Source organism: Pseudomonas sp. P5_109 (genome assembly GCF_034009455.1).
GTDB lineage: Bacteria > Pseudomonadota > Gammaproteobacteria > Pseudomonadales > Pseudomonadaceae > Aquipseudomonas.
The window spans coordinates 520,093-635,435 of sequence record NZ_CP125380.1 but is presented as its reverse complement, the minus strand read 5'-3'; the positions used below and the strand labels follow the sequence as shown (position 1 = coordinate 635,435).

The following is a 115,343-nucleotide window of genomic DNA, read 5'->3' as shown; positions in this document are numbered from 1 at the left end:
TGGAGGCAATCACCACTTTCTCGGCCATGACCGAACCCTGGGCGGTCTGCACTGACCAGCGCTGGCCCTGGCGTTCGAGTCGGGTGACCGGGGAATGATCGAACAATTGACCGCCCAGGCCGATGGCCGCCTTGGCCAGCCCCGTGGTGTAGGCCATCGGGTTGAGCGTGCCGGCCCGGCGATCGAGCAGCGCGGCGGCGATCTTTTTGGTGCCGGTGGCTTGCACGCAGGCCTGACCAGTGAGCAATTCCACCGGCGCGCCGCGACGTTTCCACTGTTCTTCACGACTGCGCAAGTCGGCTTCGCCACGGGCGTTGTGCGCCATGTGCAACGTGCCTTCGCGGCGCAACTGGCAATCGATGTTGTATTTATCCACAAGGCTGAACACCAGGGATGGTGCCGCACCGAGCATGCGGTTGAGCTGGCTGCCGACTTCGCTGCCAAATCCGGCTTCGATCTCGTCCGGTGGAATCCACATCCCGGCGTTGACCAGCCCGACGTTGCGCCCCGAGCCACCGTGACCGGCGCGATGGGCCTCGAGCACACAAACACTCTTGCCTTGTTCCAGCAGATGCACCGCTGCCGACAGACCGGTAAACCCGGCGCCGATGACGCAGACATCCACCGTGACCTCCCCCTTGAGGGCCGAATTGTCCGGCCTTTGCGGCGTCAGTTTTTCCCACAGACACTCTTCACGTAACGGCATTGCCAGACTCCAGGCAGAAACCTAACAAACACACAATTCAAATGTGGGAGCGGGCTTGCTCGCGAATGCGTCGGCACATCCAGCATCAATGTGACTGATAAACCGCTTTCGCGAGCAAGCCCGCTCCCACAGGGGATCACCGCCCTATTCGAGACTCAATCGAACGTAATGCCCTGGGCCAACGGCAACTCCAGCGAATAGTTCACGGTGTTGGTCTGGCGGCGCATGTAGCCGCGCCATGCATCGGAGCCGGACTCGCGACCGCCGCCGGTTTCTTTCTCGCCACCAAACGCGCCGCCGATTTCCGCGCCGCTCGGGCCGATGTTGACGTTGGCGATGCCGCAGTCGCTGCCCACCGCCGACATGAACTGCTCGGCTTCACGCACGTCGGTGGTAAAGATGCACGAGGACAGGCCTTGTGGCACGGCGTTGTTCAGGCGCAGGGCTTCCTGAAAATCGCTGTAACCGACCACGTACAGGATCGGGGCGAAGGTTTCGTGGCACACCACGTCGCTCTGCTCCGGCATTTCGACGATCGCCGGCGATACGTAGTAGGCATTCGGGAACTTGTCTTGCAACTGACGCTCACCGCCAAACACCCGGCCGCCTTCACTCAAGGCCTGCTCCAGCGCGTCCTGCATGTTGTCGAAGCTGTGCTTGTCGATCAACGGGCCGATCAGGTTACCTTCCAGCGGATGACCGATACGCACTTTCGAGTACGCAGCTTTCAGGCGGGTGACGATTTCTTCTTTCACCGATTCATGGGCGATCAGGCGACGCAGGGTGGTGCAGCGCTGACCGGCGGTGCCGACGGCACTGAACAGGATCGCGCGAACGGCCATGTCCAGGTCGGCGCTTGGGCCGAGGATCATAGCGTTGTTGCCGCCCAGTTCGAGAATGCTGCGGGCGAAGCGCGCGGCGATTTTCGGCGCAACTTCACGGCCCATGCGGGTGCTGCCGGTGGCGCTGACCAGTGCGACACGCGGATCATCGACCAGGGCTTCGCCGGCATCGCGACCGCCGATGACCACCTGGCTCAGGTGCGGTGGCGCATCGCTGAAGTTCTTCAGCACGCGATCGAACAAGGCCTGGCAAGCCAGTGCGGTCAGTGGCGTCTTTTCCGACGGCTTCCAGATCACCGGGTTGCCGCAGACCAGCGCCAGCGTGGCGTTCCAGGCCCAGACCGCGACCGGGAAGTTGAACGCACTGATCACGCCGACAACGCCCAGTGGATGCCAGGTTTCGCGCATGTGGTGGCCAGGACGCTCGGAGGCGATGGTCAAACCGTACAACTGGCGCGACAGGCCAACGGCGAAGTCGCAGATGTCGATCATTTCCTGAACTTCACCCAGGCCTTCCTGGGTGATCTTGCCGGCCTCCCAGGACACCAACTCGCCGAGGTCGGCCTTGTATTCACGCAGGATGTCACCCAATTGCCGCACCAACTCGCCACGGCGCGGTGCCGGGACCTTGCGCCACAGTTCGAACGCATGATCTGCGCGACTGATGTGTTGCTCGACTTCAGCCGCGCCTTCCCAGTTCACGGCGGCAATCGTGCTGCCATCGATCGGCGAGTGCACCGGCACTTTGCCGTTCTGGTACAGGGCCGGGTTCACACCTAGACGATCAAGCAATGCGGCAACCATGGGTTACTCCTCAAGCAAAAGACAGAACACGTGCAGCCGGAAATTCACGGCTGATCAGACCTGTAGTTTTAGCTGCCCGGAGGTTACTCAACAAACGACCATTAAGAGAGATATCATTCCGTTTATTCATGCTGTGCATTGCTGGCAATAAGAAACAAGAACCAAGGACCGCCCATGCTGAATAAACGCTACCTGCCATCGATCGCTGCGCTGCAGTGCTTCGAGGCCGTCACCCGGCACTTGAGCTTCACTCGGGCCGCCGAAGAGCTGAACCTGACCCAGAGCGCCGTGAGCAAACAGGTCGCGCAACTCGAAGAGCTGTTGCAGCACCTGCTGTTTCGCCGGGTGCGCCGCCGCCTGCAGATGACGCCGGCCGGCGATCTTTACCTGGTTGAGGTGCGAAAAATCCTCACGCAAGTCGAGATGTCGACCCATTACCTGCGTTCCTACGGTGGTGAAACAGAAGTCCTACGCGTCTCGACACCTCCCACCTTCGGCGCACGCTGGCTAGTGCCGCGCCTCAAAGGCTGGCGCCTGCGGCACCCGTCGATCCACCTGGACCTGTGCAGCGAGCAGGAGGCCGACGATCTGCTGCAAGGGCGCAGCGACCTGGCGTTCTACTTCGGCCAGGGTTCGCGGCCCGGCACCGAGTGCCTGAAGCTGTTCGGCGAAGAGCTGGTGCCGGTGTGCGCCCCGGGCAGCCTGCCGGACACGCCGTTCACCGATCCGACGCAATTGTCCGATCTGGTACTGCTGCAAAACGCCTCCCGCCCCCAGGCCTGGCATGACTGGTTCGAGCATCAGGGCTACCACACCGAGCACAGCTACCACGGCCCGCGCTTCGAAACCTTCTATATGTGCATCCGCGCCGCCCAGGTTGGCTGTGGCGTCGCGCTGTTGCCACGCTTCCTGGTGGAAGAGGAACTGGCCGACGGCAAACTGGTCATTCCGTGGCAGCATGCAATGCCCAGCACCGACGCCTATTACCTTGCGTACCCGGAGCATTCGGCGGAAGTGCCCAAGGTGCGGGACTTTGTGAAGTGGATGCTGGAGCAGATTGATAGCCCGGATGTGGAGCAGCACTAACGTCTTGCACTTTCCCTGTGGCGAGGGGGCTTGCCCCCGTTCGGCTGCGCAGCAGTCGCAATAGCTCCAGCTACGAAGTTGCAAATTTTGGGGCTGCTGCGCAACCCGACGGGGGCAAGCCCCCTCGCCACAAAAGCTCACACCTGCTGGGATCTGCTGCGGTCTAAAAAATTGCTGGTAAACCCTGCCGCTGATATGCGCCACTAGCGCCACTGATCAATACCGCGTCAACGCTGGAGATTCCCGTTATGAGCGAGAGTGTGTTTGCCGATCGTATCGTGCAGAACCTGCTCGACACCGACTTCTACAAACTGACGATGATGCAGGCGGTGCTGCACAACTACCCAAACGTCGAAGTCGAATGGGAGTTTCGTTGCCGTAACGGCGAGGACTTGCGCCCGTACCTGGCGGAAATCCGCTTCCAGATCGAGCGCCTGGCCGAACTGAGCCTGAGCGCCGACCAGTTGAGCTTTCTCGAGCGCATCAGCTTCCTGAAGCCGGACTTCCTGCGCTTTCTCGGGCTGTTTCGCTTCAACCTGCGCTACATCCACACCGGCATCGAAAACGGTGAGCTGTTTATCCGCCTGCGGGGCCCCTGGCTGCATGTGATCCTGTTCGAAGTGCCGCTGCTGGCGCTGGTCAGCGAGGTGCGCAACCACTACCGCTATCCCGAAGTCGTGCTGGAGCAGGTCCGCGAGCAGCTCTACCGTAAATTCGACTGGCTGAGCGTCAACGCCAGCAGCGATGAATTGTCCGAATTGCAGGTGGCCGATTTCGGCACGCGTCGCCGTTTTTCCTACCGTGTGCAGGAAGAAGTGGTGAACGTGCTCAAGCACGACTTCCCCGGACGCTTCGTCGGCACCAGCAACGTGCACCTGTCCCGTGAACTGGACATGAAACCGCTGGGCACCATGGCCCACGAATGGATCATGGCGCACCAGCAACTCGGCCCACGGCTGATCGACAGCCAGATTGCCGCACTCGATTGCTGGGTTCGCGAATACCGGGGCCTGCTGGGGATTGCCCTGACGGACTGCATCACCATGGATGCCTTCCTCGGCGATTTCGACCTGTTTTTCGCCAAGCTTTTCGACGGTTTGCGCCACGACTCGGGCGATCCGGTGCTCTGGGCCGAAAAGGCCATCGCCCACTATCACAAGCTCGGCATCGATCCGACGAGCAAGACGCTGACCTTCTCCGACAGCCTGACCCTGCCCAAGGCCCTGGAGATATTCCGGGCGCTGCGCGGTCGGATCAATGTCAGCTTCGGCATCGGCACCAACCTGACCTGTGATATTCCGGGTGTCGATCCGATGAGCATCGTGCTTAAAATGACCGCCTGCAACGGCCAGCCGGTGGCGAAGATCTCCGACGAGCCAGGCAAGACGCACTGCAAAGACCCGAATTTCGTCGCTTACCTGCGACACGTTTTCCAGGTTCCTGCCGCCCTTTCAAGTACATCAAGCAAGGAGTGAATTCATGCAAGCCGTACAGCGTGAGATTGCTGAACAGCTCAAGGTCCAGCCGCCATTCGCCGACGAAGCAGCACTAGAAGTCGAAGTCGCCCGGCGGGTGACCTTCATTCAGGATTGCCTGGTCAATTCCGGCCTCAAGACCCTGGTATTGGGCATCAGTGGCGGTGTCGACTCCCTGACCGCCGGCCTGCTGGCCCAGCGCGCCGTCCGTGAACTGCGCCAGCGCAGCGGTGATGCCGCGTACAAATTCATCGCCGTGCGCCTGCCCTACGAAACCCAGTTCGATGAGCACGACGCCCAGGCATCGGTAGACTTCATCAAGCCGGACGAGCGCCACACCGTGAACATCGGCCCGGCGGTCAAGGCCCTGGCCAATGAAGTGGCGGCTTTCGAAGGCAAACATGCGGTGTCGGTGGACTTCGTGCTCGGCAACACCAAGGCGCGCATGCGCATGGTCGCCCAGTACACCATCGCCGGCGCGGCCCATGGCCTGGTGATCGGCACCGATCACGCGGCGGAAGCGGTGATGGGTTTCTTCACCAAGTTCGGTGACGGCGCCTGCGACCTGGCGCCACTGAGTGGCCTGGTGAAAAACCAGGTCCGCGCCATCGCCCGCAGCTTCGGCGCGCCGGAGTCGTTGGTGGAAAAAGTCCCGACCGCCGACCTCGAAGACCTCTCGCCCGGCAAACCGGACGAAGCGTCCCACGGCGTGACCTATGCCGAGATCGACGCCTTCCTGCACGGCAACCCGGTGCGCGAGGAAGCGTTCAAGATCATTTGCGACACGTACAACAAGACCCATCACAAGCGGGTGATGCCGTTTGCGCCTTGATTGGTGATTGAATGAAAAAGCCCGCTGAAGTGTTGAGCTTCAGCGGGCTTTTTCTTTGGCCAAGACATGCGTCGATGCATCTGGCCCCTTCGCGGGCAAGCCCGCTCCCACAGGTACGGTGGCGTCCCTGTGGGAGCGGGCTTGCCCACGAAGAACGATGACGCGGTGTGCCTGATTACTTCAGGGTAACCGTGCCTTTCATCATCGAGATGTGGCCCGGGAACGAGCAGAAGAAGCCGTATTTCTCAGCGGCATCCAGCTTGGACACATCGAAGGTCACCGAATCGGTTTCCTTGGCGCCAATGATCTTGGTGTGGGCGATCACGCGGGCGTCGCCTTCCTTCAGGTAGTTCTTGTCGATGCCGGCGCCCAGGCCGTCGGTGGCGATCGGCTGCATGTCGGCTTCTTTGCTCAGCACAAAGTTATGGCCCATGACGTTTTTCGGCAGGCTGCCGGAGTGGGTCAGCTCGACAGTGAAGGTCTTGCAGGTCTTGTCGATTTCAATGGCCTTGGTGCTGAAGGCCATTTGATCGGTGGAGTCAATGGTGGTCTTGCACTCGGCAGCCATCAGTTGGCTGCTAGCCAGTGTCAACAGGGATACCGCAGCGAGTTTGGCAAACATGGTGAATCTCCAAGGCAGGGTTAACGAAATCGCGAATGAACAGAAGACTGCCTGAAAACTTCGCAAGTTCATATGACTTGAATCAAAAATTGTATACAACTTTCGGGCTATGAGCCCGATGCAAACAATCTACCGGCCAAGTGTCTGGTCCGGCCCTATCATCAGTTTGTCCCTCCTTCAAATGGAACGCCTGTCATGTCCATCAATAGCCTGTTGTGCAGTTTGCTGGCCGCCTACGCTTGCGGCGCCAGCGGTACGTACGAAACCCGGGAACACCAAGTCTAGCCCTTGGAGTACCGTGCGCCTGCCTTTACTCTGTGGCCCTGATCGACCAAGGAGAAAGGCATGTCTTTAGCATCTGTTTGTGTATTTTGTGGCGCCAGCACCGGCACCAACCCGGCTTACCGCGAAGCCGCCGTGGCCCTTGGCCGGGCTTTGGCCGAGCGCAAGCTGACCCTGGTGTATGGCGGTGGCGCCGTGGGCCTGATGGGCATCGTTGCCGACGCAGCCTTGGCGGCCGGTGGTGAAGTGATCGGCATCATCCCGCAAAGCCTCAAGGACAAGGAAATCGGCCACAGCGGCCTGACTCGCCTGGAAGTCGTCGATGGCATGCACGCGCGCAAGGCCCGGATGGCTGAGCTCAGCGATGCCTTTATCGCGCTGCCCGGTGGCCTTGGCACCCTGGAAGAATTGTTCGAAGTCTGGACCTGGGGCCAGCTCGGCTACCACGGCAAACCGCTGGGTTTGCTGGAAGTGAACGGTTTCTACAGCAAACTCACCGGTTTTCTTGATCACATCGTCGGCGAAGGCTTCGTTCGCGCGCCGCACCGTGACATGCTGCAGGTGAGCGAATCAGCGCAAACCCTGCTCGATGCACTGGATGCCTGGCAACCGTCCATAGCGCCAAAATGGGCCGAGCAAAAACCCAGCTAACGGCTCGGCACCGATACAGGGCAGAATATGCGCCGCTCAACCTCACCTTCGACCCAAGAGGATCGCCCATGGCTAAACCTAATTATTCCTTCGCCAAACGTCAGAGAGACTTGGCCAAGGAGCAGAAGAAAGAGGAAAAGCTTCAGCGCAAGAAAGCTACAGCTGAAGAAGAAGCAGCCGCACTGAACCCGGAAGCAGAAGGTGAAGTGGCCGCAGAAAGTGATGTTGAAGCACCAAAAGATCAGGCGCCCGACGCCTGAGAACCTCCGGGCCGGTTGATCTGATCAGGCCCACCGGATCTGTGTCCAGGGTTGGCAGCTTAGCTGCCGACCCTCACAAGCCAATCACATGACTCCAACACACCGTAATTCCCTGTGGGAGCGGGCTTGCTCGCGAAAGCGGTTTCACATGCAAAAATGATGTTCCTGACACTCCGTCTTCGCGAGCAAGCCCGCTCCCACATTTGATCTTCATTATTCCAGCGGCATCACCGTTACCCGAACTTCCGGGTCATGATTCCCCCCTCCCAGAATCACCCCTCGCAACGGTGACACATCGGAAAAATCCCGGCCCCAGGCCAGGGTGATGTGCTCCAGCGCCGGTTGCACATTGTTGGTCGGATCGAAATCCACCCATCCCAGCACCGGGCAAAACACCGAAACCCAGGCGTGGGACGCATCAGCGCCGATCAATCGCGGCTGGCCCGGCGGTGGCTGGGTCAGCAAATAGCCGCTGATGTACCGCGCCGCCAACCCTCTGGAACGCACGCAGGCGAGCATCAGGTGAGCAAAGTCCTGGCAAACCCCGCGTCGGCGCTCCAGCACCTCCACCAGCGGAGTCGCCACCTGGGTCGCTTCGGCATCGAAGGTGAACTCGCTGAAGATTTTCTCCATCAGTGCCTGCACGCCGAGCAACAACGCTCGACCGGGCGGAAAACAGCTTTGCGAGAACTCGACGAAATTTTTCTTCAGATGCACATACGGCGATTCAAACCGGTATCGGCAGGCTTCGAGTAGCTCGGGCGACAGCGGTTGGCTGCTGTAGGTCAGCGCGCTACGGGTCTCTTCCCACGCCGGTGACCGATTGAAGTCCAACGCAGGCCGGGGCAGTACTTCAATGGTCAGGCTGGCGTTGACCAGCAATTCATCGTGGGGGCGCTCGAACGCCAGCCGGGTCAGCGGATTGCCGAATACATCCAGCTCATCGCGACGCGAGGTCGGCTGCGGGCTGATCAGCATTTGCCGGTCGGTGCAGCGCTGCCAGGCACAAGGCCGTGGCCACAAGTGCGCCAGTTGCTGGGCCAGGGATACCGGACTGTCGTAGTGATAATGGGTGTCGTGGAAAATCTGGTAGTGGGCGCTCATCAGACGGACACCGTGCGCTGGCTGACATCGTCGACATGGGCGAAGTGCCGCAGCGCCAGGCGATCGGACACTTGCCCGCTGGCGTCGGCGATCTCTTGCAGCAACGCGGCCAGCCCTTCGATGGCAGCGCGAACACTCGCAGCACCGAACAGCGGGTTTTCCAGGCAACCCAGATCGAATCGCGCCAGTCGCTCGACCAATTGCGGCAGCGCTGCTTCGCGCGGCACGCCAAAGTCATCGTTGAGGCGTTTGAGGGTGCGGGTCACCAGCTTCAACTGGAACAACACGGCGTGAGGGTTCTGCTCGTCGAGCAATAGCAGGTCGAGCACCGGGATCAGTTGCGCCACCGCCAGGTAGCGAGAGCGGTAAGTAATGCTGCTGTTGCCCAGTTCCAGCAGCCATTCCAGCCCGGCCTGATCGAAAGCCCCGGCGCCCCGCAGGAACGCCGCCAGGCTGCCGCTGAGAAATTGCAGACGCTCGATCCGCCGGCCAATCATCAGGAAACGCCAGCCTTCGTCCCGGGTCATGTCGTCCAGGGCAAAGCCGGACAGCGCCGCGAGGGACATCACCAGACGATTGAGGAAATCCAGCAACTCGCCCAAATCCGGCTCCTCGGTTTCCAGCTCCATGGCTTCGCGCTGCAACTCCACCAGCGCCTGCCAGTTTTCCCGCGAGAGCTTGCCGCGCACCTGCGAAGCGGCCCACTGCAAGCGTTGCAGGTTGGAGCGCAGGCTGAACGGCCAGTCATCGCCGAGCAATGCCGCCAACAGGCGTTCCGGCAACTCGCCCTCCTCGGGCAGCAGCATCAGCCGCTCGCCGAGATCGACTGCGGCCTGCAGGGCTTGCGGGTCGTCGCCGTCGACATAGCGCGCCAGCATGATGCGCAGCAAACGGGCACTGTCGTCACAACGCTCGCAGTAACGACCGAACCAGAACAGGTTTTCCACCACCCGCGACGGCAAGTACGGGTCGCGCCGCACCAGGTCATGCACGCCGATGTTGCGCTGGGCCTTCCATTGTTCGCCGCTCGGCGCACGCTCGCCCAGCACCCAGGTGTCCTTGCTGGCGCCACCGCGTTGCATCGACACCACTTCGGCATCGGCTTGCGCGGCGACCCGGGTCAGGCCACCGGGCAACACCCGATACCCTTCGCGACTGGCCACCGCATACACGCGCATGCCGATGGCACGGGGCTGCAGTTGACCGTCTTCGGCTTGCCAGATCGGCGCCTGGGACAATTGCGCGAGTTCTTGCGCCACATAGGCATATGGTCGCGCCTGCATGCGCTCAGCGAGTGCCTGGCGCTGTTTTTCACTCAAATCACGGCCAAATACCGGTGCGAAGCTTTGGGACGGAAACGCCGGTTTGATCAGCAGTTCCGGCAGTTTTTCCAGGGCCTGGGCCAAGACCGGTGCTTCACCGCACCACCAGGTGGCGATGGACGGCAGGATCAGCTCTTCGCCGAACAGGTATTGATTGATCTTCGGCAGGAAACCCAACAAGCCGGGTGATTCCAGCACGCCGCTGCCGAGGGCGTTGGCCACCAGCACCCGCCCCTGCCGCACCGCTTCCAGCAGGCCCGGCACGCCGAGGGCCGAATCGGTGCGCAACTCCAGCGGGTCGCAGAAATCATCGTCGAGCCGACGCATGATCGCATGGACCCGTCGCAGGCCACTCAGTGTCTTGAGGTAGACCGTAGCATCGCGCACCGTCAGGTCGCCGCCCTCCACCAGCGGATAACCGAGCTGGCGAGCGAGATACAGGTGTTCGAAATAGCTTTCGTTGAAACGTCCTGGCGTCAGCAGCACCACCAATGGCGCGTCCCCGTCACTCGGGGCCTGGCGGGCCAGGGTTTCCTGCAAGGTGCGAAAAAAACCGGCCAGGTGCTGCACTTTCAGATCGCGGTACAACTCGGGAAAGGCCCGGGACACGATGGTGCGGTTTTCCAGCGCATACCCGGCACCCGAAGGCGCCTGGGTACGATCCGCCGTCACCCACCAGCGGCCATCGGGTGTGCGCGCCAGATCCACGGCATACAGGTGCAGAAAGGCTCCATCAGGCGGCTTGATGCCCTGGCAGGGCCAAAGGAAGTTGTTATGCCCGAACACCAGCTCGGCGGGCAGCAAACCTTCGGCAATCAGCCGTTGTGGACCGTAAAGATCAGCCAGCACGGCATTGAGCAATCGCGCCCGCTGCGCGATGCCGGCCGACAACTGTTGCCACTCATCAGCCGCGATGACATGGGGCAGCAGGTCCAGCTCCCACGGCCGGTCCGCGCCCTTGGGATCGGCATAAACGTTGTAGGTAACGCCGTTTTCCTGAATCTGCCGGGTCAGCAGGGCTTGACGCTGCACCAACTGCGCCGGCGTGCTGCGTTGCAACTGCTCGAACAGCCGACGCCAGTGCGAGCGCACGGCGCCACTGTCGTCGAGCAGTTCGTGATAGGTGCCCGCCGTGAGCGGGTAGCGGTCTAGCAGGTCAGGCATGGAAAGCTCGGCAGACAGCAATGAACGGTCAGACTAACGCAGGCTCGTGACACCCGGATAGACGAAAAATCCGGGCGTCGCGTACGGTTTAGAAACGTCGCAAATCGAGTGTCATCGGCAGCTCGTCGCTGATTTCCACAATCGGGACAGGAAGTTTCCCCGGCGTATGTCCGATGCGGAAGAAACGCGCCATCCGCCGGCTTTCGGCCTCGTTGGCATTGACTGGCAAGCTGTCGTAGTTGCGCCCGCCCGGATGGGCGACGTGGTACTGGCAGCCGCCCAGCGAGCGCTGCATCCAGGTATCGAGCAAGTCGAACACCAGCGGCGCATGGACCGGGATGGTCGGTTGCAGACAGTTGGCCGGTTGCCAGGCGCGAAATCTCACACCCGCGACGAATTCCCCTACACGCCCGGTGGGTTGCAATGGCACCGGTACGCCGTTGCAGGTCAGCAGATAACGCTGGGGTGGCAAGCCGCTGAGCTTGACCTGCAAACGCTCCAGCGACGAATCCACGTATCGCACCGTGCCGCCCACGGCGCCCTCTTCGCCCAGCACGTGCCAGGGTTCGAGCGCCTGACGCAACTCCAGCGCAATACCACTGACGGCGTAGTCGCCAACCTTGGGGAAACGGAACTCCAGATGCGCGGCGAACCATTCGGCCCGCAGCGGATAACCGGCGGCGTTGAGGTCGACGATGACATCGGCGAAGTCTTGTTCGATGAAGTGCGGCAACAGGAAGCGATCGTGCAATTCGGTGCCCCAACGCGCCAGTTTCGGCGGTGCATAGGGCTCGCGCCAGAACCGCGCAACCAATGCCCGCAGCAACAATTGTTGGGCCAGGCTCATGCGCGCATGGGGCGGCATCTCGAACGCACGCAGCTCCAGCAACCCAAGGCGCCCGGTGGCGCCGTCCGGCGAATAGAGTTTGTCGATGCAGAACTCGGCGCGGTGGGTGTTGCCGGTGACATCGATCAGCAGGTTGCGCAGCAGACGATCCACCAACCATGGCGGGCATTCCTCACCCGGTGCCGGCATCTGCGCGAAGGCGATTTCCAATTCGTACAAGGCATCGTTGCGCGCTTCGTCGACCCGTGGCGCCTGGGACGTCGGGCCGATGAACAGTCCGGAAAACAGGTAGGACAGCGACGGATGGTTGTGCCAGTAGCTGATCAGGCTGCGCAGCAGATCCGGGCGACGCAGAAACGGCGAGTCCCCCGGTGTCGCGCCACCCAGCACGAAATGGTTGCCGCCACCCGTACCGGTATGCCGGCCGTCGATCATGAATTTTTCGGTGGTCAGCCGGGTCTGGCGCGCTTCTTCGTAGAGGAATTCGGTGCGCTCGACCAATTCATCCCAGGTCGCGGACGGTTGCACGTTGACCTCGATCACCCCGGGATCCGGGGTGATGCGGAAATTGCTCAGGCGTGGATCGCTCGGCGGTTCGTAACCCTCCAGCAACACCGGGCAGAGCAATTCTTCGGCGGTGGCTTCGATGGCAGCGACCAGTTCGAGGTAATCCTCGACCCGCTCCAGCGGCGGCATGAACAGGTACAACCGGCCTTCCCGCGCTTCGGCGCAGAAGGCGGTGCGGGTCAGCCAGTCGGCGGATTCGTCGATCTTCGGTGCGCGCTCTTGCACCTCGGCAGCCTCGCTTTGGCTTTGCAGTTGCGCGGTGTCGGGCAGCAACGGGAAGTCTTGATTCGGGTCTTGCGGATGAATGAACGGATACTCCGCCGCTTTCACCCAGGGTTGCGAGCCCAGAGGCAACCGATAGCCCAGCGGCGAATCTCCCGGCACCAGGCGGCAATGCTCATCACGCAGGTACCAGCGGCCGCTCTGCCATTGATCGCCCTTGGCGGTACGCGCCAGCGGCAGGACCTGGCCAATCACCTTGTCCAGGCCTTGGCTGAACACTTTGCGCAGACGCGCACGCTCCAGCGGTTCTTCCAGACGCGAGTCTTCGGCGCTGACGTTCTGCGGCAACATCCCTTCGCGCCAGAGGTAATAGAAATTGTCTTCGTAGGCCGCAAACACAAAGCGTGTCGGAATCTTCAGGCGTTCGGCGACACTCGCGAGAAAACGCCCGGCCAGTGCGCCATCCGCGCCATAGTCTTCCTGCTCGTCGGCGATCAGCGCGCTGTTGTGCCAGATCGGCACGCCGTCACGGCGCCAGTAGCAATTGAGCGACCAGCGTGGCAGTTGCTCGCCGGGATACCACTTGCCCTGCCCGAAATGCACCAGTCCCTGGGGTGCGTAGTGTTTACGCATGCGCTGGAACAGTTCGGCGGACAAGCGTCGTTTATCCGGCCCCAGTGCCGCGGTGTTCCACTCGGCGCCGTCCGGGTCATCGATGGACACGAAGGTCGGCTCGCCGCCCATGGTCAGGCGCACATCGCCTTCGAGCAGGTCGGCATCGATCTGCCGGCCCAGGGCCTGGATCGCCAGCCACTGGTCGTCGGTGTAGGGCTTGGTGACCCGTGGCGCCTCCCAGATCCGCTCGACGGACATTTCGTGGCTGAATTCGCACTCGCAAGGTTCCACCAAACCACTGATCGGCGCCGCAGAGGACGGATCGGGACTACAGGCCAACGGAATATGTCCTTCACCGGCAAACAGCCCGGAAGTCGCATCCAGGCCGATCCAGCCGGCGCCGGGCAGATACACCTCGCACCAGGCGTGCAGGTCGGTGAAATCCACGTCGGTGCCGGACGGACCGTCGAGACTTTTGACATCCGCGGTCAGCTGGATCAGGTAGCCCGACACGAAACGTGCCGCCAGCCCCAGGTTGCGCAGCAGTTGCACCAGCAACCAGGCGGAGTCGCGGCACGAACCGGAGGCCTGGTCGAGGGTGTGTTCAGGCGTTTGTACGCCGGGCTCCATGCGGATCAGGTAGTCGATGTCTTCGCTCAGGCGCTGGTTGAGCGCGACGAGAAAGTCCACGGCGGGCAACGGCGTGCGGTCGATGCCGTCCAGATAGGCCTTGAATTTCGGCGTCAGGGGCAGGGTTTCCAGGTAGGGCGCCAGTTCCTTGCGCTCATCGGCGGCATAGGCGAAGGGGATTTTTTCGGCATAGGGTTCGAGGAAGAAGTCGAACGGATTGAAGATCGCCATTTCTGCCAGCAGATCGACTTCGATGCGCAATTCCCCGGTTTTCTCCGGGAATACCAGCCGCGCCAGGTAATTGCCCTGAGGGTCCTGTTGCCAGTTGATGAAGTGCTGCTCAGGGGAGACTTTCAACGCATAGGACAGAATCCGCGTGCGGCTGTGGGCAGCTGGGCGCAGGCGAACGATCTGCGGGCCGAGTTCGACAGCGCGGTCATAGCGGTAATGCGTGACGTGGTGCAATGCGACATGAATCGACACGGCGTGCCTCCTGCGAGCCTTGAGCGTATGGGAAAGCGCGCAAGACTTATGCCATCCAGCGGTGCTGGCGCTTTCCCCCGTTACAGGAGGCAGTACAGCACCAAAATCGGGCGATGCAGGAAAATGGTTTGGCGTAGCTGCACGTATTTGTGGCGAAGCCCGGCTCTTGTGGCGAGGGAGCTTGCTCCCGCTGGGGCGCGAAGCGGCCCTATGTCGGTGTGCCAGATATTGCGGCTTTTGCGACGGCTTCGCCGCCGAACGGGAGCAAGCTCCCTCGCCACAGTTTTTTGTCCACCTTAAAACGCAAAACGCCAACCCGAAGGTTGGCGTTCTGTTCAGCGCAGGCGAGGCTTAGCGCGGTACGACCGGCTTACGGGCCGGCTTTGGTCCTTTGCCCTTGGCCGCGTCCTTGCGCTCCTTGGCCGCCTGCTGGTTGCGGGCGAACGCCGCAGCCTTGGCTTGCTCACGCTTGTCCCACGGGTTGCCGCCATCGCTCGCGCGTGGTGGCAGGCCGGTGTGCTGGGTCAAGATCTTGGTGGTCTTTTCCCCTGCAACCTTGTGGCTACCGGCTGGCGTCGAGTTCTTGCGACGGGCGCTCTGGTAGCTGTCGGTCGACGGCTGGTGCAGCGGGATCAGCTGGTTCTTGCCCGGCCCGATCAGATCGGCGCGGCCCATGCGGGTCAACGCTTCACGCAGCATCGGCCAGCCTTTCGGGTCGTGATAACGCAAGAATGCCTTGTGCAGACGACGCTGCTCCTCGCTCTTGACGATGGTCACCGCGTCGCTCTTGTACGTCACCTTGCGCAGCGGGTTCTTGCCCGAGTGGTACATCGCGGTGGCGGTGGCCATCGGCGACGGGTAGAACGCCTGCACCTGGTCGGCGCGGAAGCCGTTGCCCTTGAGCCACAGGGCCAGGTTCATCATGTCTTCATCGGTGGTGCCCGGGTGGGCAGCGATGAAGTACGGAATCAGGTACTGCTCCTTGCCCGCTTCCTTGGAGTACTTCTCGAACATGCGCTTGAACTTGTCATAGCTGCCGATGCCCGGTTTCATCATCTGGTTGAGCGGACCTTCCTCGGTGTGTTCCGGGGCGATCTTCAGGTAACCACCGACGTGGTGGGTCACCAGTTCCTTGACGTACTCCGGCGACTCGACCGCGAGGTCGTAGCGCAGGCCGGAAGCAATCAGGATCTTCTTCACACCCGGCAATTCACGGGCGCTGCGGTACAGCTGGATCAGCGCCGAGTGGTCGGTGTTCAGGTTCGGGCAGATGCCAGGGAACACGCACGATGGCTTGCGGCACGCGGATTCGATTTCCGGGCTCTTGCACGCGATGCGGTACATGTTCGCGGTCGGGCCGCCGAGGTCGGAGATCACGCCGGTAAAACCGGGAACCTTGTCACGGATCTCTTCGATTTCGCGAATGATCGACTCGTGGGAACGGTTCTGGATGATCCGGCCTTCGTGCTCGGTGATCGAGCAGAAGGTGCAGCCGCCGAAGCAGCCACGCATGATGTTCACCGAGAAACGGATCATGTCGTAGGCCGGGATCTTCTCCTTGCCGTACGCCGGGTGCGGAATGCGCGCATAGGGCATACCGAACACGTAGTCCATTTCTTCGGTGGTCATCGGAATCGGTGGCGGGTTGAACCAGACGTCCACTTCGCCATGCTTCTGCACCAGCGCACGGGCGTTGCCCGGGTTGGTTTCCAGGTGCAGCACGCGGTTGGCGTGGGCGTAGAGCACCGCATCGTTACGGACTTTTTCCACCGACGGCAAACGAATCACGGTCTTGTCGCGGGTCATGCGCGGGCTGGCCAGGATCTGCACGACCTTGGCTTCCTGCGGGTCTTCAACCGGCCCCTTCTCCTGCTCGATGGCGCAGGCCTGGGTGTCCTGGGTATTCACGTACGGGTTGATGATCTTGTCGATCTTGCCCGGACGGTCGATGCGCGTGGAATCGACTTCGTACCAGCCTTGCGGCGTGTCACGACGGATGAACGCGGTGCCGCGCACGTCGGTGATGTCTTCGATCTTGTGACCGTAGGACAGGCGCTGGGCGACCTCGACGATGGCCCGCTCGGCGTTGCCGTAGAGCAGGATGTCGGCGCTGGCGTCGATCAGGATCGAGTTGCGTACCCGGTCCTGCCAGTAATCGTAATGCGCGATGCGGCGCAGGGACGCCTCGATGCCGCCGAGCACGATCGGCACATGCTTGTAGGCTTCCTTGCAGCGCTGGCTGTAGACCAGGCTCGCACGGTCCGGACGCTTGCCGGCCATGCCACCTGGCGTGTAGGCGTCATCGGAACGGATTTTCTTGTCGGCGGTGTAGCGGTTGATCATCGAGTCCATGTTGCCGGCCGCGACACCGAAGAACAGGTTCGGCTCGCCGAGCTTCATGAAATCGTCTTTGGACTGCCAGTTCGGCTGGGCAATGATCCCCACGCGGAAGCCCTGGGACTCCAGCAGCCGGCCGATGATCGCCATGCCGAACGACGGGTGGTCGACGTAGGCATCACCGGTAACGATGATGATGTCGCAGGAATCCCAGCCGAGCTGATCCATCTCCTCCCTGCTCATGGGCAGGAACGGCGCTGGCCCGAAACATTCGGCCCAGTACTTGGGATAGTCAAATAACGGCTTGGCTGCTTGCATGTCGATAACCGGTGTTGGCTTTCATTGAATTTCGCGGGCGCGGAATATAGCACATTTTTTGACCAATTCCGACGGCTGTGGTCGGAAATTGGTGGGAGCTGGCAATCCCAAGGCAACACATCGCTTTTGTGGCGAGGGGGCTTGCCCCCGTTCGGCTGCGAAGCAGTCGTAAATCAGCCAACTCGTTTCATCTGGAGAATGGCGACCGCAGGCTTTGGGGTCGCTTCGCAACCCAACGGGGGCAAGCCCCCTCACCACAGAGGCCCTGCATCAACAGTTACTCGTCGTCATCGAAGTTATAGCTACCCGGCGCCAGGTTCTCGAAGCGGGTGTACTTACCGATGAACGCCAGGCGGATAAAGCCGATCGGACCGTTCCGCTGCTTGCCGATGATGATTTCGGCAATGCCCTTGTGCTCGGTTTCCGGGTGATACACCTCGTCGCGGTAAACGAACATGATCACGTCGGCATCCTGCTCGATGGCTCCGGATTCCCGGAGGTCGGAGTTGATCGGCCGTTTGTTCGGCCGCTGCTCGAGGGAGCGGTTGAGCTGGGACAGCGCCACCACCGGGCAGTTGAATTCCTTGGCCAAGGCTTTCAAGGAACGCGAGATTTCAGAAATCTCGTTGGTTCGGTTGTCGCCGCCGGAACCTGGAATCTGCATCAACTGGAGGTAGTCGATCATGATCAGGCCGATCTCACCGTGCTCACGCGCCAGACGCCGGGTGCGCGCACGCATTTCCGACGGGCTGATACCGGCGGTGTCGTCGATGAACAGCTTGCGGTCATTGAGCAGGTTCACCGCCGAAGTCAGGCGCGGCCAGTCGTCATCTTCCAGCTGACCGGAACGCACCTTGGTCTGGTCGATCCGACCGAGGGACGACAGCATACGCATGACCAGCGATTCACCTGGCATCTCGAGGGAATACACCAGAACGGCCTTGTCGCTGCGCAGTACGGCGTTTTCCACCAGGTTCATCGCGAAGGTGGTTTTACCCATCGATGGACGACCGGCGACGATGATCAAGTCAGCCGGCTGCAGGCCGCTGGTCTTCTCATCAAGATCGGTGTAGCCAGTGGACAGGCCGGTAATGGCGTTGTCCGTGTTGAACAGCGTGTCGATGCGATCGATGGCCTTGGTCAACAGGTCGTTGACGCCCACCGGGCCACCGGTTTTCGGCCGGGCCTCGGCAATCGCGAAGATCTGGCGCTCGGCTTCATCGAGGATCTCCTCGGCAGTGCGACCTTCCGGGTTGAAGGCGCTGTCAGCGATCTCGGTGCTGATGCCGATCAGTTGGCGCAACGTCGCGCGCTGACGGACGATCTGCGCATAGGCCTTGATGTTAGCGACCGACGGGGTGTTTTTCGCCAGCTCGCCGAGGTAACCGAGGCCGCCAACTTGCGACGTCTGACCTTCCTTGTCCAGTTGCTCGGACAGGGTCACGACGTCGATCGGCATGTTCTGATCGGCCAGCTTGGCGATCGCACGGAAAATCAGACGGTGGTCATGTCTATAGAAATCGCCGTCGGAGACTTGATCGAGCACGCGCTCCCAGGCGTTGTTGTCCAGCATCAGACCACCGAGTACAGCCTGTTCGGCCTCGATGGAATGCGGCGGCACTTTCAGCGCGGCGGTTTGCAGATCGTATTGCTCAGGAGCGGAGATTTCGTTCATGGCCACTTGGAATCAGATGTAAAAACGGGGATGCCAGAAAGACAAAGGGCACGACCTGTAAACAGGATCGTGCCCGATGTTACCGGCTAGCACCCGAGGGTGCCAGCCGACAAGTGCTGCTTAAGCTGCTACCACGACAACGCGTACGGTGGCTTCAACTTCGGCGTGCAGGTGCACGGCTACGTCGAATTCGCCTACGTTGCGGATGGTGCCGTTCGGCAGACGAACTTCGCTCTTCTGCACTTCAACGCCGGAGGCGGTCAGTGCGTCAGCGATGTCGTGAGTACCGATCGAACCGAACAGCTTGCCTTCGTCGCCAGCGGTGGCAGTGATGGTCACTTCCAGCTCGGCCAGTTGGGCAGCGCGGCTTTCAGCCGATGCTTTGCGATCTGCTGCAGCTTTTTCCAGCTCAGCGCGACGCTCTTCGAACGCAGCCAGGTTGGCTGGGGTCGCAGCGGTAGCTTTGCCGTAAGGCAGCAGGTAGTTACGACCGTAACCAGCCTTAACGTTCACTTTGTCACCCAGGTTGCCCAGGTTGGTGACTTTTTCCAGAAGGATCAGTTGCATGTGAAAATCCTCTTAACTTTTAACCTTCACCGTTCGCGTTATCGGCATCTTTCGGTGCCGAACGACCGCGAAAATCAATCAGGCTGTCGACGATGGCCAGGACCACCAGCAACGGATAGATCAGTTGCATGAACAGCAACAGCGTCACGTACAACCCCACCAGCCAGAACCTGGCCAGTCGCTTCTGCGCCACCAGCCCGTGAATCAGGGCCAGCCCGGCGAACACCAGCGGTACACTGCACAACGGCGTCAACATGGCCATCTGTGAACCGAGATTCGGCCCCAGAAGCATGCACGCCAGCAGCAACATCGCCGGCAACAGCGGGAAGCGGATGGCGCGAAACTCGCGACCAAAACCGCCCGGGTTATACAACAACGCCTGCCAGTAGCGCCCGACAAGCAGGCTCAGCAAGCTGACGATTTGCAACAACGCCGCAATCAGGCCGGTCAGGACCGGTGCAATCAGGGACGCGAAACGCGCTTGTTCGTCTACCGACAACTTCTGGTAGACATCGCCGAGTAGCGACGGCATGACCTTGATCAAAGCCTGCGCCAGCATCTCGATCTGGGGAGCAAAAGCTGTCCCCAACACCACTGAAAACACCACTCCCATCGCTATGCTGACCAGCAGCACGCGGTTCCAGGACTCGCTTGCGCGCAAAACCAACGCAAGGCTCGCAGACCCCAGCAGCACCAGAAGTGCCCGTGGGTCGTCGGAGTAAAGCCACCAGATCAATGCCGGCAGCAGTCCCAGAGCAAGAACGCCCAGGGCGTCCTTCAATCCGCGCCGCAGGAGCACAAGGCATCCGGCGGCAGCACCCAACCAATACAACAACGGCAATGCCGCACATCCAGCCACTACCAGAGTGGCCTGCATACGGCCCCGCATGATGAACTCAGCTAAGGCACGCATACATTCAATCCTTTGCTACGTGTCGACTGCCCGGTCTCAGCGGCCGTGGCTGTCGGTGTAGGCCAGCAGGGCCAGGAAGCGGGCGCGCTTGATAGCGGTGGCCAGCTGACGCTGATAACGAGCTTTGGTACCGGTGATGCGGCTTGGAACAATTTTGCCGGTCTCGGATACGTAGGCTTTCAGAGTGTTGAGATCTTTGTAATCGATCTCTTTCACGTCTTCAGCGGTGAAGCGGCAGAATTTACGACGACGGAAGAAACGTGCCATTTGATAGGCTCCTTAAAAGGTCCGTGGATTACTCGTCAGCGTTATCGCTGTTGTCGCTGTCATCACTATCAGCGCTTTCAGCGCCTTCGTGCTCAGGACGGTCGCGACGCTCACGGCGCTCACTGCGGTTTTCTTCAGCCTTGAGCATCTCGGACTGGCCGGTAACGGCTTCGTCGCGACGGATGACCAGGTTACGGATCACTGCATCGTTGTAGCGGAAGTTGTCTTCCAGCTCGGCCAGGGCCTTGCCAGTGCACTCAACGTTCAGCATCACGTAGTGAGCCTTGTGAACATTGTTGATTGCGTAGGCCAGTTGACGACGGCCCCAATCTTCCAGACGGTGGATTTTGCCGCCGTCTTCTTCGATCAGCTTGGTGTAACGCTCAACCATGCCGCCGACTTGCTCGCTTTGATCCGGGTGGACCAAAAAGATGATTTCGTAATGACGCATGAATGCTCCTTACGGGTTGTAGCCTGCCGCTCAAAAGCGGTCAGACAAGGAGTGAATGACACTTATGGACTTGCGGACGCTAGACACGTTGGTGCCTGCCATCACAGCAAGGGGCGCAATTGTAGAGAAGGGGCGAGGGAGGCGCAAGGTAATTGGTGATTATTTGAACAGCCACCATTTACCACACCCCGTAGGAGTCGGCTTGCTGGCGATCGATGCGATTGGGTATGTCAGACACACCGAGGTGCATGGATCGCCAGCAAGCCGGCTCCTACAGGCTGGGTCAGGGCTTCTTGGCAGCAGCCTTGGCTTTGACACTGCGCTGGCGCTGCGCTTCGAACAGGCAGACACCGGTTGCAACAGAAACGTTGAGACTGCTGACGCTACCGGCCATCGGCAGGTTCACCAGGTAGTCGCAATGCTCGCGGGTCAGGCGACGCATGCCTTTGCCTTCGGCACCCATGATCAGGATGGTCGGGCCGGTCAGATCCTGGTCATACAGGCTGACTTCAGCTTCACCGGCCGTACCGACCACCCACAAACCACGCTGCTGGAGCTTTTCCAGGGTGCGCGCCAGGTTGGTCACGGCAACCAGCGGAATCACTTCCGCCGCGCCGCAGGCGATTTTTCGTACAACCGGAGTCAGGGTCGCCGACTTGTCCTTCGGCACGATCACTGCCAGCGCACCCGCCGCATCGGCGGAACGCAGGCAGGCACCGAGGTTATGCGGATCGGTCACGCCATCGAGCACCAGCAACAACGGCGCGCCGTCGGTGCGATCGAGCAACTCGTCGAGCATCGCCTCGCCCCAGACCTGGCTCGGACTCACGTCCGCGACCACACCCTGGTGCACGCCTTCAACCCAGGCGTCCATTTCGCGGCGCTCGGCCTGGCCGACCTGGACCCGGTTTTCGTTGGCCAGCTCAATCAGCGTCTGGACCCGAGGATCATTGCGGCCTTCGGCCAGCCAGATCTGCTTCACGCGTTTCGGGTGATGACGCAACAACGCTTCTACAGCATGGACGCCGTAGATCTTTTCCAACTGACTCATGGCTTGGCCTTAGGTTTACGCGCCCCGCCACTCTTGGCTGGAGCCGAGCCCGCTTTTGGCGGGCCTTTACGATGTTTGCTCGGTTTGGCTGGCTTGCCGCCGACGGCCTTGTCAGGCGTCGACCGACTGGTCTTTCCCCCAGACGCCGCTTTACCGCCGCTTTTCGCACCGGCCAGCAACGCCTGTTTCATTTCACGACTCTTGCGCACTTCGGCGTTTTTCGCCGCCGCATCGCTCGGGCGATAGGCTTCTGCAGCCTTTTCCTTGGCAGGACGACGACCGGTTTTCGCCGGGGCCGGCTCTGCTTCCGATTTTTTGGAAGACGCCGCAGGTGCTGCGGTTTCAGTACCACGTTTCTTGCGACCGATCGGCGCGCTGATGGTTGTTTCAGCCATCTCGAAGTCGATCTTGCGTTCGTCGAGGTCGACGCGCATGACCCGCACTTCCACGGTGTCGCCCAAGCGGAAGCTACGACCGGTACGCTCACCGGCCAGGCGGTGGTGCACAGGGTCGAAGTGGTAGTAATCGCCCGGCAGCGCGGTGACGTGCACCAGGCCTTCGACGTAGATATCGGTCAGCTCGACGAACAGACCAAAACCGGTCACGGCGGTGATCACACCCGGGAACGATTCGCCCACGCGATCCTTCATGAACTCGCACTTGAGCCAGTTCACTACGTCGCGGGTTGCTTCGTCAGCACGGCGCTCGCTCATCGAGCACTGCTCGCCGAGCTGCTCCAGGGCTGCTTCGTCGTACGGATAGATGCGTGCCTTCGGAATGGTCATCGCACCGGCACGGCGAACGTGCGGGGTGTCCTGCTTCGAATGGATCACGCTGCGAATCGCCCGGTGCGTGAGCAAGTCCGGGTAGCGACGGATCGGCGAAGTGAAGTGCGTGTACGCCTCGTAATTCAGGCCGAAGTGGCCCTGGTTATCGGCGCTGTACACCGCTTGGCTCAACGAACGCAGCATGACGGTCTGGATCAGGTGGAAATCCGGGCGATCCTTGATACCGGCCAGCAGAGCCTGGTAATCCTTTGGCGACGGGCCATCCTTGCCTTTGTGCAGGGACAGGCCGAGCTCGCCGAGGAACGCGCGCAGTTTTTCCAGACGCTCCGGTGGCGGACCATCGTGGACGCGATACAGCGCCGGGATTTCGTGCTTCTTCAGGAATTCAGCGGTGGCCACGTTGGCCGCCAGCATGCATTCCTCGATCAGCTTGTGCGCGTCGTTACGAATGGTCGGACGGATTTCAGCGATCTTGCGCTCGGAACCGAAGATAATCCGGGTTTCCTGAGTTTCGAAATCGATCGCGCCACGTACGTGACGGGCCGCCAGCAATACCTTGTACAGCGAGTACAGCTGCTTGAGGTGCGGTACGACGTCGGTGTACTCACCGCGCAGTTTGCGCGCCTCAGTGGCTTTCGGCGTTTCCAGCATCGCACTGACCTTGTTGTAGGTCAGGCGGGCATGGGAGTGGATCACCGCTTCGTAGAAGCAGTAGTCGGTCATTTCGCCGGATTTGGAGATGGTCATCTCACAAACCATGGCCAGGCGATCGACTTGCGGGTTCAGCGAGCACAAACCGTTGGACAGCTGCTCGGGCAACATCGGAATCACGCGCTCGGGGAAGTACACCGAGTTGCCGCGAACCTGCGCTTCGGCATCCAGCGCCGAACCGAGTTTCACGTAGCTGGAGACGTCGGCAATCGCCACGTACAACTTCCAGCCACCGGAGAACAGGCGCAGCTTGCCCGGACGGGCTTCGCAGTAGACCGCGTCATCGAAGTCGCGGGCATCTTCGCCGTCGATGGTGACGAACGGCAGATGACGCAGGTCGATGCGCTTCTCTTTGTCCTTCTCTTCGACTTCCGGCTTGAGCTTGCCGGCTTCCTTGAGCACGGCGTCAGGCCAGACGTGAGGAATGTCGTAGGTACGCAGGGCAACATCGATTTCCATGCCCGGCGCCATGTAGTTGCCCACGACCTCGACCACGTCGCCTTGCGGCTGGAAGCGTGGCGTCGGCCAGTGAGTGATCTTCACTTCGACGAACTGACCGATCTGCGCGTTGGCGTTACGACCCGGCGTGACCAGCACTTCCTGCTGGATCTTCGGGTTGTCGGCAACGACAAAACCGATGCCACCCTCTTCGAAGTAGCGGCCAACGATGGTTTCGTGAGCGCGGGACACCACTTCGACGATCATGCCTTCGCGGCGACCACGACGATCCAGACCGGAAACACGGGCCAGGGCACGGTCACCGTCGAACACCAGGCGCATCTGCGCCGGGCTCATGAACAGGTCATCACTGCCATCGTCCGGCACCAGGAAGCCGAAGCCATCGCGGTGACCACTGATGCGGCCCAGGATCAGGTCGAGCTTGTCCACCGGCGCATAAGTGCCGCGACGGGTATAGATGAGTTGAGCATCGCGCTCCATGGCGCGCAGGCGGCGGCGCAGGGCTTCGATCTGGTCTTCTGTGGTCAGACCAAACTCTTCGACCAGTTGCTCGCGGTTAGCAGGCGAACCTCGATCAGCGAGGTGCTGAAGGATCAGTTCACGGCTAGGAATAGGGTTTTCATATTTTTCCGCTTCACGAGCGGCCTCGGGATCGAGGGACTGCCAATCGGCCATTAGAGAGTTTTCACCTTGTCTATATGCGGGTTAGTTTGGCATAGGCGTAATGAAACGGGAAATTTCAAGCTAAGACGACCCTTCTAAAGCCCTGTATCGACACTGCAAAGCTGTTTTGAAGACCACTGGCGAAATTTTCCAGGTTTTTTTGATTCCGGGGGTTTACAGTTAAAAAGACGCTCCGTATAGTGCGCGCCATCGACGACGGACAACGTTGCCGATACTGCCCAGATGGTGAAATTGGTAGACACGCCAGCTTCAGGTGCTGGTGACCGCAAGGTCGTGGAAGTTCGAGTCTTCTTCTGGGCACCAATTTCGAGCTTGAGATTAGATCAATTTCAAGGCTCACACAAAAACCCGCGAAAGCGGGTTTTTGCATTCTGGGCCACTGGTTTAATTAATTTTAAAATCAGGGGTTTACAGATCAAATTGCTCTCCGTATAGTTCGCCACATCAACAGCGGCAACGCTTGCGATGAATGCCCAGATGGTGAAATTGGTAGACACGCCAGCTTCAGGTGCTGGTGACCGCAAGGTCGTGGAAGTTCGAGTCTTCTTCTGGGCACCAATTCAAATTCAAGGTTACGACCTTGAGTTTCACAAAAACCCGCGAAAGCGGGTTTTTGCGTTTCCGGCATTCAAAAATGTTCGAACCACCACCATTCATGTGGCGAGGGGGCTTGCCCCCGTTCGGCTGCGAAGCAGTCGTAAACTCGGCAAATGCGGTGTAGTGAAGTATGCCCTGGGGCCGCTTCGCGACCCAACGGGGGCAAGCCCCCTCGCCACAAAAGCCCTTCCATTTACCGAACCTACCTAACGCCCTTCAACATCGCAGCGCGCTTTTGAGAAATAATATCGTTTATCATTGTTGCAAGTTTTTGCAATGCGACAGTGAGGAACCCTGCGAATGATGTTTCGAAATACCCTGCGCCGCGGCTTGACCATCACCCTGCTCGGCCTGGCACTTGCCTCCCCCCTCACCCAAGCCGCCGACCCGGTTTCCCTGACGCTCTACAACGGCCAACACAAAGAAGTCGGTGACGCAGTCGCCAAAGCCTTCGAAGCCAAGACCGGCATCCACGTCAATGTGCGCAAAGGCAGTAGCAATCAGCTCGCCAGCCAGGTCGTCGAAGAAGGCGATCGCTCCCCTGCCGACGTGATCTACACCGAAGAATCGCCGCCACTGAACAAACTTGGCGAACAAGGCCTGCTGGCCAAGGCGGATGACGCCACGCTGGCCGTACTGCCCAAGGAATACGTCGCCAGCAATGGCACCTGGATTGGCGTGACGGCCCGGGTGCGCGTCGTCGCCTTCAACCCCAAGCTGATCGACGAAAAAGACCTGCCGACGTCGGTGATGGATTTCTCCGATCCAAAATGGCAAGGCAAGGTCGGCTTTGTGCCCACCAGTGGCGCCTTCCAGGAACAAGCCGTCGCCATCATCAAAGTGCACGGCATGGACGCTGCCGAAGAATGGCTGACCGGGCTGCGCGCATTCGGCAAAACCTACAGCAACAACATGGTCGCGCTCAAAGCCGTGGAAAATGGCGAAGTGGCCACCGTGCTGGTCAACAACTACTACTGGTTCGCCTTGCAGCGTGAAAAAGGCCAGCTCGATTCGAAATTGCATTATTTCACCGGTGGCGACGTCGGCGGGCTGATCACCGTTTCCAGCGCAGCGGTGCTGAAATCCAGCAAACACCCAATAGAAGCCCAGCAATTGCTCGCCTACATGGCCAGCGAGGAAGGCCAGCGCGTGATCACCCAGACCACCGCCGAATACCCGCTGCACAAAGGCATGGAGTCTGATCGCGGACTCAAGCCATTCAGCGAGCTGGAAGCACCGAAAGTCACACCAGCCGACCTGGGCAATGCCGAAGAAGCCCTGGACCTGGAACGTGATGTTGGCCTGAACTGATGAGCGCATCGCTTTCCACGTATGGCGGGTACGTGCCGCGGCGCAAGCGGCCGTCGATCTGGCTGGTCCTGCCGGTATTGCTACTGGTAGTGCTCAGTTTGCTGCCGCTGGCCTATGTCGGGCTCAAGGCCTGGCAAGCAGGCTGGGCCGAGGCGCTGCATTTGCTGTGGCGCCCCTACGTGTTCGGGCTCCTGCGCAACACCCTGGCGCTGATGGTCGGCGTGACGCTGGCCTGCGGCGTGATCGGCCTGTCGCTGGCGTGGCTGCTGGAGCGCAGCAATCTGCCGGGGCGGCGCTTGTGGGGCGTGATCCTGTGCCTGCCCTTCGCCGTACCGGCGTTTGTCAGCAGTTTTACCTGGGTTTCCTTGAGTGCTCATTTCGAAGGGCTCGGCGGGGCAATTCTGGTGATGACACTCTCTAAATACCCGCTGATTTTCCTGCCCGTGGCGGCGACCCTGCGCAATCTCGACCCCTCACTGGAAGAGTCAGCGCGCACGCTGGGACAGAACCGCTGGGGCGTGTTTTTCAAGGTCACCCTGCCCCTGCTCTGGCCGTCGCTGCTCGCCGGTTCTTTGCTGATTGCCCTGCACATGCTGGTGGAGTTCGGCGCGCTGTCGATCATCGGCCTGCAAACCTTCACCACCGCGATCTATCAACAGTTCGAGCTGGAGTTCAGCAATGCCAATGCGGCGATGCTCTCCGCCGTGCTGCTGATGCTGTGTCTGGCGCTGCTGTGGCTGGAGCTGCGCGTGCGCGGCAAGGGTCGACACGTGCGCACTGGCCAGGGTGCCGCGCGACAAGCGGAGCAGGTTCGATTGGGGCCGTGGGCCGTGGCGGGACAGCTTTATTGCCTGCTGCTGGCAGTCATCGGCAGCGGGATTCCGCTGGGCATGCTGGCGTACTGGTTGGCGGTGGGATCGTCGGCGGCCTTTCCCGTGGCGGCAATCGGCGAAGCATTGCTGTCATCCCTCGCACTGTCGCTGGGTGGCGCTGCGGTTTGCCTGGTGCTGGCGGTGCCGGTCGGCCTGCTGGTCGTGCGCTACAAAGGTCAACTGGCGATCTGGGCCGAGCGCTTGCCGTACTTGCTACATGCCCTGCCGGGCCTGGTCATTGCCCTGACCCTGGTGTATTTCGCCCTGCACTATGTGCCGATGCTTTACCAGACTTCGGCACTGTTGCTGATCGCCTACGCCCTGCTGTTTCTGCCGCTGGCGCAGGCACCGATCCGCACCGCCCTGAACAAGGCGGCACCGCAACTTGAGGAGGCGGCACGCACGCTGGGAGCCTCGTCATTCAGCGCGTTCTGCCGAGTGACACTGCCGATTATTTTCCCGGCGCTGGGAGCGGCTTTTGCCCTGGTGTTCCTGGATGCGATGAAGGAACTGACGGCGACCTTGCTGCTGAGCCCGACCGGGCTGAACACCCTGGCGACGGAAGTCTGGGCGCATACCGCGAATGTGGAGTTTGCGGCGGCGGCGCCTTATGCGGCGTTGTTGATAGTGGTGTCGGGGTTGCCGGTCTATTTGCTGACGACCCGGATGTATCTGAGCCGCTGACACCGCTTTCGCGAGCAAGCCTGCTCCCACAGGGAAACGCATTCCAATGTGGGAGCAGGCGTGCTCGCGAAGGGGCCGGCACAGACAACCGATCAGGCCCTGAACTGCCCCAGGCTCGCCTTCAACTGTGCAGCCAGACCATCGAGCACCTTGCCGCTCGCCGTGGTCGCCACGACAGCTTGCGCCGCTTTCTCGGCCTGGGCGTGAATGGTCTGGACCCGCCCCCGCACTGCCTGCGCGCCCTGCGCCTGATGTGCCGCAGCCTGGGTAGCCAGACCAATTGCCGCATGAACCTGTTCGACCGATGCCTGCACCGACTGCTGCAACCGCGCACTGTCGCGCAGCACCAGCAACCCCTCATTGGCCTGGCGCCCGGCCTGGCCAATTGCCGCCACCGCCTCACGCGCGCCTTGCTGCAGCGCAACGATGTGCGCCTGAATATCGCCGGTGGAACTCTGCGTCTTGCTCGCCAGCGCCCGAACCTCGTCGGCCACCACGGCAAACCCGCGCCCGGTCTCGCCGGCACGCGCCGCTTCAATAGCGGCGTTCAGCGCCAGCAAGTTGGTCTGCTCGGCGATGCCATGAATCACCGTCAATACCACCTCGATCTGTTCACTTTGCTGCGCCAGGCGCTCGATCACTTGCGCACCGGTATTGACCTGACCCGCCAGCTCCTCGATCAGACTGCCGACTTTCGCCGAGGTCCGGGTGTTTTCATCGGTGGCCTGGCGAATGTCCACGACCTGCTTCAGCGCCGCCTGCATGGCATGGCTTTCCGACTGCGCCTCATCGGCCATTTGCGACAGCGCGCGCAAACTCTCCGCCACCTCGTCACGCTGCATGCCCGCCGCCGCATCTGCACCGGCGTTGCGCAAGGTCATGGCGCCAATCTCGACACCGGTACGCTGAGCCACATCGCCCGCCTCGCGCACGATCGGCTGCAACTTATCCACAAAGCGATTGACCGCCGAGGCCATGTCGCCGATTTCATCCTTGCTGTTGATCTGCACACGCTTGGTCAGATCGCCCTCGCCCGCCGCCAGGTCATCCATGGCAACGATCAGCATTTTCAGGCGATTGACCACTCGGCGACCGAGCACCACCGCCAACAGCAGCAGGACACCAAAACCCACCACCGCCAGGCACACACCGATGCGCCAGCGCAAAGTCGCGGCCGCTTCCTGCACGGTGCTGGTGGTGTTGGCTTTCATTTCAGCCGCCGTGGACTGCGCTGACTGCAGGCGCGCACGCATGGCCGTCGCGCTGTCGGCCGCTGCGCCCTTGAGGCTGTCGCCGACCAGTTGATCGCTGCTGGCGATCAGGGCCGAGAAGCGCTTGTCGAGGGCCGCCAAGTCAGTCTCCACCGAAGCAGTCGAGACCCCCATCAGGACCTTGCCGATTTCCACGCCATTGGGGTTGATCGAAGCCTCGATGTAGAACACCGACGGATCGTTCTTCGCCGCATCCAGCACTTTGTCGAGCGCCCGCTCGCCCTGGCCTTTTTCCAGCAGCGCCTTGTTGATCGGATTTTCCCGATTGAGGTAGCGCGTCAGGTGTTGGCCGGTGGCGTCGTCATACACCACGAACAGCACATTGGGATTGCGCTGGGCCCGACGGGCGAATTCGGACAGTGTTGGAACATCGTTGTCCCACATGGCGCGAGGCGCGACCGAAGCCAGAAGCTGTGCCATATCATTGGCGGAGTCCTTCAGGTCCTTTTCCAGGGTCGAACGCAATTGCGCCTGCTCTTCCTCAAGTCGCGAGGACAAACCGGCCGTGAGGCGCTGACGGGTACTGGTAGAGAGGCTGTCCAGACTGGACGTGACTTCGCGCCCTGCCTGCTCAAGCTCGGCAGAGAGCTTTTGGCTGTCCGCGCCCAGGCGCTTACCCAGATCGGCTTCCAGCGCGGTCACCGTGCTCCGGGTCAGAGCGACAGCTACCAGCACCTGCACCAAAAGGGCGATACCAAGGGTAACGAACACGGGCCGCAACAAACGGCTTTGTAACAGTGAGAGAACGGCCGACACTGTGAATCCCTCTGCTTGGACGCCATTAATTTGATGGCATTCTTTTGAGAAGATTTACAGCAAAGGTCATGCCGTCCTACAGACAAATACGACAAAGGCCCCGATTAAGGAGCCTTTGTGTTTTACATCAACGACTTATCAAGCAAACGGATGACGCAGAACGATGGTTTCGTTGCGGTCCGGGCCCGTCGAAATAATGTCGATCGGCGCACCGATCAGCTCTTCCACGCGCTTGATGTAAGCACGGGCGTTAGCCGGCAGCTCTTCCAGGGTTTTGGCACCCACGGTCGACTCGGTCCAGCCCGGCACTTCTTCGTACACTGGCTGCAGGCCTACGTAGCTGTCTGCATCAGTCGGGGCAACCGCATTACCTTGCGCATCCTTGTAGCCGACGCAGATGTTGATGGTTTCCAGACCGTCGAGTACGTCCAGCTTGGTCAGGCAGATGCCCGAGATGCTGTTCACATCGATAGCGCGACGCAGGATAACAGCGTCGAACCAGCCACAACGACGAGCACGGCCAGTAGTCGCGCCGAATTCGTGACCTTGTTTAGCCAGGTGCGCACCGACTTCGTCGAACAGCTCAGTCGGGAATGGACCCGAACCTACACGCGTGGTGTAAGCCTTGGTGATGCCCAGGATGTAGTCCAGGAACATCGGGCCAACACCCGAACCGGTAGCAACGCCGCCAGCGGTGGTGTTGGAGCTGGTCACGTACGGGTAGGTACCGTGGTCGATGTCCAGCAGGGAGCCTTGGGCGCCTTCGAACATGATGTCTTTGCCAGCGCGACGCAGGTCGTGCAGCTCGGCAGTCACGTCCAGCATCAGCGGCTTGAGCAGCTCAGCGTATTCCTTGCATTCGGCCAGGGTCTTGTCGAATTCGATGGCTGGCTCTTTGTAGTAACCCACCAGCATGAAGTTGTGGTAATCCACCAGTTCACGCAGTTTGTCTTCAAAGCGCGGCATGTTGAGCAGGTCGCCCACACGCAGGCCACGACGTGCGACCTTGTCTTCGTAGGCCGGGCCGATGCCGCGACCGGTGGTACCGATCTTCAGCTCGCCACGGGCCTTTTCACGGGCCTGGTCCAGCGCAACGTGGAAGGACAGGATCAGCGGGCAGGACGGGCTGATGCGCAGGCGCTCGCGCACCGGCACACCTTTTTCTTCCAACTTGGTGATCTCGCGCAGCAGGGCGTCAGGTGCAACCACCACACCGTTGCCGATCAGGCACTGCACGCCTTCGCGCAGCACGCCCGACGGGATCAGGTGCAAGACGGTTTTTTCGCCGTCGATCACCAGCGTGTGGCCAGCGTTGTGGCCACCCTGGTAGCGCACTACGGCGGCAGCATGTTCGGTCAGCAGATCAACGATCTTGCCTTTGCCCTCATCACCCCATTGGGTGCCCAGGACTACGACATTCTTACCCATAACACTTGTCCTCATTCGCGCAAACTTGGTGCCGGCGGCAGCCGGCAGGAAAACTCAAGAAGCCAGTGGCGATACTTGCCAAAGCCCGTTCTGCTGAATCAATTGCCGGTCGCAGTCCGCTTCACGGGCGGCGGCCAAAGGTTGTCCAGGCAAAGCCTGAACGACACGCTGACCCTCACTGCGCAACTGGCAAACCTGCTGCCAGAGTGCCGCATCCGTACTGTCAGGCATCCAGATACCGCCAGACGGTAGCTCGATCTCAGCACGCCCCAGGGTCACCAGGGTTTTCAAATCGGTAGAGAAGCCGGTTGCCGGACGGGCACGACCGAAGTCGGCGCCGATGTCGTCGTAACGACCGCCTTGGGCAATGGACTGGCCAACACCCGGCACGAACACGGCGAACACCACACCGGTGTGGTAGTGGTAGCCACGCAGCTCGCCCAGGTCGAAGTACAGCGGCAGCTCAGGGAAACGCACGGACAGCCGCTCGGCAATCGCCAGCAAGTCATCCAGCGCTGCCAGTACAGGGGCCGGCGCCTTGGCCAGACGCTCGCGGGCAGCGCTCAACACCTCACGACCACCACACAGGTCGACCAACGCACGCAACATGCCCGACAGATCGGCAGGCAAGCCTTCGGTCAAGGTAATGACCTCATCGATGGCCTTGCGTTGCAAGGCATCGAACAACTGCTGCTCGACTTCACCGGACAAACCGGCCGCACGGGCCAGGCCACGGTAGATGCCGACATGGCCGAGGTCCATGTGCACATCCGGCACATCGGCCAGTTGCAGCATGGCCAGCATCAGGCTGATGACTTCGACGTCGCTGCTCGGACTGCCGTCGCCGTACAACTCCGCACCCAATTGAATCGGGCTGCGCGAGGACGACAAGGCGCGAGGCTGGGCATGCAGCACGCTACCGGCATAGCACAGGCGGCTCGGACCTTCCCGGCGCAGAGTATGCGCATCGATGCGCGCCACTTGCGGCGTGATGTCGGCACGGAAACCCATCTGCCGGCCCGATTGCGGGTCGATGACCTTGAAGGTGCGCAGATCCAGATCCTGGCCTGCGCCAGTCAGCAGGGATTCCAGGTACTCGATATGGGGAGTCACGACAAACTCGTAACCCCAGCTCTGGAACAGATCCAACACCTGACGACGCGCGACTTCAATACGCGCAGCTTCCGGTGGCAGTACTTCTTCGATGCCATCTGGCAGAAGCCAGCGGTCTACCGTTGCCATTACGCCTTCCCCTATCTCCGGGCAGCCAGCCTGTCGGCGAGCCTTGAGTGAAGCAGAAAATGATCGGCTTATGCACAAACCACGCGCATGAGCGACGAAGCGAAAAGCCTTTTACCGGCTTCGCCAACCACTTTCCTCGAAAAACTGTCGAGCCAATCGGCCCGGCATCTGCTCAAAAACAGCAATCAAACGTGCAGACGCAAAAAAGCCGGGAATTTCCCGGCTGCCGCATCATACACACGTTTTCCCAAAGGATCACCCCGCCAGAGCTTTTAGCCGCCCGGCGGAGTGATTCAGGTCAACGCCGTATCAAGGCTTGGCTTTTTCCAGGTAGTGGAAGAAGTCGCTGCTTGGGTCGAGGACCAATACGTCGGATTTGTTCGCGAAGCTTTCACGGTAGGCACGCAGGCTACGGTAGAACGCGTAGAACTCCTGATCCTGACCGTAGGCCTTGGAGTAGATCGCAGCGGCCTGGGCATCGCCATCACCGCGAACCTCTTCGGATTCACGATAGGCTTCAGCCAGCAGCACGCGGCGTTGACGATCGGCGTCGGCACGGATGCCTTCGGCCAGCTCGTTACCCTTGGCGCGGTGCTCGCGAGCTTCACGCTCACGCTCGGTACTCATACGCTCGAACACACTGCGGTTGACTTCTTTCGGCAGGTCGATGGTCTTGACCCGGACATCGACAACTTCGATACCCAACTCTTTCTCGGCCATCTTGTTCAGCGAAGCCGTGATATCCGCCATCAGCGCATCGCGCTCACCGGAAACCACTTCGTGCAGGGTGCGCTTACCAAACTGGTCACGCAGGCCCGACTCCAGGCGACGGGACAAACGCTCGTCGGCAATCTGCTTGAGGCCGGAAGTCGCGGTGTAGTAACGCTCTGCGTCCTTCACGCGCCACTTGGCGTAGGCATCGACCATCACGGCTTTCTTTTCCAGCGTCAGGAAGCGTTGTGTCGGTGCATCCAGCGTCATCAGGCGTGCGTCGAATTTACGCACCTGGTTAACGTAAGGCACTTTCACATGCAGGCCTGGCTGAACATCGGTCTGGACCACGCGACCGAACTGCAGCAACACCGCACGCTCGGTCTGAGCCACGATGTAGAAGCAGTTCCAGGCAGCGATCGCCACGACGACGCCGACAATAAGGGCGATCAGCGATTTATTGCTCATCAGCGACTCTCCCTGGTACGTGCTTGCTGTTGCTGCAGATCTGCTGCCGCACGCGCATTCGCTTCATTGCTGCTGGCTGCTGCGCCGGTCACCGGAGTGCTGGTGCTGCGACCACTTTCGACCATCTTGTCCAGCGGCAGGTACAGCAGGTTGCTCTGGCCGTTCTTGTTGCCGGTCACGAGTACCTTGCTGGTATTGGTGAAGACTTCCTGCATGGTGTCCAGGTACAGACGCTGGCGGGTGACTTCAGGTGCCTTGCGGTACTCGGCAACCAGCTTGGTGAAGCGATCGGCCTCACCCTTGGCGCGCGAGACGGTTTCGTCACGGTAACCATTGGCATCCTCGAGGATGCGCTGGGCCTGACCACGGGCTTCCGGCACGACGCCGTTGGCATAGGTTTCAGCCTGGTTACGCGAACGCTGCTCGTCTTCCCGGGCACGGATCACGTCATCGAAGGCTTCCTGGACTTCACGCGGTGCCGCTGCGCTCTGTACGTTGACCTGGGTGACAGTGATGCCGGTGCGATAGGTATCCATGAAGCGTTGCAGACGCTCCTTGATCTCGCTGGCCATCAATTCACGACCTTCGGTCAGTACCTGGTCCATCGCGGTGGAACCCACCACATGGCGCAAGGCGCTGTCGGTCGCGTGCTGCAGGCTGATTTCCGGCTGATCGACGCTCAGCACGAAGTCCTGCAGGTTGCTGATCTTGTACTGCACGGTCAGCGGCACTTCGACGATGTTCTCGTCTTCAGTCAGCATCTGGCCCTGCTTGGTGTAGGCACGCTCGCGCGTGACGTTTTCCATGTACTTCTTGTCGATCGGCGGGAAGTAGATATTCAGGCCGGGACCCACAGTTTCGTAGTACTTGCCAAAGCGCAGCACCACGGCTTGCTCCTGCTCGTCGACGACATAAACCGCGCTGTACAGCCAAACGGCGGCGAGAACGACCAGGCCGATGCCGAGCAGGCCGCCAAAGCCGCCACTCTTGCCCGGACCACCGCCGTCGTCGCCACCACGCTTCTTACCACCACCGAACAAACCGTTCAGGCTTTCCTGCAGCTTTCGGAAGGCCTCGTCGAGATCCGGTGGCCCCTTGCGGTCGCCGTTGTTACGACGCTTGCCACCCCAAGGATCCTGATTATTCGAGTTGCCACCCGGCTCATTCCAAGCCATAGCGCTCTCCATCTGATAAAGCAAAGACGCACCCACGGCGCGCCGACCAATGCTACAGAATGCCTGTCACCACGGCACAACCGCTTTCCCAGGCTTTTATTGCAAAGTGTGTTGCTCGATGAATTCCATCGGCTGCAATCCCTCGCGGCTTACCAGTCGATTCAACTCGACCCGGGGCAAACGAACGGCCAGCAAACTGATGCCTTCTTCGTCGTGTTCTTCTTTCTGCACCGCACCGAGTTCGAAGAACTGCGCACGCAGTCGAGCGAATCGTTGCGGCAAGCGCAAGGTACCGACAAACAAATCACTGCCCAGCAACTCGGCAATGGCTTGTTCAAGCAATTCCAGACCACTGCCATCTCGCGCCGACAGCCAGACCCGTTGGGGCTTGCCGTTCTCGTCGCGCTGGATTTGTGGCTCAACGCCTTCAAGCAAATCGAGTTTGTTATAGACCTCGAGGATCGGCAAGTCCTGAGCACCAATCTCGCCAAGCACGACCATTACCTGCTCGATCTGCAACAGGCGATCGGGTTCGGCCGCGTCGATCACGTGCAACAACAGATCGGAGTTGCTCGACTCTTCGAGGGTAGACCGAAATGCTTCGACCAGCTTGTGCGGCAAGTGGCGAATGAAACCCACTGTGTCCGCCAGGACAATCGGCCCCAGATCGTCTATTTCCAGACGACGCAGGGTCGGGTCCAGCGTGGCAAACAATTGGTCAGCTGCGTAGACGTCGGATTTCGTCACGTTATTGAAGAGCGTGGATTTACCGGCGTTGGTGTACCCCACCAGGGACACGGTAGGAATATCCGCACGCGATCGGCCACGGCGCGACTGTTCGCGCTGGCTGCGCACCTTCTCCAGCCGCCCCTTGATCTGCCGCAGGCGAACCCGCAGCAAACGGCGGTCGGTTTCCAGCTGGGTTTCACCCGGGCCACGCATACCGATACCACCACCCTGGCGCTCAAGGTGAGTCCAGCCACGAACCAGCCGGGTGCTCATGTGGTCAAGCTGGGCCAGTTCGACCTGGAGCTTGCCTTCATGGGTACGGGCGCGCTGGGCGAAAATATCGAGAATCAGACCGGTACGGTCGATCACGCGACACTCGAAAACACGTTCGAGGTTACGTTCCTGACTGGGCGTGAGGATGTGATTGAAAATCACCAGATCGGCCTGTTCGGCCTTGACCAGGTCGCGCAGTTCCTCGACCTTGCCACTGCCAATCAGGGTCTTGGCGGTTGGCCGATGACGCGGCACGTTAAAAAACGCGACGGTCTCGGCACCCGCCGAATTAGCCAATTCCTGAAACTCCTGCGGATCTTCGCGCGCCTCAGGGTCCTGTCCATCCAAGTGAACGAGGATGACTCGCTCACCACCACCGTGGCGCTCAAAGAACAAAGGAGACTCCTATCAGGCGTTACCTGGCTCAGCGTCACCTGCTTCGGATTCGGTTGCGCTAGGCAGACGAATTGGACGAACCGGCACCACTGTAGAGATAGCGTGTTTGTAGACCATCTGGCTTACGGTGTTTTTCAGCAGGATGACGAACTGGTCGAACGACTCGATCGTGCCTTGCAGTTTGATACCGTTGACCAGGTAGATGGACACCCCAACTTTCTCTTTACGTAAAGTATTCAAGTAAGGGTCTTGTAGCGAATGCCCTTTTGACATGTGCCGCACTCCTTTAAGGATTCAATATAAAAAATAGGTAATCAGATGGCTTTAGCCGCCACACCCCCAAGGATAGACGGCAATTGCAAGGACTCAGCTCAATATGGAGATGGTCCCAAGGTATTTCAAGGCGCGCGGCAGATTGTCGCAATCCAGACTGTCCAGCCAATGCAGATCAGTCCAACTGCGCAGCCAGGTGAACTGGCGTTTCGCCAATTGGCGCGTGGCAATGATTCCACGCTCCTGCATCTCGGCTGACGTCAGCTTGCCATCCAGGTAGTCCCAGACTTGGCGGTAGCCTACTGCACGTATAGACGGCAACCCGGCATGCAGGTCACTTCTCTTACGCAGGGCTACGACCTCGTCAATGAATCCCTGTTCCAACATTAAAGTGAATCTTTGTTTAATTCGCTCGTGCAGTACCTGGCGATTTGCCGGGGCAATAGCCAAGTTTGCGACAGTATAGGGCAATTGTTGCCGTCCCGAAGCGGCTGCTTCAGTACTTTGCACAGATTGTTTCAAACGCAGGGCAGTCATGCTTTGACCGCTGACACGATAAACTTCCAGCGCTCGACTCAGACGCTGGGGATCGTTCGGATGTATTCGCGCCGCAGACTCCGGATCAATCACCGCCAATTGCTCGTGCAAGGCTTGCCAGCCAAGGCGTGCAGCCTCTTCTTCGATTTGCGCGCGGACCTCGGGGTCGGCCGCCGGCATTTCTGCCAGGCCTTCAACCAAAGCCTTGTAATAGAGCATGGTACCGCCCACCAGCAGCGGAATTTTTCCGCGCGCAGTGATATCGGCCATGGCTTCCAGGGCATCGCGGCGAAAATCCGCAGCCGAATAGCTCTCGGCCGGGTCGAGAATATCGATCAGGCGATGCGGATATTGCGCCAGCAGCTCTTTGGAAGGCTTGGCGGTACCGATGTCCATGCCACGGTAGACCAGCGCCGAATCGACGCTGATCAACTCGCACGGCAGGACTTTGCTGAGTTCGATGGCCAGGTCGGTCTTGCCGGCGGCAGTCGGACCCATCAGGAAAATCGCAGGTGGGAACTGGCTCATCAACGACCGCGCAAAAACAGTTTGTCCAGATCGTCCAGGCCCAGTTGGGTCCAGGTCGGTCGGCCATGGTTGCATTGACCGCTGCGCTCGGTGTTTTCCATGTCACGCAGCAGACCGTTCATTTCCGGCAGGGCCAAGCGCCGATTCGCACGAACCGCGCCGTGGCAGGCCATGGTCCCGAGCAATTCGTTCAGGTGCGCCTGAATGCGGTCGCTGGTGCCGAACTCCATCAGGTCGGCCAGGACATCGGCGACCAGCCGGTTGGCTTCGGCCTGCTTGAGCAGTGCCGGGATCTGCCGGATCGCCAGGGTTTCCGGGCCCAGGCGCTGCAACTCAAAGCCCAGGCGCTGGAACCAGGCGACATGTTCCTCGGCGCAATCGGCTTCGCGCTGGCTGACGGCCAGGGATTCCGGCACCAACAGCGGCTGGCCGCTCAAGCCTTCGCTGGCCATGGCGACCTTCAGGCGTTCGTACATGATCCGTTCGTGGGCGGCATGCATGTCCACCAGCACCAGGCCCTGAGCGTTTTCCGAAAGAATGTAGATGCCCTTGAGTTGTGCCAGCGCATAACCCAGCGGCGGGATGTCGTCCTGCCCGGCGGGTAGCGCGACGGCATTGGCCTCGGGTAGCGGCGCAAAAAACTCGCGATAGGCGGCCTGCGCTTCGGCGACAGGAACGCCGGACTGCGGACGCGGCGTGTATTGATACTGATAACCCGCGCCAGCACCCGAACCCGCCGGCGCATTGAACGACGGCTGGGCCTGAGGCTGTTCCAGCAGCGCATTGGCGGCCAGGCGCATTTCGCCCTGCGGCCCGAATTCACCGGCTTCGAGGCCGGTTGGCCGGACAATGGCCGTGGCAACCGGCGCCGCCAGGTGATCGTCCGGCCGCACATCGCCCAAGGCGCGGTGCAAGGTGCCGTAGAGGAAATCGTGAACCATGCGCCCTTCACGGAAGCGCACTTCGTGCTTGGTCGGGTGCACGTTGACGTCGACGCCGGTCGGATCGACTTCGAAAAACAGCACGAAGGTCGGATGCCGTCCGTTGAACAGCACGTCGCGATAAGCCTGGCGTACCGCGTGGGCTACCAGCTTGTCGCGCACCGCACGGCCATTGACGAAGAAATACTGCAAATCTGCCTGGCTGCGGTTGAAGGTCGGCAGGCCGACCCAGCCCCATAGATGCAAGCCGTTGCGCTCGATTTCGATCGGCAGTGCCTGCTCCAGGAAACCCGGCCCGCAGATCGCCGCCACGCGCCGGGCACGGGCCGCATCATCATGGGCCTCGTGCAAGCTGAGGATGGTCTTGCCGTTATGGCGCAAGTGGAACGCCACATCGAAGCGCGCCAGGGCCAGGCGCCTGATCACTTCTTGCAGGTGATCGAATTCGGTTTTTTCGGTCTTGAGAAACTTGCGTCGCGCCGGCGTGTTGAAGAACAGGTCACGCACTTCAACCGAAGTGCCTACCGGGTGGGCCGCCGGCTGCACGCGGGGCGCCATGTCACGGCCTTCGGTCTCGACCTGCCAGGCCTGATCGGCGTCGCGGGTGCGGGAAGTGAGGGTCAGGCGCGCCACGGAACTGATCGATGCCAGGGCTTCACCGCGAAAGCCCAGGCTCATGACCTGTTCGAGGTCTTCGAGGTTGCGGATCTTGCTGGTGGCGTGACGGGCCAGCGCCAGCGGCAGGTCATCGGCGGAAATGCCGCTGCCATCGTCGCGCACCCGCAGCAGCTTGACGCCGCCCTGCTCCACATCGACATCGATGCGCCTGGCGCCGGAGTCGAGGCTGTTTTCCAGCAGCTCCTTGATCACCGAAGCCGGGCGCTCGACCACCTCGCCCGCGGCAATCTGGTTCGCCAGTCGCGGGCTGAGCAGCTCGATTCGCGCGCCGTTGCTCACGACCTGATTCATTCTTTGGCCGCCAATTCAGTGCCCGGAATAGTCAGGTGCTGACCGATCTTGAGCTCATCGCTCGACAGGTTGTTGGCGCTGCGCAGGGTCGCGGGCGACACCTGATAGCGCACGGCGATCATCGCCAGGGTCTCGCCCGGGTTGACGCGGTGGTCACGTGGACCCTGCACAATCTTGCCGGAGTCGCGCAGCCAGGCAATGTAAGTGCCCGGCGGCGGGTTCTGCTGGAAGAACTGACGCACGCCGCTGCTGATCGAACGCGCCAGCGCCTGCTGGTGGCCCGACGCGGCAAGCTTCGAGGCTTCGTTGGCGTTGGAGATAAACCCGGTTTCCACCAGGATCGACGGAATATCCGGCGACTTCAGCACCATGAACCCGGCCTGTTCGACCCGCTGCTTGTGCAGAGGCGTCACCCGGCCAATGTTGCTCAGCACTTTCTGGCCAACGTTCAGGCTGGAGGTCAGGGATGCCGTCATCGACAGGTCAAGCAACACGCCGGCGAGCATGCGGTCCTTGTCATCGAGGCTGACGTTGCCGGCACCACCGATCAGGTCGGAACGGTTTTCGCTGTCGGCCAGCCAGCGGGCGGTCTCGGAAGTCGCGCCGCGATCAGACAGGGCAAATACCGAAGCACCGAAAGCGGCGGCGGAAGGCGCGGCGTCGGCGTGGATCGAGACGAACAGGTCGGCGCCTTTCTTGCGGGCGATTTCAGTACGGCCGCGCAACGGAATGAAGTAGTCGCCGGTACGGGTCAGTTCGGCGCGGAAGCCTTTCATGCCGCTGATCTGACGCTGCGTTTCGCGGGCGATCTGCAACACCACGTCTTTCTCACGCTGACCGCGAGAACCCGATGCTCCCGGGTCTTCGCCACCGTGGCCGGCATCGATCACCACCACGATATCGCGCTTGCCGGCCGGTGCTGGGGGCAACTTGATCGCAGGCTCTGTCGGTGTGACCGGCACAGCGGGCACCGTGGCGACTGACGGTGTCGGCGCTGGCGGAGGCGCGGCATCCGCGGCGTTATCGAACAGATCGACCACCAGGCGGTTGCCGTACTGGGCGTTCGGCGCCAGGGAGAAGCTTTTCGGCGTCACGGCCTTTTTCAGGTCGATGACCACCCGCAGGTCGGTCGGCGTGCGTTGAGCCGAGCGCATGGCGGTAATCGGGGTGTTCGAGGTGTTGACGTTGAGCGGCGCACCGAGGGTCGCGCCATTGATATCGATGACCAGGCGATCCGGCGCCGTCAGGGTAAAGACGCTGTGCTGCACCGGGCCGGTCAGGTCAAACACCAGTCGTGTGTTGTCCGGTGCCCGCCACAGACGAACACTGTTGACCTTCGAGTCGGCCACAGCGTCGACGGTCACCGCCAAAAACAACACCCCTACGGCAGCCACCAACGCGCGAAAGCGCATACCTAACCCCATCATTTATTTGGATTCCAATGCCAAAGCGGCACACCAGGCCTCGCCACGCGAGCCCTGGGACAAAATTTTCAGCGAACGCCCGCTGTCTTGCGGGCTAATGGTAATGGTCAGGTCCGGCTTTGGCAAAAAGCCTGCACCTTTATCGGGCCATTCGATCAGACACAGGGCATCGTCTTCGAAGTAGTCGCGGATACCGAGGAACTCCAGTTCTTCAGGATCGACCAGACGGTACAAATCGAAATGGAAGGCCCGAACGTCGCCAATCTCGTAGGGTTCAACCAGGGTGAAAGTCGGGCTTTTTACGGCCCCGACATGCCCCAGGCCGCGGATGATGCCTCGGGACAACGTGGTTTTGCCCATCCCCAGGTTGCCCTCGAGGAAGATCAGGCCATGGCCCTGGGTGACTCCGGCAATGCGTGCGCCAAAGTCGCTCATGGCCTGCTCATTGGCCAGGTACAGGGTTACTTCAGACACGGTGCTTGCTCCTCCAACAACTGACGAATGGCTGGTATCAGATCACTGGCCGCCAGCCCACGGCCCGATTTTCCTTGTTGCTCACCGGCATTGGCATGCAACCAGACCGCCAGGCAGGCCGCATCGAATGCCTCCATGCCCTGGGCCAGCAATGCGCCGATCAAACCGGCCAGTACATCGCCCAGACCGGCAGTGGCCATGGCCGGATGCCCCTGATGACACAGCGCCAGACGCCCATCGGGATGGGCGACCAGACTCCCGGCGCCCTTGAGCACCACGACCGCTGTATATTTTTTGCTCAATGCGTGGGCCGCAGCGGGTCGATCAGCCTGAACCTGGGCCGGACTCATTCCGAGCAAACGCGCGGCCTCCCCCGGATGCGGCGTGATCACGCAATCCTTGGGCAAACTCACACGCTCCCCGGCCAACATATTCAGTGCATCGGCATCCCAGACTTGCGGTAGCGGTGCGTTGGCGGCAGCCGACAACAGGCTAGCCCCCCAGCCAGCCTGCCCCAGCCCCGGACCGACAACCAGCACAGAAACTTTTTGAAGCAAACCCATCAACTGATTGGCTGACGACGTGCCCAGCACCATCGCCTCGGGAATCCGCGCCAGCGCGGCGGGGACATGCTCGCTACGGGTCGCCACCGAGACCATGCCCGCGCCACTGCGCAGGGCGCTTTGCGCACTGAGCAGGATTGCACCCCCGAACCCGCGATCACCGCCGATCAGCAGCACGTGGCCGAATCGGCCTTTATGGGAAGCCGGGGCCCGGGCGGCCAGGCGCGGCAGATTGCCAGTTGTGAGACGACGGGCACTGCTCGGCGCCCCCTCAAGCAACTGCGGATCGGCGTGCAGGTCATTGAAAACCAGCTCACCCACGACATCCGCCGCATCACCGGTGAACAAGCCCAGTTTCAAGCCAATGAAGGTGACCGTCAGATCCGCTCGCACCGCGCAGCCGAAGAGGCGACCGGTATCGGCGCATAGCCCGGAGGGGATATCCACCGCCGCAACCGGCAGCCCGCTGGCATTGATCGCGGCGATTACACTGGCGTACGGCTCGCGCACATCACCGGTCAGGCCGGTACCCAGCAAGGCGTCCAACACAACCCCGCGCAATTCGGACTGGGCACCCCAAGACTCGATGGTGACGTTTTCGGACATCGCCTCGGCATGGGCCAATGCCGCATCCCCTTGCAGGCGCTGCCGATCCCCCACCGCCAGCACCCGCACCGACCAACCGGCGCGCCGGGCCAACACGGCCACCAGGTATCCGTCTCCGGCATTGTTGCCATGACCGGCGAGTACACTCAGTTCGTTCGCTGTCGGCCATTGCCGCACCAGCGCCCGCCACGTCGCTCGCGCCGCGCGCTGCATCAATTCGAAGCCCGGTGTGCCGGCCGCGATCAGGCTCGCGTCGAGTGCTCGCACCTGCGCGGCGCTGTACAGCGCGTCGGGTAATTCATCTTTAGTGTGCGGCATGCGTCTTCGGGCTCCGATGTCTGGCAGAATTATACGCACCTCAGCTCCGGTTTCTCTCGCCTCATGCCCGCTATTACCACAGACCTGCCTGCCCTCGCCCAATCCATCAAGGATTGGGGCCGCGAGCTGGGCTTTCAGCAAGTCGGCATCAGCGGCCTCGACCTGGGCGAGCACGAGCAGCACCTGGAGCGCTGGCTCGCCGCCGGCTACCACGGCGAAATGGACTACATGGGCGCCCATGGCAGCAAACGCTCGCACCCGGACGAACTGGTGCCCGGCACTTTACGCGTGGTTTCGTTGCGCATGGACTACCTGGCGGGCGACACGCAAATGGCAAAAATGCTCGCCCAACCGGAAAAAGCCTACGTCTCGCGTTATGCCCTCGGTCGCGATTACCACAAGCTGATCCGCAAGCGCGTGCAACAACTGGCGGACAAGATTCAGGCACAAATCGGCCCGTTCGGCTTCCGTGCCTTTGTCGACAGTGCTCCGGTGCTGGAAAAAGCCATCGCCGAACAGGCCGGCCTGGGCTGGATCGGCAAAAACACTCTGGTTTTGAATCGCAAGGCAGGCAGCTATTTCTTCCTCGCCGAACTATTCGTTGATTTGCCACTGCCGGTGGACCCGCCCCACGCCACCGAACATTGCGGTCGTTGCAGTGCGTGCCTCGACATCTGCCCGACCAATGCCTTCGTCGGCCCCTATGTGCTGGATGCCCGACGCTGCATCTCCTACCTGACCATCGAGCTCAAGGGCGCGATCCCTGAAGACCTGCGGCCGCTGATCGGCAATCGGGTGTTCGGTTGCGATGACTGCCAGATCGTCTGCCCCTGGAACCGCTTCGCCCGGCCATCCGGAGAAGGCGACTTCAAGCCGCGGCACAATCTGGACAATGCCGGGCTGGCGGAACTGTTCATGTGGGATGAGGAGAAGTTCTTGAGCAGCACCGAAGGCTCGCCATTGCGCCGGACCGGTTACGAAAACTGGTTGCGCAACCTGGCGGTAGGGTTGGGGAACGCGCCTTCAACGATCCCGGTGCTGGAGGCGCTGAAGGCGCGACGGGAGCACCCTTCGGAACTGGTACGTGAACATGTCGAGTGGGCATTGCGGCAGCATGCCGAACGTCAGGCTTCGTCGTTGTAGACGAACTTGGGCATTTCCCAATGAAAACGGATCGCCAGCAAGCGCAATAGAAAACCGCCAAACAAGGTGATCAGAATCGATTGTTCATCGGGTAATTGCAGATAGATGCAGAGCATGTAGCACCACGCCGCCGCAAACGAGACGCTGGCATAGAGCTCACGCCGGAAGATCAGCGGAATATCGTTGCAGAAAATATCCCGCAGGATGCCGCCGAAGACGCCGGTGATCACGCCGCTGACAGAGGCCACCAGCATGCCATGGCCCATTTCCAGGGCGGTGATGCAGCCGATCAGGGTGAAAGCCACCAGGCCCATGGCGTCGAGCACTAGGAACAGTGAACGCAAATGCCGCATCCAGCGCGCCGTGAACACCGTGATCATGGCGGCAGCCGTGGTCAGCACCAGGTATTCCGGGTGTTTGACCCAAGTCAGCGGGTAGTGCCCGAGCAGCACATCGCGCACCGACCCGCCACCCAGCGCCGTGACGCAAGCGATCAGCACTACACCAAACCAGTCCATCCCGCGTCGGCCGGCAGAGAGGGCGCCGGTCATGGCTTCGGCAGTGATGGCGATCAGGTAGAGCATCAGCAGCATGGTGGCGGTCCTTGCAGAAAGGCGCGCAGTCTACTCAGTTCGCTGGAGCACCAAAAGAGGGCAGACACACCCTGTGGCGAGGGAGCTTGCTCCCGCTGGAGGGCGAAGCGCTCCCCTGCATTCTTTCAGTTACACCGCACTCACTGGTTTTACGACTGCTCCGCAGCCGAACGGGGGCAAGCCCCCTCGCCACAAAAGCCCGATAGCATCAGGCCTTGATGAAATGCTTGCGGTAGTGCTGCAACTCGGCGACGGACTCGCGGATGTCGTCCAGCGCCAGGTGGGTGCTGCCCTTCTTGAAGCTGTCACGCACGTCCGGGGCCCAGCGCGCAGCCAGCTCTTTGAGCGTGGATACGTCGAGGTTGCGGTAGTGGAAATAGCTTTCCAGGGATTTCATGTGGGTATAAAGGAAGCGACGGTCCTGGCAGATGCTGTTGCCGCAGATCGGTGACTTGCCCTTCGGCACCCACTTTTCCAGGAAGGCGATGGTTTGTGCTTCGGCTTCGGCCATGCTGATGCGGCTGTCGCGCACCCGCTGGGTTAGCCCGGAACCGCCGTGCTGACGGGTGTTCCACTCGTCCATGCCGGCAAGGATTTCGTCGCTGTGGTGGATGGCGATCACCGGGCCTTCGGCCAGGGTGTTCAGGTCACTGTCGGTGACGATGGTGGCCATTTCGATGATGACGTCGGTGTCCGGGTTCAGACCGGTCATTTCCAGGTCGATCCAGATCAGGTTCTGTGGGTTTTGCATGTTCGGCTCCTAGGCAATGCTGCGCAGTTTAGCCTAGGCCGGTAGCCGGGCGTGCTAAACTCGCGGCCGTTTTACCTAATCGCTGCATTCTTGATACGGAACACCCATGGCCAAACGCCAACTCAATCGTCGTCAAAACTGGCGCATCGAAAAGATTCAGGGCGAACGCGCTGCCCGCGCCGCCAAACGCGAGTCCTCGGCTGTCGAGGCACTCGAAGGTGGCGACCTGGGCCCGGAACAGCACGGCCTGGTGATCGCGCACTTCGGTGTGCAGGTCGAGGTCGAGGCCCGCGACGGCGAACTGGCCGGCCAGGTGTTCCGTTGCCACCTGCGCGCCAACCTGCCGGCGCTGGTGACCGGCGATCAGGTGGTCTGGCGTGCCGGCAACCAGGGCATTGGCGTGATCGTGGCGCAACTGCCGCGCAACACCGAGCTGTGCCGCCCGGACAGCCGCGGCCAGCTCAAGCCTGTTGCGGCCAACGTCGACATGATCGTCATCGTCTTCGCCCCGCTGCCCGAGCCTCATGCCAACCTGATCGACCGCTACCTGGTAGCCGCCGAGCATGCGGGCATCAAGCCGCTGTTGCTGCTGAACAAATTCGACCTGATCGACGAACACAACGCTCCTGCGCTGAATGCCTTGCTCGCCGTATACCGCACCCTCGGCTACCCGGTGCTGGAAGTGTCGGCACACCACGGCAACGGCATGGAGCAATTGCAGACGCAGCTGGACGGACGCATCAGCGTGTTCGTCGGCCAGTCCGGTGTCGGCAAGTCGTCGCTGGTCAACAGCCTGCTGCCGGATGTCGAAACCCGCGTCGGCCCGCTGTCCGAACTGTCCGGCCAGGGCACTCACACCACCACCACCGCGAGATTGTTCCACTTCCCCGGCGGCGGTGAGTTGATCGACTCCCCGGGTATCCGCGAATTCGGTCTGGGCCACGTCAGCCGAGCCGACGTCGAAGCCGGCTTCATCGAGTTCAATGACCTGCTTGGAACCTGCCGCTTTCGCGACTGCAAGCATGACCGCGAACCCGGTTGCGCCCTGCTCAAGGCCCTCGAAGACGGCCGCGTGCAGCAGCAACGGATGAACAGCTACCGCTCGATCATCGCCAGCCTGCCGGAAAACGGCTACTAAACAGGCGTGCCGACCGCTCCGCTTCCAGCGGGGCTGGCCGGCGCCGGATCTTCCCCCGTTTTAAACATCAGACCTTTCTGTAAGACACCCGCACGGGCGCTTGTAGGGCATTTCTCTTTAAGCCACATCCCCTTGTAGCCGCCCGCCAATAGCCTAGTTTCAGACCCTCTTCGCACTCCAGCGACTCCGAGGGACACCCATGCAAACCTACCATCTGTTCATCAGCCACTCGTGGAACTACTCCGACGCCCACGACAATCTCGTGCGCTTGCTCAACGCCAAGCCGGGTTTTACGTACAAGAATTTTTCGGTACCGCCAGAAAACCCGATTGTTGGCGCGAAAACCGACAAACAACTTGAGGAGGCCATCGAAAACAAGATCCGCCCGTGTTCGGCGGTATTGATCATGGCCGGCATGTATTCCACCTACAGCAAGTGGATCAACAAGGAAATCGAGATCGCCAAGCGCATGGGCAAGGTGATCATCGCGATCAAGCCGTTCGGTGCCGAGCGCATCTCCACGGTGGTGCGTGATGCGGCGCATGCCGAGTGTGCGTGGAACACCAACAGCATCATCAGCGCGATTCGCCAGCATACGGCGGTGTAACCATGCGCAAGGGACTGTTTATCGGCATCAACGACTACACCCACGTTTCGCGCCTGAGCGGTTGCAGCAATGACGCCATGGCCATGGCCTCGGTGCTGAAGACCGACGCCAATGGCGATCCGAACTTCAAGAACATCGTACTGACTTCCGCCGAGGACTACCTGAGCCGGGAAAAGCTCGAAGACCAGATCCGCGAGCTGTTTTCCGGGGACTGCAATGTCGCGCTGCTGTATTTCGCTGGCCACGGCAGCTTCGACACCGATACCGACGAAGGCATGTTGATACCGCAGGACTACAAGAGCGCCAAGGACGGGATTCGCCTCAGCGACATCCTCAACTGGGCGAGCAAAGCCACCAAGATCAAAAACAAGGTGATCATTCTCGATTGTTGCCAGAGCGGCTCGGCCGGCGAACTGCGCGCCTTGCGCAGTGAAGGCAGCGTGGTCGGCGAAGGCATGACCATCCTGACCGCCTGCAAAAAGGAAGAACCGGCGATGGAGGGCGCGCAGCACGGTGTGTTCACCGGATTGCTGCTCCAGGCCCTGCACGGCGGAGCGGCGAACATCCTGGGCAAGATCACCCCCGGCAGCCTTTATTCTTTTGTCGACAATGCCCTGGATGCCTGGGAACAGCGCCCGGTGTTCAAGACCAATGTCTCGCAGTTCATTTCCCTGCGCGAGGTTTCGCCGCTGATCCCCAAGGAGATCCTGCGCAAACTCCCCGAATGGTTTGCCGAAGCCGAGTCGGTGTACCCCCTCGCCCCCAGCTTTGAACCCACCGAACCCGAGTTCAACCCGGAACAGGGCGAGGTGTTCGCCCAGTTGCAAAAGTGCAATCGCCACAGCCTGGTCGAACCGGTGGACGCCGAACACATGTACTACGCCGCCATCCACGCCACCGGCTGCCGCCTCACTGCCCTCGGCGCCTATTACCGCGAACTCGCGATCAAGGGACATTTCTGATGTCAGTGTTTATCAGCTACCGCCACATGGACCGCGCCTACGCGGTCAAAATCAACGCGCGCCTGATCCAGGCCAACATCAAGACCTACCTCGACGTACTGGATGCCGAATCCCAGACCACCGACGACATCACCGGCGTGATCACCCGCAACATCAGCGAATGCACGCACCTGCTGGCGGTGGTGTCGGAGAAAACCGCGCTGTCCTGGTGGGTGCCGTTCGAAATCGGCGAGGCGACCATCACCAACCGACGCATCTGCTCGTTCAAGACCGGCCCCACCGAGCTACCGCTGTACCTGGACAAGTGGCCGAAGCTGACCAACGATCGGGACATCGAGTTCTTTATCGATGCCTATCGCAACGAAGCGACACAAAAGCGTGCGATGGGACTGCAATCGGTGACCGGTAGCGAGTCGGCGCGCAGCGTTAACAAATCCAATGCGGATCGCTTTCACGCTGACCTCAAGTCCCGAATCATCCGGGGCTTCTGACGACGCTCCACTCCCCGCTCTCTTGCCCAGAACCTGTAGGAGCCGGCTTGCCGGCGATGGATTCAAGCTCGCCGAGTGATTCCAGACAGTACGCGTAATCGTTAACGACCATCGCCAGCAAGCTGGCTCCCACAGGAGACATACCCCTACCAGTGAAACCCGCACAAAAAAGCCGACATCGCTGTCGGCTTTTTTGTCGGTCACTGCTTGGGCGGTTCAGCCGGTTTCGGTGCCGGGTCGTCGAACAGGTTCAGACGCTCGCGCAGTTCGTGGGCCGGCAGCGGTTCCTTGTCCGCCGGCAACGCGTTCGGGTCGACCGGTACAGCCGGTGTGGCTTGCGGAGCAGCCGAACCTTGCGGTGCATCAGGAGCAGGCTCCGCGCCTTGTGAACCTTCGATCGCACGCTGGGCTTTCTTGGTCAGCACGACGATGTCGATACGGCGGTTCACCGGGTTGAACGGATGCTCGCGGTCAAACAGGGCCGACGAGGCATAACCAACCACGCGCGCCACCTGCGCTTCCGGATAACTGCCCGCCACCAGCGCACGCCGTGCGGCGTTGGCACGGTTGGCCGAGAGCTCCCAGTTGCCGAAATCACCGGAGCCGGTGTACGGTTTGGCATCGGTGTGGCCGCTGATGCTGATCTTGTTCGGCACCGCCTTGATGGTGTCGGCCATGGCCAACAGGATGTCTTCGAAATACGGTTTCAGACGGGCCGAACCCGAGTCGAACATCGGCCGGTTTTCCGCGTCCATGATCTGGATACGCAGGCCGTCCGGGGTGATTTCGAACAGGATCTGGTCCTTGAACTTCTGCAGCTGCGGGTTCTCGTCAACCTTGTTCTGCAGTTCTTGCAGCAACAGTTCGAGGCGCTCCTTTTCAACCTGCTCGGCCATGCCTTCGACCTGATCGGTATCGACGGTGACCTTGTCCGGCTGTGGCTGGGACTTGACCTCGGGGTTGAGAGTGTTTTCCGGCGCCAGGGTCGGCGTGCCGCCCAGATCGATGATGTACGGCGTGCCGCTTTCGGAAAAGCCGATCGGGTCCTTGAAGTAACCGGCGATGGCGATCTTCTGTTCCGGCGTGGCGGTGGACAGCAGCCACAACACCAGGAAGAACGCCATCATCGCCGTGGCGAAGTCGGCGAAGGCGATTTTCCATGCGCCCCCGTGATGCCCACCGGCAATGCGCTTGACGCGCTTGATAATAATCGGCTGATTATTTTCCATGGAGAGTGCTCTGTTTCACAAATATTGTTCCTTTTTGACGGTGCCTGTTGTCGCCATACGGCGTTGCCGCTCCTCGCCATAGCGGGCTATGACTCGTCGCGGCGCCTTGTCTGGCAACAACAGTCACTCGCCAAAAAAGGAACGTATTTGCGAAACAGAGCACTATCGACCACGAACCGCTTGTTCCAGCTCGGCGAAGCTTGGACGGTGCGCCGGGTACAGGACCTTGCGCCCGAACTCCACGGCCAGCGATGGCGGCATGCCGGAAGCCGACGCCACCAGCGAAGCCTTGATGGCTTCGTAGACGTTCAGCTCTTCCTTGGCATCGTGGGCCAGGGAATGGGCCAGCGGGCCAAAGAAGCCGTAGGCGGCGAGAATACCGAAGAAGGTACCGACCAGCGCCGCACCCACGTGCAGGCCGATGGACTTCTGGTCCCCCTCACCCAGCGAAGCCATGGTCACCACGATACCCAGTACCGCCGCGACGATACCGAAACCGGGCATGGCGTCGGCGATACCGTTCACCGCGTGGGACGGATGCTCCAGGTCTTCCTTGAGGCTGAACAGCTCCATGTCGAACAGGCCTTCCAACTCGTGCGGGGCCATGTTGCCGGAAGACATGATGCGCAGGTAATCGCAGATGAACGCGGTCATGCGCTCGTCCTTGAGGACCGTCGGGTACTTGGCGAAGATCGGGCTCGCGGCGGCATCTTCGATGTCGCCTTCGATGGCCATCATGCCTTCGCGGCGGCTCTTGTTGAGGATCTCGTAGATCAGGCCCAGCACTTCCAGGTAGAAGCCATGGTTGAAACGCGAACTGAACATGCTCAGGGACTTCTTGAGCACGTGCATCGTCATGTAGCCGGGGTTGGCCTGCAGGAATGCGCCGAGGGCAGCACCGCCGATGATCATGACCTCGAAAGGCTGGATCAGGGCGGCAATCTTGCCGTGGGAAAGCACGTATCCGCCGAGCACGCTCGCGAATACGACGATGATGCCGATAATTTTAGCCATAGGTTAGGAGAGCACTTACTGAGTCGGGTTCAAGGTCATATTCGGAAGTTAAAAAATCTCTTCTTCTACTTATCGGCAAAACTGCGCCAGACTATAGCCAGTTCAGGCGAAAAGCTAATTTGACCCCATCCGGGCACAGGTAATGTTGACAATGATCGCCTCCCACCATGGTTAACGAAACGAACGTTCCAACACCAAAACCGACGACGCTCGAAGGCTGGGTCAAGCTGCTCGATGGCGTACGCCTTCCCGTTCCGCAAGCCAGCCACGACCGTGTCTGCAAGGCCATCCGCAACAACCGCAGCTCGCTGCGCGATATCGCCGACCTCATGCAAGGCAGCCCCGCCCTGGCCTTGAGCGTGATTCGCGAAGCCAACCGGCACGCCCATGGCGGCATGACCGAACCGGCGGAAAACCTCGAGATCGCAATCAATCGCCTCGGCCTGAAGCGCACCGAAGAGCTGCTCGCGCGCCTGCCCGCCGAACCCCATTCAGAGATTCCCAAGGCCTTGCGTCAGCTGCAGATGATCAGCCAGCACGCCACGCAACAGGCCAACGGTTTTTTTGCCAGTCGCCTGGCGCGCCTGTGGCAGGACATCCATTGGGGCAGCCTGCTGTTTCTTTCGCCCTTGTGGCCTTTGGCGCTGACTCATCCAAAACTGCTCGAAGAGTGGGAGCTGCGGGTCATCCACAAAGGTGAGTCGGCACGTAAAGTTGAAAAGCAATTGTTCGGCGTACGCCTGCTGGACATCGGCCAGGCGCTGGTGGAGGTCTGGCGCTTGCCGATCTGGGTGCAGCAGGGCTATCGCCTGTTGCTCGCCGAGCAGCGGGAGCTGGTGAAAGTCCTGCGAATCGCCCGTGACAGCGAGCACCCGTTGCGCCAGCAGAACCGCCTCGATGACGATCCGACCCTGCGCCGCTGGCTCAATCAACCGGCCAATACGGTGCTGCTGGCCAACGGTCTGGCGCTGTCGGCACAACACGCCTGGGACAGCCCGCACAGTGAGCGCTGGCAGTACCTGACCAGCCTTTACCTGCAAATGCCGATGGATGAGGTGCAACAACAACTGCACCAGCAAGCCGCCAACAGCGCGCGCTATCACGCCATGCCTGACCTCTGGCACCCCGCTGAATCGCTGATCTGGCCGTGGGGCATGAACCGTATCCACGCCGGACTGCTGCCAGCCGCGGCACCGACCGCCGAAGACCTGGCGAAGTGGCGCAAGCAATGTGCCGAACTGCTGGTCGAGCCCAGTCGCTTCACCAACGCCATGCACTTGACCATCGCCGCCCGGGACGCCCTCGTGGCCTGCGGCATGCGCCGGGTGATGATCCTGATGGCCGACCGCACCCACGCCAACCTGCGCGTGCACCAGACGGCCGGATTGTCGAAGGAAGCGGCCGGGCTGAACTTCGTGGTCAGCCAGAGCAACGTGTTGCAACGGCTGCTCGCGCAACAGGCCCAGGTGCGCCTGACGCCCGCCAACAACGCGCAATTTTCGGCCCTGCTGCCCAACAGCCTGCGCTCGCAATTCAGTGGCGAACACCTGCTGCTGCGCTCGCTGGTCAACAATGGCCGGGTGATCATGATCGTCGTGGCGGATCAGGGCGGCGGGCCGCTTTCGGAAATTTCCGTTCAGGCCTTCGGCAAAACCGCGCAATGCATTGAAAAAGCCCTGCACAGCTTTAGCCACCGAGGCCAATAAGCTGCGCTACAATCCCCCTCTTTTGTGCTCTGGAGACCTCACATGTCTGACTTCTCTGGCTTGCCGCTGGTGATCGAGCCGAGCGACTTGCTCCCTCGCCTCGACGCCCGCGAACTGATTCTGGTGGACTTGACCAGTGCCGCCCGCTACGCCGAGGGGCACATCCCCGGCGCACGCTTTGTCGATCCGAAGCGCACGCAGCTCGGCCAGGCTCCGGCCCCAGGGCTGATGCCCCCGCTGGCAGCACTCGAAACGCTGTTTGGCGAGCTGGGACACAACCCCGACGCGGTCTACGTGGTGTATGACGACGAAGGCGGCGGTTGGGCCGGACGCTTCATCTGGTTGCTGGATGTCATCGGCCACAGCAAGTACCACTATATAGATGGCGGCCTGCCGGCCTGGCTGGCAGAAGGTTCGCCCATGTCGATCCAGATCCCGCCACCCGTGGGCGGCCCTGTTTCACTGACCTTGCACGACGAGCCCACCGCCACCCGCGAATACCTGCAAAGCCGTCTCGGCGCCGCCGACCTGGCGATCTGGGATGCACGCGGGCCGCTGGAGTATTCCGGCGAAAAAGTCCTCGCCGCCAAGGGCGGGCACATCCCCGGCGCGGTCAATTTCGAATGGACCGCCGGCATGGACCAGGCACGTCAGTTGCGCATCCGTACCGACATGCCACAGATCCTCGAACAACTCGGGATCAGCAAAGACAAAGAAGTGATTACCCACTGCCAGACCCACCATCGTTCTGGCTTCACCTATCTGGTGGCCAAGTCTCTCGGTTATCCGCGAGTCAAAGGCTACGCCGGCTCCTGGGGCGAATGGGGTAACCATCCCGACACGCCCGTAGAGATCTAAGGTTTTTAAGGACAGTAAATGAACAAGCGTCTGTTTATCATCAGCCAGTACCTCCTGCCCCACAACCTGCTCTCGCGACTGGCCGGCTGCATCGCCGAATGCCGCGTGCGCTGGTTCAAAAATGCCTTTACCGCCTGGTTCGCCAAGCGTTATCAAGTGGACATGTCCCAGGCGCTGGTCGAAGACCTGACCGCCTACGAGCACTTCAACGCGTTCTTCACCCGCGCGCTGAAAGACGGCGCCCGTCCGCTGGACGAAACCCCGGGCGCGATCCTCAGCCCGGCCGACGGCGCGATCAGCCAGCTCGGCCCGATCGAACACGGCCGCGTGTTCCAGGCCAAGGGTCACAGCTTCAGCGTGCTGGAACTGTTGGGTGGCGACGCAGCAAACGCCGCGCCGTTCATGGGTGGCGACTTCGCGACCATCTACCTGTCGCCGAAGGACTACCACCGTGTGCACATGCCGTTGGCCGGCACCCTGCGCGAGATGGTCTACATCCCGGGTCGCCTGTTCTCGGTCAACCAGACCACCGCTGAAAACGTTCCGGAACTGTTCGCCCGCAACGAACGCGTGGCGTGCATTTTCGACACCGAGCGCGGGCCGATGGCCGTGGTGCTGGTGGGCGCGATGATCGTGGCGTCGATCGAAACCGTCTGGGCCGGCCTGGTGACGCCGCCGAAGCGCGAGCTGAAAACCTTCCGCTACGACGAAGCCGCACGCGCGCCGATCCACCTGGAAAAAGGTGCGGAGCTGGGTCGCTTCAAACTGGGTTCGACCGCCGTCGTGCTGTTCGGGCCGGATCAGGTGAAGTGGGCTGAAGAAATGACCGCCGGTACAGCGGTGCAGATGGGTCAGGGCATGGGCTCACCAAAAGCCTAAAGACCAAGCTGCATCCCTGTGGGAGCGGGCTTGCTCGCGAAAGCGGACTTACAGTCAACATGGATGTTGAATGTGATGACGCCTTCGCGAGCAAGCCCGCTCCCACATTTGTATCGGGTGTATCAGAGCTGGCCGTCGCGATCGCGGAAGCCCAGCAGGTACAACACGCCATCCAGTCCCAGGGTCGAGATCGCCTGCTTGGCCGACTGCTTGACCAGCGGCTTGGCACGGAACGCCACGCCCAACCCGGCAATCGCCAGCATCGGCAAGTCATTGGCGCCATCGCCGACGGCAATGGTCTGCTCCAGACGCAAACCTTCCTTGTGTGCCAGCTCCTTCAGCAGATCAGCCTTGCGCTGTGCATCGACAATCGGCTCAACCGCGACGCCGGTGACCTTGCCGTCGACCACTTCCAGTTCGTTGGCAAACACATAGTCGATACCCAGCTTGGCCTGCAATTGCTTGGCGAAGTAGGTGAAGCCACCCGACAGGATCGCGGTCTTGTAGCCCAGGCGCTTGAGTTCGGCGAACAGGGTTTCGGCACCTTCGGTCAGGCGCAGCGAGGCGCCGATGGAATCCAGCACATTGACGTCCAGGCCTTTGAGCAAGGCCAGGCGTTCCTTGAAGCTGGCGCGGAAGTCCAGTTCACCGGCCATCGCCCGCTCAGTGATTTCCGAGACCTTGTCACCCACACCAGCCGCCTTGGCCAGCTCATCGATCACTTCGGCTTCGATCAGCGTCGAGTCCATGTCGAATACCGCCAGGCGACGGTTGCGACGGAACAGTGAATCTTCCTGGAAGGCGATGTCGACGTTCAGTTCCTGGGCGACGCTGAGGAATTCGGCACGCAGCGCCTGCGGATCAGCCGCCTCGCCACGCACGGAAAATTCGATGCAACCCTTGCCCTTGTCGGCCGGCGTATCCAGCGGCATGCGCCCGGACAGACGATCGATGTGGTCGATGTTCAGGCCATATTTGGCGGTGATCGAACTCACGGCCTGCAACTGCCCGGCTGTCACCTTGCGGGTCAACAGGGTCACGATGTGGCGCTTTTTGCCCTGGTTGCCGACCCACTGCTGGTAATCCTGTTCGGACACCGGCGTGAAACGCACTTGTTGATCGAGCTCGTAACCCTTGAACAGGATGTCCTTGAGCACGGACTTGCCTTGCTCGGTGTCGGGAATTTCAACCAGGATGCCGAACGACAAGGTGTCGTGGATCACCGCCTGACCGATGTCGAGAATGTTCACACCACCCTGGGCCAGAACGCCGGTAATGGCCGCAGTCAGACCCGGACGGTCGACTCCCGTGATGTTTATCAGGACGATTTCGCGCAAGGCGCACCCCCGCAGGTGGAAAAAAACCGCATTCTACCCACTTTCAGTGACCATCGGGCACCGTGAGCGCTTTGACGGTCTAGGGCCTGTCGCTATACTGCGCGTCAACTTCACGGACAAAAGAGCCGAGCTCAAGTGAACCGGCCCACGCCAGTAAAAACCGATAACTTCTTCCTGCTGATCTTCCGGGCACTGCGCCACCGCCGTGTACCGATTGCATTGCGCATCGCCAGCCATAACGTGATCCTGGTCGCCCTGGCCCTGGTCATCTATGCCGGTGTGATGGGCTTGCAGTTCAAGCAGGCCATGCACGAGCAGGCGGATGCGCTGGGCGAAAGCCTGACCACGCAGACGGCCACCTCGGCCACCGAGCTGTTGGTGTCCAACGACATCCTCAGCCTCAATGTGCTGCTCAACAACCTGACCAAGAACAAGCTGGTGGCCCACGCCGCCATCTACAGCCCGGACAACCGCATCCTCGCCGAATCCGGCCAGCGGCCAAAACATGGTCTGCTGGGCGAAGCCGAAGGCATGTACCAGAGCAAGATAACCTTCCAGGACGTGACGGCCGGGCAACTGCGCATCAGCCTGGACATGGACCAGTTCCAGCAGCCGATGACCATCAGCCTGCAAAGCATGGGTATCCTCAGTGCCATCCTGCTGGCCCTGTCCCTGGCCTTGAGCCTGCGCATGGGGCGGTATCTCTCCACGCCGCTGCTGCAATTGCGGGTATGGCTGCGCAATATCGATGAATACACCCCGGCTACCGACCGCCAGGACGAAATCGGTGACCTGGCGCGTCAACTGCACGCCAACTTCGCCCCGGAACCTGCTCCCGTGCCGGAGCCAGAACCGGAACTCGACGACGTCGAAGACGAACCAGAATTCGAAGTCCGTAACCTGCGCGACCCGAGTTTCGACGAGAGCCGCCCGGTAGCGGCGCTCAAGCCAGCACCTCGGCAGATCGTCAGCACCGTCGAAGACGACGATGACGAAGACCCGTTCGCCGACCTGCGCGACGAGTCACTGGACAGCCCGCCACAACCGGTGGTTCGCAAGGCCACGCCGAGCGTTCCGCAACACAGCGCGGTGCTGGCGGTGCAACTGGGTTCCCAGGAACAGCTGCGACGCCTGCCGCGGGCACGCCTGGAAGAACTGCTAGAACGCTATCGCGATTGCCTCGACCAGGCCGCTTCGCTGTATCAAGGCGAAGTGGAGACCCTGAACGATGGCAGTACGTTGATGCTGTTCCACACCGAAGACAGCGGCGACGATTACCTGACCAACGCCATTTGCTGTGGCGAGCTGCTGCGGGCCCTGGGCCACCAGTTGCAGATCGAAGTCGCGGACAGCGGCATCACCCTGCAATTGCAGCTAGGCCTGACCCTCGGCGACGAGCTGTTCGGCCTGAGCCAGATCGACCTGCTGCTGACCGACTCCGCCCAGGACGCCCTGGCCCTGTCGCAACACAGCCGCAACCTGCTGCTGGTGGAGCGCAAGATCAGCGATGACGCGTTGATTCGCCAGCGCGCACGGATCCGTCCGATTGCCAGCCCTGAGGGAGCTTGCTGCGTGGAGCGGTTGATGGAGCCTTATCCGTCGATGCTTGAGCGGCAACTGGCGCGGATGCACGAGCGTCGCGCTTAAGCCTTGACCCCGATGTGAAGAAGCCCGCAGATGAGTGATCGTCTGCGGGCTTTTTTGTTGCCTGTCATGACGCCTTCGCGAGCAAGCCCGCTCCCACAGGTTCAGGGCCGTTCACATAATATGTGTACGACGCGGACACTGTGGGAGCGGGCTTGCCCGCGAAGAGGCCGGAACTGACGCCAGAAATCTCCAACCTGCAGAAACAACAAAGCCCGCACAAGGCGGGCTTTGTTTGAAGTCCATCCAGACTCAGAAGCGGAACACTTCCATATCCGTACGAATAGGTGCCGCCATCGGGATCTTCGGCTGCTTTTCCTGTTCTACCGCAGGTGCTGCCGCCTTGGCTGCCGGCTTGCGCGGGGCTTCGGCGATCGGTGGCTGATTGGCCAGCGGCTTGAGCGCCACCGACAGTTGCTCGGCCAGGCGCTGCAGCAACACACCCTGAGCCTGGACCTGAGCCGCCGTACTACCGGCATGCTGTTCCTGCAAATGGATGATGCGGTTGTCGCGAACTTGCCCGCGACGGTCGATCAGACGCCATTGCGCATCGAGGATCGCTGGTTGTTTGGCACCCGAATCCAGGCGCGTGATGGTCAGCAATACCTGAACGTCCGGGGTGAAACCCAATGTCGCCGGGGCCAACACTACGCGCTGGCTGTCCAGGTGACCCGCGACCTGACGCAGCAGCAACTGATCGATATCCGACGAAAGGCTACCGGCCCAACGACCGTCGGTCGAGGCTTGCAAGCTGCCATCCGGCTGACGCTGCAACAGGGTTTCGCGTTGCAGGTAGTCGGCCACGGTGACTGGCCCCAACAATACCGCCATGCCCGCGTTCTGTGCAGGCTGAACCGGACTTCCAGCGTCAAGCTGATACAACGACACCGGCTGGTGAACGCTGCAACCCGCCAGGCCAAGAACGCCAGCGAGCATAAGAATAAAAGGAAGGCGCAGAGCAGTCATCGTCCCATCCAGGTGATCGTTAAAAGGCTGATCACAGTGAAAATACTCAATAAATATGAAGAACGCGCGGCAATGCCGGCGCTTGAAAGGCCATATCATCCGTGAATATGCGTTCCGACTCCAGCGCAAAGCGCCGAACTACGGGTTAAATCGTAGGTCGGCGTCTCTAAATCGCCTAATTGAGGTTTTCGACGAGCAGCGCATCGACCCGCTGGAAGCCACGCGGCAACTTATTGCCACGACGGCCACGTTCACCCTTGTAGTGTTCGAGGTCGTCCGCTTTCAGTGACAAGGTACGTTTTCCGGCCTGCAACACCAGTGTCGCACCGTCCGGCAATACGGCGATGTCCGTGACATACTCTTCGCGACTGGCCACTCGCTCACCGGGAATCCCGATGATTTTGTTGCCTTTGCCCTTACCTAATTGTGGCAGGTCGCTGATCTTGAATATCAGTAGGCGACCTTCGGTCGTCACCGACGCCAGCCAGTTCTGCTCACGATCGGCCACAGGGCGCGGCAGCATGACCTTGGCGTTGTTCGGCAGACTCAACAGCGCCTTGCCCGCCTTGTTCTTGGCCTGCAGGTCTTCACCCTTGACCACGAAACCGTAGCCGGCGTCGGAGGCGATCACGTACAGCGCATCGTCTTCCGGCATCAGCACGCATTCGAAACTCGCCCCCGGTGGCGGCGTCAGGCGACCGGTCAGCGGTTCGCCCTGGCCACGAGCCGACGGCAAGGTATGGGCGGCCACCGAATAACTGCGGCCGGTGGAGTCGATGAACACGGCAAACTGGTTGGAGCGCCCGGCTGCCAGCGCCTTGAAACCGTCCCCGGCCTTGTAGGAAAGCCCGGTGGCATCGATTTCGTGGCCTTTGGCGGAACGGATCCAGCCTTTTTCCGACAGCACGACCGTCACTTTCTCGTTCGGCAGCAGATCGTGTTCGGTCAGGGCCTTGGCCTCGGCGCGCTCGACGATTGGCGAACGACGGTCGTCGCCATAGGTTTCGGCATCCTTGATCAGCTCGGTGCGCACCAGCTTCTTAAGCTTGGCTTCGCTGCCCAGCAAGGCTTGCAGCTTGGCTTGTTCCTTGAGCAGTTCATCCTGCTCGGCTCGCAGCTTCATCTCTTCCAGCCGCGCCAACTGACGCAGGCGGGTGTCGAGGATGTAGTCGGCCTGGATTTCGCTGAGGGCAAAGCGCTCGATCAGCGCGGCTTTCGGATGTTCCTCGGTACGGATGATGTGGATCACTTCATCCAGGTTGAGGTAAGCGATCAACAAACCGTCCAACAGGTGCAGGCGACGCTCGACCTTGTCGAGGCGGAATTGCAGGCGACGACGCACGGTCTGCACCCGGAACTCCAACCATTCAACCAGCAGCGCTCGCAGGTTTTTCAGCTGCGGCTTGCCGTCCAGGCCGATGATATTGATGTTGACCCGGTAGCTCGACTCCAGCTCGGTGCTGGCGAACAGGTGCTGCATCAGCGCATCGTGGTCGAAGTTTTTCCGCGCACCCGGAATGATCACGATCCGGCACGGGTTTTCGTGGTCGGATTCGTCACGCAGGTCGGCAATTTGCGGCGCCTTGGACGGCTTGGCCTGCATCATCGCGGCGATCTGCTCCAGCACCTTGGCGCCCGAGACCTGATGCGGCAGAGCAGTGACGATAATGTCGCCGTCTTCGATGTGATACACGGCGCGCATGCGCACCGAACCGCGACCGGTTTCGTAGATTTTCAGCAGGTCGGCGCGCGGGGTGATGATTTCCGCTTCGGTCGGGTAGTCCGGGCCCTGGATGTGTTCACAGAGCTGTTCGACCGTGGCCTTGGGCTCGTCGAGCAAGCGCACGCAGGCGGTGGCGACTTCGCGCAGGTTGTGCGGCGGCACGTCGGTGGCCATGCCTACGGCGATACCGGTGGTGCCGTTGAGCAGAATGTTCGGCAGACGGGCTGGCAAGACCAGCGGCTCGTCCAGCGTGCCGTCGAAGTTCGGCCCCCAGTCCGCGGTGCCCTGGCCCAGTTCGCTGAGCAGCACTTCGGAATAACGCGACAAGCGCGCTTCGGTATAACGCATGGCGGCGAAGGACTTGGGATCATCCGGCGCACCCCAGTTACCCTGGCCGTCGACCAGCGTGTAGCGATAGCTGAACGGCTGGGCCATCAGCACCATGGCTTCGTAGCAGGCCGAGTCGCCGTGGGGGTGGAATTTACCGAGCACGTCACCGACGGTACGCGCCGACTTCTTGTGCTTGGAATCGGCGTCCAGCCCCAGCTCGCTCATGGCGTAGATGATACGCCGCTGTACCGGTTTCAGACCGTCGCCGATATGCGGCAAGGCACGGTCCATGATCACGTACATGGAGTAGTTGAGGTAGGCATTTTCGGTGAAGTCAGCCAGTGACCGGCGTTCTACACCGTCCAGGCTGAGATCAAGGGAGTCGCTCATGCGGGCCTCATCGGTTCGTTGTCTGGCGCAGCAGCATGGTGCCACCGCGCTGGGTAAATTCAAGTTTGTTCAGTGCGCTCATGCCGAGCAGCACCTGATCGCCATGCAGCCCCGGGGCCACCAGTGCACGTACGTCGTGCAACACGATGCCGCCCAGTTGCAGGCGTTCGATCCGGGTGCGATAGCCCTGGCTCAGGCCATTGGCCGTGCTCAGGGTTACGCCGAAACCTTCTTCGAGCTTCAAACGCTTGGCCAGGTCCGCCGGGATCGACACATCGGTTGCCCCGGTGTCGAGCATGAAGTCCACCGGCTGGCCGTTGATCTGGCCGCTGGCAACGAAATGCCCCTGCACATTGCTGACCAGCTTCACTTCAATGAAACCTTCGCCCTGCTCCGAACTGACCACCACATTCGGATTTTGCTGTCGAGCTTCCCACTGGCCGAAAAACCGCGCGGCCAGGAACAGCCCGGCACACCAGGCCAGCACCATGAACACTCGGCCGATGCGCTGACCCGGCGATTGTTGTCTCACGGCTTGGCACTCCAGCCACCGTCCGGTGCGGCAAAGCGCCAGACCACCGGACGCAATTCACCATCGACGCGCGCGCCAAAATTGTTGTCGACACCGATCCAGGCGCCATCGGCATCCACGATCAATGCTTCCTCGAGGCCATAATCCTGTGGATAACGACGGTTCTCCTGCAACAACTCGGCGGCGTACGACCAGCAGCGCTCGACCTTGGCCGTCTGTGGATCCCGGCGGCAAATCTTGTAGGCATTGCGTTCAAGGGTGAAGAGCTTGCCGTTGAACAGGGATAAATCGGAAAAGTCCCGGTGAACAGCTCTGGCGTGAGGGAACTGCCCTGGCTGCATTTCCACGCCTGCCTCGCTCAGCAGCACGCAGCCACCGTCGCAGTCCCACAACGTCTGCTTGCGCTTGATCAGCAGCAGCCCACGGCCCTGACGCTCGGCGGCGAACCACATCTGATCGCCCGCCGGATTGATTGCCAGCCCTTCGAACAACGCATTGAATTGCAATAGCAGGCCTCTGGCCCTTGCCTCGCGAACCAGCATCGGCGAGATTTTCAACCACGCGGCAGGCCCCGTTGGTGGCACCTGCAAGACAGCGGCATGGCCTTCGCTGACGATGTAGCGATTGCCAGCGCTGTCGCAGGTGATGCCTTCGAAATCCAGATCGCCGCCACGTATGAACGAAGCTCCCCAGACGCTAGACTTCAGCCCCCAGGGCAAACCGCTGTCAGGCACCGGCGGCACGTCAATGTGCACCGTTTCGGCCTGCCAGACTGGCTCGCGGGTATCGAGGCGATAGATCTGATCATCGTCGCGGTCGGAAACCGCCCACAGTTCATTGCCACACTGCGCCAGCCCGGACAGGTTGCCACCGCGCATGCCGTTGACGACATGCCCGGACAACAGGCGCAACTCTGGTGCCGGTTCGGCGCAAACCGTTATCGACGTCAGCAGCAACCCACAGGCCAGGGCAAAGCCCAGACGCATCAGCCCAGCACCTCGGCCAGGTTGCCCTTGGACTCCAGCCAGGTCTTGCGGTCACCGGCGCGTTTCTTCGCCAGCAGCATGTCCATCATTTCCGAGGTCGCCTCGAAATCTTCCAGGGTCAATTGCACCAGACGCCGAGTGTTCGGATCCATGGTGGTCTCGCGTAGCTGCGGCGGGTTCATCTCGCCCAGCCCCTTGAATCGGGTGACCTGCGGCTTGCCGCGTTTCTTCTCGGCCACCAGGCGATCGAGGATGCCATCGCGCTCGGCTTCATCGAGGGCGTAGTAGATCTCTTTGCCCAGGTCGATGCGGTACAGCGGCGGCATCGCGACATAGACGTGACCGGCATCCACCAACGGGCGGAAATGCTGGACGAACAAGGCGCACAGCAAGGTCGCGATGTGCAGGCCGTCGGAGTCGGCGTCGGCGAGGATGCAGATCTTGCCGTAGCGCAGCTGGCTCATGTCCGCCGCGCCCGGATCGACACCAATGGCCACGGCAATGTTGTGCACTTCCTGGCTGGCCAGCACTTCGCTGCCGTCGACTTCCCAGGTGTTGAGGATCTTGCCGCGCAACGGCAGGATTGCCTGGAACTCTTTGTCCCGCGCTTGTTTGGCAGAACCGCCGGCGGAATCACCTTCCACCAGGAACAGTTCGGAACGCATCGGGTCCTGTCCGGCACAGTCGGCCAGTTTGCCCGGCAGCGCCGGGCCTTGGGTGACGCGTTTACGCTCGACTTTCTTGCTCGCCTTCAAACGACGGCCGGCGTTGTTGATTGCCAGTTCCGCCAGCAGCATGCCGGTTTCCGGGTTGGCGTTAAGCCACAGGCTGAAGGCATCCTTGACCACACCGGAGACGAATGCCGCCGCTTCACGGGACGACAGGCGCTCCTTGGTCTGGCCGGAGAATTGCGGCTCCTGCATCTTCATCGACAACACGAAGGCAATACGTTCCCAGACGTCCTCCGGCGCCAGCTTCACGCCGCGCGGCAACAGGCTGCGGAATTCACAGAATTCGCGCATGGCATCGAGCAGGCCCTGACGCAATCCGTTGACGTGAGTACCGCCCTGGGCTGTCGGGATCAGGTTGACGTAGCTTTCCTGCACCGCGTCGCCACCTTCGGGTAGCCACAGCAGCGCCCAATCGACCGCTTCCTTATTACCGGCGAAGGCGCCGCAGAACGGCTCGTCCGGCAGGCGTTCGAATTCGGTGACCGCGTCCACCAGATAGGAACGCAGGCCGTCTTCGTAATGCCATTCGACTTTCTCGCCGGAGGCCTTGTCTTCAAAGCTGACCAACAGCCCCGGGCACAACACGGCCTTGGCCTTGAGCACGTGCTTGAGGCGGCTGATGGAGAATTTCGGCGAGTCGAAGTATTTCGGATCCGGCGCGAAGAACACGCTGGTGCCGGTGTTGCGTTTGCCGACAGTGCCGACGATTTCCAGCTCGGTGGCCTTGTAGCCATCCTTGAAGGTCATCTGGTATTCGTTGCCGTCACGTTTTACACGCACCCGGACTTCGGTGGACAAGGCGTTGACCACGGAAATACCCACCCCGTGCAGACCGCCGGAGAACTGGTAGTTCTTGTTGGAAAACTTGCCACCGGCATGCAGCTTGGTGAGGATCAGCTCGACGCCCGAAACACCTTCCTCGGGGTGAATGTCCACTGGCATGCCCCGGCCGTCATCGCTGACTTCCAGGGAATGGTCGGCGTGCAGGATCACCTGCACCGATGAGGCGTGCCCGGCCAAGGCTTCGTCGACGCTGTTGTCGATGACTTCCTGGGCAAGGTGGTTCGGCCGACTGGTGTCGGTGTACATGCCGGGGCGTTTGCGCACCGGGTCGAGGCCCGAGAGGACTTCGATGGCGTCTGCGTTATAAGAGCTAGCGCTGGGAGTGGCCATGGGTTCTCGTCGTCAGTGTTCGGTGAAAAAAGAATTCATGGGGCTATCGCTCACAATGCGGTGAAATCGATGGCCTGGTACAAATCGGCGCCAATGCCGGCAAAACTCAACATGGCCGGCATTCGCGCGGCAAAACCCTGGAAACTGTGGTCGCCGCCGGCCTGGATACGCAAGGCGCATGCCCGGTAATACTGCTGGGCGAGGCGATAGTCCAGCGTTTCGTCAGCTGTCTGCAACCATACCTGATAACGCTCCGGTTCCCGGGGCGCCGGCACTTCCAGTTCGGCCAGGGCCGTCACGTGGTCGTGGGTCATTTCCCAGGTCTCTTCGGTATACAGGTTTTTCTGCGTCCCCAGATAGCCGTCGAACATCCGGTGCGGGCTGACGGCAGGATTGATCAACAGGGCTTTCAAGCCATGGCGCTCGGCCAGGTGAGTGGCATAGTAGCCGCCGAGTGAGCTGCCGACCAGCAGTGGCCGCCCCAGCTCGGCAATCGCCTGTTCCAGCTGGGTTATCGCCTGGCGCGGGTGATGGTGCAATGCCGGCACGCGCAACTGTTCGCTCAGGCCCAGGCGCTCCATCACTTCGACCAACTGACAGGCCTTCTTCGACAACGGCGAGCTGTTGAAGCCGTGGATATAAAGGATCGAACCGGACATTTGAGCTCCCTGTGCGTCGGCTAAAGAGGCGGAGTTTACAGGGACTCGGGGGAATCGGGGATATCCACAGAATTCAGGGCGCCAGTGTAGACGCCTTCGCGAGCAAGCCCGCTCCCACAGGGATCTGAGGTGCTCCAAAAACCCTGTGGGAGCGGGCTTGCTCGCGAAGGCCGCGCCTCGGTCTTTGGAAGTAACAGAAAAATCAGTAGCCGTTGGAACCGTAATCCACAGTGAAATCGAACCCGATAACCCGCTCCACCCCGGTTTCCAGCCGCCCGTCGGGCAGCAGTCGCAACCAGCGATAGCCTGGCGCCTGTTCCCCAACCTTGAAATCCTCGCTGCCCGGCTCGAACTGAATGCAGGTCGAGGGCGAGGCGATCAGACGCACGCCGTTACGTAATTGATCGATTTCCTGGTGCACATGCCCCCACAACACGGCACGCACCTGTGGAAACCGATCCAGCACTTCAAAAAACGCCTCGGGATTACGCAGGCCGATAGGCTCCATCCAGGCGCAGCCAATCGACACCGGATGATGGTGGAAACACACCAGGTGATGGCGTTCCGGCGCTTCGCTCAACGAGCGGGCGAGCAACTGCAATTGTTCGTCCTGCAAATACCCCGGCACCGAGCCCGGTACGGCGGAATCGAGCAACGTAACCCGCCAGTTGCCGATATCCACCACCGGTTCGAGCAAGGCGCTCTGCACCGCCGCCTCGGCCATGATCTGCGGTTCGTCGTGATTGCCGGGGATCCAGCGCGCCGGCGCATCGAGCTGGCGCGTCATGTCGCGAAACTGCTGGTAGGACTCCAGTGTCCCATCCTGGGACAGATCCCCCGTGGCCAGGATCAAGTCAATCCGTGGCTGCTGCTCGCGCACCAGTTCGATCACCCGTTGCAGGCTGTCGCGGGTGTTCATGCCCAGCAACGCGCCGTCCGCTTCGGCAAACAGGTGACTGTCGGAGAGTTGCACCAGCAACGCCGGATCGGCGGTGGTCAATGTGGATACGCTCGGCAAGGCGTTCTCCCAGGGCGTGATCACGGGGATGGGTAAGTGCGCCAATTATGCTGGGGGATGATCGAAAGGGGAAACCAATGAACCTGACGCAGTTCACAACTGCGGTTCACAGTTAACGGACTACTTCGTACTCATGCCCCAGTGCCAGGCAATGGCTCAGCCATTCGCCCAGAAACATGTTCAGTTGGGCCTTCTCGTCCGGCTGGTGCATCGAGGCATTCGGGTAAGGATAGATGCCGCGAAAGCGTCGCGCATGTTCGGCGCTGACCACTTCGGCCATGCGCGCGTCGTGATAGACCTGCACTTCCAGTTGCGGCACCGGCAGCCACGGCAGGCTGTGTTCCTGACGCACTTGCAGGGTCGTTGTGTAAGGACAGGTCAGCAGCACTTCCAGCGCCAACACGCCGAGCATCTGGTCGCCATGGGTCACGGCGATGCGCCGCGCCGCGGGCTCGCTGCGCATGTCCGGCAGTAGTCGCATCAGGCGCGCGTAGTTCGCCTCGCAGGACGCTTGCAGCCCCACCAGGTCCACCCGATAGCGATCGCGCAGCTTGTTTACGACCATAACCCCCTCACTTCAACGCGGTTCAAAGCCAGCCATTGCAAGGCAATGATGCTCGCCGCGTTGGCAATACGCCCGTCGCGTACGGCTTGAAGGGCATCTTCAAAGGCCCAGACCGTGACGCGGATATCTTCTGCCTCTTCCTCCAGCCCATGCAGGCCGCCAACCCCGGAACTGTCGCAACGCCCCAGATACAGATGCACGAATTCGTTGCTGCCGCCCGGCGATGGAAAGTATTTGAGCATCGGCCAGAGCGCCCCGATTTCCAGCCCAGCTTCCTCTTGCGCCTCGCGGTGAGCAACTGCTTCCGGCACTTCTTCCTTGTCGATCAGACCAGCGACCAGTTCGATCAGCCACGGGTTGTCGGTCTTGCCCATGGCACCGACGCGAAACTGCTCGATCAGCACCACTTCATCGCGCTGCGGGTCGTACGGCAGCATGCAGACCGCGTCATGGCGAACGAATACTTCACGATTGATCTCGCGGCTCATGCCCCCGGCGAACAATTCGTGGCGCAAGTGCACGCGTTCGAGCTTGTAGAAGCCCTCGTAGCATTTTTCGCGCCGCACGATATCAACGGCGGTCGGAATGGCGTTGGCAAAATCCGTCATGATTATCCTCGTTACTGCAGATCCTGAACGAGGCTGCTTTTCCTGGGCCTCGACTTCGCGCCATCCTAACGCGCCCATGACGTTTGATGCAGCCCCTTTCCCGTCAGCGGGATGGACGGCTAGGACGAAACCCACTCTAATTAGCTTAGTGGCGAACTGACTGCTTTGTTGAGAGTCGAAGCCGGTAACTTTTTGCCTTCCCCTGTTTCAGAAAGGACGCCCATGTCGCTTTTCAAAATCGCCTCCGTGGCCGCTATCGCCCTGACCCTGGGCGCCTGCGCGAGCCTGTTCCAGCCCAACTACCGGACGCCGCTGGAAACCACCCGCGACGCCTCTGAACAGCTCAAGCCCGGTTGCAGCAACCCGGATTGCCCGCTGGTCAATATCGACACGCTGCACTTTCCGGCCGAACCGCAATTGGACGGCATCATCGAAAAACGCCTGCTGCAAATGACCCGCACCTCGCCCGATGCCCCGGTGGCACCGACCCTGGCGGCCTATCGCGAAGAGTTTTTGCGCACCGCCGGCCCGCGTTACAGCAGCTATCTGCAGGCCAAGGTACGTGAGCAGCATGACGGCTTGGTGATCATCGAATTGTCCAGCTACCTGGACACCGGCGGTGCCCATGGCACGCCAGGTCGAGGCTTCATCAACTATTCGCGCCAGCAGCATAAAGTGCTGACGCTGTCGGACATGCTGGTGCCAGGGCAGGAAGACGCGTTCTGGAAAGCCGCGCAGGTGGCGCATAACAGCTGGCTGATCAGCACCAAGCTCGATCAGGAAGCGGAGTTCGTGAAGAGCTGGCCGTTCCAGAAAACCCAGAACGTGGCGCTGACCTACGGCGGGGTGATCCTCAAGTACGAAACCAGCACCATTGCGCCTTACGCGCTGGGCCATGTCGAACTGAAGATCCCCTACCCTCGCCTGAACGGCATCATCAAGCCCGAGCTGTTTCCCGGCCGTAACTGAAGGCCCGGCCCAGCACTAGCTGGAGCAACCCTGCCACGACCAGTGCTGGCAGGGTTGCACCGACATCCGGATACAGGTTGGCCAACAAGTGATAGGTGCTGACCCCGCCCAGCCAGGCGAGCAGTGCTGGCCAGCGCAATGCGGCCGAGGCCACCTTGGCGCTGCGCTTGCGCAGGATGAAATGGTCCACCAGCACCACGCCGAACAACGGCGCAAACACCGAACCAATCAGCAGCAGGAAGTTCTGGTACTGGGCCAACGGCGCCAGCAGGGCAATCAGCGTGCAGATGACGCCGATGGCCAGGGCCAGGTGTTCGACTTTGGCGCGCATCAGAATCCCGCTGGACACTGCCGCCGAGTGAATATCGGCAAAGGCGTTTTCCGACTCATCCAGCAGAATCAGCAGCAGCGGAATCCCCAGGCCGGCACCGGCCAACGCCAGCAGCAAGGCATTGACTTCACCGCTCGGCGCGAACGCCAGGGTGTAGGCTACGCCCAGGCTCATCAGCCAGAAATTACCGATGAAGAAACCGATGGCAGTGCCACCGAAGACGTTTTTCGCGCGCTTGCCGAAACGCGAGTAGTCGGCGATCAGCGGCAACCACGACAGCGGCATGGCAATGGCGATGTCGAAGCCCACGGCGAACGGCATCGAACCGTCACCGGCCTGGGCCCACAACGCGGCCAGGTCAGCCTTGGCGAACAGGTTCCAGGTCAGCCAGATGCACGCGGCCAGCAGCAGCCAGATGCCCCATTTGCGCAGGATCTGCCGGACGAAAGTCAGCGGGCCGCTGACCGCGAGCAAGGTCGCCAATGCGCCGAAGAACAGCGTCCACAGCACCGGGTTGGAGATCAGGCTGCCTTCACTGAAGGCTTTGGCGCCCAACAGGCTCGCGGCATCGCGCATGACGATGATTTCGAACGAACCCCAGCCGATCAATTGCAGCAGGTTCAGCACCGCCGGCAGGCTCGCGCCCTTGGTACCGAGGCTGAGCTTGAGCGCGGCCATCGACGACAGGCCGGTGTCACTGCCGATTACCCCGACCGCGGCCAGCAGCAGAACGCCGACCAGGGTGCCGAGAAAAATCGCCAGCAACGAACCGGACAGGCCCAGGCCCGGTGCGAGCAATGCACCGGTCTGCAACACCATCAGGCCGATGCCGAGGGAGAACCACAGGGAAAACAGGTCGCGGCCGCCGAAGACACGTTTGTCGGTCGGCACTGCGATGTCGGGGGAGTAAGTGCTGGGTTGAATGCTCAAGGGTGTTATCTCAGAGGAATATGTTTTGTCATTGAGATCATGGGTGTCTGGTCTGACGCCTTCGCGAGCAAGCCCGCTCCCACATTTGGCCTGCGAATACAGGTCCAATGTGGGAGCGGGCTTGCTCGCGAAAGGGGCGGTGCAAGCACCGCCGACCTCAGCTCAGATCAAACTTTCTGATACAGCTGACTGCCTTCCTGCTTGAAGCGCTCGGCCTGTTCGGCCATGCCCTGGGCGACGTCCACGTCGACCGCTTCGATCCGTTGGTTGGCCGCGTACTCGCGGACTTCCTGGGTGATCTTCATCGAGCAGAATTTCGGCCCGCACATCGAGCAGAAGTGCGCGACCTTGGCCGAATCCTTCGGCAGCGTCTCATCGTGATACGAACGAGCGGTGTCCGGATCAAGACCCAGGTTGAACTGGTCTTCCCAACGGAACTCAAAGCGCGCCTTGCTCAAGGCATTGTCGCGGATCTGCGCGCCCGGGTGCCCCTTCGCCAGATCGGCGGCATGCGCGGCGATCTTGTAGGTGATGATCCCGGTCTTCACGTCATCCTTGTTCGGCAGGCCCAGGTGTTCCTTCGGCGTCACGTAGCAGAGCATGGCGCAACCGAACCAGCCGATCATCGCCGCACCGATACCGGAGGTGATGTGGTCATAGCCTGGCGCGATGTCGGTGGTCAGCGGGCCGAGGGTGTAGAACGGCGCCTCGTCGCAGCACTCGAGCTGCTTGTCCATGTTCTCTTTGATCAACTGCATCGGCACGTGGCCCGGGCCTTCGATCATGCACTGCACGTCGTGCTTCCAGGCAATCTTGGTCAACTCGCCGAGGGTTTCCAGTTCGCCGAACTGCGCTTCGTCGTTGGCGTCGGCAATCGAGCCCGGACGCAGGCCATCGCCCAGCGAGAAGCTGACGTCGTAGGCCTTCATGATTTCGCAGATGTCTTCGAAATGGGTGTAGAGGAAGTTCTCTTTATGGTGCGCCAGGCACCACTTGGCCATGATCGAACCACCACGGGAGACGATGCCGGTCACGCGCTTGGCGGTCATCGGCACATAGCGCAACAGCACGCCGGCGTGGATGGTGAAGTAGTCGACGCCCTGCTCGGCCTGCTCGATCAGCGTGTCGCGGAACAGTTCCCAGGTCAGGTCTTCGGCCACACCGCCAACTTTTTCCAGGGCCTGGTAGATCGGCACGGTACCGATCGGCACCGGCGAGTTGCGGATGATCCACTCGCGGGTTTCGTGAATGTGTTTGCCGGTGGACAGGTCCATGACCGTATCCGAACCCCAGCGAATGCCCCAGGTCAGTTTCGCCACTTCTTCTTCGATGGACGAACCCAGGGCGCTGTTGCCGATGTTGCCGTTGATCTTCACCAGGAAGTTACGGCCGATAATCATCGGTTCCAGTTCGGTGTGGTTGATGTTGGCCGGAATGATCGCGCGGCCACGGGCGATTTCGTCACGGACGAATTCAGGGGTGATGATTTTCGGCACGCTGGCGCCGAAGCTGTGACCGGCGTGTTGCTGGTCCAGCAGGCCGGCGGCGCGGGCCACTTCCAGCTTCATGTTTTCGCGGATGGCAACGTATTCCATCTCGGCGGTGATGATGCCTTGGCGCGCGTAGTGCATCTGGCTGACGTTGGCACCCGGCTTGGCGCGGCGCGGGTTGTTGACGTGAGCGAAGCGCAGCTTGGTCAGTTCCGGATCGGCAAGGCGCTCCTGGCCGAAGTTCGAGCTCAGGCCGCTCAGGCGCTCGGTATCGCCACGGGATTCGATCCACGGCGAACGCACGTCGGCCAGGCCTTTGCGCACATCGATGATGACATTGGGGTCGGTGTACGGGCCCGAGGTGTCGTACACCACCACCGGCGCGTTGACCTCGCCACCGAAGTCGGTCGGCGTCACGTCCAGGCTGATTTCGCGCATCGGCACGAGGATGTCCGGGCGGGTGCCCTGAACATAGATTTTTTGCGAGCGGGTAAACGGCTGAACCGATTGCTGATCGACCTTGGCCGAGTCACTCAGGTTGGTGGCGATTTTTGCTTTTGTAGTCATCACGGGCTCTCCAGACAGCATCCAGGCATTGGATTTTTGTCGGAGCGAACCTGTAAACGAATGGACGCACGGGCGCTGGGAAAACCAGCTGTGCTGTGCTCAGTGCTCGAGGGGTGTTCGATTGTCGAACAACATCCCGGACGAAGCACAAGAGGACTCGCCGGGTGACGAGAAATCTTGTTCCCTACGCAGGCGCTAACCTGATCAGGTTCAACGGGATCCGAAATTATTCGATCTCAGCCTCATAGCAAGGCACCCCGACAAGAACCCGGCCAGTCTAGACACAACTGACAAAGAACGCCAACCCCACTGCAAATACCATGATGAATGGCGTTATTACAGGCAGTATCAGGATTGTTGCCGCCCGAATGCACAACTACACTCGCTACGCTGAGCCGCGCATTGACGCTGTCAAAGCAGGGCCTTAGCCTTGGCGCTCAAATTACCTGTGTAATATCAATTCTAGGGATCGTCTATGCTGCGCAAACTTTCACTGGCCCTTGCCGTGTCTTGTGCGTCCAACGGAATGGCCTGGGCAGCAGATGCGCCCTTATCGAACAAGACGGACCTCGTCAGCGTTTATCAGGAAGCCGTAAACAACAACTCCGATCTGGCGGCTGCCATCGCCCAATACGGCGCGCAGAAGGAAGTCGTGCCCCAGGCCCGCGCCGGGTTGCTGCCGAACCTCTCGGGCGGCGCCGATGTTGCCGAGGTGCGTACGTCGCTCGATCAACCTTCGGGCACGACCAACCGCGATGCTCATTCGTACCAGGCCACTTTGGCGCAGCCGCTGTTCCGCGCCGATCGCTGGTTCCAGTTCCAGGCCGCCAAGGAAGTCAACGAACAGGCTGCCCTGCAGCTCTCGGCGACCGAGCAGAATTTGATCCTGCAAACCGCTGACAGCTATTTCAACGTGCTGCGCAGCCAGGACAACCTGGCCTCGACCAAGGCCGAAGAAGCGGCGTTCAAACGCCAACTCGATCAATCCAACGAGCGTTTCGATGTCGGCCTCTCGGACAAGACCGACGTGTTGAACTCACAAGCCAGCTACGACACCGCACGCGCCAACCGCATCGTTGCGCAGCGCCAGGTGGACGACGCCTTTGAAGCATTGATCACCCTGACCAACCGCCAGTACAACTCGATCTGGGGCATCAGCCATAACCTGCCGATCCTGCCGCCAGTACCGAACGACGCCAAGGCCTGGGTCGAAACGGCGGGCCGGCAGAACCTCAACCTGTTGGCCAGCAATTATGCCGTCAGCGCCGCCGAGCAAACCCTCAAGCAACGCAAGTCCGGGCACTTGCCAACGGTTGATGCGATCGCCAAGTACGAGAAGGGCGACAACGACGCACTGGGCTTCAGCAACCCGAACAACTTGCCCCAGGCGTACGGCGGCAACGTCGAGCAAACGACCGTGGGCCTGCAACTGAACATCCCGATCTACAGCGGCGGCCTGATCAACTCCCAAGTGCGCCAGTCGTATGCACAACTGGACCAGACCGAGCAGCAACGCGAATCCCTGCGCCGCAGCATCGTGGAAAACACCCGCGACCTGCACCGCGCGGTGAACACCGATGTCGAGCAGGTACAGGCGCGCAAGCAATCGATCATTTCCAACCAGAGCGCGGTGGAAGCGACTGAAATCGGCTATCAGGTGGGTACGCGAAACATCGTCGACGTGCTGGATGCGCAGCGTCAGCTCTACTCCTCGGTGCGCGACTACAACAACACCCGCTACGACTACATCCTCGACAACCTGCGCTTGAAGCAACAGGCCGGCACATTGAACCCCGGGGATCTGCAAAACCTGGCACGCTGGCTCAATCCGAACTACAACCCGGACAAGGATTTCCTGCCACCGGATCTGGCCAAGGCGGCAGAGGAGCAGTTGAAAGCGCGCCCTGATCAGTAAAAGCCAAAGCTTCGCGAGCAAGCCCGCTCCCACATTGAGCTGCTGTCGTACACAAAACCTGTGTTCACAGAAAGTCCAATGTGGGAGCGGCGGTGCGGCGATCCGACTTGCTCGCGAATGAATACAACTCGGTCTAACGCTCGATCAACCGCCCCAACCCATCCAGCAAGCGCTGCAATGCACCCTGATTGGCGCGCATCACTTTCAACCCGGCCTCTGCCATGCGCTGCGCATCACGGGGCAGTTCGAACAGTCGCTGCACCGCCACCGCCAGCCCTTCGGCATCCTCTACTTCCTGCAACGCCCCGGCACTGCGCAACTGCGCGGCGATTTCGAGGAAGTTGAACAGATGCGGCCCGCTCAACACCGGTTTAGCGAGGGCGGCCGGCTCCAGCAGGTTATGCCCGCCATTGGGCACCAGACTGCCGCCGACGAAGGCACTGTCCGCCAGGGCGTAGAGAAACAGCAACTCGCCCATGGTGTCGCCCAGCAGCACCGACGTATTGGCACTGACCGCATCACCGCTCGAACGGCGGACCGTGGCAAACCCTTGTTGCTGGCACAACCCGTACACCGAATTGAAGCGCTCCGGATGACGCGGTACCAGAATCAGCAAGGCATCGGGGTGACTGGCCAACAGCTGACGATGAGCCGCCAGCACCACCTCGTCTTCGCCGTCATGGGTGCTGGCCGCGATCCACACCGGTCGCTCCAGCGCTTGCCATTGCCCGCGCAATTGGCTGGCGCGCTCAAGCAGTTGCGGGTCGATGGTCAGGTCGAACTTGATCGAACCGGTCACTTCGACGGCTTCAGCCCGTGCGCCGAGATTCCGGAAACGCTGGGCTTCGGCTTCGGTCTGCACCGCGAACAGGCTCATCTCGGCCAGCATCGGCCGGGTCAGCTTGGGGAACCGGCCGTAGCCCCTGGCCGACCGCTCGGACAGTCGCGCATTGGCCAGCGCCACGGGAATGCCACGCTTGGCACATTGATGGATATGGTTGGGCCACAGTTCGGTTTCCATGATCACCGCCAGTTTCGGCTGGACCCGATCGAGGAAGCGCCGGGCAGCGCAAGGCAGGTCGTACGGCAGATAACAGTGCTGGATGCGCGGCTCATTGGCGAACAGCGCGAGGATGCGTTCCGACCCGGTCGGCGTCATGCAGGTCACCGTGATCGGCAAATCCGGATAACGCGCCAGCAAGGCGCGGATCATCGGTGCGGCAGCAATGCTTTCGCCCACCGAGACGGCGTGCACCCAGATGCCGCCCGGTTTCAGCGCCGGCATCCCGTAGGAGAATCGCTCGCCGATGCGCCTGGCATACGCCGGCGCCTTGCGCGCGCGCAGCCACAGCCGAATCGCTACCAATGGCAGCCCCAGATAAAACAGCGCGGTGTAGAGAGTTCTATTCATGGCGGCGGAGTTTATCGGCTTTTTTCGCCAATCGTCTGCAAGTGCACGGCAAAACGTTCGGCGAGCCAGCGCGCGGCCGGGCCGAGCGGTTCGTCCCGGCGCCATACCAGCTCCACCACCAGGGCTGGCGGGGTCCATTCGCTGACCAGTTCGACCATCTGATTCTGATACGTCGGGTACTGCACCACATGGCGCGGCAACCAGGCCCAGCCGAGGCCGCGCACCAGCCATTCGGCCATCACATAGAAACTGTCAGCGCGCCAGACTTGCGGGCTGGCGGGGTCACTGCCGGGATAAATGCTCGACTCCGTGGACATCAGCAACTGCCGATGCAGCGCCAGTTGCTGGCCGTCCACCGAGCCTTTGCCCGCCAACGGATGATCCTTGCCACACACCGTGACCATTTCTACACTGCCCAGCACCCGCCGCTCGAGTGCCTCGGGAATCTGATCGTGAAAGAACAGCAGCCCCAGATCGGCGCGCCGTTCCACCAGCTTGCGCGCGACATCGCCCTGGGCGGCGCTGGTCAGTTGCACTTCAAGGCTGGGAAATTTTTCCGCCAGGGCCTCGAAGCTTTCGATGATCGGCTGATAAGGCATCGCCTCATCCTGCGCCACACGCAGTCGCGCCTCCTGGCCGCGCATCATTGCCAGTGCCCGGCCGTTGAGTCGTTCGCACTGGCGCAACACTTCCCGCGCTTCGTCCAGCAAAGCCGTGCCGGCTTCGGTGAGTTTCGGCTGGCGGCCGCTGCTGCGGTCGAACAAGCTGACGCCCAGGTCTTCTTCCAGCAACGCGATCGAACTGCTGACCGCCGACTGCGCCTTGCGCTGATCCCGCGCCACGGCAGAAAACGAGCGCTGCTCGGCTACGCTGACAAACAACCGCAGCTGCTCAAGATTCCATTGCATGCTCATGGCTCAACCCATCTTCCAAACAGATAGGTAATGACTTTACCGCATCTGGCGAATCTCTAGAATGCCGACCTCAGAGAGCAACACTTCACACGAGGATTGACCCATGACCGCTTACTACTACCTGGCCATTGCCATCTGCGCCGAAGTGATTGCCACTGTTTCGATGAAAGCGGTCAAGGGCTTCAGCACCCCGCTGCCACTGGTGCTGGTCATCGTCGGTTACGGGATCGCCTTCTGGATGCTGACCCTGGTGGTGCGCAGCGTCCCGGTGGGCGTGGCGTACGCCGTGTGGGCCGGCATGGGGATCGTGATGGTCAGCGTTGCGGCGCTGTTCATCTACGGGCAGAAGCTGGACGTACCGGCAATGCTGGGGATGGCGCTGATTGTGCTGGGCGTGGTGGTCATCCAGCTCTTCTCCAAAACCGCCGGCCACTGACACTCTGTAGGAGCCGGCTTGCTGGCGATCCGGCCAACGCGGTGTGCCTGATGCACCGCTATCGCCAGCAAGCCGGCTCCTACAAACATCTAACCCGCCACCCTTGTATACTGCGCCCTCGTCTTGAACACTGAGGTCGCTGCATGCCATCCGTTATTTCCACCGACGTTCTGATTGTCGGCGCTGGTGTCGCCGGCCTCTGGCTGAACGCGCGCCTGCGCCGCCAGGGTTTTTCGACCGTGCTGGTGGAAAGCGCCAGCCTCGGTGGCGGGCAAAGCGTGAAGTCCCAGGGCATCATCCACGGCGGCGCCAAATACGCGCTGCACGGCGCCCTGACCGGCGCCTCGGAAGCCATCGCCGACATGCCGCGCCGCTGGCGCGAAGCCCTGGCCGGTGACGGCGAGCTGGACCTGTCCGGCGTGCGCCTGCTGTCCGAAGCCCATTACCTCTGGTCCCCCGGCACTCTCGCCGGCAACCTCACCAGTTTCTTTGCCAGCAAGGCCGTGCGCGGTCGCGTCGATCAGGTCAAGGGCGAGCAATTGCCGCCAGCCCTGCAAGACAAGCGCTTCAAGGGCAAGGTCTATCGCCTGGCGGAACTGGTGATCGATGTGCCGAGTCTGATCCAGCGCCTGGCCGATCTGGCGGGGGATGGCTTGCTCGCCGGGCAGAACATCGAGCCACTGCTGGAAGGCGGCGTGCTGGTCGGCTTGAAAGTCGATGAGCGCGAGATCCGCGCCCAGCGCATCGTCCTGAGCGCCGGCGCCGGCGCCGCGGCATTGCTTGAAACCCTGGGCCTGAGCCAGCCTGCCATGCAGCGCCGGCCATTGCACATGATCATCGCCAAGGGCCCAAGCCTCAAACCGCTGTACGCCCACTGCCTGGGTGGCGGCACCAAACCGCGCATCACCGTGACCACGCATCCGGCAGCGGATGGCCAATGGGTCTGGTACCTGGGCGGCGACATCGCGGAGTCTGAAGGCGTGGCCCGTGAGCCCGCCGAACAGATCGCCACCGCCCAGAAAGAACTCAGCCAATTACTGCCATGGATCGACCTGAGCACCGTGCAATGGGCGACCTTGCGCGTGGATCGCGCCGAACCGCTGCAATCCGGCTTGACCCGTCCCGACAACGCCTTTGTGGCCGAGGAAGGCCGACTGCTGGTGGGTTGGCCGACCAAGCTCGCCCTGGCGCCGGACTTCGCCGACCGCGTGATCGCCAGCCTGACCCGCGACGGTATCCAGCCAAGCCACCCGGCAGCGCTGCCTGAACTGCCGAAGCCGCCGATGGGCGTACCGGCCTGGGAGCAACTGCTGCCATGAGCCAACCGACCCTGCACGACCTGCATCGCCCACTGGGCAGCACCGGCCTGCTGGTTTCACCCCTGGGCCTGGGCACGGTGAAACTGGGCCGCGACCAAGGGGTGAAGTACCCCAACGGCTTCCGGATTCCCGATGACGATGAAGCGCGCATGCTGCTCAAGCTCGCCCGCGACCTGGGCATCAACCTGATCGACACGGCCCCGGCCTATGGTCGCAGCGAAGAGCGCCTCGGTCCGTTGCTGCGCGGCCAGCGTCAGGATTGGGTGATTGTCAGCAAGGTCGGTGAAGAGTTTGCCGACGGCCAGTCTCGTCACGACTTCAGCGCCGCACACACGCGAATGTCAGTGGAACGCAGCCTGCAACGCCTGGAAACGGACTTCATCGACCTGGTGCTTGTGCACTCCGACGGCAACGACCTGGCGATCCTCAATGACTGCGAAGTCTACGACACCCTCGCCGCGCTCAAGGCCGAAGGCAAGATTCGCGGTTTCGGGCTTTCCGGCAAAACCGTCGACGGCGGCCTGAAGGCACTGGAGCAAGGCGACTGCGCGATGGTCACCTACAATCTGAACGAACAAAACGAGAAGGCCGTCATTGACTATGCTGCTGCACACGGCAAAGCCATTCTGATCAAGAAAGCCCTCGCCAGTGGCCATGTCTGCCTGAGTCCGGGCGTGGATCCGGTGCGTGCCAGTTTCGAGTTGTTGTTTGAACATCCGGGTGTTGCCAGTGCTATTGTCGGGACCATCAATCCGCTGCACCTCGCCCACAATGTCGCGACCGTTGCCCAGGTCCTACGTAGCCACTGACGCCGCCCACGCGGCCTTAAGCAGGAGCCGACATGTCGCGTACGCTCATCAGAAAGAACCCGAGCAACTTCAAGACCCTGCCGTTATTCGTCGAAGCGACCCCCGAAGGCCTGGCTTATCAGAGCGTCGGCAGGCCGCTGAATTTTTCCCAGACCCTGCAACGTCGGCGCCCGGTGACGGTCGGCGACAGTGAACGGTTTGCACTCGAACTGGCCAATCTCGGGGTTTCGGTACGCCTGACCCTGCATTGGCAGAATCGCGACTATTGGGTGCTGGTGCGCCAACGCCGGCAGGACCGTGGCGATGTGGTGCTCAAGCTGATTTCCGGCTACGTGCCGGCCCATGAACTGAACCTGCCCTTGCACACGGCGATCCAGGAGATAGCCGAAGAATGCCTGCTGGAAACTCCCGAAGGCTGGCTCGGTGGGCGCTTCAATGACACCTGGCTGCCGGCGCCTTACTCGGCCGCCCTGCATTACCGTGAAGCCCTGCCGTTTCGCTTGTCGCCACTGTCCGGCTCGGCGCGGCCGGTACGTTGCGCCAATCTGATGCTGATGGAGCGTCCGCGGGCTTATGTGCATTTGCCAACGGCGTCACTGCAGCTGATTTACGACTTGCGCCTTGACGTTCCCAAGGAAGCCAAATCCCTGAGCCTGTTCCATGTCGATGAAAGACTGGAAGGCGATCAACTCGTCGCCCGCCTCGACCGCAAACGCCCCGACCTGTACTTGATGCCCTTGCAGGACGGCCACCCGATGGCTGAGCTCTACACCTTGAAGAAGGATCAGTTGTACCCGGCCAGCACGCGCGGCCTATACCTGGCCGAGAGTTTTGCCCGACAGGAAGGCTGGCTGGTGCGCGATGAGCGGATTCGCTGGAAGGACTGGGTGAGACAGCAGGGCTTGACCCCGCCGGGGAAGGATTCGGGTTTGGCGCGGTTGCGTGGCAAGGCCAAGTTGTTGCTGAAGAAAATCGTGCCGCGCAAGGCGGCACGATAGGGGCGACTAGCGCGCTTCTGTGGCAGGGCTTTTGTGGCGAGGGGGCTTGCCCCCGTTCGGCTGCGAAGCAGTCGTAAATCATCGCACGCGGAGTGCCTGGCATATCGCGGTGGCAAATTTCAGGGCCGCTTCGCAGCCCAACGGGGGCAAGCCCCCTCGCCACAAATCAGGACTTGCGAATCTTCTCGACAATCGCCGTGGTCGAGCTGTTTTCCACCAGCCCCAGCACTTTCACGGTACCGCCGTAGGCCGTCACGATGTCCGCGCCGACCACCTGGTCGATCCCGTAGTCGCCACCCTTGACCAGCACGTCCGGCTTGACCGCGCTCAGCAGGTTTTCCGGTGTGCCTTCAGGGAAGCTGATCACCCAATCCACCGCCCCCAGGCCGGCCAGTACCGCCATACGTCGGTCGACACTATTGATCGGACGGCCCGGCCCTTTCAGGCGGCTGACCGATGCATCGTCGTTGATCGCCACTATCAGGCGATCGCCCTGGGCCCGCGCCTGTTCCAGATAGGTCACGTGACCGGCGTGCAGGATGTCGAAGCAACCGTTGGTGAACACGATCCGTTCGTTGTGCGCGCGGGCATCATCGACCGCCAGCAACAACTGCTCAAGACCCAGCACACCGCGCTCGGAACCTTCCTCGCGCTGGATCGCGCGACGCAGTTCCGGCGCACTGATGGCCGCCGTACCGAGCTTGCCGACCACGATACCGGCCGCCAGGTTCGCCAGGGCCACCGCGTGAGGCAGCTCTTCACCCGCAGCAATCGCGGCCGCCAGGGTGGAAATCACCGTATCGCCGGCACCGGTCACGTCGAACACTTCACGGGCACGGGCTGGCAAGTGCAGCGCCGGATGATCCGGACGCAGCAAGGTCATGCCGTGCTCGCCACGGGTCACCAGCAAGGCACCGAGGTCCAGGTCGTGCATCAGTTGCGCGCCCTTGTTGACCAGTTCGTGCTCATCGGCGCAACCACCGACGATGGTTTCGAATTCGTTGAGGTTCGGCGTGATCAGGCTCGCACCGCGGTAGATCGAGAAATCCTTGCCCTTGGGATCGGCCAGCACCGGAATGCCACGGGCACGGGCGGCCTGGATCAGCGCCTGATGGTTTTTCAGCGCGCCTTTGCCGTAGTCGGACAGCACCAGCACCTTGATGCCTTCGAGCAACTCGTCGACCTGCGCGGCCAGCGCCAGCGCGTCAGTGGCGAAGGGTTCTTCGAAGTCGATACGCAGCAATTGCTGGTGACGGCTCATGACCCGCAGCTTGACGATGGTCGGCTGGTGCGCAATGCGCTGGAAGATGGCCCGCACGCCGGCGCCCTTGAGGCTGTTGACCAGGCTGTTGGCGGCTTCATCGTCACCGGTTACACCGACCAGCGAGGCCGGGGCCCCCAGGGCGGCAATGTTCAAGGCAACGTTGGCTGCGCCGCCCGGACGGTCCTCGATGTGATCGACCTTGACCACCGGCACCGGCGCCTCAGGAGAAATCCGTGAGGTACCACCATGCCAGTAACGGTCGAGCATGACATCGCCGACCACCAAGACAGGGGCTTGATCGAATCGCGGCATGGACAACTTCATGGTGCAACCCACATACAGAATGAACAGGGGCGCGATATTAACACAGGGTTGGTGTCGGCTTGTGCGGTGGCTGCAACCGGATGATTCGCCGGGCTTTATTGCTCATTTTTTGAGCAAAAACCCCGCCAGGCGACGGCACGCATCGCCCGTTTTCAGGGCATGTGTATCGTATAGGACTGGATACAAAGCACCGGGCGCATTGCACGCCGGGTGTGCGAAAGGGCGAGCCAGGCTCGCCCTTTGCGGGTCAGGCGATGTCTTCGGCCGGGGCGTCGAGGCCCATCGCATTGAGGCGCGAGTAGTAGCCCTTTTGCGCCAGCAGTTGATCGTGGGTACCGCGCTCGACGATTTTCCCCTGATCCATGACCAGGATCAGGTCGGCCTTCTCGATGGTCGACAGGCGGTGAGCGATCACCAGCGTGGTGCGACCTTTCATGACCTGATCCAGGGCTGCCTGAATATGCCGCTCGGACTCGGTATCGAGTGCCGAAGTCGCCTCATCGAGAATCAGCAAAGGAGCATTCTTCAACAGCGCCCGGGCAATCGCCAGGCGCTGACGCTGGCCACCGGACAGCAGCACGCCGTTTTCCCCGACCTGGGTGTCCAGGCCTTGAGGCAATTGAGCAATGAAGTCCATTGCGTAGGCGTCCTTGGCCGCTTTTTCAATGTCTTCACGCGGCGCGCCGGCCAGGTCGCCGTAGGCGATGTTGTTGGCCACAGTGTCGCTGAACAGGGTCACGTGCTGAGTCACCTGGGCGATGTGCTTGCGCAGGTTCAACAGTTTGTACTGTTCCACTTCGACGCCATCGATGAGGATTTCGCCCTTGTCGTGGTGATAGAAGCGTGGGATCAGGTTGGCCAGGGTCGACTTGCCGCTGCCGGAGCGCCCCACCAGCGCCACCATTTGCCCGGGTTCAACGGAGAAACTGATGTCATTGAGTACCTGACGCTCGGTGTCAGGGTAGGTGAAGCTGAGGTTGCGTACGTCCAGGCGACCGCTGACAACGTCACGCTCGACAGTGCCGGTATCGACTTCGGGCGCGACATCCAGTTGCTCGAAGATGCTTTCGGCACCGGCCACACCCTTCTGGATGGTCGAGCTGACTTCCGACAGCTGGCGAATCGGCTTGGGCAACAGGCCAGCCAGGGTGATGTAGGCCACCATGTCGCCGGCGGATGCATCGCCCCGCAGGAACAGCACGAGGAACATCAGCACGGCCATGGCGGTGTAGATCACCAATTGCAGCATCGGCGTGTAGATGGCGCCGGTGCGGGTCATGCGCAATTGCTTGTCGGTGTTGCTCTGGCTGGCGTCGAAGAAGCGTTTCTCTTCGTATTTTTCACCGCCGAAGCTGCGCACCACGCGATAGCCCTGGATGGTTTCGGACGCCACATGCGTCACGTCCCCCATGGCCAGCTGGATTTTCTTGCTCTGCTTGCGGAATTTCTTGCTGGCCGTGCGCACCATGATGGCAATCAGCGGCAGGATGGCGACCATGACCAGCGTCAGGCGCCAGTTCATGAACAGCAGCGAGGCAAACAGGAAGATCACCGTCATGCCTTCACGAATTACGACCTTGATCGCATCCGTTGCCGCCCCCGTGACCATGGTCACGTTGAAGGTGATACGAGAAATCAGGTGCCCCGAGTTATGCTTGTCGAAATACCGGTTCGGCAACACCAGCAGGTTGTTGAACAACTGGACCCGCAAGTCATGGACCAGGCCCAGGGAAACCTTGGCCAGGAAGTAGTTGCCCAGGTACGACCCCAAACCCTGCCACGCGGCGATCAGGATGATCAACAACGGCACCGCCTGCAGCAGTTGCAGGTCGCGCAGGTAGGGCACGGTTGGAAACAGCGCTGCTTCAGGGTTGGACAGACCGTCGACGAAGTACTTGAGGATGTAGCCCAGCATTGGCTGCGTCGAAGCGAAAATCAGAAAACCGACGATGCTGATCAGGAACAGGCTGATGTACGGCCGGACATAGCCGAGCAGACGGAAGTAGATTTTCAAGCTCGATGGGCTTGCGGAGAGACTGGAGTCGGTCATATCACGCGAATGTCGATGAAAAGGACGCTGACTTTAGCACAGCTTCCTCAGGGTTCTGGCAATCGCATACAGCTTGTGTATTGTGGCGCGTCAAATAGCCACCCGATGTCCCTGCCTTGGTACGGTCGCTTAATTCAGGAATAAGTTACTCAGCATGCAATTAAACGCTTTGAACAGCACGTCCAATAGAATCTTCGATTTCATTTGCTTGTGGATCCTTCCGCTCGGTTACTTATTGTTGCTTTGTGCACTGTTTTTCCTGCCGGGGCGCAGCGTGCATCACAAGCTTTACTATGGCCTGTTCAGCATTCCGGCACTGATTGCACTGTGCTTGCGTCCGCGGCTCGCCAAGGAACTGCTGCACGAACCGATCGTCGTTGCAGTCCTGCTGTTTTTGGCGTGGGCGATGCTCAGCCTGAACTGGGGGCCAGGCGACGACATCGACTTTGGTCAGTTCAAACCGCCATTGCATACCCTGATGCTGTTCGTTGGCTGCTACCTGCTGGTGCGCTATCGCAGCGAAATCATTCAACCCCTGCTGTTCTGCGCCGCGACGGTGGCGTTGATCATCTCTGCCTACAACCTGTACAGGTTCGGCCTGATCTACGAGCCGGAAATGCGCCTGATCGGTGTCGGCGCGTTCGACAATCCATTGCTCAGCTCCCACGTCTTCGGCTTTTTCTGTACCTACTGGCTGAGCCTGAGCATGACCTGCAAACGACCCCAGGTCCTTTGGTTGAGCCTACCGGCGATGGCGATCATGTTCGCCACGGTGCTGGCCACCGGCTCCAGGACTCCACTGGTTGCACTGACGGTCGCTGCGCTCTGGCTGTGCGTCATCTGCTGGAATCGACGCTCGGCCCTCCTGCTTGCCTCGATGTTTATCGCCGGAGCGGCGACTTTCGCGCTATTTACCGACAAGATCCTCGAAAGAGGCAGCTCCTTCCGTATCGAGCTCTGGCAATTGGCCCTGGGCAGGATCGCTGATCATCCATGGATCGGGCACGGCTACAACGCCGAACTGAGCCTGGACCCAGGCGTCGGCTACCCTCTTTCTGAGCCCCATAACTTCGCGCTTGGCGTGCTCTACTACGTCGGCATTATCGGTTTTCTGCCATGGCTGTTCTTCCTCGCGCGAAGCTTCATCGGTAGCCTGCGCCATCGCGTGCAACCGCTGCTCATCATTGCCTCGGCCTGGCTGGCCTTCGGCATCGGTGCGGGCCTGACCGAAGGCGGCGGGATTATCTCTCGTCCCAAGGAACACTGGTTCCTGCTGTGGATCCCCTTGGCGCTGATTGCCGCATTGAGCATCAATCAACGGGCCAGGCGCCTGCTGGACAAGCCGATCAAGACCGCGTCGCCAAGCGCCCTGCAACAACTGACGGCCGATGCCCGGATCATCGAGGAAGACGGTTTGGGGCCCAAAGTCCTGCGCCTGACCGACGGCAGCTTTCTCAAGCTGTTCCGCCGCCGCCGCTGGTATACCTCGGGCAGCTTCACGCCCTACTCCGATCGTTTTGCCGTCAACAGCGTGCAACTGCGCAGCATGGGCATCCCGACACCGCAGATCCTCGACCTTTACCGATTCGAAGACGGCAGCACCGCTGTGCACTACTCTCCGTTGCCGGGCAACACCCTGCGCCAGATCCTGCAAGGCATCACCGCCCCGGCGGTACGCCAGGCACTGGTGGAGCGTTTCGGCAAGTTCATGGCTCAACTGCATCAGCAAGGGGTCTATTTCCGCTCCCTGCACCTGGGCAATGTGCTGGTGCTGGAAGACGGCGAGTTCGGCCTGATCGACCTCGCCGACCTGCGAATTTACCCGTCTTCTCTGAGCCCTTCCCTGCGTCGGCGCAATCTGCGCCATATGCAGCGCTACGCAGAAGATCGCCATTGGTTGTTCGAGGATCACTTCGAAGCGCTGTTGCTGGGCTACGCCGCTGTAGCTTCGCAAACCGACGTGGATAATTTGCGCAGGCAAGTGCTGGCCGCAAGCTCTCCGACCCAGACTCGTTGATGACAGAAACCAATGCGCTGATCGCGATCAGCGCGTTGGCTCAGTCTTTCTCCAGCCGTGAGAAATACATCCGGCCCAGCCCACGCCAGGTTTTTTTGTTCCAGGCCTTGAACGGAATCTGCGCCAGCAACTCACGCGCCAGCTTGCGATCACGGTTGGCGGTCTTGAGGAACATGGAATTGAGAAACTTGTAGCGCACCTCGTCATACAGCGGGTGATCGCTGAAGAGCGCGTAGGTACGCAGGATGCTGTCGATCATGAAACGGTGGTTCTTGTAGGAGTTGGTGGCGTGCTTGCGATAGCGCGCCATCAACACATTCAGACCATCGATGAAATAACCGGCATGGGTCACCTTCAACTCGATCAGCAAGTCTTCCAGGCGAATGGTCGGATCGAAACCGCCCACCTTCTCCAGCGCTTCGCGACGGATCATCAGGGTCGGAGCCGGAGGATAGGGCTTGCGCTCGAGGAACATGTCATCGAAGTCCAGGCGACGGAACGGCACATCCCGGCGCTGGCGCTTCTCCGGATAGAGATTGCCGTCGGCATCGATCAGCTCGATGTTGCCGGCGCAGATTCCGACCTCGGGCTTGCCGTCCATATGCGCGACCTGGGTGGCAATTCGCTCGGGCAACATGATGTCATCCGAACCGAACGGCACGATCAGGCTGCCCTTTGCCCGGGCAATCGCACCGTTGAGGGTATTGGTCAGCCCCTGGTTTTCCTGAACCCGGAAGTCGAAACCATGGATGGCCTGCAACGCCTTGATCCGCTCGACGCTGTCATCCTTCGAGCCATCGTCGATCACCAGCAACTCAATATTCTGATAGGTCTGGTTGAGGACGCTGAGAATGCTTTCCTCGATGTAAGGGGCGTGGTTGTACGACGCGATAATGACCGTGACGATGGGTTGCGCGTCGTTCATGGTTGTTCCTTGCGGGCCTGTTCCAGGCCGGAGTCGATCAGATTGAGGTATTCGCGACGGAATTCCTCGATGTCATGGTGTTGTTGCAAATAACGGAAAGCCTGCTCGCCCTTGGCCTTGAGCTCGTCATCCGACAGCCCCAGGTAAGTGTCCAGCGCAGCCTGCAGCGTCGGTACATCCTTCGGTGTAATCGCCAGGCCACCGGCGCCCTCGATGAGCGGCAACATGGCCGGCACGTTCGAGGCAATCACCGGCAAATGCCCGCTCATGCCTTCAAGCAGCGCCAGCCCGAGGCCTTCGGCCAGGGAGGGCATGGTCCAGATATCGAAAGCGCGGATGTACTGCAGGGCAATTTCCTTGAACCCCAGCAAATGGGCGCGACCGCTGAGGCCGAGGCGGTCGATTTCCGCAGCCAGGCGCGACTCTTCGCGACCGGCACCAATGATTGCCAGCTGGGTGTTCGGGTATTTGTCCTTGAGCGCGGCAAAGGCCTGCAGCAGATAGATATGACCCTTGACCGGGACCAGTCGCCCCAACGCACCGATCAGCCGCACCGACGGATCGATGCCCAACATTTCACGGGCCTTTTCACGACTGTGTTGCAGGCTTTCGGCTTGCTCGATGTCGATGGCATTGGTGATGGCGTAGGTATTCTGGTCGGTGAAGCCGCAGTCACAGTCCAGCAGATACTGTTTCACTGCAGGCGACACGCCAACGAAACGCCAGTGACGATCGATCAGACGCTGGGTCTGGCGGCGCCGGTAAAAACGGTCGTACTCGCCAAAGCCGTGGGAAATGCCGATGCACAGCGGCACTTTCAACCAGCGGTTGAGCGCCAGCATCATGTTCACCGGCTTGAAGCGGTTGCAGATCACCACGTCAAACTTTTCCCGACGGCAGAACTTGTACAGCTGCCACATCGCCCGCAGGCGCATGCCCTTGAGGGACTTGTCGGAAAATTCGAAGTACACCGAACGGTCGGCCCGGCTCACCGCTTCGCCCGGCCCGGGTTTACCGCGCAAAAACGCAGCGGTCACTTCATAGCGATCACTGGGCAGGGCCTTGACGATCTGCTCCGCGAGGTCGGCGAAATCATGGGCTTTGACGTTGTAGTCAGGCTGCAGTTGCAGGACCTTTGACCGCTGACTCATAACTCTCCCCGCTGAGAAACATTGCCTGGTGTGTGCTTGATGGACCACAAAAGCTCGTGGCGCCGGACTGCCTTGCGAAAGAATTCGTTCTCGCCATAGGTTGGCGGCAACCGACCAGCCAACACCCGCTGAATCAGCCGACGCAAGCGACGCTTGAACGGCATCGCCGGTTGCAGGTCGTGCATCATCCCCAACGCCATGGCCTTGTCGCGCTGTTGCTCCAGCGGCATCGGCAGGCAGTAAGGCTGCATCGGCTGGGCCGAATCGAAGGCCGGCGGCAAGGCGATGCCATCACCGGAATCGCCCATCGGCCAGCGGTCGTTGTCATGCAGGTGGTTGGCATAGCCCAATAGCGTAGTCGGCTGCCAGTCCAGGCCTTGCAAGGCTTCGAGGACTGCCGCCTGGGCACAGATATGATCGGGATGCGGATCCAGGGTCGGATGCGGCAGGACGATGACTTCGGGCCGGGCCCGCAACAACAGCTCACGCAGATCCGCCAGCAGATTGTTCCAGGTCGGCGCGCCATCGGCATCGCCGGGCAGCGCGAAAGGATTCAACTGGCGGAACAGACGGGTATCGCTCATATCCGCTTCCCGCGATCCCGCCGCCACCGCAGGCGCAGCCTGCATGCTCGCCAGTTGCAGGCAGAAATAACCCAGTTGCACGCAATGGGCCTCGGGCACGCCGGCCCAACGCGGCACGGCAATACTGTCCCAGGTGCGCAGGCGGCCTTTCAAGCGGGCCGCGTCGGCCTTGTTCAGGCCCATCTGCCGGTAGTGTTCGGCTTCGATTTCACCGGCGGTCAGCGTAACGATCCAGGTTTCGTTGGCCTGGCTGTACAAACCGTAGGCCGCCAGTTCGGCGTCGTCGGCATGGGGCGCGATGACCATCACCCGCTGGCGCCGGTAATCTGGATGCTCGAGCGCCCAAAGCACCGGCTCGCCGAGTACGCGGCAGAAACGCCCGCGCAAGCGCAGGTCACCGCGGGACAGCGCCTGAGCCTGACCGCTGAGATTGAGGTAACGCAGGCCGTTTACGCCCCGCTCGAACGTTTGCCGGTCAGGGTTTTCGCCACCCAGCAACTCGACCACCGGATCGAGGAATCGTCCCAGCCAGGTACTTTTTACCCGCAGGGCCAACACCAACGTCGCGTCGTCGACCAGCATCACGCCTTCGTCCAGGCGCAAGTGCTCACCGCTAAGGTGCACCTTGGGCTGTGGCGTATACGGGGGAAAGCTGTACTGGTAATCGTCTTTCGGCGAGTAGAACAGATGGTCGGCAAACCAGGCCTCGTGGGCAATCCAGCCGAGGACCGCGAGCACCAGCGGTAACCACCAGGCCACCAACACACCCAAGACGATCAACAGCACCAGCGCAATCAACAGGCCGATGCGTTTGTTGCGCCGGTGGCGCTTGAGCAGTTGCTGTTTGCGGCTCATGGCTTGGCTCATACGGTGAAGACCGGTACGGGGTTGCACCAGCGATCCTTGTATTCACGGTCGGCGCGACCGAAGGAAAAGCGTAGCGGCTTGTCCTGCGCGCGCGCGTGTTCCCAGGCGCTTTGCGTATTGAGGAAACTCAACACACTGCCAGGGCTGAACTCGCGAGTCTCGGGATCGACCCCGCCGTTGATGTACTCGACGCTGATCCACTGCGGGGTTTCGACGCGGTACACCAGTTGAATCGCAATCGGCGCATCGTTGAGGAAAATCACCGAACCGATCAGCAACTCGCGCAGCAACTCGATGACGTCGGCCATGCGTTCGGCACCGGTCGCCGGGAAACCCCAGCGGCGCTGGAACAGGTCGCAGTAAATCGCCGCCAGCTCCGTGCTGGAAAACTCGGACACCGGTCGCACCACGCCACCGGCCTCTTCGAGCAAGCGCAATTCGCGGCGCTGGTTATAGCGAAACTTTTTCGACAGCTCTTCGGGTGTGCGGGCCATGGCCAGTTGTTCGGTTTGCAACCTGATGCCAGTGAAACGACCTTCGTTGAGCGCCGACAGATACCGCGCGCGATGGCGCAAAGGTACCTGGGCATCGGCAGCGGCGGGCAGGATGATCTCGGCGTTGCCCAGGTCGAACAGCCCTTTCTTGCCGCGGCGCTTGAGCACGTCCTTGGACAAGGCCAGGTCGCGCCCCCATGTCGGGATTGCCGCCTTGACCTCGTCACCCTGCACCCAGGCCAGGTAACGCACGGGAATGTCGGCCAGTTGTGCCAGCCGTTCGACCACCGTCGGATGAGTCGCGACGCTGCCGCCATATCGCTGCCAGGTTTCGGCGTAAGTCGAGGCGTCGACTACCGCCCAGCCACGCTCGCGCCAGCCTTGAAATCGGTTGAGCATCAGCCCCTCTGTGCCAGTTCGGTAACGTGTGGCAAGTGCCAGAAAGCATCGCGCACCGAGCGATCGGAGAAGCGTTCGCGCAAGCGCTCGAGCATCAACTCGGCACACTGGCGGCGTTGCTGATCATCCATGCCGGCCAGGTGTTGCAGCCCCTGGGCCAGATGCCCGGCATCACCCAACGGGAACAGGATGCCCACGCCTTCGACCACTTCCTTCGCTCCGCCGCACGCCGTGGCGAGCAAGGGTACGCCGGCGGCCATGGCCTCCAGCAGCACCATGCCGAACGGTTCGTGATCGGAACTCAGGGCGAACACATCGAAGGCCCGGAAGTAGTTGCGCGCATCCGGCACCTGACCGAGGAACAGCACCCGGTCACCGATGCCAAGCTCCCGGGCCTGGGCCTTGAGGTCTTCCTCCAGGCGACCTTTACCGAGAATCACCAGTTGGCTGTTGGCCGGCAACCCCGGCAACGCCTCGGCGAAACCCTGCAGCAGCGTGGCCTGGTCCTTGTCTGGATGCAGCCGCCCGACATTGCCGACGATCCAGGCATCCGCCGCCAGCCCAAGGGTTTCCCGGGCTTCGCGAGCCGACACCTGGGTGGCTTGCAAGGCGTCCACGTCGATACGGTTGTACAAGGTCTGAATTCGCGAAGCCGGCCACTTCGGCAGGCAATGGCGCATGTCGTCGCGCACCGCGTCGGACACGCCGAGCAAACTCAAGCGCTTGCGGAAAATATGCGCGAACAGTTTGCGGCTGCCGCGCTTGTAGTCTTCAAACCCGTGGTGCACGCCAATGACCGGCAACGACGTACCGAGCAAGGCGATATAGATAGGCTTGAAGCGGTGAGCGATGCAGAAACTGAAGTTGCGCGAGGCGGCGATCTTGCGCAGATCGCCGATGGCCCCCAGCTTCAGGCCACGAATGGCCTTGGAGCTGTACTCCATGAACAGCACTTCGTCGGAAGCGCAGCCCGCGGCGACCTCGGCATCGGCAACCCCGGTGAGAAACACCGTGGTCACGCGATAACCGGTCCCCGCGAACAGGCTGGCGTACTGCCGTGCGCAGTCCAGGAACGGCCCGTCATAGCCGTGGCAGAACTGCAGCACATGGCGTTCAGCCGAACGTGTCATAGGCGTTCGCGCCCTCTTTGACCACCAGGATGTCTTCCATGATCAGATACTGTAGATCCGAACCGAAGAACATGTTCAGGGCGTCGGTCGGCGAGCAGATCATCGGCTCGCCGCGACGGTTGAGCGAGGTGTTGAGCGACACGCCGTTACCGGTGAGCACTTCCAGCGCCTTCATCATGTCGTAGTAGCGCGGGTTGTATTCGCGCTTGAGCACCTGGGCGCGGGAAGTGCCGTCTTCGTGGACGACTTCCGGCACGCGGGTTTTCCATTCTTCCGACACTTCGAAGGTGAAGGTCATGAACGGCGCCGGGTGATCGATCTTGATCATCTGTGGAGCGACGGTGTCGAGCATCGACGGGCAGAAAGGCCTCCAGCGCTCGCGGAACTTGATCTGGTGGTTGATGCGATCAGCCACGCCGGGAATGCTCGGGCAACCGATGATCGAACGACCGCCCAGTGCACGCGGACCGAACTCCATGCGGCCCTGGAACCAGGCCACCGGGTTGCCATCGACCATGATCCTGGCGATCTGCTCCGGCATGTTGTCGAGCTTGCGCCAGGTTGGCTTGTTCTCGTGACGGGCGCAGGCCGCGATCACGTCTTCGTTGCTGTACGACGGGCCGAGGTAGACGTGTTCCATCTTCTCGACCGGTACGCCACGGGCGTGGGACACATAGGCGGCAGCGCCGACCGCAGTGCCGGCATCACCGGACGCCGGCTGTACGAACAGCTCCTTGACGTCGTCGCGGGCGATGATTTTCTGGTTGAGCTTGACGTTCAACGCACAGCCACCGGCGTAGGCCAGCTTGCCGGTTTGCTTGAGCACGTCGCCCAGGTAGTAGTCGATCATCTGCAGCGAAATTTTTTCGAACAGCGCTTGAATGCTCGCGGCGTAGTGGATGTAAGGCTCGTCGGCGATGTCGCCTTCGCGCTTTGGACCCAGCCACTCGATCAGCTTCGGCGAAAAGTAGTAACCCTTGCCCTTCTCTTTATAACGACGCAGGCCGATGACGTTGGCGTAGTCGGTGTTGATCACCAATTCGCCGTTTTCGAACGAAGCCAGGCGCGAGAAATCGTATTTGCTGGCGTCGCCGTACGGCGCCATGCCCATGACCTTGAACTCACCGTCGAGCATGTCGAAACCGAGGAACTCGGTGATCGCGCCGTACAGGCCGCCGAGGGAGTCCGGATCGAAGAATTCCTTGATCTTGTGGATCTTGCCGTTTTCGCCATAACCGAAGAAGGTCGTGGCGTACTCGCCCTTGCCGTCGATGCCCAGGATCGCGGTTTTCTCTTTGAAACCGGAGCAGTGATAAGCGCTGGAGGCGTGGGCCAGGTGGTGTTCGACCGGCTCGATCTTGATCTTCTTCGGATCAAAACCCAATTGTTCCAGGCACCAGACGATCTTGTTGCGATAGCGCTTGTAGCGACGGTTGCCCATCAGGATCGCGTCGAGGGCGCGGTCCGGGGCGTACCAGTAACGCTTGGCGTACTGCCAGCGAGCCTTGCCGAACAGGCTGATCGGGGCGAACGGGATCGCTACCACGTCAACGTCGGACGGTTTGATACCGGCCTGTTCCAGGCAGAACTTCGCCGATTCGTAGGGCATGCGGTTCTTTGCATGTTTATCGCGTACGAAGCGCTCTTCTTCAGCCGCAGCGACCAGCTTGCCGTCGATATACAGGGCTGCGGAAGGATCATGGCTAAGGGCGCCGGACAGGCCAAGAATCGTCAATGCCACAGGGGTCTAGCCTCTTTAGTCTGCGTGCAGGCGCAAGCGCCTCAAAAATTAATGTGCCCTCGCAATGGGCGAGAGACAGCTAAAGGGCGGGATTATAGCGTAAAAGCAGCGGCTAGCCTCTAGCTACAAGCGGCAAGCAACCACGGTGGTGACCTTGCGATTGCTTTTAACCACGCGAAGGCCGCCAGTAGACAAGGATATTGCCGTCCACGCTTTGCCGGTAAATCGTATAGGGCAAGACGGCGGTGTCCAGTGCGCCGGACAGGGCCAGGTCGAGCAGAATGAGCGGTACGAGGACACCCGTGGGATCGGGCGGTGCGTTCAATACGCAAAAGTCATAAGCGAGGCCGCTGTAGACCCGGGGAATGGACTGGCAGTAGGTCTTTTGCCTGCGCAACCCTTGAGCAGCTTCGGCTTCATCCTGCAGCACCGTGGCGGCGGTCCCGCAGCCCATTAGAGATACACATAAAACACCCGATGAAACTGCCATTTTGATCGTCACAGCCTGCCCTCCGAAAACGTCAGGCAAGCTAGCATCGTGGTGATTTCGGCCACAGTTCATGGCTTCCCAAGATCGCGTAGGACGGATCACAAGAATTTGTCCCTAAATTTCGCTAGCTGTTCGGGCCTCTTCGCGAGCAAGCCCGCTCCCACAGTTTTAACTGAGGTGTTCACACGTTTTGTGCTCACCAACAATCCCTGTGGGAGCGGGCTTGCTCGCGAAAGGACCGAAGGTCCGATTCAGGCCGCGCTGGAGATATCCTTGGGAAGACGCTGATCGATGACCTGGTAAAGGGCACTGCCTTCAGGCCAATTGCGCATGAACCGCGCGCGATCCCTGGCGTACGCCGGCGCAAAACTTCCGAGGGAGCCGTGCTGGCACATCGAGTCGAGGTCGATCAACGCCCAGCGATCCTGCTGCCAGAACAGGTTATGCCCCTTGAAGTCGCCATGACTGATGCGCTCACGAATCAGTTCGGCAAACAGATGATCCAGCGCCGCCAGTTCGGACTCCGGTGCATCACCGCTTTCAACATAGGGCGCAAAACGCTCGATGATGTCCGGCCCCGGCAGATACTCGGTGATCAAGTAGGCACGGCTGCGCAGCCACAGAAAACGCTTCTCCAGCAACGCCAACGGCGTGGGCGTGGCAATCCCGAGGAACGCCAGGCGATTGCCTTCGCGCCATGAATGCCAGGCCCGGCTCGGACGCCAGAAGCGCTTGAGCCAGTGGGCAAAACCCTTGATGTTGTAGCGCTTGATCACCAGCGTGCGGCCATCCACCTCGACCTTGCCGACGCTCGCCGCACCACCGGTCTTGTACAGATGCCCCCGGTCGAGCAAGGCATCGGCCTGCTCCAGCACCGGCAACATGGCGGCCTCTTCCTCGCGACGAATCGCCTGCAAGCCGGAGGCTCCGCGCTGCACGCTGAACAGCGTGCATTCGCGGCCGACCTTGATCAGGTAGTCCTTGAGGCGCCAGCTGCGGACCTTGTCGATCTGCTTCTGCAACGCTTCCATGGGCAGGGCGTGTTCGCCGTTGCTGAGCAGGTAATACACCAGCAACTCTTCAATGAAGGGTTCGATCGACTTCGGCAACTGGGCGAAGAACACCCCGAGGTTTTCCAGGACTTTCTGCCGCGACAGCGGCTGCCCCGGCGTTTCGGCGCAAATCCCGGCACCGTCGATCAAGTACAGGCGACCACGCTGGCGCAGCAGGTTATCCAGGTGCAGGTCTTCCTGCCACAGGCCCTTGCGATGCATCTGACCGATCGCGCCCAACGCCTCGGCCAGCACCGCCCCTTGTCCATCGGACAATACGGGCTGCTGCTCAACCTGTTTCCAGGTTTCGCCCAGGCTTTCGGCGCCTTCCAGAAACTCGAACAGCAGCCAGCCACCATCGCCTTCCTTCAGGCCATCGGCCAACAGCTGCGGCGTGGTCAGCCCTTGATCGGAGAGCAGGCGTACGCCATCCAGTTCACGCTGGAAGTGCCGAGCGGCCTTGCTGCCGACCAGCAACTTGGCCAACACCGGCCGGCCACGCCAGACGCCGGCACCGACATAACGCTGCCCCGGCAACACCCGCAACAGGCTCAGCAGCTGCAGATCGGCAGGGCCGGCAGCGTCGGCCAGCGATACGCTCAGCGGCAAAACCGGATTACGGCCAGCGGATTTCAGTTCGGACAAACGCATCAGCGCGGCCCCTTCTGGCTGCGCCGCGCCGTCAAACGCTGCAGCCAGCTGTCGATCAGCGTGCTGTCCTGCGGTTGATCCAGATAGGCGGCCAGCAATTGCCGCAGTTGCGATTCACCCCATTCGGGCGCGCGGCGCGTCAGCGGTTCCAGGTCCTTGATTCGGTCGCGCTGCCCGTACAGCAGCGGCCGGGTCTTTTCCAGGTCGATCAATTGCGCCTGATAGCCGGTGCCGGTGGCGCGCATGAAAATGTGCTTGGGATAGAAGCAGCCATGCACCTGCCGTGCAGCGTGCAGCTGCCGGGCCAGTTCGCCACTGGCCTTGAGGATCTCCGAGTGCTGCTCGGGGCTCAATTCATTCCAGCGCTGCAACAGCGAGTCGAGGTCGTCCCAACCATCCAGGGCACGGGTCAGCAGGATCGCGCGGACTTCGCCATTGACCTTGCGCTCCCCGTAGAACACCGCTTCCAGCGCCGGGATGCCCATCTTCCGGTAACGGGAGATGTTGCGAAACTCGCGAGCGAAACTCGGCTCGCCGAAGGGTGCGCGCAAGGTGCGGGTCAGGTAGTTGCTTTGACGCTTGAGGTAGTAGCCATGACCTTCCAGGTCCAGCCGAAACACGCTGCTCCAGCCGCCGCGACCGGTGTTGGGTTCGTCCACCGCATCGAGCTGCTTGGCCCAGAGCGCTTCGAACGTGCCAAGGCCATGGCGCTCAAGCAGCGCACGGTCCTCAGCGGCCAGGAAATCAGTCATTCGCGTCCCTCGAAAAATCTCACCACGTGCCGGATACGCTTCTTGTCCGCGGCGTTGAGCCGGGTCCGGTTGCGGTATTGCAGGTAAAAGCGCAGGCGCTGGGTAGCCGACAGTTGATACTTGGCGACCTTGTCCAGGCACGCCAGATCCTTGGTGATGCGGTATTTGAGCCAGAAACCGCGCCAGAAATCGCCGTTGGGGCAATCGATCAAGAACAGTCGAGCCTCATCGTCGATCAACAGATTGCGCCACTTCAGATCATTATGGGTGAAGCGGTGGTCATGCATGGTCCGGGTGTACTGCGCCAACTGACGACTGATGGCGTCGACCCAGGCACGATCCGACAGTTTCGGATCCTGTCGTTCGGCCAGTGCCGACAAGTCTTCGGTGCGCGGCAATTCCCGGGTAATCATTGCGCCGCGAGCGTAGGCCGCACCGCGCCGTTCCAGCCCCCAGGCCACCACTTCGGCGGTGGGAATGCCCCACTTGGCGAAACGCTTGAGGTTCTGCCACTCCATTTTCACCCGTGGCTTGCCGAGATAACGGCGCAAGCCTTTTCCGGCGCCCACGTAGCGTTTGACGTAATAGTTGACGCCCTTGCGCTGCACACGAATGACCTCGGACAACAGGTCCTTGGTCAAACGCTCGCCTTGCAGCGCAAACACGGCTTCAAGGCTGCCAAAGTCATCGGCCAGTTCGCTGTAGGCCGGTTCCAGTTTCCAACCCGACATCAGAGCGCATCCCCGTATCGCTGTTTACGCTCGTAGAGCTTGTTGGCCTTGCCTTCGAGCCAGTTCAGCAGCCCGGCCTCTTCGCTCAGGATCTGCCGCAACGGTTGCTGGAAGTAGCCTTTGAGGAAACGCAGCTTGTCGCGGCGGGTCAGGCCGATGTCCAGGGCGGAAAAATACAGCGCGGCCAGATCCTTGTTGCGCCAGCGCGAGGTGATCGCCGGGCGGGTCTGGGCGCGGTGCAGGTCGATCACCGAGAGTTTGAAGTCATCAAAGGTCACCGGTTTGTCGGTGTGCAGCAGGAAATGGCAGATGTAGCAGTCGCGATGGTTGACCCCGGCGCGGTGCATCATGCCGGTCATCCGTGCGACTTCGGCAATCAGCGCGCGCTTGAGTCTTGGCTCGGGTGGCTGTTTGGTCCAGTTAACGCTGAAGTCTTCGAGGCTGACCGTCGGCGCCAGCTCTTCAGTGACGATGAACGAGTGCTGGTCGGCCGGGTTGCTGCCCTTCTCGCCATACGCGACAGCGGTCATGGTCGGCACGCCGGCTTCCTGCAGGCGCTGGATCGCCGTCCACTCCTGGCCCGCGCCAAGTACCGGCAATTTGGCGGTGAGCAGGTTCTTGAAGATTTCGCCCCAGCCGATGCCACGGTGGATTTTCACGAAAAACCCGTTGCCGTCGACTTCCGTGCGCAATGTCCGGCGTGCTTCCAGCTCGCGGTACACCTCGCCCTCAAGCCCCTCGACTTCGGCGAACGGGTCGCGTCCGGCCCAGAGACTCTTGAACGGTTCAGCCAGCATCAACTTCATTTAAGCGTGCTCCGCCAGAATCACATCGGCCGCGTGTTGCGGCATGCTGTAGAGGTCGGCCGTCTCGGCGAAGGCCAGACCATTGCGGCTCCAGGCCGCCCTTGCTTGAGCGTCGTTCAACATGCCGGTCAGGTATTGCGTCAGTTGCGCCTGATCGAACGGTTCGTCCAGCACCAGGCCCGCGTCGGCCTCGGCAATGTAATGGGCGTAACCGCACACCGCGCTCACCAGCACCGGCAAGCCGGCCACCAGCGCTTCGAGCAGCACGGTGCCGGTATTTTCGTTGTACGCCGGGTGGATCAACAGATCGGCACCCAGCAGGAAACGCGGGATATCGCTGCGCCCCTTGAGGAACGTGACGTTGTCGCCCAGCCCCAATGTTGCGCTCTGCATCTGGAATAACTTGGGGTCATCCTGGCCAATTACAAACAGCCGGGTGCGTTTCCTCAACTCGGCAGGCAATGCCGCCAGTGCCTTGAGGCTGCGGTCCACGCCTTTGGTCTTGAACCCGGAGCCGATCTGCACCAGCAGCAGTTCGTCGTCCTTGAGGTCGAATTCGGCGCGGAACCCGGCACGAATTTCATCGGCATCGGCCGGTCGGCGACGGTCCTGGGCGATGCCCGGTGGCAGCAGGTGGAAGCGCTCCAGCGGCGTGTCGTAATGCTTGATGAACAGCGGCTGCTGGACCTCGGAAATCATCAACACTTCGGTCTTGGCGTCCTTGGCGAACACCGCCCGCTCGTACTCGGCGAAGTGGCGATAGCGGCCCCAGCGGCGGTACAGCGAGTTGCGCAGGTTCTGCGCCTTGTCTTCGAAGCAGCCGTCGGCGGCGTAGTAGACGTCCAGGCCCGGCATCTTGTTGAAGCCGATCAGGCGATCGACCGGACGCTTGGCCAGGTCCGCCTCCATCCATTCGCTGAGCTTTTCGTTGCGCCGATGATTGAAGAACGCCTTGACCGGCGCCACCAGCACTTCGAAACCCGGCGGCACATCGCCTTCCCAGATCAGTGTGTAGACGCGAATCTGATGACCACGCTTCTGGCACTCCAGGGCGATTCGCATGAAATCGCGCTGCAAGCCGCCAAACGGAAAATATTTGTACAGGACAAATGCCAATTGCATCAGCGCAGCTCCTCAGCCATTAACAACGTGCTCAGTCGGCTGGCGACACGCTCGGGGTTCAGACGCGTGAAGCACAATGGCCACTCGCGTTTCAGGTCAAATTGACGGGCATCTTCGGCCGTCGGTTGATAGGTGCATTTCTTCTGCAGGCACGGCGCACACGAGAAGTCGCTGGCCAGGTGAATCTGCACCTTGCCATAGGCACCGGTCAGGCCCGGATTGGTCGGGCCGAACAGCGACAGCGTCGGCACATCCAGCGCGGCGGCCAGATGGCCCAGGCCGGTATCCACCGCCACGCAGGCTTGCGCGCCAGCCAGCACCTTGCCGACACCCGCCAGGTTCAGCTTCGGCAACACTTCGGCGTGCTTGAAACCTGCGGCGATGCGCTCGGCGCGGGCCTTTTCCACGGCATTGCCCCAAGGCAGTTTCACACCGACGCCAAGGTAGCCGACCCGCTCGGTCAGCTCGCGCCAGTAGGCTTCGGGCCAGTGCTTGGTGTCCCAGGTGGTACCGTGCAGAAACACCACGTACGGGTTCTTGCGCGGCAACTCCACCAGACGCTCGACGCTCAAGCCATAGTCGCCCAGCCCCTTGGGCAGGTCATAGCCCAACGCGATGGCGAACAACTGACGCACTCGCTCCACCGCATGTTGCCCACGGGCAACGGCCAGGCGCCGATTGTAAAAGCGCGCAGCGATGGGCTCGCGCGCCGAGTTTTTATCGAGGCCGGCCACCGGCGCCTTGACGTAACGGGTCAACCAGGCGCTTTTCAGCAAGCCCTGGGCGTCGATCACCAGGTCATATTGGGTGGCCCGCACGCTTTGCTTGAAGCGCTTCCACTCACCGCTCTTGATGGTCTGCCAGATGTTCTTGCGCCAGCGACGGATCGCCACCGGAATCACCTTGCCCACCGCCGGATGCCAGGTGGGGATCTCGGCAAAGCCTTCTTCCACCACCCAGTCGAATTTGATGCCGGGAATCGCCCGCGCCGCGTCGGTCAACGCCGGCAAAGCGTGAATGACGTCGCCCAGCGAAGAAGTCTTGATCAACAGAACCCGCAAGCTATTTGACCTCGACCACAGTGCCCTGCAACCGCTGCAAGGCTTCGTTCACGGCCTGCGGCATGAGCTGGCGCAGGCAGTTGTAATGACCGAAACGGCAGGTGCGATCGAAGCACGGGCTGCACTCGATGCCCAGGCGCACGATTTCCACGTGCTCGGCCAACGGTGGCGTGAAACCCGGCGACGTCGAGCCGTAGACCGCCACCAACGGGCGGTTCAGCGCGGCGGCGACGTGCATCAGGCCGGAGTCGTTGGACACCACGGAATCGGCACAGGACAGCAGGTCGATGGCTTCGGCCAGCGAGGTGCCGCCGCTGAGGTTGACCGATTCTTCGCGCAGGCCGGGAATCAGCCGCGCGCGGATGTCTTCGCCCACGGCGTGATCGTTTTTCGAACCGAACAGCCAGACTTGCCAGCCTTCGCGGATCTTCGCTTCGGCGACCTTGGCGTAATGCTCGGACGGCCAGCGCTTGGACTCGCCAAACTCGGCGCCGGGGCACAGGGCCAACACCGGACGGTCGAGGGTCAGGCCGAATTTGGCCAGTGCCGCCTCGCGGGTGACCGGGTCGATCTGCAGCGTCGGGCGCGGATAGGGTTTTGGCAACTCAACGCCCGGCTCGTAAGCCAGAGCCATGAAGCGCTCGATCATCAGCGGATAACGATCTTTATCCAGCGTGCGCACGTCATTGAGCAAGCCATAGCGGAATTCGCCACGCCAGCCCGTACGCTTGGGGATACCGGCAAAGAACGGCACCAGCGCCGACTTCAGGGAATTGGGCAACAGGATCGCCTGGTCGTACTGACCGGCCAGGGATTTGCCGATGCGCCGACGTGTCGCCAGTTCCAGCACGCCGTGACCGAGCGGAAAGCTCAAGGCCTGGCGAACTTCGGGCATGCGCTCAAGAATCGGCCGGCTCCACTCGGGGGCCAGCACGTCGATTTCGCATTGCGGGTGGCGTTGTTTCAGACACTGGAAAAGTGTCTGCGCCATCACCATGTCACCGACCCAACTGGGCCCAACGATCAGAATTTTCATGTGGTTTCCATAAACGAACCGGGGAGGCCTACGCCTCCCCGCCTCGAGAATTCTACAAAACACCGTAGATCTACCGTGGGAGCGAGCTTGTGGCGAGGGGGCTTGCCCCCGTTGGGCTGCAAAGCAGCCCCAAAAACTCTGATGTACCAAAGATCTTGTGAGTGCTACGCACTCAAACGGGGGCAAGCCCCCTCGCCACAGGCTCGCTCCTACAGGGAATATTGGCGTATCGAATATCCCGTTTCAGCCTAGCCCCAGCTCACGCCAGATCCGCATGACCTGCCGCCGTTCGTCCGCGAACTGGTCAGCCGGTATCACCCCCGGGTTCTTCTGCAGAGCCTGTCGGTGGGCGGCGGAACGGTACGCTTTATACGCTTCACGCAACAGGCCGGCATCTTCGACGGGCATCAGCCCTTCATGCTCCAGCTCTTCCAGAATGCGGATGTTGTCCGTCCAGCGCAGCAATGGCGGGTGTGTTTCCGACCACGCCAGGGCCGCGTATTGCACCATAAATTCAATATCGACGATACCTCCGGCGTCCTGCTTGATATCGAACGGCGCCGTGGCTTCGAAGGCATTTGCCCCGGTGCCGGCCGCCGTACTCTTGCTGCCGAGGTTATCGCGCATCTTGGCGCGCATCTCGCTGACCTCCTGGCGCAGGGTCGGCAGATCACGCGTCTTGCCCAGTATCGCGGCGCGGACTTTCTCGAAGGCCTGGCCGACATCCTGACTGCCCACCAGCACCCGCGCTCGCACCAGCGCCTGGTGTTCCCAGGTCCAGGCTTCGTTCTCCTGATATCGGGCAAACGCCCCCAAGGAACTCACCAGCAACCCCGACGCACCGGACGGCCGCAGGCGCATGTCCACTTCATACAACTGCCCGGAGTTGGTCTGCGCCGTCAGCAAGTGAATGATCCGTTGCCCCAGACGGGTGAAGAATTGCGCGCCATCGATGGGTTTGGGTCCGTCGGTCTCAGCCTGCGGATCGCCGTCGTGAATGAACACCAGGTCCAGGTCCGAACCATGCCCGAGTTCCAGACCGCCGACTTTCCCATAACCGACAATGATGAAGCCGGGATCGCACAAAGTGCCATCGGTGCGCAGCGGCGTGCCGTACTTGGCCACGGTCTGGCGCCAGGCCAGTGCCAGCACTTGCTCCAGGATCGCTTCAGCGAGCCAGGTCAGGTAATCGCTGACTTTCATCAGTGGCAGGCTGCCGGCGATTTCCGATGCGGCTACCCGCAAGCGGTGCGCCAGCTTGAAGTGGCGCAGGGCTTCCATTTGCTGCTCGAGGTCGTCCTCGGGAATCCGCGTCAGGCGCTCGCGCAGTTCGGCGGCCAGTTCAGGCGCCAGTGGCGGCTTGAACAGCCGGCCTTCGTTGAGCAATTCGTCGAGCAACAGCGGAAAACGGGTGATTTGCTCGGCAATCCACGGGCTCGCCGCGCACAGCGTCAGCAAACGCCGCAGCGCACCGGGGTTCTCGGTCAACAGCACAAGGTATGCGGAACGACGGGCCACGGCTTCAACCAGGGGCAGCACGCGCTCCAGCACCAGATCCGGATTGGCATGCTCCACGGCCTGCGCGAGCAAACGCGGGATGAACGCATCGAGACGTTCGCGCCCCAGTCGCTGCATCGCCCGCAATTGCGGGCTGCCGCGCAAGCCGGCCAAGGCATTCAAGGCCTTGGGGGCATCCTTGAAACCACCCTCCTCCAGTTGGCGGCAGGCGGCCTCATCGTCCTGGGCCTCTTCCCACAACGGCAACCACTCACCACCGACCACCACTTCGCTTTCGGCGCCCTGCTCTTCGTCGGGATCGGCGATCACCTGCCCGAAGTGCCAGGCCACACGGCCACGCCAATACATCAGTTGTTCGTGGAAAGCGGTCCAGTTGGCGAAACCCAGCATAAAGGCAATGCGCGCCTGATCCTGTTCGCCATCGGGCAACATTTGCGTCTGGCGATCGGCAATCGCCTGGATCGCGTGTTCGGTGTAACGCAGGAATTCGTAGCCTTCACGCAATTCGCTGATCACGGCGGGCGGCAGGTAACCCTGGCCTTCCAGTGTGCTCAACACCTTTAATAGTGGGCGCTGCTGCAAGCTCAAATCGCGGCCGCCGTGAATCAACTGGAACGCTTGGGCAATGAACTCGACCTCGCGAATACCGCCGGAACCCAGCTTGATATTGTCAGCCATGCCCTTGCGCCGCACTTCCTGCTGGATCAGCTGCTTCATGGTGCGCAGCGCTTCGATGGCCGAGAAGTCCAGGTAACGCCGGTAAACGAACGGCCGCAGCATGTCCTGCAGTTGCGCGCCGGCCACTTGATCGCCGGCCACCACTCGCGACTTGATCATCGCGTAGCGCTCCCAGTCGCGACCCTGATCCTGGTAATACTGCTCCAGCGCATTGAAGCTCAGCACCAACGCGCCCGACGAACCGTACGGACGCAGGCGCATGTCGACGCGGAACACAAAGCCGTCGACGGTCATCGGGTCCAGGGCCTTGATCAGACGCTGGCCCAGACGAATGAAGAACTCCTGGTTATCCAGCGCGCGCTTCACCCCAACGGTTTCGCCGCCTTCGGGGTAGGCGAAAATCAGGTCGATGTCCGAGGACAGGTTCAGCTCCACGGCGCCGAGCTTGCCCATGCCGAGAACGACCATCTGCTGCGGTTCGCCGCTGCGCCGGCCGGTCGGCACGCCGAACTGCTGGCAATGCCGCACGTACAACCATTGATAGGCCTGATCGATGCTGGCATCGGCCATGTCCGAGAGGTCGCGACAGGTCTGGACGAGGTCGGCCTGACGGGTCAGGTCGCGCCAGATGATCCGCACCTGGTGGCGTGCCCGTTGGCGACGCAAGGCGCGGCCAAGTTGATCTTCGGTCTCGGCCACGCTCACGGCGGTCGCGATCTGAGCGCACAACTCACCAGGGGCGAAGCGGCGGTCCAGTTCGCCGGACAGCACCAGCTCCAGCAACATCAAAGGGTCACGAACACACTGTTCAATCACAAAATCGCTGGCGGCGGTGACGCGGGCAAATTGCGCCCAGCGTTCCGGTGTCCAGGCAGACAGCCCGCGGTCATCGTCCAAAGCGGCGACGGCAGCCCGGAACGACTGCTCGGCGCGGGTGACCAACGGCAGGAGAATGGCGGGCAGTTCAGCAATCGGCGGGAGGCTCATGGTCTATCCTTGATCGGCGTGCATCGGGCTGCATGTAGTGGTTTTCGAAAACCCACTACCTGAGGGAGTGTCGAACAAAAGTTAGAAATAGCTGAAATTTCTTCTATTTTGGCAGCCAGCATCAAGCTTTTACCTTTTGTAGTTGGAAAAAGACCAACCTTAACGATTATTCTCACAACGCAGCCGTGGGCCACAAGCCGCTCATCTGTAGTTTTACTACTCGTATATACATTAGACGGGCTGAAATGCCGGAAGATTTGTAGTAAAACTACACGCCGCCGGAACAACCTGTCGGCAATCCAAGAATTCATAACGTCTGCCCACAAGGCCAGTCGCTAACTCAGGCAACCGATTCTGGTAGCCTTTCCGCCCTGGAGCAAGCCATGCAAGACCTCGATCCCGTCGAAACCCAGGAATGGCTGGACGCCCTGGAATCGGTTCTCGACAAAGAAGGCGAAGACCGTGCTCACTATCTGATGACCCGTATGGGTGAACTCGCGACCCGCAGCGGTTCGCAGTTGCCTTACGCCATCACCACGCCTTACCGCAACACGATCCCCGTTACCCACGAAGCACGCATGCCTGGCGACCTGTTCATGGAACGCCGCATTCGCTCGTTGGTACGCTGGAACGCGATGGCCATGGTAATGCGTACGAACCTGAAAGATTCTGACCTCGGCGGTCACATCTCCAGCTTCGCTTCCAGTGCGACTCTGTATGACATCGGCTTCAACTACTTCTTCCAGGCCCCGACCGACGAACACGGCGGCGACCTGATCTACTTCCAGGGCCACACCTCGCCAGGCGTTTACGCCCGTGCATTCATGGAAGGCCGCATCACCGAAGACCAGATGAACAACTTCCGCCAGGAAGTCGACGGTCAGGGCCTGTCGTCCTACCCGCACCCTTGGCTGATGCCTGACTTCTGGCAGTTCCCGACCGTATCCATGGGTCTGGGCCCGATCCAGGCGATCTACCAGGCACGCTTCATGAAGTACCTGGAGCACCGTGGCTTCATCCAGCCGGGCAAACAGAAAGTCTGGTGCTTCCTGGGCGACGGCGAGTGCGACGAGCCGGAATCCCTGGGCGCGATCTCCCTGGCCGGCCGCGAGAAGCTGGACAACCTGATCTTCGTCATCAACTGCAACCTGCAGCGCCTCGACGGCCCGGTTCGCGGCAACGGCAAGATCATCCAGGAACTCGAAGGCGTGTTCCGCGGTGCCCAGTGGAACGTGACCAAAGTCATCTGGGGCCGTTTCTGGGACCCACTGCTGGCCAAGGACGTCGACGGCATCCTGCAACGTCGCATGGACGAAGTCATCGACGGCGAGTACCAGAACTACAAAGCCAAAGACGGCGCGTTCGTACGTGAACACTTCTTCAACACGCCAGAACTCAAGGCGATGGTCGAAGACCTGTCCGACGACGAGATCTGGAAGCTCAACCGTGGCGGCCACGACCCGTACAAGGTCTACGCGGCGTACCACGAAGCGGTCAACCACAAAGAACAACCGACCGTTATCCTGGCCAAGACCATCAAGGGTTATGGCACCGGTGCCGGCGAAGCGAAAAACACCGCGCACAACACCAAGAAGGTCGATGTCGAAAGCCTGAAGTTGTTCCGCGATCGTTTCGACATCCCGGTCAAAGACGACGAACTCGAAAACCTGCCGTTCTTCAAACCGGAAGAAGGCAGCGCCGAAGCCCGCTACCTGAGCGAGCGCCGTACCGCACTGGGCGGTTTCGTGCCACAGCGCCGCGCGCAAAGCTTCAGCGTTCCGACTCCGCCACTGGATACCCTCAAGGCAATCCTGGACGGCTCGGGCGACCGTGAAATCTCCACCACCATGGCCTTCGTGCGGATCCTCGCGCAATTGGTCAAGGACAAGGAAATCGGCCCGCGCATCGTCCCGATCATCCCGGACGAAGCCCGTACCTTCGGTATGGAAGGCATGTTCCGTCAGCTGGGCATCTACTCGTCCGTCGGCCAGCTCTACGAGCCAGTCGATAAAGACCAGGTGATGTTCTACAAGGAAGACCAGAAGGGCCAGATCCTCGAAGAAGGCATCAACGAAGCGGGCGCCATGAGCTCCTTCATCGCTGCCGGTACTTCGTACTCCAGCCACAACCAGCCGATGCTGCCGTTCTACATCTTCTACTCGATGTTCGGCTTCCAGCGTATCGGCGACCTGGCCTGGGCCGCTGGCGACAGCCGTACCCGTGGCTTCCTGATCGGCGGCACCGCCGGCCGTACCACCCTGAACGGTGAAGGCCTGCAGCACGAAGACGGTCACAGCCACCTGCTGGCCGCGACCATCCCGAACTGCCGCACCTACGATCCAACCTACGGCTATGAGCTGGCGGTGATCATTCAGGACGGCATGAAGAAGATGACCGAAGAGCAACAGGACGTCTTCTACTACATCACCGTGATGAACGAGTCGTACCAGCAGCCAGCCATGCCGGCCGGTGCCGAAGAAGGCATCAAGAAAGGCATGTACCTGCTCGAAGAAGACAACCGCGAAGCGGCGCACCACGTTCAGCTGATGGGCTCCGGCACCATCCTGCGTGAAGTCCGTGAAGCAGCGAAGATCCTGCGCGAAGAGTTCAACGTCGGCGCCGACGTGTGGAGCGTTACCAGCTTCAACGAACTGCGTCGCGACGGCCTGGCCGTTGAGCGCACCAACCGTCTGCACCCTGGCCAGAAGCCTAAGCTGAGCTATGTGGAAGAGTGCCTGAACGGCCGTAAAGGTCCGGTCATCGCCTCTACCGACTACATGAAACTGTTCGCCGAGCAGATCCGTCAGTGGGTACCGTCCAAGGAATTCAAAGTCCTGGGCACCGACGGCTTCGGCCGCAGCGACAGCCGCAAGAAACTGCGTCATTTCTTCGAAGTTGACCGTCATTTCGTGGTGTTGGCAGCCCTGGAAGCACTGGCTGACCGTGGTGACATCGAACCTAAAGTGGTGGCCGAGGCCATCGTCAAGTTCGGTATCAACCCGGAAAAACGCAACCCACTGGACTGCTGAGGAGAGATTCTGTGAGCGAACTCATTCGCGTACCTGACATCGGCAGCGGTGAAGGTGAAGTAATTGAACTGTTTGTGAAGGTCGGCGACCGTATCGAAGCCGACCAGAGCATCCTGACGCTGGAATCGGACAAGGCGAGCATGGAAGTGCCCGCGCCGAAGGCCGGTATCATCAAGAGCCTGAAAGTGAAGCTGGGCGATCGCCTGAAAGAAGGCGACGAACTGCTGGAGCTGGAAGTCGAAGGTGCCGCTGCTGCTCCTGCGGCTGCCGCTGCACCAGCCGCGAAGGCTGAAGCCAAGCCGGCTGCAGCCCCTGCCGCCGCGGCTCCTGCTGCTGCGCCGGCTGCCGCCAGCGTTCAGCAAGTGCACGTGCCGGACATCGGTTCGTCGGGCAAGGCCCAGATCATCGAGATCCAGGTCAAGGTCGGCGACACCGTCGAGGCTGATCAGTCGCTGATCACCCTCGAATCCGACAAGGCGAGCATGGAAATCCCGTCGCCTGCCGCTGGCGTGGTCAAGGCCATCAGCGTCAAGCTCAACGACGAAGTCGGCACTGGCGACCTGATCCTCGATCTGGAAGTGGCGGGTGCCGCGGCACCGGCTGCTGCTCCGGCCCAGGCTGCCGCTCCAGCTGCCGCCGCTGCGCCTGCTCCTGCAGCAGCTCCGGCTGCACCGGTTGCCGACAGCGTTCAGGACATCCACGTCCCGGACATCGGTTCGTCGGGCAAGGCCAAGATCATCGAAGTCCTGGTCAAGGCCGGCGACACCGTTGCCGCCGACCAGTCGCTGATCACCCTGGAATCCGACAAGGCGAGCATGGAAATCCCATCGCCAGCTGCTGGCGTGGTGGAAAGTGTTTCCATCAAGCTCGATGACGAAGTCGGCACCGGCGACCTGATCCTCAAGCTGAAAGTCAAAGGCGCCGCCCCGGCTGCTGCCCCGGCTCCAGCTGCCGCTGCCGCTGTTGCTCCAAGCGCACCTGCTCCTGCTGCCGCTGCACCTGCTGCCGCTCCGGCCGCCGCACCTGCCAAGCCAGGCGCGAAAGTTCACGCCGGCCCTGCCGTGCGTCAACTGGCCCGCGAATTCGGTGTCGAGCTGAGCGCCGTTGGCGCCAGCGGTCCGCACGGTCGCATCCTGAAAGAAGACGTGCAGGTTTACGTCAAAGCCATGATGCAGAAGGCCAAGGAAGCACCAGCCACTGCTGGCGCAACCGGTGGCGCGGGCATCCCGCCGATTCCGGTCGTGGATTTCAGCCGCTTCGGTGAAATCGAAGAAGTGCCGATGACCCGCCTGATGCAGGTCGGCGCTGCCAACCTGCACCGCAGCTGGCTGAACGTGCCGCACGTGACGCAATTCGACTCGGCGGATATCACCGAGCTCGAAGCGTTCCGTGTTGCCCAGAAAGCCGTTGCAGAGAAGGCCGGCGTCAAGCTGACCGTCCTGCCGTTGCTGCTCAAGACCTGCGCGCACCTGCTCAAGGAACTGCCGGACTTCAACAGCTCGCTGGCGCCAAGCGGCAAAGCGATCATCCGCAAGAAATACGTGAACATCGGCTTCGCCGTCGACACCCCGGATGGCTTGCTGGTACCGGTCATCAAGAACGTCGACCAGAAGAGCCTGCTGCAACTGGCGGCCGAAGCGGCTTCCCTGGCTGAAAAAGCCCGGACCAAGAAGCTTTCGTCGGACGAGATGCAAGGCGCCTGCTTCACCATTTCCAGCCTCGGCCACATTGGCGGCACCGGCTTCACGCCGATCGTCAACGCGCCGGAAGTGGCGATCCTCGGTGTTTCCAAGGCAACCATCCAGCCAGTCTGGGACGGCAAAGCCTTCCAGCCGAAACTGATGCTGCCACTGTCGCTGTCCTACGATCACCGCGTGATCAACGGCGCCGCTGCTGCACGCTTCACCAAGCGTCTGAGCGACCTGTTGGGCGACATCCGCACCATGCTCCTGTAATACCGACCGGCCCTCCCTCACCGGAGGGCCTGTTGCGTTCCACGTTTCCGAGCGCCACGCTCGTACCTCAACCCCGCCAATTTGGCGGGGCTTTTTTTTGGGACTTTCACTGGCCTGGAGGTCACTTCATTTTCCGCGTGGGCATGGTCCCTTGTAGGAGCCGGCTTGCTGGCGATGGTCGTTAACGATAACGCGTGTGAACTGAATAAACGCGGCGCACTTGAATCCATCGCCAGCAAGCCGGCTCCTACAGGTATTGCGTAACTTCATCATTTTGGACCACGACAGGGCCTCTCGTAGGAGCTGGCTGCCAGCGATGGTCGTTAACGATAACGCGTGTGAACTGAATAAACGCGGCGCACTTGAATCCATCGTCAGCAAGCCGGCTCCTACAGGTATTGCGTAACTTCATCATTTTGGACCACGACAGGGCCTCTCGTAGGAGCCGGCTTGCTGGCGATGGTCGTTAACGATAACGCGTGTGAACTGAATAAACGCGGCGCACTTGAATCCATCGCCAGCAAGCCGGCTCCTACAGGTATTGCGTAACTTCATCATTTTGGACCACGACAGGGCCTCTCGTAGGAGCTGGCTGCCAGCGATGGTCGTTAACGATAACGCGTGTGAACTGAATAAACGCGGCGCACTTGAATCCATCGCCAGCAAGCCGGCTCCTACAGGTATTGCGTAACTTCATCATTTTGGACCACGACAGGGCCTCTCGTAGGAGCCGGCTTGCCAGCGATGGTCGTTAACGATAACGCGTGTGAACTGAATAAACGCGGCGCACTTGAATCCATCGCCAGCAAGCCGGCTCCTACAGGTAATGCGTTATCGGTGTTTCCCGGGATTGCATGAAGATCCTGTTTCGTACGCCTTCCTACATTTGTGGCTGATATCGCCCACAACTCGAATCCATTTCTGCCAGATATTTATTCAGGCTAAATAACTAGTCTTGGCTGAACACCCTCCCATCACATCCGAAACAACCAACTACCCATTAACTGGCAACGAATGGACTCAAACATGTTCAAACCAACTATTGGGCCAATTATTGGCCACACCACAACTAATCATGCACGCATATTTGTGCGCGGCGCAGCGCAAAAAAGTGCACCCGTATTTGCCGGCATCCGTTATCGGCAATCCGGGCATGAACAATGGATTAAGACTAACTTTGCAAGACTGACAAGCCTGCAAGATATATCCGAAGTCATTGTTCTCGATAACCTGATGGCCGATACCGAATACGAATACCAGGCCGGCTGGTTCAGCACCACGAGTGCCGGGCATACCATGGACTCGCTGCAAGAGCTGCCGCTGCAATGGCCGCAAGAGCTCTATCGCTTGCGTACCCGATCCAGCACGATCGGCATACCACGCGCCTATTTCGTCGGCTCATGTCGTTACTTGCGGATGACCGCCGGTATCCCATCGGCGCCACAACTGGGCGACCGGATATTTGCCTCCATTGCAAAATTGGCGCAACAAGCCGACCCGCCAGTCAGCGCGATGTTGATGACGGGTGATCAGATCTATGTCGACGATCTGAATTTTTTCGCGCCTGACCGCGAATATCAGCAAATTCTCGCGAAATACCGTGCGGCTTTTTCCCAACCGCATATTTCCAGGTTAATGGCCAACGTATCGACTTACATGATTCTCGACGATCATGAAATTGAAGATAACTGGCCAGACAAGAAAAGATCAGGGGATGATATTTTATATAACAATGCCATAAGTGCTTATGAGATATATCAAGCCAGCCACAGCCCGGTATTTGAGTTGCTTGACGATGGCCGGATCAGCCGGCACCCGAAGCACTACTGGTATCAGTTCACCGATGGCGATATCGAATGGTTCGTCACCGATAGCCGCACCCAGCGTAATCTGTCCGCCGATGATCGACGCATCCTTGATGTTGAACAGGAACATGCCTTATGCCAATGGCTGATCCACAGCCCCGCCCGGGTCAAGTTGGTGGTCACCAGCGTGATGTTCTTTCCGGATGCCAAAAACAACGGGGATGACGCCTGGGCCGGCTTTCCCGGGCAACGGCTGCGGTTGCTGGAGACCATTCGTTCGCACCGGCTGAAGAATGTCATATTCGTTGCCGGTGACGTCCACGCCTCCATGACCAGCCGACTGACCCACAGCGAAGACCCGGACTTCGAAGTGCGCACCATCGTCTCGTCGCCCTTGTGCAACTCCAAACTGCTGCCCTATGCCAGTCAATCCAGCTTTATCCTCGACCGTCCGCTGGCACGGACCGCCGCAGGCGAATATCGGCAGGAACTGACCGGTAAAGTCATCAGTCAGGATAACTTCGCGCATCTGGTCATCGACGCAAAACGCATCCGGGTGAATTACCACGATCGCGATGGCAAGCTATTGCAATCGACAGACATTGAATTGCGTTGACGGCAAAAAATCACGGCCTTCGAGACGGCTCCGAAGGCTGCGATCTGATCAATAACAATACTTTTTACTGGAAACTGCAGAAATCTTCGCACCTGCCGACATATTCTTATAGCACTTGGCCTTCATCTCTCTTGTCAGTCGGTGTCGCAATGATGCAACCTTGCCGCAGGCAACAGTAAAGAGGGCGAGAGCCCAGCGCGTTCAGCATATTCGAAGCGAGTTTCCCTCCATGAAAAGCCAACCCGATGCCGCCAGCCGTATGGTGGCCGAGGTAGTGACGCAGTTGCCTGTGCCCTCGCGGCTCGGCATGCTGCGTTTCGAACGGCTTAATGAACCCAGCTGGGCGCTGCTGTTTCTTGACCCCAATTGTGAACGCCAGTTCGGCCTGCCAGCCGTGGAGTTGTGTGCGCTGGTGGGCTCGCCCTACGCCAGCCTGATGGAGCCGGAAGCGCGCTATCAACTGCACGACGCGATCCAGCAGCAGTTGACTGAAAGCACGCATTACCTGATTCGCTATACCCTGCACACTGCCTCGGGTTCCCTGAACCTGCTGGAACTGGGCGAAGCCTACAAACAACACAATCGCCACCTGTTGCGCGGCTACCTACTGGTCATTGACGGCCTGTTCGAGGACGACCCGCTACAACCGGCCCTGGATCTGGAAACCCAGAACTCGCGCCTGCAAATTGCCCTGGAACTCAATCAGCGTGCACAGCAGGAGCAACTGCTGCATCTGGACCGGGCGCGCGCCCAACAGGACCTGATCCTGCTGCTCACCCGCCAACGCTACAGCAGCAGCAATTCCTTGCAGGAAGCCGCTGAGCTGATCACCCGCAGCGCCTGCGACATTTACGAAATCGACTGCGCCAGCCTGTGGCACCTCGACGGCTCGAGGCTGGTACCGATCTCGGCCTATCACCGCACGAGCCAGGAATACCTGCTGCCGCAACCGATCGACGTCAGCATCTTCCCCGATTACCTTGACGCCTTGCACACCGGCCGCGCCATCGACGCCCATAACGCCATGCGCGACCCACGCACCCGGGAGATGGCTGAAAGCCTGCGCCCGCGCGACGTCAACGCAATGCTCGACGCCAGTATCCGTGTCGATGGCCAGGTGGTCGGCGTTTTGTGCCTGGAGCAGACCGGCGCGACTCGTGCCTGGCAGTCGGATGAAATCGCCTTCGCCGGAGAACTGGCGGACCAGTTTGCCCAGGTCATCAGCAACCACAACCGGCGAGCCGCCACCAGCGCCCTGCACCTGTTTCAGCGTGCCGTCGAACAAAGTGCCAACGCCTTTCTGCTGGTCAATTGCGACGGCGTGGTGGAATACGTCAACCCGAGCTTCACTGCGATCACCCAATACTCCACCGAAGAAGTGCACGGTCAGCGCCTGTCGGAACTGCCGGCCCTGGAGAATCTCAGCGAACTGCTGTTCGACGCGCCTTCGGCACTGGCCAAGAGCAACAGTTGGCAGGGCGAATTCAAGAGCCGCCGAAAAAACCTCGAACCCTACTGGGGCCAGTTGTCGATCTCCAAGGTTTACGGCGACAACCGCGAGCTGACCCACTACATCGGCATCTACGAAGACATCACCCAGACCAAGCTCGCTCAGCAGCGTATCGAGCGCCTGGCCTACACCGACAACCTGACCAATCTCGGCAACCGCCCGGCGTTCATCCGCAACCTCGATGAACGCTTCGCCCGGGACAGCGATGCGCCGATCAGCCTGTTGCTGGTGGACATCGACAACTTCAAGCGGATCAACGACAGCCTCGGCCACCAGACCGGCGACAAGCTGCTGATCAGCCTGGCCCGGCGCCTGCGCAACAGCTTGATCCCGAGCGGCAGCCTGGCACGATTCGCCAGTAACGAATTCGCCGTGTTACTGGACAACAGCGACCTCACTGTCGGTCAGCAAGTGGCCAATCAATTGCTGGCGACCCTCGACAAACCGATGTTCGTCGACAACCAGTTGATCAGCGTCACCGGCTCCGTGGGCCTGGCCTGTGCGCCGCTGCACGGGCGTGACCCGCAAACCCTGATGCGCAACGCCGGGCTGGCGCTGCACAAGGCCAAGGCCAACGGCAAACACCAGGTGCAAGTGTTCACCGAAGCGCTGAATGCCGAGGCCAGCTACAAGCTGTTCGTCGAAAACAACCTGCGCCGCGCCCTGACCCAGAACGAGCTCGATGTGTTCTACCAGCCCAAGCTGTGCCTGCGCAGCGGTCGCCTGCTGGGCATGGAAGCACTGTTGCGCTGGGATCATCCGGAAAAGGGCATGATCCGCCCGGACCAGTTCATCAGCGTCGCCGAAGAAACCGGCTTGATCATTCCCATCGGCAAATGGATCGCCCGCCAGGCCTGCCGCATGAGCAAAGCGCTGACCGCGGTCGGCCTGGGCAACCTGCAAGTAGCGATCAACCTGTCGCCCAAGCAGTTCTCCGATCCGGACCTGGTGGCGTCCATCGCCACCATCCTCAAGGAAGAAGCCCTGCCAGCCCACTTGCTGGAGCTTGAGTTAACGGAGGGCCTGCTGCTGGAAGCCACCGAGGACACCCACCTGCAACTCGACCAGCTCAAGCGTCTGGGCCTGACCCTGGCCATGGATGACTTCGGCACCGGTTACTCGTCGCTCAGTTACTTGAAAAAATTCCCCATCGACATCATTAAGATCGATCGAAGCTTCATCCATGAAATCCCGGACAACCAGGACGACATGGAAATCACCTCCGCGGTGATCGCCATGGCCCACAACCTGAAGCTCAAGGTCGTGGCTGAAGGCGTCGAAACTGCCGAGCAGTTGTCGTTCCTGCGCCGTCACCGCTGCGACGTCGGCCAGGGCTACCTGTTCGACCGTCCGATCCCGGGCAACGAGCTGATCGAAAAGCTCAAACGCTACCCGCGTGGCCCAATCGCCTGACGAACACAGAATCTGTGGATGACACAAAACCTGTGGGAGCGGGCTTGCTCGCGAATGCGGTGTGTCAGAGCCGTGGTTACTGACTGACTCAACGCCTTCGCGAGCAAGCCCGCTCCCACAAGGTAGTGCGTATCGGGCAGGTATTGGGCACACTGACAGCCTGTTTATTTACAACCCAACCTGACTGAGAGGACTGATCATGGTTCTGCGCTCGGAAATCCTGGTGAACAAAAACGTGCTCCCTACTAAAGAACAAGCTCTGCCTGGCCGCGAAACCCCGATGAACCTCCCGGAAAGACATTTCGTCCACGACGCCCCGCTGCTGGGTCCGTTCGCCAACGATGTCGACTTTGCGATCTTCGGCCTCGGCTGCTTCTGGGGCGCGGAACGTCGCTTCTGGCAGCGTGAAGGTGTGGTCAGCACCGTGGTCGGTTACGCCGGCGGCTTCACGCCAAACCCTACGTATGAAGAAGTCTGCTCAGGCCTGACCGGCCACAGCGAAGTGGTGCTCGTGGTCTACGAGCCGGCAAAAGTCAGTTACGAAGAATTGCTGAAGATGTTCTGGGAACTGCACAACCCGACCCAGGGCATGCGTCAGGGCAACGATATCGGCACCCAGTATCGTTCGGTGATCTATGCGACCAACCCGACGCAACTGGCCGCCGCCCAACACAGCAAAGAAGTGTTCCAGGTCGAACTGACCAAGGCTGGCAAAGGCGAGATCACCACCGAAATCGAAGAAGCCCCGACGGTCTATTTCGCCGAGGCGTATCACCAGCAGTATCTGGCCAAGAACCCTGAAGGTTATTGCGGGATTGGCGGCACTGGCGTGACTTGCCCGATCTGACACAGAACACTTGTAGGAGCCGGCTTGCTGGCGATGGCGGCAGACTGTCCAGCGGTGAACTCTGGACTGCTATCGCCAGCAAGCCGGCTCCTACGGGCCGAGCATTACTCGGCAATCAACCAATCCATCCGCCAGCCACCCTGGGTCTGGCCAAGCTTCTCGGACAACCACGGCAGCAGTTCACGCAACTCTTCCTCCAGCCCCCACGGCGGATTGGCAATCGCCAGCCCGGAACCGTTCAGGCTGTTCGGCGTATCCAGCGGATGCACCAGCAACTCCACGCGCAACAACTTCGGCGCACCGGTACCGGCCAGGTCCTGGTAGAAACGACGCAGCGCGCGCTGATCCTTCACCGGGTACCAGATAGCCGCCACGGTCTGGCGCATCCGGCCAATCGCTTCCTTCAACGACGCAGCACAGCGCTGCATCTCATCGAGCTTCTCGAACGGCGGATCGATCAGCATCACCGCACGCTTCTCCGGCACCGGCAGCAAGGCCCGGGGCACATGCCAGCCTTCGCCCAGGTGCACCTTGACCCGGCGATCACCGGCCATGTTGTCCTTGAGCAGCACGCCATCTTCCGGATGCTTCTCGTTGAGCAACACACGGTCCTGCGGGCGAGTCAGGCGTCGCGCCAACTCCGGCGAACCCGGGTAATAGCGCAACTGGCCATCCGGGTTCATCTCGTGCAGCACTTGCATGTAATCAGCGGTCAGGATCGGCAGATCCGGCTGATCCCACAAACGCGCAATGCCTTCCAGGTACTCGCCGGTACGGCTGGCCTGATCACCCTGAAGGTCATACAGACCGATGCCGGCGTGGGTGTCGAGATAGGCAAACGGCTGCTCCTTGCGCGACATCAGGGCGATGAGGCGGGTCAAGGTCAGGTGTTTGAACACATCGGCGTGATTGCCGGCATGGAAGGCGTGACGATA

At 61.0% G+C, this 115,343-nt stretch carries 90 protein-coding genes, 2 tRNA genes and 1 riboswitch (2 of these 93 only partly in view); of the genes, 30 read left to right on the top strand and 62 right to left on the bottom strand.

Going from position 1 to position 115,343, the window contains the following annotated elements; all coding sequences use genetic code 11:
• Together QMK54_RS02710 and QMK54_RS02705 are read right to left on the bottom strand one after the other, a co-directional pair.
• Positions 1-706, bottom strand: the 5' portion of a protein-coding gene (locus tag QMK54_RS02710; protein ID WP_320402001.1) for an FAD-binding oxidoreductase. The gene continues 578 nt to the left of window position 1, outside the view; the window shows 706 of its 1,284 coding nt (coding positions 1-706); its start codon is at positions 704-706; its stop codon lies off the left edge, out of view.
• A gap of 155 nt (positions 707-861) precedes the next feature.
• Positions 862-2,352, bottom strand: coding sequence for an aldehyde dehydrogenase family protein (locus QMK54_RS02705; RefSeq protein WP_223593935.1), 1,491 nt, complete (start codon positions 2,350-2,352; stop codon positions 862-864).
• 174 nt (positions 2,353-2,526) lie between these two features.
• Between QMK54_RS02705 and QMK54_RS02700 the strand changes: the two genes are divergently transcribed.
• The 3 genes from QMK54_RS02700 to nadE all read left to right on the top strand — a co-directional run bounded on the left by QMK54_RS02700 (position 2,527) and on the right by nadE (position 5,745).
• Entirely contained in the window at positions 2,527-3,438 is a 912-nt protein-coding gene (locus QMK54_RS02700; protein WP_110660058.1) for a LysR family transcriptional regulator, read from the top strand.
• A gap of 248 nt (positions 3,439-3,686) precedes the next feature.
• The gene (gene pncB, locus QMK54_RS02695; protein WP_320402000.1) at positions 3,687-4,913 is read left to right on the top strand and encodes a nicotinate phosphoribosyltransferase; all 1,227 of its coding nucleotides are present in this window, start codon (positions 3,687-3,689) and stop codon (positions 4,911-4,913) included.
• A gap of 4 nt (positions 4,914-4,917) precedes the next feature.
• Positions 4,918-5,745: an ammonia-dependent NAD(+) synthetase gene (gene nadE / locus QMK54_RS02690; RefSeq protein WP_320401999.1), complete on the top strand. Its 828-nt coding sequence runs from the start codon at positions 4,918-4,920 to the stop codon at positions 5,743-5,745.
• A 175-nt stretch (positions 5,746-5,920) separates the two neighbouring features.
• Here nadE and azu read toward each other — a convergent pair whose 3' ends face one another.
• Entirely contained in the window at positions 5,921-6,367 is a 447-nt protein-coding gene (gene azu, locus QMK54_RS02685) for an azurin (RefSeq protein WP_110660082.1), read from the bottom strand.
• A gap of 345 nt (positions 6,368-6,712) precedes the next feature.
• On the opposite strand from azu, the gene QMK54_RS02680 reads away from it, so the two are divergent.
• On the top strand, positions 6,713-7,300 hold the full coding sequence (locus QMK54_RS02680) for a TIGR00730 family Rossman fold protein (protein WP_110660081.1): 588 nt from the start codon (positions 6,713-6,715) through the stop codon (positions 7,298-7,300).
• 68 nt (positions 7,301-7,368) lie between these two features.
• Positions 7,369-7,560: a hypothetical protein gene (locus tag QMK54_RS02675; RefSeq protein WP_110660080.1), complete on the top strand. Its 192-nt coding sequence runs from the start codon at positions 7,369-7,371 to the stop codon at positions 7,558-7,560.
• Positions 7,561-7,773: 213 nt separating this feature from the next.
• Here the strand turns inward: QMK54_RS02675 and QMK54_RS02670 are convergent, their stop codons facing one another.
• The 11 genes from QMK54_RS02670 to rnr all read right to left on the bottom strand — a co-directional run bounded on the left by QMK54_RS02670 (position 7,774) and on the right by rnr (position 24,726).
• Positions 7,774-8,664 carry a transglutaminase family protein gene (locus tag QMK54_RS02670; RefSeq protein ID WP_223593929.1) on the bottom strand — a complete coding sequence of 297 codons (891 nt, stop codon included), beginning with the start codon at positions 8,662-8,664 and terminating at the stop codon, positions 7,774-7,776.
• Complete coding sequence (locus QMK54_RS02665; protein WP_223593928.1) at positions 8,664-11,150, bottom strand: circularly permuted type 2 ATP-grasp protein; 2,487 nt, start codon at positions 11,148-11,150, stop codon at positions 8,664-8,666. Before QMK54_RS02665 ends, QMK54_RS02670 begins: the two co-directional genes overlap by 1 nt.
• Before the next feature lie 88 nt (positions 11,151-11,238).
• Positions 11,239-14,514: a DUF2126 domain-containing protein gene (locus QMK54_RS02660; protein ID WP_223593926.1), complete on the bottom strand. Its 3,276-nt coding sequence runs from the start codon at positions 14,512-14,514 to the stop codon at positions 11,239-11,241.
• Between the two features lie 351 nt (positions 14,515-14,865).
• Positions 14,866-17,169: a YgiQ family radical SAM protein gene (locus QMK54_RS02655; RefSeq protein WP_320401998.1), complete on the bottom strand. Its 2,304-nt coding sequence runs from the start codon at positions 17,167-17,169 to the stop codon at positions 14,866-14,868.
• A 277-nt stretch (positions 17,170-17,446) separates the two neighbouring features.
• Entirely contained in the window at positions 17,447-18,844 is a 1,398-nt protein-coding gene (gene dnaB, locus QMK54_RS02650; protein WP_110661047.1) for a replicative DNA helicase, read from the bottom strand.
• A 120-nt stretch (positions 18,845-18,964) separates the two neighbouring features.
• Positions 18,965-19,411 (bottom strand): 50S ribosomal protein L9, encoded by a 447-nt coding sequence (gene rplI, locus QMK54_RS02645; RefSeq protein WP_007973276.1) that lies wholly within the window; start codon positions 19,409-19,411, stop codon positions 18,965-18,967.
• A gap of 19 nt (positions 19,412-19,430) precedes the next feature.
• Positions 19,431-20,324, bottom strand: a complete 894-nt coding sequence (locus QMK54_RS02640) for a hypothetical protein (RefSeq protein ID WP_223593923.1) — start codon at positions 20,322-20,324, stop codon at positions 19,431-19,433.
• 36 nt (positions 20,325-20,360) lie between these two features.
• Positions 20,361-20,591, bottom strand: a complete 231-nt coding sequence (gene rpsR / locus QMK54_RS02635; RefSeq protein ID WP_002551829.1) for a 30S ribosomal protein S18 — start codon at positions 20,589-20,591, stop codon at positions 20,361-20,363.
• Positions 20,592-20,619: 28 nt separating this feature from the next.
• Positions 20,620-21,042, bottom strand: coding sequence for a 30S ribosomal protein S6 (gene rpsF, locus QMK54_RS02630; RefSeq protein ID WP_008048087.1), 423 nt, complete (start codon positions 21,040-21,042; stop codon positions 20,620-20,622).
• Positions 21,043-21,325: 283 nt separating this feature from the next.
• Positions 21,326-22,093, bottom strand: coding sequence for a 23S rRNA (guanosine(2251)-2'-O)-methyltransferase RlmB (rlmB, locus tag QMK54_RS02625; RefSeq protein ID WP_108218424.1), 768 nt, complete (start codon positions 22,091-22,093; stop codon positions 21,326-21,328).
• Positions 22,090-24,726 (bottom strand): ribonuclease R, encoded by a 2,637-nt coding sequence (gene rnr / locus QMK54_RS02620; RefSeq protein WP_110661044.1) that lies wholly within the window; start codon positions 24,724-24,726, stop codon positions 22,090-22,092. Before rnr ends, rlmB begins: the two co-directional genes overlap by 4 nt.
• A gap of 225 nt (positions 24,727-24,951) precedes the next feature.
• Here rnr and QMK54_RS02615 point away from each other — a divergent pair.
• From QMK54_RS02615 to QMK54_RS02600, 4 genes are all read left to right on the top strand, one after another.
• A tRNA-Leu gene (locus tag QMK54_RS02615) sits at positions 24,952-25,038 on the top strand.
• A 168-nt stretch (positions 25,039-25,206) separates the two neighbouring features.
• Positions 25,207-25,293, top strand: a tRNA-Leu gene (locus tag QMK54_RS02610).
• Positions 25,294-25,632: 339 nt separating this feature from the next.
• On the top strand, positions 25,633-26,643 hold the full coding sequence (locus QMK54_RS02605) for an extracellular solute-binding protein (RefSeq protein WP_223593921.1): 1,011 nt from the start codon (positions 25,633-25,635) through the stop codon (positions 26,641-26,643).
• Entirely contained in the window at positions 26,643-28,199 is a 1,557-nt protein-coding gene (locus QMK54_RS02600; RefSeq protein WP_223593918.1) for an ABC transporter permease, read from the top strand. Before QMK54_RS02605 ends, QMK54_RS02600 begins: the two co-directional genes overlap by 1 nt.
• Positions 28,200-28,291: 92 nt before the next feature.
• Here the strand turns inward: QMK54_RS02600 and QMK54_RS02595 are convergent, their stop codons facing one another.
• The 12 genes from QMK54_RS02595 to QMK54_RS02540 form a co-directional block, all read right to left on the bottom strand.
• Positions 28,292-30,226, bottom strand: a complete 1,935-nt coding sequence (locus QMK54_RS02595; protein ID WP_223593917.1) for a methyl-accepting chemotaxis protein — start codon at positions 30,224-30,226, stop codon at positions 28,292-28,294.
• Between the two features lie 138 nt (positions 30,227-30,364).
• Positions 30,365-31,654, bottom strand: a complete 1,290-nt coding sequence (locus QMK54_RS02590) for an adenylosuccinate synthase (RefSeq protein ID WP_110657998.1) — start codon at positions 31,652-31,654, stop codon at positions 30,365-30,367.
• Between the two features lie 54 nt (positions 31,655-31,708).
• Positions 31,709-32,896 carry an ATP phosphoribosyltransferase regulatory subunit gene (locus QMK54_RS02585; RefSeq protein ID WP_008048076.1) on the bottom strand — a complete coding sequence of 396 codons (1,188 nt, stop codon included), beginning with the start codon at positions 32,894-32,896 and terminating at the stop codon, positions 31,709-31,711.
• A gap of 309 nt (positions 32,897-33,205) precedes the next feature.
• On the bottom strand, positions 33,206-34,075 hold the full coding sequence (hflC, locus tag QMK54_RS02580) for a protease modulator HflC (RefSeq protein ID WP_056725458.1): 870 nt from the start codon (positions 34,073-34,075) through the stop codon (positions 33,206-33,208).
• On the bottom strand, positions 34,075-35,250 hold the full coding sequence (gene hflK / locus QMK54_RS02575; protein ID WP_320401997.1) for an FtsH protease activity modulator HflK: 1,176 nt from the start codon (positions 35,248-35,250) through the stop codon (positions 34,075-34,077). Before hflK ends, hflC begins: the two co-directional genes overlap by 1 nt.
• A gap of 96 nt (positions 35,251-35,346) precedes the next feature.
• Positions 35,347-36,648: a ribosome rescue GTPase HflX gene (hflX, locus tag QMK54_RS02570; protein WP_110658002.1), complete on the bottom strand. Its 1,302-nt coding sequence runs from the start codon at positions 36,646-36,648 to the stop codon at positions 35,347-35,349.
• A gap of 12 nt (positions 36,649-36,660) precedes the next feature.
• Positions 36,661-36,921 (bottom strand): RNA chaperone Hfq, encoded by a 261-nt coding sequence (hfq, locus tag QMK54_RS02565; RefSeq protein ID WP_007902656.1) that lies wholly within the window; start codon positions 36,919-36,921, stop codon positions 36,661-36,663.
• A 93-nt stretch (positions 36,922-37,014) separates the two neighbouring features.
• Positions 37,015-37,986 (bottom strand): tRNA (adenosine(37)-N6)-dimethylallyltransferase MiaA, encoded by a 972-nt coding sequence (gene miaA, locus QMK54_RS02560; protein WP_223593915.1) that lies wholly within the window; start codon positions 37,984-37,986, stop codon positions 37,015-37,017.
• A complete protein-coding gene (gene mutL / locus QMK54_RS02555) occupies positions 37,986-39,884 on the bottom strand; it encodes a DNA mismatch repair endonuclease MutL (protein ID WP_181431992.1) in 1,899 nt (632 codons plus the stop codon). Before mutL ends, miaA begins: the two co-directional genes overlap by 1 nt.
• A gap of 8 nt (positions 39,885-39,892) precedes the next feature.
• A complete protein-coding gene (locus QMK54_RS02550; protein WP_110658008.1) occupies positions 39,893-41,323 on the bottom strand; it encodes an N-acetylmuramoyl-L-alanine amidase in 1,431 nt (476 codons plus the stop codon).
• Complete coding sequence (gene tsaE, locus QMK54_RS02545) at positions 41,324-41,794, bottom strand: tRNA (adenosine(37)-N6)-threonylcarbamoyltransferase complex ATPase subunit type 1 TsaE (RefSeq protein ID WP_223593913.1); 471 nt, start codon at positions 41,792-41,794, stop codon at positions 41,324-41,326. It lies immediately after the preceding gene.
• Positions 41,782-43,281 carry an NAD(P)H-hydrate dehydratase gene (locus tag QMK54_RS02540; RefSeq protein ID WP_320401996.1) on the bottom strand — a complete coding sequence of 500 codons (1,500 nt, stop codon included), beginning with the start codon at positions 43,279-43,281 and terminating at the stop codon, positions 41,782-41,784. The genes tsaE and QMK54_RS02540 overlap by 13 nt, the downstream gene beginning before the upstream one ends.
• Before the next feature lie 63 nt (positions 43,282-43,344).
• Here QMK54_RS02540 and queG point away from each other — a divergent pair, with 63 nt between their 5' ends.
• The gene (gene queG / locus QMK54_RS02535; RefSeq protein ID WP_223593902.1) at positions 43,345-44,424 is read left to right on the top strand and encodes a tRNA epoxyqueuosine(34) reductase QueG; all 1,080 of its coding nucleotides are present in this window, start codon (positions 43,345-43,347) and stop codon (positions 44,422-44,424) included.
• On the opposite strand, the gene QMK54_RS02530 is transcribed toward queG, so the two are convergent.
• Together QMK54_RS02530 and orn are read right to left on the bottom strand one after the other, a co-directional pair.
• Positions 44,406-45,017 carry a trimeric intracellular cation channel family protein gene (locus QMK54_RS02530; RefSeq protein WP_090452809.1) on the bottom strand — a complete coding sequence of 204 codons (612 nt, stop codon included), beginning with the start codon at positions 45,015-45,017 and terminating at the stop codon, positions 44,406-44,408. The two genes, queG and QMK54_RS02530, sit on opposite strands and share 19 nt — an antisense overlap.
• A gap of 208 nt (positions 45,018-45,225) precedes the next feature.
• Positions 45,226-45,768: an oligoribonuclease gene (gene orn / locus QMK54_RS02525; RefSeq protein ID WP_320401995.1), complete on the bottom strand. Its 543-nt coding sequence runs from the start codon at positions 45,766-45,768 to the stop codon at positions 45,226-45,228.
• Positions 45,769-45,874: 106 nt separating this feature from the next.
• On the opposite strand from orn, the gene rsgA reads away from it, so the two are divergent.
• The 4 genes from rsgA to QMK54_RS02505 all read left to right on the top strand — a co-directional run bounded on the left by rsgA (position 45,875) and on the right by QMK54_RS02505 (position 48,966).
• Positions 45,875-46,906: a small ribosomal subunit biogenesis GTPase RsgA gene (rsgA, locus tag QMK54_RS02520; RefSeq protein WP_110658018.1), complete on the top strand. Its 1,032-nt coding sequence runs from the start codon at positions 45,875-45,877 to the stop codon at positions 46,904-46,906.
• Between the two features lie 199 nt (positions 46,907-47,105).
• A complete protein-coding gene (locus QMK54_RS02515) occupies positions 47,106-47,513 on the top strand; it encodes a TIR domain-containing protein (protein WP_110658020.1) in 408 nt (135 codons plus the stop codon).
• 2 nt (positions 47,514-47,515) lie between these two features.
• The gene (locus tag QMK54_RS02510; protein WP_110658023.1) at positions 47,516-48,475 is read left to right on the top strand and encodes a caspase family protein; all 960 of its coding nucleotides are present in this window, start codon (positions 47,516-47,518) and stop codon (positions 48,473-48,475) included.
• Entirely contained in the window at positions 48,475-48,966 is a 492-nt protein-coding gene (locus QMK54_RS02505) for a toll/interleukin-1 receptor domain-containing protein (RefSeq protein WP_223593900.1), read from the top strand. The genes QMK54_RS02510 and QMK54_RS02505 overlap by 1 nt, the downstream gene beginning before the upstream one ends.
• A 200-nt stretch (positions 48,967-49,166) precedes the next feature.
• Here QMK54_RS02505 and motB read toward each other — a convergent pair whose 3' ends face one another.
• Both motB and motA read right to left on the bottom strand, forming a co-directional pair.
• Complete coding sequence (gene motB / locus QMK54_RS02500) at positions 49,167-50,195, bottom strand: flagellar motor protein MotB (RefSeq protein WP_110661191.1); 1,029 nt, start codon at positions 50,193-50,195, stop codon at positions 49,167-49,169.
• 162 nt (positions 50,196-50,357) lie between these two features.
• Positions 50,358-51,209 carry a flagellar motor stator protein MotA gene (gene motA, locus QMK54_RS02495; RefSeq protein WP_008048039.1) on the bottom strand — a complete coding sequence of 284 codons (852 nt, stop codon included), beginning with the start codon at positions 51,207-51,209 and terminating at the stop codon, positions 50,358-50,360.
• Positions 51,210-51,376: 167 nt separating this feature from the next.
• Here motA and QMK54_RS02490 point away from each other — a divergent pair, with 167 nt between their 5' ends.
• Genes QMK54_RS02490 through asd form a run of 3 tightly spaced genes read left to right on the top strand, consistent with a single transcriptional unit; the run spans position 51,377 to position 54,652 of the window.
• Positions 51,377-52,915, top strand: a complete 1,539-nt coding sequence (locus QMK54_RS02490) for an HDOD domain-containing protein (protein ID WP_320401994.1) — start codon at positions 51,377-51,379, stop codon at positions 52,913-52,915.
• Positions 52,916-52,957: 42 nt separating this feature from the next.
• Positions 52,958-53,773, top strand: coding sequence for a thiosulfate sulfurtransferase (gene rhdA, locus QMK54_RS02485; protein ID WP_223593896.1), 816 nt, complete (start codon positions 52,958-52,960; stop codon positions 53,771-53,773).
• An 18-nt stretch (positions 53,774-53,791) separates the two neighbouring features.
• Complete coding sequence (asd, locus tag QMK54_RS02480) at positions 53,792-54,652, top strand: archaetidylserine decarboxylase (RefSeq protein WP_223593886.1); 861 nt, start codon at positions 53,792-53,794, stop codon at positions 54,650-54,652.
• Positions 54,653-54,774: 122 nt separating this feature from the next.
• On the opposite strand, the gene serB is transcribed toward asd, so the two are convergent.
• Positions 54,775-55,989: a phosphoserine phosphatase SerB gene (gene serB, locus QMK54_RS02475; RefSeq protein WP_057395688.1), complete on the bottom strand. Its 1,215-nt coding sequence runs from the start codon at positions 55,987-55,989 to the stop codon at positions 54,775-54,777.
• A gap of 135 nt (positions 55,990-56,124) precedes the next feature.
• On the opposite strand from serB, the gene QMK54_RS02470 reads away from it, so the two are divergent.
• Positions 56,125-57,636, top strand: coding sequence for an AhpA/YtjB family protein (locus QMK54_RS02470; protein ID WP_320401993.1), 1,512 nt, complete (start codon positions 56,125-56,127; stop codon positions 57,634-57,636).
• A 249-nt stretch (positions 57,637-57,885) separates the two neighbouring features.
• Here the strand turns inward: QMK54_RS02470 and QMK54_RS02465 are convergent, their stop codons facing one another.
• From QMK54_RS02465 to QMK54_RS02425, 9 genes are all read right to left on the bottom strand, one after another.
• Entirely contained in the window at positions 57,886-58,599 is a 714-nt protein-coding gene (locus QMK54_RS02465) for a membrane integrity-associated transporter subunit PqiC (RefSeq protein WP_110661285.1), read from the bottom strand.
• Positions 58,600-58,774: 175 nt separating this feature from the next.
• Positions 58,775-61,042 carry a DNA topoisomerase IV subunit A gene (parC, locus tag QMK54_RS02460; RefSeq protein WP_223593881.1) on the bottom strand — a complete coding sequence of 756 codons (2,268 nt, stop codon included), beginning with the start codon at positions 61,040-61,042 and terminating at the stop codon, positions 58,775-58,777.
• Between the two features lie 7 nt (positions 61,043-61,049).
• The gene (locus tag QMK54_RS02455) at positions 61,050-61,574 is read right to left on the bottom strand and encodes a TIGR02281 family clan AA aspartic protease (protein WP_110661287.1); all 525 of its coding nucleotides are present in this window, start codon (positions 61,572-61,574) and stop codon (positions 61,050-61,052) included.
• Positions 61,571-62,560 carry an esterase-like activity of phytase family protein gene (locus tag QMK54_RS02450; RefSeq protein WP_110661288.1) on the bottom strand — a complete coding sequence of 330 codons (990 nt, stop codon included), beginning with the start codon at positions 62,558-62,560 and terminating at the stop codon, positions 61,571-61,573. The genes QMK54_RS02455 and QMK54_RS02450 overlap by 4 nt, the downstream gene beginning before the upstream one ends.
• Positions 62,560-64,464 carry a DNA topoisomerase IV subunit B gene (gene parE / locus QMK54_RS02445; protein ID WP_223593879.1) on the bottom strand — a complete coding sequence of 635 codons (1,905 nt, stop codon included), beginning with the start codon at positions 64,462-64,464 and terminating at the stop codon, positions 62,560-62,562. The genes QMK54_RS02450 and parE overlap by 1 nt, the downstream gene beginning before the upstream one ends.
• Before the next feature lie 50 nt (positions 64,465-64,514).
• Positions 64,515-65,123 (bottom strand): YqiA/YcfP family alpha/beta fold hydrolase, encoded by a 609-nt coding sequence (locus QMK54_RS02440; protein ID WP_110661290.1) that lies wholly within the window; start codon positions 65,121-65,123, stop codon positions 64,515-64,517.
• Positions 65,124-65,325: 202 nt separating this feature from the next.
• Positions 65,326-66,141: a 3',5'-cyclic-AMP phosphodiesterase gene (gene cpdA / locus QMK54_RS02435; protein WP_320401992.1), complete on the bottom strand. Its 816-nt coding sequence runs from the start codon at positions 66,139-66,141 to the stop codon at positions 65,326-65,328.
• Between the two features lie 112 nt (positions 66,142-66,253).
• The gene (locus QMK54_RS02430; protein WP_007977461.1) at positions 66,254-66,706 is read right to left on the bottom strand and encodes a DUF1249 domain-containing protein; all 453 of its coding nucleotides are present in this window, start codon (positions 66,704-66,706) and stop codon (positions 66,254-66,256) included.
• Positions 66,697-67,314, bottom strand: a complete 618-nt coding sequence (locus QMK54_RS02425; RefSeq protein WP_110660369.1) for an NUDIX domain-containing protein — start codon at positions 67,312-67,314, stop codon at positions 66,697-66,699. The genes QMK54_RS02430 and QMK54_RS02425 overlap by 10 nt, the downstream gene beginning before the upstream one ends.
• A gap of 222 nt (positions 67,315-67,536) precedes the next feature.
• On the opposite strand from QMK54_RS02425, the gene QMK54_RS02420 reads away from it, so the two are divergent.
• The gene (locus QMK54_RS02420) at positions 67,537-68,283 is read left to right on the top strand and encodes an RsiV family protein (RefSeq protein WP_110660370.1); all 747 of its coding nucleotides are present in this window, start codon (positions 67,537-67,539) and stop codon (positions 68,281-68,283) included.
• Here the strand turns inward: QMK54_RS02420 and cytX are convergent.
• Positions 68,252-69,544: a putative hydroxymethylpyrimidine transporter CytX gene (gene cytX / locus QMK54_RS02415; protein WP_110660371.1), complete on the bottom strand. Its 1,293-nt coding sequence runs from the start codon at positions 69,542-69,544 to the stop codon at positions 68,252-68,254. The two genes, QMK54_RS02420 and cytX, sit on opposite strands and share 32 nt — an antisense overlap.
• 167 nt (positions 69,545-69,711) lie before the next feature.
• Positions 69,712-71,601, bottom strand: a complete 1,890-nt coding sequence (gene thiC, locus QMK54_RS02410; RefSeq protein ID WP_034148712.1) for a phosphomethylpyrimidine synthase ThiC — start codon at positions 71,599-71,601, stop codon at positions 69,712-69,714.
• A 164-nt stretch (positions 71,602-71,765) separates the two neighbouring features.
• Positions 71,766-71,871, bottom strand: a riboswitch (TPP riboswitch).
• A gap of 205 nt (positions 71,872-72,076) precedes the next feature.
• On the opposite strand from thiC, the gene QMK54_RS02405 reads away from it, so the two are divergent.
• Positions 72,077-73,516 (top strand): TolC family outer membrane protein, encoded by a 1,440-nt coding sequence (locus QMK54_RS02405; protein WP_110660372.1) that lies wholly within the window; start codon positions 72,077-72,079, stop codon positions 73,514-73,516.
• Positions 73,517-73,649: 133 nt separating this feature from the next.
• Here QMK54_RS02405 and waaA read toward each other — a convergent pair whose 3' ends face one another.
• Positions 73,650-74,927 (bottom strand): lipid IV(A) 3-deoxy-D-manno-octulosonic acid transferase, encoded by a 1,278-nt coding sequence (gene waaA, locus QMK54_RS02400; protein WP_110660373.1) that lies wholly within the window; start codon positions 74,925-74,927, stop codon positions 73,650-73,652.
• Positions 74,928-74,938: 11 nt separating this feature from the next.
• Positions 74,939-75,841 (bottom strand): LysR family transcriptional regulator, encoded by a 903-nt coding sequence (locus tag QMK54_RS02395; RefSeq protein ID WP_181432064.1) that lies wholly within the window; start codon positions 75,839-75,841, stop codon positions 74,939-74,941.
• A 103-nt stretch (positions 75,842-75,944) separates the two neighbouring features.
• On the opposite strand from QMK54_RS02395, the gene QMK54_RS02390 reads away from it, so the two are divergent.
• The 4 genes from QMK54_RS02390 to QMK54_RS02375 all read left to right on the top strand — a co-directional run bounded on the left by QMK54_RS02390 (position 75,945) and on the right by QMK54_RS02375 (position 79,403).
• Positions 75,945-76,277, top strand: a complete 333-nt coding sequence (locus QMK54_RS02390) for a DMT family transporter (RefSeq protein ID WP_015093202.1) — start codon at positions 75,945-75,947, stop codon at positions 76,275-76,277.
• Positions 76,278-76,420: 143 nt separating this feature from the next.
• Positions 76,421-77,596 (top strand): FAD-dependent oxidoreductase, encoded by a 1,176-nt coding sequence (locus QMK54_RS02385; protein WP_320401991.1) that lies wholly within the window; start codon positions 76,421-76,423, stop codon positions 77,594-77,596.
• Positions 77,593-78,405 (top strand): aldo/keto reductase, encoded by an 813-nt coding sequence (locus QMK54_RS02380; RefSeq protein WP_320401990.1) that lies wholly within the window; start codon positions 77,593-77,595, stop codon positions 78,403-78,405. The genes QMK54_RS02385 and QMK54_RS02380 overlap by 4 nt, the downstream gene beginning before the upstream one ends.
• Before the next feature lie 32 nt (positions 78,406-78,437).
• Entirely contained in the window at positions 78,438-79,403 is a 966-nt protein-coding gene (locus QMK54_RS02375) for a hypothetical protein (RefSeq protein WP_046039764.1), read from the top strand.
• A gap of 166 nt (positions 79,404-79,569) precedes the next feature.
• On the opposite strand, the gene hldE is transcribed toward QMK54_RS02375, so the two are convergent.
• Positions 79,570-80,991, bottom strand: a complete 1,422-nt coding sequence (hldE, locus tag QMK54_RS02370; protein ID WP_110660434.1) for a bifunctional D-glycero-beta-D-manno-heptose-7-phosphate kinase/D-glycero-beta-D-manno-heptose 1-phosphate adenylyltransferase HldE — start codon at positions 80,989-80,991, stop codon at positions 79,570-79,572.
• 247 nt (positions 80,992-81,238) lie between these two features.
• Positions 81,239-83,041 (bottom strand): lipid A export permease/ATP-binding protein MsbA, encoded by a 1,803-nt coding sequence (gene msbA / locus QMK54_RS02365; RefSeq protein ID WP_110660435.1) that lies wholly within the window; start codon positions 83,039-83,041, stop codon positions 81,239-81,241.
• 154 nt (positions 83,042-83,195) lie between these two features.
• Here msbA and QMK54_RS02360 point away from each other — a divergent pair, with 154 nt between their 5' ends.
• Entirely contained in the window at positions 83,196-85,058 is a 1,863-nt protein-coding gene (locus QMK54_RS02360; RefSeq protein ID WP_320401989.1) for an O-antigen ligase family protein, read from the top strand.
• Between the two features lie 40 nt (positions 85,059-85,098).
• On the opposite strand, the gene QMK54_RS02355 is transcribed toward QMK54_RS02360, so the two are convergent.
• The 15 genes from QMK54_RS02355 to glnE all read right to left on the bottom strand — a co-directional run bounded on the left by QMK54_RS02355 (position 85,099) and on the right by glnE (position 103,233).
• On the bottom strand, positions 85,099-85,983 hold the full coding sequence (locus QMK54_RS02355; RefSeq protein ID WP_110660437.1) for a glycosyltransferase: 885 nt from the start codon (positions 85,981-85,983) through the stop codon (positions 85,099-85,101).
• Positions 85,980-87,134 (bottom strand): glycosyltransferase family 4 protein, encoded by a 1,155-nt coding sequence (locus QMK54_RS02350; RefSeq protein ID WP_110660438.1) that lies wholly within the window; start codon positions 87,132-87,134, stop codon positions 85,980-85,982. Before QMK54_RS02350 ends, QMK54_RS02355 begins: the two co-directional genes overlap by 4 nt.
• A complete protein-coding gene (locus QMK54_RS02345) occupies positions 87,131-88,573 on the bottom strand; it encodes a PIG-L family deacetylase (RefSeq protein WP_320401988.1) in 1,443 nt (480 codons plus the stop codon). The genes QMK54_RS02350 and QMK54_RS02345 overlap by 4 nt, the downstream gene beginning before the upstream one ends.
• Positions 88,574-88,581: 8 nt before the next feature.
• A complete protein-coding gene (locus tag QMK54_RS02340) occupies positions 88,582-89,478 on the bottom strand; it encodes an antimicrobial resistance protein Mig-14 (protein WP_320401987.1) in 897 nt (298 codons plus the stop codon).
• Entirely contained in the window at positions 89,478-90,608 is a 1,131-nt protein-coding gene (locus QMK54_RS02335; RefSeq protein ID WP_320401986.1) for a glycosyltransferase, read from the bottom strand. The genes QMK54_RS02340 and QMK54_RS02335 overlap by 1 nt, the downstream gene beginning before the upstream one ends.
• Positions 90,592-92,349 (bottom strand): carbamoyltransferase, encoded by a 1,758-nt coding sequence (locus tag QMK54_RS02330; protein ID WP_320401985.1) that lies wholly within the window; start codon positions 92,347-92,349, stop codon positions 90,592-90,594. The genes QMK54_RS02335 and QMK54_RS02330 overlap by 17 nt, the downstream gene beginning before the upstream one ends.
• Before the next feature lie 166 nt (positions 92,350-92,515).
• Complete coding sequence (locus QMK54_RS02325) at positions 92,516-92,851, bottom strand: YceK/YidQ family lipoprotein (protein ID WP_110662319.1); 336 nt, start codon at positions 92,849-92,851, stop codon at positions 92,516-92,518.
• Positions 92,852-93,090: 239 nt separating this feature from the next.
• Positions 93,091-94,542 carry a lipopolysaccharide kinase InaA family protein gene (locus QMK54_RS02320; RefSeq protein WP_320401984.1) on the bottom strand — a complete coding sequence of 484 codons (1,452 nt, stop codon included), beginning with the start codon at positions 94,540-94,542 and terminating at the stop codon, positions 93,091-93,093.
• Positions 94,542-95,294, bottom strand: a complete 753-nt coding sequence (locus QMK54_RS02315) for a lipopolysaccharide kinase InaA family protein (RefSeq protein WP_110662052.1) — start codon at positions 95,292-95,294, stop codon at positions 94,542-94,544. The genes QMK54_RS02320 and QMK54_RS02315 overlap by 1 nt, the downstream gene beginning before the upstream one ends.
• Positions 95,291-96,025, bottom strand: a complete 735-nt coding sequence (locus QMK54_RS02310; RefSeq protein WP_320401983.1) for a lipopolysaccharide kinase InaA family protein — start codon at positions 96,023-96,025, stop codon at positions 95,291-95,293. The genes QMK54_RS02315 and QMK54_RS02310 overlap by 4 nt, the downstream gene beginning before the upstream one ends.
• Positions 96,025-96,831, bottom strand: a complete 807-nt coding sequence (gene rfaP, locus QMK54_RS02305) for a lipopolysaccharide core heptose(I) kinase RfaP (protein WP_110662050.1) — start codon at positions 96,829-96,831, stop codon at positions 96,025-96,027. Before rfaP ends, QMK54_RS02310 begins: the two co-directional genes overlap by 1 nt.
• Entirely contained in the window at positions 96,832-97,953 is a 1,122-nt protein-coding gene (locus QMK54_RS02300; RefSeq protein WP_223593860.1) for a glycosyltransferase family 4 protein, read from the bottom strand.
• Complete coding sequence (gene waaC / locus QMK54_RS02295) at positions 97,953-99,014, bottom strand: lipopolysaccharide heptosyltransferase I (protein WP_110662048.1); 1,062 nt, start codon at positions 99,012-99,014, stop codon at positions 97,953-97,955. Before waaC ends, QMK54_RS02300 begins: the two co-directional genes overlap by 1 nt.
• 1 nt (position 99,015) lies before the next feature.
• Positions 99,016-100,050, bottom strand: coding sequence for a lipopolysaccharide heptosyltransferase II (waaF, locus tag QMK54_RS02290; RefSeq protein ID WP_223593858.1), 1,035 nt, complete (start codon positions 100,048-100,050; stop codon positions 99,016-99,018).
• Between the two features lie 243 nt (positions 100,051-100,293).
• Positions 100,294-103,233, bottom strand: coding sequence for a bifunctional [glutamate--ammonia ligase]-adenylyl-L-tyrosine phosphorylase/[glutamate--ammonia-ligase] adenylyltransferase (gene glnE, locus QMK54_RS02285; protein ID WP_223593857.1), 2,940 nt, complete (start codon positions 103,231-103,233; stop codon positions 100,294-100,296).
• A 383-nt stretch (positions 103,234-103,616) separates the two neighbouring features.
• Here glnE and aceE point away from each other — a divergent pair, with 383 nt between their 5' ends.
• The 5 genes from aceE (at position 103,617) to msrA (ending at position 114,408) form a co-directional block, all read left to right on the top strand.
• Positions 103,617-106,262: a pyruvate dehydrogenase (acetyl-transferring), homodimeric type gene (gene aceE, locus QMK54_RS02280; RefSeq protein WP_223593855.1), complete on the top strand. Its 2,646-nt coding sequence runs from the start codon at positions 103,617-103,619 to the stop codon at positions 106,260-106,262.
• Between the two features lie 11 nt (positions 106,263-106,273).
• Positions 106,274-108,217, top strand: a complete 1,944-nt coding sequence (gene aceF, locus QMK54_RS02275) for a dihydrolipoyllysine-residue acetyltransferase (RefSeq protein WP_320401982.1) — start codon at positions 106,274-106,276, stop codon at positions 108,215-108,217.
• A gap of 1,026 nt (positions 108,218-109,243) precedes the next feature.
• Entirely contained in the window at positions 109,244-110,638 is a 1,395-nt protein-coding gene (locus QMK54_RS02270) for an alkaline phosphatase D family protein (RefSeq protein ID WP_320401981.1), read from the top strand.
• 229 nt (positions 110,639-110,867) lie between these two features.
• Positions 110,868-113,561, top strand: a complete 2,694-nt coding sequence (locus QMK54_RS02265) for a putative bifunctional diguanylate cyclase/phosphodiesterase (RefSeq protein WP_223593839.1) — start codon at positions 110,868-110,870, stop codon at positions 113,559-113,561.
• 199 nt (positions 113,562-113,760) lie between these two features.
• Entirely contained in the window at positions 113,761-114,408 is a 648-nt protein-coding gene (gene msrA, locus QMK54_RS02260) for a peptide-methionine (S)-S-oxide reductase MsrA (protein WP_223593837.1), read from the top strand.
• 104 nt (positions 114,409-114,512) lie between these two features.
• Here msrA and QMK54_RS02255 read toward each other — a convergent pair whose 3' ends face one another.
• Positions 114,513-115,343, bottom strand: partial view of a 23S rRNA (adenine(2030)-N(6))-methyltransferase RlmJ gene (locus QMK54_RS02255; protein WP_108216288.1) — the 3' portion only. The gene runs 6 nt beyond the window's last position; only the last 831 of its 837 coding nucleotides appear in the window; its start codon lies beyond the right edge, outside the window — the gene reads right to left on this strand; the stop codon is at positions 114,513-114,515.

What these genes read in the sequence shown, in the direction of transcription:
- glnE (WP_223593857.1), bottom strand. Translation starts at nt 103,233, where the DNA reads ATGAGCCTCCCGCCGATTGCTGAACTGCCCGCCATTCTCCTGCCGTTG.
- QMK54_RS02450 (WP_110661288.1), bottom strand. Translation starts at nt 62,560, where the DNA reads ATGCGTCTGGGCTTTGCCCTGGCCTGTGGGTTGCTGCTGACGTCGATA.
- QMK54_RS02490 (WP_320401994.1), top strand. Translation starts at nt 51,377, where the DNA reads ATGGTTAACGAAACGAACGTTCCAACACCAAAACCGACGACGCTCGAA.
- rplI (WP_007973276.1), bottom strand. Translation starts at nt 19,411, where the DNA reads ATGCAACTGATCCTTCTGGAAAAAGTCACCAACCTGGGCAACCTGGGT.
- QMK54_RS02420 (WP_110660370.1), top strand. Translation starts at nt 67,537, where the DNA reads ATGTCGCTTTTCAAAATCGCCTCCGTGGCCGCTATCGCCCTGACCCTG.
- rlmB (WP_108218424.1), bottom strand. Translation starts at nt 22,093, where the DNA reads ATGAGTCAGTTGGAAAAGATCTACGGCGTCCATGCTGTAGAAGCGTTG.
- QMK54_RS02680 (WP_110660081.1), top strand. Translation starts at nt 6,713, where the DNA reads ATGTCTTTAGCATCTGTTTGTGTATTTTGTGGCGCCAGCACCGGCACC.
- rnr (WP_110661044.1), bottom strand. Translation starts at nt 24,726, where the DNA reads ATGGCCGATTGGCAGTCCCTCGATCCCGAGGCCGCTCGTGAAGCGGAA.
- QMK54_RS02640 (WP_223593923.1), bottom strand. Translation starts at nt 20,324, where the DNA reads ATGCGTGCCTTAGCTGAGTTCATCATGCGGGGCCGTATGCAGGCCACT.
- QMK54_RS02550 (WP_110658008.1), bottom strand. Translation starts at nt 41,323, where the DNA reads ATGATGGGGTTAGGTATGCGCTTTCGCGCGTTGGTGGCTGCCGTAGGG.
- thiC (WP_034148712.1), bottom strand. Translation starts at nt 71,601, where the DNA reads ATGACTACAAAAGCAAAAATCGCCACCAACCTGAGTGACTCGGCCAAG.
- waaA (WP_110660373.1), bottom strand. Translation starts at nt 74,927, where the DNA reads ATGAATAGAACTCTCTACACCGCGCTGTTTTATCTGGGGCTGCCATTG.
- queG (WP_223593902.1), top strand. Translation starts at nt 43,345, where the DNA reads ATGCCCGCTATTACCACAGACCTGCCTGCCCTCGCCCAATCCATCAAG.
- QMK54_RS02270 (WP_320401981.1), top strand. Translation starts at nt 109,244, where the DNA reads ATGTTCAAACCAACTATTGGGCCAATTATTGGCCACACCACAACTAAT.
- QMK54_RS02590 (WP_110657998.1), bottom strand. Translation starts at nt 31,654, where the DNA reads ATGGGTAAGAATGTCGTAGTCCTGGGCACCCAATGGGGTGATGAGGGC.
- QMK54_RS02705 (WP_223593935.1), bottom strand. Translation starts at nt 2,352, where the DNA reads ATGGTTGCCGCATTGCTTGATCGTCTAGGTGTGAACCCGGCCCTGTAC.
- QMK54_RS02385 (WP_320401991.1), top strand. Translation starts at nt 76,421, where the DNA reads ATGCCATCCGTTATTTCCACCGACGTTCTGATTGTCGGCGCTGGTGTC.
- rpsR (WP_002551829.1), bottom strand. Translation starts at nt 20,591, where the DNA reads ATGGCACGTTTCTTCCGTCGTCGTAAATTCTGCCGCTTCACCGCTGAA.
- azu (WP_110660082.1), bottom strand. Translation starts at nt 6,367, where the DNA reads ATGTTTGCCAAACTCGCTGCGGTATCCCTGTTGACACTGGCTAGCAGC.
- QMK54_RS02340 (WP_320401987.1), bottom strand. Translation starts at nt 89,478, where the DNA reads ATGCTCAACCGATTTCAAGGCTGGCGCGAGCGTGGCTGGGCGGTAGTC.
- QMK54_RS02605 (WP_223593921.1), top strand. Translation starts at nt 25,633, where the DNA reads ATGATGTTTCGAAATACCCTGCGCCGCGGCTTGACCATCACCCTGCTC.
- QMK54_RS02665 (WP_223593928.1), bottom strand. Translation starts at nt 11,150, where the DNA reads ATGCCTGACCTGCTAGACCGCTACCCGCTCACGGCGGGCACCTATCAC.
- pncB (WP_320402000.1), top strand. Translation starts at nt 3,687, where the DNA reads ATGAGCGAGAGTGTGTTTGCCGATCGTATCGTGCAGAACCTGCTCGAC.
- motA (WP_008048039.1), bottom strand. Translation starts at nt 51,209, where the DNA reads ATGGCTAAAATTATCGGCATCATCGTCGTATTCGCGAGCGTGCTCGGC.
- QMK54_RS02465 (WP_110661285.1), bottom strand. Translation starts at nt 58,599, where the DNA reads ATGACTGCTCTGCGCCTTCCTTTTATTCTTATGCTCGCTGGCGTTCTT.
- QMK54_RS02655 (WP_320401998.1), bottom strand. Translation starts at nt 17,169, where the DNA reads ATGCAAGCAGCCAAGCCGTTATTTGACTATCCCAAGTACTGGGCCGAA.
- QMK54_RS02600 (WP_223593918.1), top strand. Translation starts at nt 26,643, where the DNA reads ATGAGCGCATCGCTTTCCACGTATGGCGGGTACGTGCCGCGGCGCAAG.
- QMK54_RS02530 (WP_090452809.1), bottom strand. Translation starts at nt 45,017, where the DNA reads ATGCTGCTGATGCTCTACCTGATCGCCATCACTGCCGAAGCCATGACC.
- QMK54_RS02405 (WP_110660372.1), top strand. Translation starts at nt 72,077, where the DNA reads ATGCTGCGCAAACTTTCACTGGCCCTTGCCGTGTCTTGTGCGTCCAAC.
- QMK54_RS02675 (WP_110660080.1), top strand. Translation starts at nt 7,369, where the DNA reads ATGGCTAAACCTAATTATTCCTTCGCCAAACGTCAGAGAGACTTGGCC.
- parE (WP_223593879.1), bottom strand. Translation starts at nt 64,464, where the DNA reads ATGGCCACTCCCAGCGCTAGCTCTTATAACGCAGACGCCATCGAAGTC.
- QMK54_RS02700 (WP_110660058.1), top strand. Translation starts at nt 2,527, where the DNA reads ATGCTGAATAAACGCTACCTGCCATCGATCGCTGCGCTGCAGTGCTTC.
- QMK54_RS02355 (WP_110660437.1), bottom strand. Translation starts at nt 85,983, where the DNA reads ATGAACGACGCGCAACCCATCGTCACGGTCATTATCGCGTCGTACAAC.
- QMK54_RS02360 (WP_320401989.1), top strand. Translation starts at nt 83,196, where the DNA reads ATGCAATTAAACGCTTTGAACAGCACGTCCAATAGAATCTTCGATTTC.
- QMK54_RS02585 (WP_008048076.1), bottom strand. Translation starts at nt 32,896, where the DNA reads ATGGCAACGGTAGACCGCTGGCTTCTGCCAGATGGCATCGAAGAAGTA.
- QMK54_RS02510 (WP_110658023.1), top strand. Translation starts at nt 47,516, where the DNA reads ATGCGCAAGGGACTGTTTATCGGCATCAACGACTACACCCACGTTTCG.
- QMK54_RS02670 (WP_223593929.1), bottom strand. Translation starts at nt 8,664, where the DNA reads ATGAGCGCCCACTACCAGATTTTCCACGACACCCATTATCACTACGAC.
- msbA (WP_110660435.1), bottom strand. Translation starts at nt 83,041, where the DNA reads ATGACCGACTCCAGTCTCTCCGCAAGCCCATCGAGCTTGAAAATCTAC.
- dnaB (WP_110661047.1), bottom strand. Translation starts at nt 18,844, where the DNA reads ATGAACGAAATCTCCGCTCCTGAGCAATACGATCTGCAAACCGCCGCG.
- asd (WP_223593886.1), top strand. Translation starts at nt 53,792, where the DNA reads ATGAACAAGCGTCTGTTTATCATCAGCCAGTACCTCCTGCCCCACAAC.
- QMK54_RS02515 (WP_110658020.1), top strand. Translation starts at nt 47,106, where the DNA reads ATGCAAACCTACCATCTGTTCATCAGCCACTCGTGGAACTACTCCGAC.
- QMK54_RS02390 (WP_015093202.1), top strand. Translation starts at nt 75,945, where the DNA reads ATGACCGCTTACTACTACCTGGCCATTGCCATCTGCGCCGAAGTGATT.
- QMK54_RS02430 (WP_007977461.1), bottom strand. Translation starts at nt 66,706, where the DNA reads ATGGTCGTAAACAAGCTGCGCGATCGCTATCGGGTGGACCTGGTGGGG.
- QMK54_RS02265 (WP_223593839.1), top strand. Translation starts at nt 110,868, where the DNA reads ATGAAAAGCCAACCCGATGCCGCCAGCCGTATGGTGGCCGAGGTAGTG.
- QMK54_RS02395 (WP_181432064.1), bottom strand. Translation starts at nt 75,841, where the DNA reads ATGAGCATGCAATGGAATCTTGAGCAGCTGCGGTTGTTTGTCAGCGTA.
- QMK54_RS02335 (WP_320401986.1), bottom strand. Translation starts at nt 90,608, where the DNA reads ATGACACGTTCGGCTGAACGCCATGTGCTGCAGTTCTGCCACGGCTAT.
- rpsF (WP_008048087.1), bottom strand. Translation starts at nt 21,042, where the DNA reads ATGCGTCATTACGAAATCATCTTTTTGGTCCACCCGGATCAAAGCGAG.
- nadE (WP_320401999.1), top strand. Translation starts at nt 4,918, where the DNA reads ATGCAAGCCGTACAGCGTGAGATTGCTGAACAGCTCAAGGTCCAGCCG.
- hldE (WP_110660434.1), bottom strand. Translation starts at nt 80,991, where the DNA reads ATGAAGTTGTCCATGCCGCGATTCGATCAAGCCCCTGTCTTGGTGGTC.
- orn (WP_320401995.1), bottom strand. Translation starts at nt 45,768, where the DNA reads ATGCAAAACCCACAGAACCTGATCTGGATCGACCTGGAAATGACCGGT.
- QMK54_RS02345 (WP_320401988.1), bottom strand. Translation starts at nt 88,573, where the DNA reads ATGAGCCGCAAACAGCAACTGCTCAAGCGCCACCGGCGCAACAAACGC.
- QMK54_RS02380 (WP_320401990.1), top strand. Translation starts at nt 77,593, where the DNA reads ATGAGCCAACCGACCCTGCACGACCTGCATCGCCCACTGGGCAGCACC.
- QMK54_RS02440 (WP_110661290.1), bottom strand. Translation starts at nt 65,123, where the DNA reads ATGTCCGGTTCGATCCTTTATATCCACGGCTTCAACAGCTCGCCGTTG.
- motB (WP_110661191.1), bottom strand. Translation starts at nt 50,195, where the DNA reads ATGGAAAATAATCAGCCGATTATTATCAAGCGCGTCAAGCGCATTGCC.
- QMK54_RS02425 (WP_110660369.1), bottom strand. Translation starts at nt 67,314, where the DNA reads ATGACGGATTTTGCCAACGCCATTCCGACCGCCGTTGATATCGTGCGG.
- QMK54_RS02310 (WP_320401983.1), bottom strand. Translation starts at nt 96,025, where the DNA reads ATGTCGGGTTGGAAACTGGAACCGGCCTACAGCGAACTGGCCGATGAC.
- waaF (WP_223593858.1), bottom strand. Translation starts at nt 100,050, where the DNA reads ATGAAAATTCTGATCGTTGGGCCCAGTTGGGTCGGTGACATGGTGATG.
- QMK54_RS02540 (WP_320401996.1), bottom strand. Translation starts at nt 43,281, where the DNA reads ATGCCGCACACTAAAGATGAATTACCCGACGCGCTGTACAGCGCCGCG.
- hflC (WP_056725458.1), bottom strand. Translation starts at nt 34,075, where the DNA reads ATGAGCAATAAATCGCTGATCGCCCTTATTGTCGGCGTCGTCGTGGCG.
- msrA (WP_223593837.1), top strand. Translation starts at nt 113,761, where the DNA reads ATGGTTCTGCGCTCGGAAATCCTGGTGAACAAAAACGTGCTCCCTACT.
- hfq (WP_007902656.1), bottom strand. Translation starts at nt 36,921, where the DNA reads ATGTCAAAAGGGCATTCGCTACAAGACCCTTACTTGAATACTTTACGT.
- QMK54_RS02320 (WP_320401984.1), bottom strand. Translation starts at nt 94,542, where the DNA reads ATGCGTTTGTCCGAACTGAAATCCGCTGGCCGTAATCCGGTTTTGCCG.
- parC (WP_223593881.1), bottom strand. Translation starts at nt 61,042, where the DNA reads ATGAGCGACTCCCTTGATCTCAGCCTGGACGGTGTAGAACGCCGGTCA.
- rsgA (WP_110658018.1), top strand. Translation starts at nt 45,875, where the DNA reads ATGGCCAAACGCCAACTCAATCGTCGTCAAAACTGGCGCATCGAAAAG.
- aceE (WP_223593855.1), top strand. Translation starts at nt 103,617, where the DNA reads ATGCAAGACCTCGATCCCGTCGAAACCCAGGAATGGCTGGACGCCCTG.
- QMK54_RS02505 (WP_223593900.1), top strand. Translation starts at nt 48,475, where the DNA reads ATGTCAGTGTTTATCAGCTACCGCCACATGGACCGCGCCTACGCGGTC.
- QMK54_RS02375 (WP_046039764.1), top strand. Translation starts at nt 78,438, where the DNA reads ATGTCGCGTACGCTCATCAGAAAGAACCCGAGCAACTTCAAGACCCTG.
- hflK (WP_320401997.1), bottom strand. Translation starts at nt 35,250, where the DNA reads ATGGCTTGGAATGAGCCGGGTGGCAACTCGAATAATCAGGATCCTTGG.
- rhdA (WP_223593896.1), top strand. Translation starts at nt 52,958, where the DNA reads ATGTCTGACTTCTCTGGCTTGCCGCTGGTGATCGAGCCGAGCGACTTG.
- rfaP (WP_110662050.1), bottom strand. Translation starts at nt 96,831, where the DNA reads ATGAAGTTGATGCTGGCTGAACCGTTCAAGAGTCTCTGGGCCGGACGC.
- miaA (WP_223593915.1), bottom strand. Translation starts at nt 37,986, where the DNA reads ATGAGCCAGTTCCCACCTGCGATTTTCCTGATGGGTCCGACTGCCGCC.
- QMK54_RS02300 (WP_223593860.1), bottom strand. Translation starts at nt 97,953, where the DNA reads ATGCAATTGGCATTTGTCCTGTACAAATATTTTCCGTTTGGCGGCTTG.
- QMK54_RS02350 (WP_110660438.1), bottom strand. Translation starts at nt 87,134, where the DNA reads ATGAGTCAGCGGTCAAAGGTCCTGCAACTGCAGCCTGACTACAACGTC.
- QMK54_RS02315 (WP_110662052.1), bottom strand. Translation starts at nt 95,294, where the DNA reads ATGACTGATTTCCTGGCCGCTGAGGACCGTGCGCTGCTTGAGCGCCAT.